The 98,389-nt window shown below is 70.0% G+C and carries 97 protein-coding genes; 36 read left to right on the top strand and 61 right to left on the bottom strand.

The genetic code is table 11. The features are described from left to right. Nucleotides 1–1,079 (top strand): TrkA family potassium uptake protein (locus A5691_RS19190; protein WP_082961491.1); only part of this gene is annotated, 1,079 nt, incomplete at its 5' end. A gap of 172 nt (nt 1,080–1,251) precedes the next feature. Beyond that, nucleotides 1,252–2,547: a PPE domain-containing protein gene (locus A5691_RS19195; RefSeq protein WP_067887035.1), complete on the top strand. Its 1,296-nt coding sequence runs from the start codon at nt 1,252–1,254 to the stop codon at nt 2,545–2,547. Between the two features lie 4 nt (nt 2,548–2,551). Here A5691_RS19195 and A5691_RS19200 read toward each other — a convergent pair whose 3' ends face one another. Next, nucleotides 2,552–3,982, bottom strand: a complete 1,431-nt coding sequence (locus A5691_RS19200; protein ID WP_068018662.1) for an FAD-binding oxidoreductase — start codon at nt 3,980–3,982, stop codon at nt 2,552–2,554. A gap of 294 nt (nt 3,983–4,276) precedes the next feature. On the opposite strand from A5691_RS19200, the gene A5691_RS19205 reads away from it, so the two are divergent. Further along, nucleotides 4,277–4,783, top strand: a complete 507-nt coding sequence (locus tag A5691_RS19205; protein WP_067760320.1) for a DUF732 domain-containing protein — start codon at nt 4,277–4,279, stop codon at nt 4,781–4,783. On the opposite strand, the gene A5691_RS19210 is transcribed toward A5691_RS19205, so the two are convergent. Both A5691_RS19210 and A5691_RS19215 read right to left on the bottom strand, forming a co-directional pair. Next, on the bottom strand, nt 4,780–5,061 hold the full coding sequence (locus A5691_RS19210; protein ID WP_067760322.1) for a DUF3017 domain-containing protein: 282 nt from the start codon (nt 5,059–5,061) through the stop codon (nt 4,780–4,782). The genes A5691_RS19205 and A5691_RS19210 overlap by 4 nt on opposite strands. Further along, nucleotides 5,058–5,903, bottom strand: coding sequence for a bifunctional methylenetetrahydrofolate dehydrogenase/methenyltetrahydrofolate cyclohydrolase (locus A5691_RS19215; protein WP_068018660.1), 846 nt, complete (start codon nt 5,901–5,903; stop codon nt 5,058–5,060). The genes A5691_RS19210 and A5691_RS19215 overlap by 4 nt, the downstream gene beginning before the upstream one ends. Before the next feature lie 173 nt (nt 5,904–6,076). Between A5691_RS19215 and A5691_RS19220 the strand changes: the two genes are divergently transcribed. From A5691_RS19220 to A5691_RS19230, 3 genes are all read left to right on the top strand, one after another. Next, a complete protein-coding gene (locus tag A5691_RS19220) occupies nt 6,077–7,285 on the top strand; it encodes an NADH:flavin oxidoreductase (protein ID WP_067760327.1) in 1,209 nt (402 codons plus the stop codon). 128 nt (nt 7,286–7,413) lie between these two features. Continuing rightward, a complete protein-coding gene (locus A5691_RS19225; RefSeq protein ID WP_068266754.1) occupies nt 7,414–10,059 on the top strand; it encodes an FHA domain-containing protein in 2,646 nt (881 codons plus the stop codon). A 1-nt stretch (nt 10,060) separates the two neighbouring features. Further along, nucleotides 10,061–12,622 carry an ATP-binding cassette domain-containing protein gene (locus A5691_RS19230; RefSeq protein ID WP_067887043.1) on the top strand — a complete coding sequence of 854 codons (2,562 nt, stop codon included), beginning with the start codon at nt 10,061–10,063 and terminating at the stop codon, nt 12,620–12,622. Between the two features lie 2 nt (nt 12,623–12,624). Here the strand turns inward: A5691_RS19230 and A5691_RS19235 are convergent, their stop codons facing one another. The 6 genes from A5691_RS19235 to A5691_RS19260 all read right to left on the bottom strand — a co-directional run bounded on the left by A5691_RS19235 (nt 12,625) and on the right by A5691_RS19260 (nt 18,133). Further along, nucleotides 12,625–13,176, bottom strand: coding sequence for a pentapeptide repeat-containing protein (locus A5691_RS19235; protein ID WP_067760333.1), 552 nt, complete (start codon nt 13,174–13,176; stop codon nt 12,625–12,627). Next, a complete protein-coding gene (locus A5691_RS19240) occupies nt 13,173–13,769 on the bottom strand; it encodes an ATP/GTP-binding protein (protein WP_067760335.1) in 597 nt (198 codons plus the stop codon). Before A5691_RS19240 ends, A5691_RS19235 begins: the two co-directional genes overlap by 4 nt. Beyond that, on the bottom strand, nt 13,750–14,136 hold the full coding sequence (locus A5691_RS19245) for a DUF742 domain-containing protein (RefSeq protein ID WP_067760337.1): 387 nt from the start codon (nt 14,134–14,136) through the stop codon (nt 13,750–13,752). The genes A5691_RS19240 and A5691_RS19245 overlap by 20 nt, the downstream gene beginning before the upstream one ends. A 6-nt stretch (nt 14,137–14,142) precedes the next feature. Continuing rightward, nucleotides 14,143–14,541: a serine protease inhibitor gene (locus tag A5691_RS19250; RefSeq protein ID WP_068018655.1), complete on the bottom strand. Its 399-nt coding sequence runs from the start codon at nt 14,539–14,541 to the stop codon at nt 14,143–14,145. Next, the gene (locus tag A5691_RS19255) at nt 14,538–17,288 is read right to left on the bottom strand and encodes a sensor histidine kinase (RefSeq protein ID WP_067759998.1); all 2,751 of its coding nucleotides are present in this window, start codon (nt 17,286–17,288) and stop codon (nt 14,538–14,540) included. The genes A5691_RS19250 and A5691_RS19255 overlap by 4 nt, the downstream gene beginning before the upstream one ends. A 239-nt stretch (nt 17,289–17,527) precedes the next feature. Continuing rightward, the gene (locus tag A5691_RS19260) at nt 17,528–18,133 is read right to left on the bottom strand and encodes a bifunctional 2-polyprenyl-6-hydroxyphenol methylase/3-demethylubiquinol 3-O-methyltransferase UbiG (protein ID WP_067759979.1); all 606 of its coding nucleotides are present in this window, start codon (nt 18,131–18,133) and stop codon (nt 17,528–17,530) included. A gap of 17 nt (nt 18,134–18,150) precedes the next feature. Here A5691_RS19260 and A5691_RS19265 point away from each other — a divergent pair, with 17 nt between their 5' ends. Both A5691_RS19265 and A5691_RS19270 read left to right on the top strand, forming a co-directional pair. Further along, nucleotides 18,151–18,615 (top strand): tRNA (cytidine(34)-2'-O)-methyltransferase, encoded by a 465-nt coding sequence (locus A5691_RS19265; protein WP_068018653.1) that lies wholly within the window; start codon nt 18,151–18,153, stop codon nt 18,613–18,615. A 36-nt stretch (nt 18,616–18,651) separates the two neighbouring features. Continuing rightward, nucleotides 18,652–18,978, top strand: coding sequence for a YciI family protein (locus A5691_RS19270; protein ID WP_068018651.1), 327 nt, complete (start codon nt 18,652–18,654; stop codon nt 18,976–18,978). Here the strand turns inward: A5691_RS19270 and A5691_RS19275 are convergent, their stop codons facing one another. The 3 genes from A5691_RS19275 to A5691_RS19285 all read right to left on the bottom strand — a co-directional run bounded on the left by A5691_RS19275 (nt 18,979) and on the right by A5691_RS19285 (nt 23,490). Next, nucleotides 18,979–19,623, bottom strand: a complete 645-nt coding sequence (locus A5691_RS19275; protein WP_067759988.1) for a nitroreductase family protein — start codon at nt 19,621–19,623, stop codon at nt 18,979–18,981. A gap of 163 nt (nt 19,624–19,786) precedes the next feature. Further along, entirely contained in the window at nt 19,787–20,134 is a 348-nt protein-coding gene (locus A5691_RS19280) for a hypothetical protein (RefSeq protein WP_067759992.1), read from the bottom strand. Nucleotides 20,135–20,211: 77 nt separating this feature from the next. Then, on the bottom strand, nt 20,212–23,490 hold the full coding sequence (locus A5691_RS19285) for an error-prone DNA polymerase (RefSeq protein WP_068266757.1): 3,279 nt from the start codon (nt 23,488–23,490) through the stop codon (nt 20,212–20,214). Between the two features lie 164 nt (nt 23,491–23,654). Here A5691_RS19285 and A5691_RS19290 point away from each other — a divergent pair, with 164 nt between their 5' ends. Together A5691_RS19290 and otsB are read left to right on the top strand one after the other, a co-directional pair. Then, nucleotides 23,655–24,998, top strand: coding sequence for a wax ester/triacylglycerol synthase domain-containing protein (locus A5691_RS19290; protein ID WP_068018639.1), 1,344 nt, complete (start codon nt 23,655–23,657; stop codon nt 24,996–24,998). 41 nt (nt 24,999–25,039) lie between these two features. Beyond that, nucleotides 25,040–26,167, top strand: a complete 1,128-nt coding sequence (gene otsB, locus A5691_RS19295; protein ID WP_068018637.1) for a trehalose-phosphatase — start codon at nt 25,040–25,042, stop codon at nt 26,165–26,167. Here the strand turns inward: otsB and A5691_RS19300 are convergent. After that, entirely contained in the window at nt 26,164–27,036 is an 873-nt protein-coding gene (locus A5691_RS19300) for a MaoC family dehydratase (RefSeq protein ID WP_067751463.1), read from the bottom strand. The genes otsB and A5691_RS19300 overlap by 4 nt on opposite strands. Nucleotides 27,037–27,120: 84 nt before the next feature. Between A5691_RS19300 and A5691_RS19305 the strand changes: the two genes are divergently transcribed. The 5 genes from A5691_RS19305 (at nt 27,121) to A5691_RS19325 (ending at nt 32,292) form a co-directional block, all read left to right on the top strand. Further along, nucleotides 27,121–27,834 carry a histidine phosphatase family protein gene (locus A5691_RS19305; protein ID WP_067751465.1) on the top strand — a complete coding sequence of 238 codons (714 nt, stop codon included), beginning with the start codon at nt 27,121–27,123 and terminating at the stop codon, nt 27,832–27,834. Between the two features lie 167 nt (nt 27,835–28,001). Continuing rightward, nucleotides 28,002–30,005 carry an SDR family oxidoreductase gene (locus tag A5691_RS19310; protein ID WP_068018634.1) on the top strand — a complete coding sequence of 668 codons (2,004 nt, stop codon included), beginning with the start codon at nt 28,002–28,004 and terminating at the stop codon, nt 30,003–30,005. A gap of 42 nt (nt 30,006–30,047) precedes the next feature. Further along, nucleotides 30,048–30,791 (top strand): 2OG-Fe dioxygenase family protein, encoded by a 744-nt coding sequence (locus tag A5691_RS19315; RefSeq protein ID WP_067754575.1) that lies wholly within the window; start codon nt 30,048–30,050, stop codon nt 30,789–30,791. 20 nt (nt 30,792–30,811) lie between these two features. After that, a complete protein-coding gene (locus tag A5691_RS19320; RefSeq protein WP_082950422.1) occupies nt 30,812–31,837 on the top strand; it encodes a nucleoside hydrolase in 1,026 nt (341 codons plus the stop codon). Continuing rightward, on the top strand, nt 31,834–32,292 hold the full coding sequence (locus tag A5691_RS19325) for a hypothetical protein (protein WP_068266760.1): 459 nt from the start codon (nt 31,834–31,836) through the stop codon (nt 32,290–32,292). The genes A5691_RS19320 and A5691_RS19325 overlap by 4 nt, the downstream gene beginning before the upstream one ends. 4 nt (nt 32,293–32,296) lie before the next feature. Here A5691_RS19325 and cmaA1 read toward each other — a convergent pair whose 3' ends face one another. The 3 genes from cmaA1 to A5691_RS19340 all read right to left on the bottom strand — a co-directional run bounded on the left by cmaA1 (nt 32,297) and on the right by A5691_RS19340 (nt 35,534). Further along, nucleotides 32,297–33,184, bottom strand: a complete 888-nt coding sequence (gene cmaA1 / locus A5691_RS19330) for a cyclopropane mycolic acid synthase CmaA1 (RefSeq protein ID WP_067754569.1) — start codon at nt 33,182–33,184, stop codon at nt 32,297–32,299. A gap of 110 nt (nt 33,185–33,294) precedes the next feature. Next, nucleotides 33,295–34,827, bottom strand: a complete 1,533-nt coding sequence (locus A5691_RS19335) for a DNA polymerase Y family protein (RefSeq protein WP_067887713.1) — start codon at nt 34,825–34,827, stop codon at nt 33,295–33,297. Between the two features lie 38 nt (nt 34,828–34,865). Continuing rightward, nucleotides 34,866–35,534, bottom strand: a complete 669-nt coding sequence (locus A5691_RS19340; protein WP_067754566.1) for a hypothetical protein — start codon at nt 35,532–35,534, stop codon at nt 34,866–34,868. 88 nt (nt 35,535–35,622) lie between these two features. Between A5691_RS19340 and A5691_RS19345 the strand changes: the two genes are divergently transcribed. Continuing rightward, entirely contained in the window at nt 35,623–36,210 is a 588-nt protein-coding gene (locus A5691_RS19345) for a hypothetical protein (protein ID WP_369827149.1), read from the top strand. Nucleotides 36,211–36,295: 85 nt separating this feature from the next. Here the strand turns inward: A5691_RS19345 and guaA are convergent, their stop codons facing one another. Next, nucleotides 36,296–37,864 (bottom strand): glutamine-hydrolyzing GMP synthase, encoded by a 1,569-nt coding sequence (gene guaA, locus A5691_RS19350; RefSeq protein WP_197504983.1) that lies wholly within the window; start codon nt 37,862–37,864, stop codon nt 36,296–36,298. A gap of 49 nt (nt 37,865–37,913) precedes the next feature. Then, nucleotides 37,914–39,110, bottom strand: coding sequence for an acyl-CoA dehydrogenase family protein (locus tag A5691_RS19355; protein WP_068018609.1), 1,197 nt, complete (start codon nt 39,108–39,110; stop codon nt 37,914–37,916). 60 nt (nt 39,111–39,170) lie between these two features. Here A5691_RS19355 and A5691_RS19360 point away from each other — a divergent pair, with 60 nt between their 5' ends. Beyond that, nucleotides 39,171–39,818 (top strand): TetR/AcrR family transcriptional regulator, encoded by a 648-nt coding sequence (locus tag A5691_RS19360; protein ID WP_156675715.1) that lies wholly within the window; start codon nt 39,171–39,173, stop codon nt 39,816–39,818. Between the two features lie 3 nt (nt 39,819–39,821). On the opposite strand, the gene A5691_RS19365 is transcribed toward A5691_RS19360, so the two are convergent. Continuing rightward, on the bottom strand, nt 39,822–40,463 hold the full coding sequence (locus A5691_RS19365) for a helix-turn-helix domain-containing protein (protein WP_067754634.1): 642 nt from the start codon (nt 40,461–40,463) through the stop codon (nt 39,822–39,824). Nucleotides 40,464–40,543: 80 nt separating this feature from the next. On the opposite strand from A5691_RS19365, the gene A5691_RS19370 reads away from it, so the two are divergent. From A5691_RS19370 to A5691_RS19390, 5 genes are all read left to right on the top strand, one after another. Next, nucleotides 40,544–42,061 carry an MFS transporter gene (locus tag A5691_RS19370; protein WP_067754557.1) on the top strand — a complete coding sequence of 506 codons (1,518 nt, stop codon included), beginning with the start codon at nt 40,544–40,546 and terminating at the stop codon, nt 42,059–42,061. Continuing rightward, a complete protein-coding gene (locus A5691_RS19375) occupies nt 42,058–42,870 on the top strand; it encodes a methyltransferase domain-containing protein (protein ID WP_068018606.1) in 813 nt (270 codons plus the stop codon). The genes A5691_RS19370 and A5691_RS19375 overlap by 4 nt, the downstream gene beginning before the upstream one ends. Further along, nucleotides 42,867–43,670: a class I SAM-dependent methyltransferase gene (locus A5691_RS19380; RefSeq protein ID WP_067779756.1), complete on the top strand. Its 804-nt coding sequence runs from the start codon at nt 42,867–42,869 to the stop codon at nt 43,668–43,670. Before A5691_RS19375 ends, A5691_RS19380 begins: the two co-directional genes overlap by 4 nt. Nucleotides 43,671–43,763: 93 nt before the next feature. After that, on the top strand, nt 43,764–44,504 hold the full coding sequence (locus A5691_RS19385; protein ID WP_068018603.1) for a beta-phosphoglucomutase family hydrolase: 741 nt from the start codon (nt 43,764–43,766) through the stop codon (nt 44,502–44,504). Beyond that, a complete protein-coding gene (locus A5691_RS19390; RefSeq protein WP_068018602.1) occupies nt 44,501–46,867 on the top strand; it encodes a glycoside hydrolase family 65 protein in 2,367 nt (788 codons plus the stop codon). The genes A5691_RS19385 and A5691_RS19390 overlap by 4 nt, the downstream gene beginning before the upstream one ends. A gap of 3 nt (nt 46,868–46,870) precedes the next feature. Here A5691_RS19390 and A5691_RS19395 read toward each other — a convergent pair whose 3' ends face one another. Then, nucleotides 46,871–47,437, bottom strand: a complete 567-nt coding sequence (locus A5691_RS19395; protein ID WP_068018599.1) for a TetR/AcrR family transcriptional regulator — start codon at nt 47,435–47,437, stop codon at nt 46,871–46,873. A 61-nt stretch (nt 47,438–47,498) separates the two neighbouring features. Here A5691_RS19395 and A5691_RS19400 point away from each other — a divergent pair, with 61 nt between their 5' ends. Next, nucleotides 47,499–48,392 (top strand): TauD/TfdA family dioxygenase, encoded by an 894-nt coding sequence (locus A5691_RS19400; protein WP_067779787.1) that lies wholly within the window; start codon nt 47,499–47,501, stop codon nt 48,390–48,392. Here the strand turns inward: A5691_RS19400 and A5691_RS19405 are convergent. From A5691_RS19405 to guaB, 3 genes are all read right to left on the bottom strand, one after another. Beyond that, nucleotides 48,389–50,125 (bottom strand): GMC oxidoreductase, encoded by a 1,737-nt coding sequence (locus tag A5691_RS19405; protein ID WP_068018596.1) that lies wholly within the window; start codon nt 50,123–50,125, stop codon nt 48,389–48,391. The genes A5691_RS19400 and A5691_RS19405 overlap by 4 nt on opposite strands. Before the next feature lie 130 nt (nt 50,126–50,255). After that, nucleotides 50,256–51,383: a GuaB3 family IMP dehydrogenase-related protein gene (locus tag A5691_RS19410; RefSeq protein WP_067754536.1), complete on the bottom strand. Its 1,128-nt coding sequence runs from the start codon at nt 51,381–51,383 to the stop codon at nt 50,256–50,258. 7 nt (nt 51,384–51,390) lie between these two features. After that, complete coding sequence (guaB, locus tag A5691_RS19415) at nt 51,391–52,980, bottom strand: IMP dehydrogenase (protein WP_067754533.1); 1,590 nt, start codon at nt 52,978–52,980, stop codon at nt 51,391–51,393. Between the two features lie 162 nt (nt 52,981–53,142). Between guaB and A5691_RS19420 the strand changes: the two genes are divergently transcribed. Then, nucleotides 53,143–53,553 (top strand): DUF5319 domain-containing protein, encoded by a 411-nt coding sequence (locus A5691_RS19420; protein WP_067280469.1) that lies wholly within the window; start codon nt 53,143–53,145, stop codon nt 53,551–53,553. Here A5691_RS19420 and A5691_RS19425 read toward each other — a convergent pair. The 3 genes from A5691_RS19425 to A5691_RS19435 form a co-directional block, all read right to left on the bottom strand. Next, complete coding sequence (locus tag A5691_RS19425) at nt 53,550–54,308, bottom strand: anti-sigma-D factor RsdA (RefSeq protein ID WP_197498936.1); 759 nt, start codon at nt 54,306–54,308, stop codon at nt 53,550–53,552. The two genes, A5691_RS19420 and A5691_RS19425, sit on opposite strands and share 4 nt — an antisense overlap. Then, entirely contained in the window at nt 54,295–54,870 is a 576-nt protein-coding gene (locus A5691_RS19430) for a sigma-70 family RNA polymerase sigma factor (RefSeq protein ID WP_066945594.1), read from the bottom strand. Before A5691_RS19430 ends, A5691_RS19425 begins: the two co-directional genes overlap by 14 nt. Nucleotides 54,871–54,960: 90 nt before the next feature. Next, nucleotides 54,961–55,782: a hypothetical protein gene (locus A5691_RS19435; RefSeq protein WP_067754526.1), complete on the bottom strand. Its 822-nt coding sequence runs from the start codon at nt 55,780–55,782 to the stop codon at nt 54,961–54,963. Between the two features lie 354 nt (nt 55,783–56,136). Between A5691_RS19435 and A5691_RS19440 the strand changes: the two genes are divergently transcribed. The 4 genes from A5691_RS19440 (at nt 56,137) to A5691_RS19450 (ending at nt 57,930) form a co-directional block, all read left to right on the top strand. Next, nucleotides 56,137–56,445, top strand: coding sequence for a WhiB family transcriptional regulator (locus tag A5691_RS19440; RefSeq protein WP_046184677.1), 309 nt, complete (start codon nt 56,137–56,139; stop codon nt 56,443–56,445). A 15-nt stretch (nt 56,446–56,460) separates the two neighbouring features. After that, nucleotides 56,461–56,592, top strand: coding sequence for a hypothetical protein (locus tag A5691_RS28955; RefSeq protein WP_255392761.1), 132 nt, complete (start codon nt 56,461–56,463; stop codon nt 56,590–56,592). A 37-nt stretch (nt 56,593–56,629) separates the two neighbouring features. Continuing rightward, a complete protein-coding gene (locus A5691_RS19445) occupies nt 56,630–57,376 on the top strand; it encodes a superoxide dismutase family protein (RefSeq protein ID WP_068018589.1) in 747 nt (248 codons plus the stop codon). Nucleotides 57,377–57,522: 146 nt separating this feature from the next. After that, entirely contained in the window at nt 57,523–57,930 is a 408-nt protein-coding gene (locus A5691_RS19450; protein ID WP_067754520.1) for a hydrogenase, read from the top strand. A gap of 36 nt (nt 57,931–57,966) precedes the next feature. On the opposite strand, the gene A5691_RS19455 is transcribed toward A5691_RS19450, so the two are convergent. The 3 genes from A5691_RS19455 to A5691_RS28105 form a co-directional block, all read right to left on the bottom strand. Next, nucleotides 57,967–58,359, bottom strand: a complete 393-nt coding sequence (locus tag A5691_RS19455) for an ester cyclase (RefSeq protein ID WP_068018587.1) — start codon at nt 58,357–58,359, stop codon at nt 57,967–57,969. Nucleotides 58,360–58,414: 55 nt separating this feature from the next. Continuing rightward, entirely contained in the window at nt 58,415–59,035 is a 621-nt protein-coding gene (locus A5691_RS19460; protein ID WP_231981029.1) for a hypothetical protein, read from the bottom strand. A gap of 118 nt (nt 59,036–59,153) precedes the next feature. Beyond that, nucleotides 59,154–59,357 carry a hypothetical protein gene (locus A5691_RS28105; RefSeq protein WP_156675714.1) on the bottom strand — a complete coding sequence of 68 codons (204 nt, stop codon included), beginning with the start codon at nt 59,355–59,357 and terminating at the stop codon, nt 59,154–59,156. A gap of 108 nt (nt 59,358–59,465) precedes the next feature. Between A5691_RS28105 and A5691_RS28110 the strand changes: the two genes are divergently transcribed. Beyond that, nucleotides 59,466–60,044 carry a hypothetical protein gene (locus tag A5691_RS28110; protein WP_156675713.1) on the top strand — a complete coding sequence of 193 codons (579 nt, stop codon included), beginning with the start codon at nt 59,466–59,468 and terminating at the stop codon, nt 60,042–60,044. Nucleotides 60,045–60,101: 57 nt separating this feature from the next. Here A5691_RS28110 and A5691_RS19465 read toward each other — a convergent pair whose 3' ends face one another. From A5691_RS19465 to glmS, 22 genes are all read right to left on the bottom strand, one after another. Then, entirely contained in the window at nt 60,102–61,628 is a 1,527-nt protein-coding gene (locus A5691_RS19465; RefSeq protein ID WP_068018584.1) for an adenylate/guanylate cyclase domain-containing protein, read from the bottom strand. A 70-nt stretch (nt 61,629–61,698) separates the two neighbouring features. Continuing rightward, entirely contained in the window at nt 61,699–61,956 is a 258-nt protein-coding gene (locus tag A5691_RS19470) for a hypothetical protein (RefSeq protein ID WP_156734805.1), read from the bottom strand. A gap of 173 nt (nt 61,957–62,129) precedes the next feature. Next, a complete protein-coding gene (locus A5691_RS19475; RefSeq protein ID WP_068018676.1) occupies nt 62,130–62,552 on the bottom strand; it encodes a Rid family hydrolase in 423 nt (140 codons plus the stop codon). A 20-nt stretch (nt 62,553–62,572) separates the two neighbouring features. Next, complete coding sequence (locus tag A5691_RS19480) at nt 62,573–63,052, bottom strand: MarR family winged helix-turn-helix transcriptional regulator (protein WP_067778597.1); 480 nt, start codon at nt 63,050–63,052, stop codon at nt 62,573–62,575. A 14-nt stretch (nt 63,053–63,066) separates the two neighbouring features. After that, the gene (locus A5691_RS19485) at nt 63,067–63,795 is read right to left on the bottom strand and encodes a nitroreductase (RefSeq protein WP_082950419.1); all 729 of its coding nucleotides are present in this window, start codon (nt 63,793–63,795) and stop codon (nt 63,067–63,069) included. A 161-nt stretch (nt 63,796–63,956) separates the two neighbouring features. Further along, nucleotides 63,957–65,573 carry a chaperonin GroEL gene (gene groL / locus A5691_RS19490; protein ID WP_067754508.1) on the bottom strand — a complete coding sequence of 539 codons (1,617 nt, stop codon included), beginning with the start codon at nt 65,571–65,573 and terminating at the stop codon, nt 63,957–63,959. Further along, nucleotides 65,557–65,751, bottom strand: a complete 195-nt coding sequence (locus A5691_RS29005; RefSeq protein ID WP_369827150.1) for a 2-isopropylmalate synthase — start codon at nt 65,749–65,751, stop codon at nt 65,557–65,559. The genes groL and A5691_RS29005 overlap by 17 nt, the downstream gene beginning before the upstream one ends. Nucleotides 65,752–65,823: 72 nt before the next feature. Then, nucleotides 65,824–66,126, bottom strand: coding sequence for a co-chaperone GroES (gene groES / locus A5691_RS19495; protein WP_007167930.1), 303 nt, complete (start codon nt 66,124–66,126; stop codon nt 65,824–65,826). A 201-nt stretch (nt 66,127–66,327) separates the two neighbouring features. Next, nucleotides 66,328–67,353, bottom strand: coding sequence for a tRNA (adenosine(37)-N6)-threonylcarbamoyltransferase complex transferase subunit TsaD (gene tsaD / locus A5691_RS19500; protein ID WP_068018579.1), 1,026 nt, complete (start codon nt 67,351–67,353; stop codon nt 66,328–66,330). Then, entirely contained in the window at nt 67,353–67,820 is a 468-nt protein-coding gene (gene rimI, locus A5691_RS19505; protein WP_068018575.1) for a ribosomal protein S18-alanine N-acetyltransferase, read from the bottom strand. The genes tsaD and rimI overlap by 1 nt, the downstream gene beginning before the upstream one ends. Beyond that, nucleotides 67,817–68,440 (bottom strand): tRNA (adenosine(37)-N6)-threonylcarbamoyltransferase complex dimerization subunit type 1 TsaB, encoded by a 624-nt coding sequence (gene tsaB, locus A5691_RS19510; RefSeq protein ID WP_068018673.1) that lies wholly within the window; start codon nt 68,438–68,440, stop codon nt 67,817–67,819. The genes rimI and tsaB overlap by 4 nt, the downstream gene beginning before the upstream one ends. After that, the gene (tsaE, locus tag A5691_RS19515) at nt 68,437–68,913 is read right to left on the bottom strand and encodes a tRNA (adenosine(37)-N6)-threonylcarbamoyltransferase complex ATPase subunit type 1 TsaE (protein WP_068018572.1); all 477 of its coding nucleotides are present in this window, start codon (nt 68,911–68,913) and stop codon (nt 68,437–68,439) included. Before tsaE ends, tsaB begins: the two co-directional genes overlap by 4 nt. Nucleotides 68,914–69,007: 94 nt before the next feature. Continuing rightward, nucleotides 69,008–70,060 (bottom strand): alpha/beta fold hydrolase, encoded by a 1,053-nt coding sequence (locus A5691_RS19520; protein ID WP_197694455.1) that lies wholly within the window; start codon nt 70,058–70,060, stop codon nt 69,008–69,010. Nucleotides 70,061–70,112: 52 nt separating this feature from the next. Continuing rightward, complete coding sequence (gene alr / locus A5691_RS19525; protein ID WP_369807420.1) at nt 70,113–71,288, bottom strand: alanine racemase; 1,176 nt, start codon at nt 71,286–71,288, stop codon at nt 70,113–70,115. Between the two features lie 260 nt (nt 71,289–71,548). Next, on the bottom strand, nt 71,549–72,931 hold the full coding sequence (locus A5691_RS19530) for a glutamate decarboxylase (protein ID WP_067754490.1): 1,383 nt from the start codon (nt 72,929–72,931) through the stop codon (nt 71,549–71,551). 15 nt (nt 72,932–72,946) lie between these two features. Next, nucleotides 72,947–74,368 (bottom strand): bifunctional ADP-dependent NAD(P)H-hydrate dehydratase/NAD(P)H-hydrate epimerase, encoded by a 1,422-nt coding sequence (locus A5691_RS19535; protein ID WP_068018670.1) that lies wholly within the window; start codon nt 74,366–74,368, stop codon nt 72,947–72,949. Nucleotides 74,369–74,401: 33 nt separating this feature from the next. After that, complete coding sequence (locus tag A5691_RS19540) at nt 74,402–75,079, bottom strand: rhomboid-like protein (RefSeq protein ID WP_067778591.1); 678 nt, start codon at nt 75,077–75,079, stop codon at nt 74,402–74,404. 74 nt (nt 75,080–75,153) lie between these two features. Beyond that, nucleotides 75,154–76,002: a DUF4436 domain-containing protein gene (locus tag A5691_RS19545; protein WP_068018567.1), complete on the bottom strand. Its 849-nt coding sequence runs from the start codon at nt 76,000–76,002 to the stop codon at nt 75,154–75,156. After that, nucleotides 75,999–76,838 (bottom strand): DUF4436 domain-containing protein, encoded by an 840-nt coding sequence (locus A5691_RS19550; RefSeq protein WP_067754481.1) that lies wholly within the window; start codon nt 76,836–76,838, stop codon nt 75,999–76,001. Before A5691_RS19550 ends, A5691_RS19545 begins: the two co-directional genes overlap by 4 nt. Before the next feature lie 45 nt (nt 76,839–76,883). Continuing rightward, entirely contained in the window at nt 76,884–77,780 is an 897-nt protein-coding gene (locus tag A5691_RS19555; protein WP_067778560.1) for a DUF4436 domain-containing protein, read from the bottom strand. A gap of 132 nt (nt 77,781–77,912) precedes the next feature. After that, nucleotides 77,913–78,749 carry a DUF4436 domain-containing protein gene (locus tag A5691_RS19560; protein WP_067754614.1) on the bottom strand — a complete coding sequence of 279 codons (837 nt, stop codon included), beginning with the start codon at nt 78,747–78,749 and terminating at the stop codon, nt 77,913–77,915. A gap of 7 nt (nt 78,750–78,756) precedes the next feature. Continuing rightward, nucleotides 78,757–80,622, bottom strand: coding sequence for a glutamine--fructose-6-phosphate transaminase (isomerizing) (gene glmS / locus A5691_RS19565; protein WP_067754475.1), 1,866 nt, complete (start codon nt 80,620–80,622; stop codon nt 78,757–78,759). A 48-nt stretch (nt 80,623–80,670) separates the two neighbouring features. On the opposite strand from glmS, the gene A5691_RS19570 reads away from it, so the two are divergent. From A5691_RS19570 to A5691_RS19590, 5 genes are all read left to right on the top strand, one after another. After that, nucleotides 80,671–81,108, top strand: a complete 438-nt coding sequence (locus A5691_RS19570; RefSeq protein ID WP_067754472.1) for a DUF2510 domain-containing protein — start codon at nt 80,671–80,673, stop codon at nt 81,106–81,108. Nucleotides 81,109–81,529: 421 nt separating this feature from the next. Beyond that, nucleotides 81,530–81,763, top strand: coding sequence for an Rv1535 family protein (locus A5691_RS19575; RefSeq protein ID WP_068018563.1), 234 nt, complete (start codon nt 81,530–81,532; stop codon nt 81,761–81,763). Between the two features lie 23 nt (nt 81,764–81,786). Beyond that, nucleotides 81,787–82,626: a dienelactone hydrolase family protein gene (locus tag A5691_RS19580; RefSeq protein ID WP_067754466.1), complete on the top strand. Its 840-nt coding sequence runs from the start codon at nt 81,787–81,789 to the stop codon at nt 82,624–82,626. Between the two features lie 25 nt (nt 82,627–82,651). After that, on the top strand, nt 82,652–83,002 hold the full coding sequence (locus A5691_RS19585) for a nuclear transport factor 2 family protein (RefSeq protein WP_068018560.1): 351 nt from the start codon (nt 82,652–82,654) through the stop codon (nt 83,000–83,002). Nucleotides 83,003–83,050: 48 nt separating this feature from the next. Next, complete coding sequence (locus A5691_RS19590; protein ID WP_068018667.1) at nt 83,051–84,094, top strand: LLM class F420-dependent oxidoreductase; 1,044 nt, start codon at nt 83,051–83,053, stop codon at nt 84,092–84,094. 4 nt (nt 84,095–84,098) lie between these two features. On the opposite strand, the gene A5691_RS19595 is transcribed toward A5691_RS19590, so the two are convergent. The 9 genes from A5691_RS19595 to eccCa all read right to left on the bottom strand — a co-directional run bounded on the left by A5691_RS19595 (nt 84,099) and on the right by eccCa (nt 94,028). Then, on the bottom strand, nt 84,099–85,415 hold the full coding sequence (locus A5691_RS19595; RefSeq protein WP_068018558.1) for a hypothetical protein: 1,317 nt from the start codon (nt 85,413–85,415) through the stop codon (nt 84,099–84,101). A 2-nt stretch (nt 85,416–85,417) separates the two neighbouring features. Continuing rightward, entirely contained in the window at nt 85,418–85,747 is a 330-nt protein-coding gene (locus tag A5691_RS19600) for a type VII secretion target (RefSeq protein ID WP_068018554.1), read from the bottom strand. A gap of 43 nt (nt 85,748–85,790) precedes the next feature. Then, nucleotides 85,791–87,128 (bottom strand): phosphoglucosamine mutase, encoded by a 1,338-nt coding sequence (gene glmM, locus A5691_RS19605; RefSeq protein ID WP_067754457.1) that lies wholly within the window; start codon nt 87,126–87,128, stop codon nt 85,791–85,793. A 149-nt stretch (nt 87,129–87,277) separates the two neighbouring features. Continuing rightward, on the bottom strand, nt 87,278–87,766 hold the full coding sequence (gene rpsI, locus A5691_RS19610) for a 30S ribosomal protein S9 (protein ID WP_082950421.1): 489 nt from the start codon (nt 87,764–87,766) through the stop codon (nt 87,278–87,280). Beyond that, complete coding sequence (gene rplM, locus A5691_RS19615; RefSeq protein WP_007172542.1) at nt 87,763–88,206, bottom strand: 50S ribosomal protein L13; 444 nt, start codon at nt 88,204–88,206, stop codon at nt 87,763–87,765. Before rplM ends, rpsI begins: the two co-directional genes overlap by 4 nt. A gap of 220 nt (nt 88,207–88,426) precedes the next feature. Beyond that, nucleotides 88,427–88,723 carry a WXG100 family type VII secretion target gene (locus tag A5691_RS19620; protein WP_067754454.1) on the bottom strand — a complete coding sequence of 99 codons (297 nt, stop codon included), beginning with the start codon at nt 88,721–88,723 and terminating at the stop codon, nt 88,427–88,429. A gap of 14 nt (nt 88,724–88,737) precedes the next feature. Further along, entirely contained in the window at nt 88,738–89,055 is a 318-nt protein-coding gene (locus A5691_RS19625) for a WXG100 family type VII secretion target (protein WP_067754451.1), read from the bottom strand. A gap of 51 nt (nt 89,056–89,106) precedes the next feature. Beyond that, nucleotides 89,107–90,330, bottom strand: a complete 1,224-nt coding sequence (locus tag A5691_RS19630; protein WP_068018552.1) for a type VII secretion-associated protein — start codon at nt 90,328–90,330, stop codon at nt 89,107–89,109. Beyond that, entirely contained in the window at nt 90,327–94,028 is a 3,702-nt protein-coding gene (eccCa, locus tag A5691_RS19635) for a type VII secretion protein EccCa (RefSeq protein ID WP_068018549.1), read from the bottom strand. The genes A5691_RS19630 and eccCa overlap by 4 nt, the downstream gene beginning before the upstream one ends. Nucleotides 94,029–94,120: 92 nt before the next feature. Between eccCa and eccD the strand changes: the two genes are divergently transcribed. Continuing rightward, nucleotides 94,121–95,545: a type VII secretion integral membrane protein EccD gene (gene eccD / locus A5691_RS19640; RefSeq protein WP_068018664.1), complete on the top strand. Its 1,425-nt coding sequence runs from the start codon at nt 94,121–94,123 to the stop codon at nt 95,543–95,545. 11 nt (nt 95,546–95,556) lie between these two features. Further along, a complete protein-coding gene (mycP, locus tag A5691_RS19645; protein WP_231981031.1) occupies nt 95,557–96,834 on the top strand; it encodes a type VII secretion-associated serine protease mycosin in 1,278 nt (425 codons plus the stop codon). Here the strand turns inward: mycP and eccB are convergent. Continuing rightward, complete coding sequence (gene eccB / locus A5691_RS19650; protein WP_068018543.1) at nt 96,802–98,169, bottom strand: type VII secretion protein EccB; 1,368 nt, start codon at nt 98,167–98,169, stop codon at nt 96,802–96,804. The two genes, mycP and eccB, sit on opposite strands and share 33 nt — an antisense overlap. Nucleotides 98,170–98,389: the final 220 nt, after the last annotated feature.

Below are 98,389 nucleotides of genomic sequence, written 5' to 3' on the forward strand. Positions count from 1 at the left end.
TGCACTTTTCCTACACCCACCCAGGCATGTCCTGGACCGACGCTTTCTACTTCACCAACGAGACGATCACCACGACCGGATACGGCGACTTCAGCTTCGCCAAACAGCCGACCTGGCTGCGCCTGTACGCCGCAGTGCTGATGTTGGCCGGCGTCACCACCACCGCATTGCTGGTCGCCTTCATCGCCGATGTGCTGCTGTCGCGCCGATTCCTCACGTTGTCCGCCCGCCCGCGGGCGCGACACCTGCGCAACCACATCATCGTGGTGGGGTTGAGCGCGCTGGGGGTCCGGGTCGTGACCGACCTGACCGACGCGGGCTACGACGTGGCGGTGATCGAGCGCGACCCGAACAACCCCTTCCTGTCGACGACGGCCGACCTCGACGTGCCGGTTATCTTCGGGGACGCGACATTGCGCCAGACGATGGAAGCCGCCCGGGTGGACACCGCTCGGGCGGTGGCGGTGCTGACCCGAGACGACATGGTCAACATCGAGACGGGAATCGTGGTCCGCGAGATGTTGGGTTCCGAACCGGCACCCGTCGGCAACCGGTGGAGCAAGGTTCCGCTCGTGTTGAGGGTGTACGACCACGACCTGGGCTCGGCGGTCGCGCAGCGGTTCGGATTCGAAAACGTCCGTTCCACAGTCGAACTGGCCGCGCCCTGGTTCATCGGCGCGGCAATGGGCCTGCAGGTGCTCGGGACGTTCTCGGTGGGGAACCGGTCCTTTCTGATCGGCGGGATGTATGTGCAGGCCGGTAGCGAACTCGACGGTCTGCAGATGTTCGAGGTGTCTACGCAAACGCGGGTGATCGCGGTCACCCGCGACGACGCCCCGGTTCGGCTGCACCCGCGCCGCGATTCCCGGCTAAGCGCCGGTGACACCGTCTACCTGGTCGGTCCGTACCGGGAGCTCATCGCTACCCTCCGCAAGGGGCAGCCCGCGCCCCAGCCGATCACGGATGACCAACAGGCTGATCGTGATTGCGGTTGCGACGAACCAGCAGCGGTTTCGAATGAAGACAACGTTCGCCGCCTGGAACCGATCAGAGGAGCGCGCGGTATAGCCAGCCATTGACCACAGCACAACGTTGGTCGACCCGCGGGCCGCAAGCCCGGGTCGCGACCGCGCGGCGCAGGGCCGCCGCGCATCAACAGCAAATCATGCAGGGGGAAAGGCTTTGTCGTCCACAATTCGCACGATCGGCATCGGTGCAGGCATCCTCCGGTCGGCTGAATAGGCACCCGTAATGGATTTTGCGACGCTACCGCCCGAAGTCAACTCGGGCCTGATGTATGCCGGTCCGGGGTCGGGGCCGATGCTTGCCGCCGCCGCGGCATGGGAAGCGGTTGCGGCGGAATTGCATTCGACGGCCAGCTCGTATGAATCGGTGGTTTCGGGTCTTACCGCCGGACCGTGGCTGGGGCCGTCATCGGTGATGATGGCCGCCGCCGCCAACTCCTACGTGGCGTGGTTGAGCGGCACCGCCGCGCAGGCGGAGCAGACCGCTGCGCAAGCCACTTCGGCCGCCGCCGCCTACGAGGCCGCGTTCGCGGCGACGGTGCCGCCGCCGGAGGTCGCGGCCAACCGCAGCCTGCTCGCGGCGCTGGTCGCCACGAATCTGTTGGGGCAGAACACCCCCGCGATCGCCGCCACCGAAGCCCAATACGGCGAGATGTGGGCGCAAGATGCGGTGGCAATGTACGGCTACGCGGGGTCAGCGGCGGCGGCCACCCAGCTGACGCCATTCACCCCGCCCCAGCAGAACACCGACCCCGTCGGATCGGCTACGCAGGCAAGCGCGCTGAGCCAGGCCGCCGAGCTGCCCGCCGGGTCGGCGGCCTCGACGACCGGGGCGGCGGGCGGCGCGGCGTCCGCGCTGGGGGTGAACACACCGTTGGACCTGATCAACGTCGGCGCCGACGCGATCGCCTACGGTGTCGACGCCCCGCTGGCCCCACTGGGAGCGGTGTCGATGCCCATCGACCTCGTCGGCGCGGAAACCGGTCTGCACACGGACGACATCGTCAGCGACTGGGATGCGAACGGCGCGCCCCTGTCGATAGTCAGGTCAGTGACGCCGCCAGACGCGGTGGCCACGCCGAATGTGTTGTCGCGCACGGTGTCCGCCGGTCTCGGCGAGTCCGACTCAATCGGCCGCCTTTCCGTTCCACCCACCTGGGCGGCGGCGACCCCGGCGGTACGCCCGATCGCGTTGGCGCTCCCGGCCGCGCCCGCCGCTGCGGCCGTCGCGGCGCCGAGCCTCGAGAGCACGTTCGGCGAGATCGCCCTGGCCGGCACGGCCGGACGCGCCATCCGCGAGGCGTTCGCGGGTAACCGTGTCCGCGTGCCGTTCGCCGCGGAACCGGTCGGCCGCCAGTCCACTGGCGCGGAAAAGGCGGAAGAAGGGCCCGCGGAGGACGAGCCGCGCACCGTGGTGACGGGGATCGCCGCCGAGATCCGCGAGTTCGCCAGGCTGCGCGACGAGGGGTTGATCTCCGACGAGGAATACATCGAGCAGAGAAATCGTCTGCTGGGGCGCTGAACCGTTAGAAGTTCAGCCCGGAGAACATGATCCGGTTCGGGTCGTACCTCTGCCGCACGGTCGTCAGCCGGGACAGGTTCGAGCCGAAGTAACGCGCCGGGGCGGCGTTGGCCTCCAGGTAATTGACGTATCCCCCGACCGAGATCTGTTGCACCGCTTGGTGTGCGGAGGTCAGCCAGGTGTTCGCGGCGGCGACCTGGCTGCCCGTGGGTTCGACGTACCACTGCAGAACCGCCGACTGATTGCGCCACGGGAACGCGGTGTCGCCCGGGGCCACGTCGGCGACGGCACCACCGAGGGGGTCGACGAGGACCGACGCCTGTCCGGCGCCGGCGGGCCACTGCCCGATCGCGGTGGCAATCGCGTGCGCCGCAGCGGAATCCACCGGGCCGATGACGTCCGACCCGGCCACGAACGAGCGCGCCGGAGGGTTGGAACTGCCGCCGGCCAGGAACATCACCAGATCCGTGCGGTTCATCGTCTTGTTCGACACGGCGGTCGGCGCCACCCCCACCGCGGACTTGATCGCGTCGGCCACGCCCGAGCCCGCTCCCGCGGGACAGGTCGCCAGCACGTGGCAGTTCGGGGCGGAGCCGATCATGAGATCCACGATGCCCCAGGTGTTTCGGTCCGCGCCGTTGAGCCAGGACTGCCACCCGACCAGCACCTGCGTGGCCGACGCGGGCGGGAAGTCGAGCCGCACGACATCGCTGTCCGAGGTGGCGAAGGTGGAGAACGTCATCGACGTCGTCACGCCGAAATTGCCGCCGCCGCCGCCCCGGAGCGCCCAGAACAGATCCGGGTTGTCGTTGGCGGAAGCCGTTACCACGTCCCCGCTGGGCAACACCACCGTGGCGGACTGCAGCGCGTCACAGGTCAGGCCCGCGTGCCGGGTGTCGGGCCCGATGCCGCCACCGAGAGCGAGCCCCGCGACGCCGACGGTGGGGCAGGTGCCGCTGGGGATCGCGCGCCCGGCACCGGTCAACGCCTGGTGGATGGCGTACAGGGTGGTCGCGGGGGTCACGGTGAGGTTGTTGCCGTCGAAGTTGGCGCCACCGGGAAGTCCACGCAGGTCCAGCACCATCGTGCCGTTCGCGGCGGACGCACCGACGTAGGAATGTCCGCCGCCGCGGGGCGCGATCTTGAGGTTGTTGGCCGTCGCGAACGCGATCGCCTTCTGCACATCCGCCTGTGACGAAACCGTCACCACCGCAGCGGGAGAGGAACTGTCGTAAAACGAGTTGAAAACCTTTTTGCTGGTTGAGAATTGGGCACTGTTGGCGGGCAGCACGACGCTGCCGCCGATGGAGGACGCCAGGCCGCCCCAACCGGCCGGGGGGTCGGCGGCCGCGCGCGAGGTGCCGAAAACGGCGCCGGTGGCCAACATTCCGACGGCGCTGCGTAGAAACGCCTGGCGCGAGATGCCGCGCTGCAAGGACGGGTCCAGGGGACGGCTGCGATTAGTCGTCATGTGCGGAGATTCTTAAACATTTCTCACGCAAAAGCGCGGCACCGGCGCCCGTGTCAGATCACAGTGTGGAATCGATCCGTCGAGCGGCTTGACGAGGCACGCGGCGCAATAATCGACGCCGCGGCCGCCACCGGGCCACAAAACGCTTATTTGTGCGAACCTTTACCCCACCGTGTCGCAAACGTGACAGTGATAGCTCAGAGTTCACAACGTGATTCGAGTGCATCCGGCGCACTCCACGACCGAGGGGGAGGCCGCATGAAGGCACAGGGACGAACGAACCGCTGGATCGGGGTCTTTCGGAACCAGCCCCTGACCGTTCGTCTGCTGGCCGCGGCCGCCGCCCTGCTCACCGCGGCGTCGGCGCTGGCCGCGCCGGTGCGGGCGGACAATCCCGACGACAACTTCATCGACGCGCTCAACCACGCCGGCATCGACTTCGGCGAACCCGGGAACGCGATGTCCGTGGGCCAGTCCATCTGCCCGATGCTCTCCCAGCCGGGCGGCAACTTCGCCGCGGCCGCGTCCAGCGTCTCCGGCCGGGGCATGTCACCCGCCATGGCGCGGATGTTCACCACGATCGCGATACAGACCTACTGTCCCGAGCAGATGGCGAACCTGGCCAGTGGCAATCTGTCCGTCCCGCAGATGCCGGGCATGCCCGGCATGGGGGGACAACTGCCCGGCATGGCGGGGCAGCTACCCGGAATGGCCGGGCAAGTGCCCGGACTGCCGCGGCAGATCCCGGCCGTGCCGGGTATCTAACCGGTGCCCAGCGGGTCGATGGTCCACGCGATATAGACCATCGCCGCGGCGACGGTCGCGGTGGTGACGAAGTCGATTCCCTTGCTGCGCACCACCAGAAGGCCGGACCGCTCGTCGGAGAGCACCAGCCGCAGCGCGGCCGCCAGGCCGACGCCGATGCCGATCAGCAGCGAACCGCGCCGCCAGAAGTTGGCCCCGACCAGTGCGAGTGCGGTGGCGAAAGTCAAGCCCACCAGCAGGATTGGCCACTGGGCCCGGACCACGGACCGCGCGCTCATGCCCGTTCGGCGAGCTCGACGACGTTGCTCAGCAGGAACGCCCGGGTCAACGGGCCGACACCGCCGGGGTTCGGCGACACGTGCCCGGCCACCTCCCACACGTCGGGGTGCACGTCGCCGGCCAACCCGTTCTCGGTTCGGCTGACGCCCACGTCGACGACCGCGGCGCCCGGGCGCACCATGTCGGCGGTCAGCATGTGCGGCACCCCGACGGCGGCCACCACGATGTCCGCCTGCCTCGTGTACGCGGCGAGATCGCGAGTCCCGGTGTGGCACAACGTCACCGTGGCGTTCTCGGAACGGCGCGTCAGCAGCAGCCCCAGCGGGCGGCCGACCGTCACACCGCGGCCGATGATCACCACATGCGCCCCGGCGATCTCGACGTCGTAGCGGCGCAGCAGGTGCACGATCCCGCGGGCGGTACACGGCAGCGGCGCCGGAACGCTGAGCACCAACCGGCCCAGGTTCGTCGGGTGCAGACCGTCGGCGTCCTTATTCGGGTCGACCCGCTCCAGGGCCGCGTTCTCGTCGAGATGTTTCGGCAACGGCAACTGCACGATGTAACCGGTGCAGTCTGGGTTCGCGTTCAGCTCGTCGATGGTTTCTTCCAGCGTCGCGGTGCTGATGTCGGCGGGCAGGTCCCGGCGGATCGACGTGATCCCGACCTTGGCGCAGTCCGCGTGCTTGCCCCGGACGTAGGCCTGCGACCCGGGATCGTCACCGACCAGGATGGTGCCCAGCCCGGGGGTGCGGCCCGACGCGGTCAGGGCGGCGACCCGTTGTTTGAGGTCGACAAAGATCTCGTCGCGGGTGGCCTTGCCGTCCAGTGTGATTGCGCCCACGCCTGACAGTCTGGCACGGCGGGCGACTCCTACGTCGACGGCAACCCGTCCTGCAGGCGCATCGCGAGACATAACCCAGTGCGAGCGGAATCGGCGAGTCGTCGCCACTGGTTATGTGTCGCGGAGCGGGAAGGTGGCTTCGCCGGGCTTGCGGCCGCCATTAAGCTCCGGATATGTCAACCCCTCCGGACGTGTTCAGCCCGGCCAAGCTCGGCCCGATCACGCTGCGCAACCGCACCATCAAATCGGCCACCTTCGAGGCCCGCACGCCCGACACCCTGGTGACCGACGACCTGATCGAATACCACCGGCTGCCCGCCGCGGGCGGCGTGGGCATGACGACCGTCGCCTATTGCGCCGTCTCCCCCGGCGGCCGCACCGAGGGCAACGGGATCTGGTTGCGGCCGGAGGCGGTGCCCGGATTCCGCCGGCTCACCGACGCGATTCACGCCGAGGGCGCGGCGGTGAGCGCGCAGATCGGCCACGCCGGTCCCGTCGCCAACGCCAAGACCAACAAGGCCAGGGCGCTGGCCCCGGTGCGGTTCTTCAACCCCATCGGGATGCGGTTCGCCAAGAAGGCGAGCCGTGAGGACATCGACGACGTCATCGAGGGGCACGCCAACGCGGCGCGGCTGGCCATCGAGGCCGGCTTCGACGCGGTCGAAATCCACTTGGGCCACAACTACTTGGCCAGCTCGTTTTTGTCGCCGCTGATCAACCGCCGCACCGACGAGTTCGGCGGATCGCTGGAGAACCGTGCGAAGGTGGCCCGCGCCATCGTCATGGCCGTGCGCCGCGCGGTGGAAAAGGAGGGCACGCCGATCGCGGTCACCGCCAAGCTCAACATGACCGACGGCGTCCGCGGCGGAATCTCCATCGAGGAATCGCTGACCACCGCCAAGTGGCTGCAGGACGACGGCGGGCTGGACGCGATCGAACTCACCGCGGGCAGCTCCCTGGTCAACCCGATGTACCTCTTCCACGGTGACGCGCCGCTCAAGGAGTTCGCCGCGGCGTTCAAGCCGCCGCTGAGTTGGGGCATGCGCATGACGGGCAAGAAGTTCCTGCGCGAGTACCCCTACCGCGAGGCCTATTTGTTGCGGCACGCCAAGCTGTTCCGCGCCGAGCTGACGATGCCACTGATCCTGCTCGGCGGCATCACCAACCGGGAAACCATGGACCTGGCGATGGCGGAGGGGTTCCAATTCGTCGCGATGGGCCGGGCGCTGTTGGCCGAGCCCGACCTGATCAACCGGATCTCCGCCGATGGTGCCGCGCACAGCGTGCATTCCGCGTGCACGCACTGCAACAAGTGCATGGCCACCATCTACACCCGCACCCAGTGCGTGGTCACGGGCGCCCCCGATCTGCTAGCGCGCTGACGATGCGCGCCGCATAGCGGCGTGAGGAGGAAGCGGGCAATCCGACCCAGCGCGCTGACGAGAGCGGCCCCGCATACGCACATTTGGGGCTCAGGGTCGCCTTGGTTTCACGCGATACAGTTGGTTCGATGAGTGCACCAGCCCCGCCCGTCCTGACCGTTCGTTATGACGGGTCAGAACGCACCTTTGCCGCCGGTCACGACGTCGTGGTCGGGCGGGATCTGCGCGCCGACATGCGCATCACCCACCCGCTCATCTCCCGCGCGCACCTGTTGCTGCGCTTCGACCAGGGCCGGTGGCTGGCGATCGACAACGGTTCGCTCAACGGCACTTTCGTGAACGGCCGGCGGGTGCCGGTCGTCGACATCCACGACGGTCAGTGCCTCAACATCGGGAACCCGGACGGGCCGCAGCTGATGTTCGAGGTCGGGCGGCACCAGGGGATGGCGGGGCGCCCCCCGCAAACCGAATCGATGGGCATCCCGGTGGCCGCGCATCCGTCCGGGACGGCGTGGTCGGCCGCGCCGGCCGGCCCACCCGTCGCCGCCCCGCCCGGTCCCCCGCCCGGTCCGGCGGGCCCCGCACCCAACTGGGCGTCGCCGTCACGGCGGCCGCACCCCGGCCCGCCGGGGCCGCGTCCCGCCCCGCCCGGGCAACCGATGTATGCGGGCGGCGGGCGCGCGCCGGCCGCGCCGCCGCCGCCCAACTTCCCGCCGCCGCAGCCCAAGATCGCCGGGGTGGCGTCGCCGCAGACCGAGCTGAGCCGCTCGGCCGCCAAGCCGCCCGAGGTGGCCAACCTGGCGACGAAGATGTTCCAGGCGCTCATGCCGTCGCGGTCCGGGGCGCTGCAGAAGCCCTCCGGCGCGCTGACGATCGGCCGGGCCACCGACAACGACGTCGTCATCCAGGACGTCCTCGCGTCCCGCCATCACGCGTTCCTGACCCAGACGCCGCTGGGCACCGAGATCCGCGACGCGCACAGCGTCAACGGGACCTTCGTGAACGGCGTGCGGGTCGGGTCCGCGGTGCTGACCGAGGGCGACGTGGTCACCATCGGCAACGTCGACCTGGTGTTCACCCGGGGCGAGTTGCTGCGGCGCACGGAGGCCGCGACCCGTTCCGGCGGCCTGGAGGTCAACTCCGTTTGCTTCACCGTCGACCAGAACAAGCAACTGCTCGACCACATCACGCTGACCGCGAGGCCCGGCACGCTGACGGCCATCATCGGCGGCTCGGGTGCCGGCAAGACCACGCTGTCGCGGGTGATCGTGGGCTACACCAGCCCCACGTCGGGCTCGGTGACCTTCGAAGGCCACGACATCCACGCCGAGTACGCGACCATGCGCAGCAGGATCGGGATGGTTCCGCAGGACGACGTCGTGCACCGGCAGTTGACCGTCAACCAGGCCCTGAACTACGCCGCCGAGCTGCGGTTGCCGCCCGACACCAGCAAGGCCGAGCGGGCTCAGGTCGTCGCCCAGGTCCTCGAAGAACTGGACATGACCAAGCACGCCGAGACCCGGGTCGACAAGCTGTCCGGTGGCCAGCGCAAGCGGGCCTCGGTGGCCCTCGAGCTGCTCACCCAGCCGTCCCTGCTGCTCCTCGACGAGCCGACGTCCGGTCTGGACCCGGCGCTGGACCGTCAGGTCATGCTGATGCTGCGCCAGCTCGCCGACGCCGGCCGCACGGTGTTGGTGGTGACCCACTCGGTCTCGTACCTGGACGTCTGCGATCAGATCCTGCTGATCGCGCCGGGCGGCAAGACCGCCTTCTGCGGCCCGCCCGACCAGGTCGAGGCGGCCATGGGCACCCGCAACTGGGCCGACATCTTCGCCAAGGTGGGCGCCGACCCGGACGAGGCCAACCGCCGGTTCAAGGAGCGCGATCAGCATTCGTCCCGGCCGCCCTCCCCGCAAAGCCCGGCCGACCTGGGCGAGCCGCCGAAGACCGACCTGTGGCGGCAGCTGTCCACGATCGCTCGCCGCCAGGTCCGCCTGGTCGTATCCGACCGCGGCTACACCATCTTCCTGGCGATCCTGCCGTTCCTCATCGGGGCGTTGTCGCTGACCGTGAAGGGCCCGCATCCCGGCCTTGGCCCGGCCGACCCGCTCGGCCCCGCGCCGACGCAGCCGCAGTACATCATGGTCCTGTTGAACATCGGCGCCGTCTTCATGGGCACCGCGCTGACCATTCGCGACCTGATCGGCGAGCGCCCGATCTTCCGGCGCGAGCAGGCCGTCGGCCTGTCCACCACCGCGTACCTGCTCGCCAAGATCGCGGTGTTCTGTGTCTTCGCGACGCTGCAGGCGGCGATCGCGACCATCATCGTGCGGCTGGGCAAGGGCGCGCCGACGGCGCACCCGCCATTCTTCGGGAACTCCACCTTCTCGCTGTTCGTCACGGTCGCCGGGACGTGCGTGGCTTCGGCGATGCTGGGCCTGCTGTTGTCGGCCTTGGCCCAGTCCAACGAACAGATCATGCCGCTGCTGGTGGTGTCGATCATGTCGCAGCTGGTGTTCTCCAGCGGCATGATCCCCGTCTACCAGCGCTTCGGCCTCGAGGAGCTCGCGTGGCTGACACCGGCCCGGTGGGGCTACGCCGCAGGTGCCTCGTCGATCGACTTTCCGTCGCTGGTCAAGGTCAAACAGATCCCGACCAACGACCCGATCTGGCAGCACTCGAAACACATCTTCGTGTTCGACATGGCGATGCTGGCGTTCCTGTCCGTCGCCTACACCGGCTTCGTGCGGTGGCACATCCGGCTGAAACGCTGAGATGACCCAAGCCGCCGGGCCCGTCCTGACCGTTCGATCCGACCGATCGAAGGGCAGCTTCGCGGCCGGCCGCGACGTCGTCGTCGGCAGCGACCTGCGGGCGGACCTGCGGGTCGCACACCCGCTGATCGCCCGCTCGCACCTGCTGCTGCGCTTCGATCGCGGCAAATGGATTGCGCTTGACAACAATTCGTTGAACGGGGTTTACGTCAACGGCCAGCGGGTGCCGCTGGTGGACATCGAAGACGGCCAGACCATCAACATCGGCAAGCCCGACGGTCCACGGATCACCTTCGAGATCGGCCACCACACAGGCAGCGTGGGCATGCTTCCGCCCACCACGGAGTCGATCCCGGTGATCACGCCGCCCAGCGACGCGCAGCCGCCGGGCTCGCCGTCGACCGGACCGCGACCGCAGGCCCCGCCGCGACAGCCCCCGGCCCAGCAGCCGCCCGCGCGCCCCTGGGCGGGCCCGCAGCGCACCACCGCCGTTCCCATCGTCCGGCCGGACGCCGCGACCCGGTCGGTGCCGCAATCTGGCGGGCGGCCCGACTTGAGTCCGCCCACCCAGATCGGCGTGAGCGGCCAGGTGGCGGAGTTCCCCACCACGCGGGTGAAGAATCTGGGCCCGGATTCCCACCGCCCGACCGAGCGGCCGGGGCGCGCCGCCTGGATCGGGCGGGCGCTCGACAACGACATCGTCATCCACGACGTGCTGGCGTCGCGCCATCACGCGTTCCTCACCACGACCCCGGCGGGCCCGGAGATCCGGGACGCCAACAGCAGCAATGGCACCTTCGTCAACGGCGTGAAGGCCGCGTCCGCCGTGCTGTCCGAGGGCGACGTGGTGACCATCGGCAACGTCGACCTGGTGTTCTCCGGCGGCATCCTGGTGCGCCGCCAGGAGGCGGCGACGCGCACCGGCGGCCTGGAGGTGAACGGCGTCGACTTCAGCGTCAACGGCAAGAACCTGCTCGAGAAGATCTCGTTGACGGGCCGGCCGGGCACACTGACCGCCCTCATCGGCGGGTCCGGCGCGGGCAAGACCACGCTGTCGCGGCTGATCGCCGGCTACGCGACGCCGACCTCCGGCGTGGTCACCTTCGAGGGCCACAACATCCACACCGAGTACGCGTCGCTGCGCACCCGGATCGGGATGGTGCCCCAGGACGACGTGGTGCACCGCCAGCTCACGGTGAACCAGGCGCTGGGTTACGCGGCCGAGCTGCGGTTGCCGCCCGACACCAGCAAGGCCGACCGCGAGCAGGTCGTCGCGCAGGTGCTCGACGAGCTGGGGCTGACCCAGCACGCGGAGACCCGCGTGGACAAGCTGTCGGGCGGGCAGCGCAAGCGCGCCTCGGTGGCCCTCGAGCTGCTGACCGGGCCGTCGCTGCTGATCCTCGACGAGCCGACGTCGGGCCTGGACCCGGCGCTGGATCTGCAGGTCATGACGATGCTGCGCCAGCTGGCCGACGCGGGCCGGGTGGTGCTGGTGGTCACTCACTCCCTGACCTACCTCGAGGTCTGCGACCAGGTGCTGCTGATGGCGCCCGGCGGCAAGACGGCGTTCCTCGGGCCGCCCGACCAGATCGGGGCGGCCATGGGGACCACGAACTGGGCGCAGATCTTCGCGAAGGTGGGCGCCGACCCGGACGAGGCCAACCGGCGCTTCCTGGCGCAGAACAAACCCGCGCCGCCCGCCCAGACGGAGGCGCCCGCCGACCTCGGCGCCCCGCCGCGCACCAGCCTGCGCCGCCAGTTCTCCACCATCGCCCGCCGCCAGGTCCGCCTCGTCGTCGCCGACCGCGCCTACTTCGTGTTCCTGGCGCTGCTGCCGTTCATCATGGGCGCGCTGTCGCTGACCGTTCCCGGCCACACGGGTTTCGGCTACGCCGACCCCACCAGCGAGTCCGCCGGCGAGGCCGGGACGATCCTGACCCTGCTCACCATGGCCGCGGCGTTCATGGGGACCGCGCTGACGATCCGCGACCTGATCGGGGAGCGCCCGATCTTCCGGCGCGAGCAGGCGGTCGGGCTGTCGACCACCGCGTACCTGTTGGCCAAGATCGCGGTGTTCTGCGTGTTCGCCGTTGTCCAGGCGGCGATCGCGACCGCGATCGTGGTGGTGGGCAAGGGCCCGCCGAAGCGGCCGGCCGTGCTGCTCGGGAACGCGACCCTGGAACTGTTCGTCGCGGTCGCGGCGACCTGTGTGGCCGCGGCGATGCTGGGCCTGCTGCTGTCGGCGCTGGCGCGCTCCAACGAGCAGATCATGCCGCTGCTGGTGGTGTCACTGATGGCGCAGATGGTGCTGTCCGGCGGGATGGTGCCGGTCACCAACCGGATCTTCCTCGACCAGCTGTCCTGGGGGGTGCCCTCGCGGTGGGGGTACGCCGCGCAGGCGTCGACGGTCGACCTGTGGACCGTCGCGCCGGGCCCGCAGAGCCCGCGGGACAGCCACTTCCGGCACACCTCGGGCACCTGGCTGTTCGACATGGGGATGCTCGCGCTGCTGTCGGTCACCTACGCCGCCGTGGTGCGCTGGCGCATCCGGCTCAAGCAGTGACGTCAGCCGTCCAGGCGCAGGCCTTGCGCCGCCGCGAAGGCCACCGCCTGCCCGACGTCGACGCGGGCACCCGTCAGCGAGGCGGTCCGCCACAACGCGGGATCCACGGTCGCGCCGCGCAGGTCGGCGTCGTCCAGCCGCGCGCCCGTCGCCCGCGCACCGGACAGGTCGGCACCGCGTAGCACCGCCTTGCGCAGGTCGGCCTCCACCAGGCTGGCCTCTCGCAGCCGGCAGCCACTCAGGTCGACGCCCCGCAGGTCGTTACCGCCCAGCACCGCGAGCGTGAAGTCGACCTCGTCGAAGGAGATCGGCCGCATCCGGCACTGCACGAACACCGAACCCAGCATGCTGCACTGCGCAAAGGTGCTGTGCCACAACGAGGTTCGCCGGAAGGTGCAATTGCGAAACGCCGACCCGCGGTGTCGGGACTCGGCCAGGTTGGCGCCGCTGAAGTCGCACTCGTCGAACACGGCCCGCTCGGTGTCCAGCCGGCTGAGGTCCTCGTCGGTGAAGTCGTGGCCGGTGAGTTCCTTGTCGGCCCACCGCTCGGTCAATTCGCCGTCAGGCTGGCCAGTGCGTATTCGCTCACCGCGATCAGCGCGTCGGTCGCCGACCGGCGATCCCGTGCATCGACCGTGATCACCGGGATGTGCGCCGGCAGGGTGAGCGCCTCGCGCACCTCGGCGACGGGATAGCGCGGCGCGCCGTCGAATTCGTTGACCGCGATCAGGAACGGCAGGTTGCGGTGCTCGAAGAAGTCGACTGCGGCGAAGCTGTCCTCCAGGCGCCGGCAGTCCACCAGCACGATCGCCCCGATGGCCCCGCGCACCAGGTCGTCCCACATGAACCAGAACCGGCGCTGACCCGGCGTGCCGAACAGGTAGAGCACCAGGTCCTCGTCCAGGGTGATCCGGCCGAAGTCCATCGCGACGGTGGTGGTCCGCTTGTCCGGGGTGGCCTCCAGCGCGTCGACGGCGGTCGAGGCGTCGGTGAGCATCGCCTCGGTGCGCAACGGCATGATCTCCGACACCGCGCCGACGAACGTCGTCTTGCCTGCACCGAATCCGCCGGCGATGACGATCTTCGTCGAGGCGTGGGCGGGATCGGAGTACACCTCGGAGTGCGCCTCAGAGTGCCTTAAGGCCACGCAGCGTCCTTCCTATCAGTTCGTGGCGCTCATCTCTGGTCGAACGCTCGGACAACGTCCTATGCACCCGAAGGTAGCCGGACAAAACCAGATCGCCGACCAGGACGCGCGTGACACCGAGCGGCAGATCAAGCCGTGCGGAGATCTCGGCGACCGACGGGCTGCCGACGCACAGTTGAATGATCTTGCCTTTCGCGTCGTCGGGCGGCCACCGGTGAGCCAGCCCGGCCTGCAGCGTCTGGATCGGGGCTTCCACGGGAAGGTCGACGTCGGTGCCGGTCCGCCCGGACGTCAGGGTGTACGGGCGGACCAGGTTCCCTCGGCGTGCGGTCGGCTCAGCAAGGTGCCGGGGCTCGCGTTCGTCCATCGCGGCTCACGAGACGCCGGACCGGCGGGTGGACTGCACCACGCCCCCGACCCGTTCGACCAGGATGGCCATCTCGTAACCGATCTGACCGATGTCACACGACGTCGCGGCGAGCGTGGCCAGGTGCGAGCCGTCGCCGACGCGCATCAGCAGCAGGTAGCCGTTCTGCATCTCCACCACCGACTGCAGCACCTGGCCACCCTCGAACAGCTGCGCGGCGCCGGCCGCCAAACTGGCCAGGCCGGAGGCGACCGCGGCCAGCTGGTCGGCGCGCTCGCGCGGGAGATGTTCGCTGGCGGCGATGGGCAGCCCGTCCACGGAGACCAGCAGCGCATGCGCCACGCCCGGGACCTCGCGGGCGAACCGCGTCACCAGCCAGTCCAGGGAGTTGTCGGGTGCGGTCATTCCTGCTCTGGCCCCTGGGTGTCGCGGGCGTGCACCCGGCCAGTGCGCACGCCGCCGAAGTGGCTGCTGAACGAGGCTCGCACCGCCTCGGGATCGCGGGCGGCGGCCGCGTGCTGCGGTTCGCGGCCGGAGTGCAGGCCGCCGTTGGGCTCTTGGCTCTCGTCCTCGTCGGGCCGGGCCGTCCCATTGGCGGCGCCGGGCACCAGCCGGGCACCGGGCGTACGGACCGGCAGGCCGTGCTCGGCGGTGCGCGACTCGACGGGCGTGTCCTCGGCCGCCGCGGCCAGCGTCCAGCCGCGGTCCCACACCGACTGCCAGTCCAGGTCGGGGCTGTTGACCAGGTCGTGCGGATCACCGAGCATCTCCGACAGCATCCGCCGGTAGATCACGTCGTCGTCAGCGGGAGCGGCTGCGCTCTTCGGCGCGGCCGGGATCGACGGGGCGGGCGCGCTCGGCGCCGGGCTCGGCGGCTTGTCGGCGGCCGCGGCCGGCTCGTCCGCCTCCCGCGACCGCGCGGCGAAGAACGCCGACGTGTCCGAAGCGCGGACGGGCTTCGGCTCCGGTTTGGCGTCCGGGGCGCTCGCCGGGGTCCCGCCCTCCCACCACGGTGTGGGCAGTTCGCGCCGCTGCGGCAGCGGCTCGGCGGGTTCGGCGGGCACCACGGTGATGCCGCTGGAACCGGGATTGCGGCGCGGCAGCAACGTGACCGGCGGCGCCGCGGCGGGGGCGTTGCGGGCCGGCTCGGGCCGGCGTTCCTCCTCGGGCGCGGCGACCGCGGCGGCGGGCTGCGCGCCGGGCGCCGAAACCGCCCGGATCCGGGCGACTCGGGCCTGCGGCGCCGAGCCCTCGAGAATCGTTGGGGGCAGGTAGATCTCGGCGGTGGTGCCCGAGCCTTCCTCGTTGGCCGCCGGGCCGCGCAGCCCCACCCGGATGCCGTGCCGGTCCGCGAGCCGGCCGACGACGAACAGGCCCATGTGGCGGGCGTTGTCGGGGCTGACCTCGCCGCCGGCCTGCAGCCGCATGTTGGCGATGCGCCGATCGGTGTCGTTCATGCCCAGGCCGGAGTCGGCGATCCGCACCACGACTCCGCCGTCGCCGCCGCGGGCCGCCGAGACGCGCACGGGCGTCGCGGGTGGCGAATAACGCAGGGCGTTGTCGATCAGCTCGGCGAACAGGTGGATGGCGCCGCCGGCGGCGGCGCCGATCAGCGTGCTGTTGTCGGGCAGCCCGGCGATCTCGACGCGGCGGTAGTCCTCGACCTCGGAGACCGCGGCGCCCAGCACCGTCGACAGCGGCACCGGGTCGCGCTGGTCGCGCGCGAGCTGCGCGCCCGCCAGCACCAGCAGGTTGGCGCTGTTGCGGCGCAGCCGGGCGGCGAGGTGGTCCAGCCGGAACAGGCTGTCCAGGCGCTCGGGATCCTCCTCGTTGCGCTCCAGCCGATCGATGAGTGACAGCTGCTGGTCGACCAGCGAGCGGCTGCGCCGCGACATGGTCTCGAACATGTCGTTGACCAGCAGCCGCAACCGGGCCTCGTCGCCGGCGAGCAGCAGGGCCTGGGTGTGCAATTCGTCGACCGCGTGGGCGACCTGGCCGATCTCCTCCGTGGTGTACACCGGCAGCGGCTGCGGCGTCGGCTCGGCGCCGCCCGCCTTGACCCGGGCGATCTCCTCCTCGAGGTCGGTGTGGGCCACCTTGAGGGCTCCGTCGCGCAGGACGCGCAGGGGCCGCACCAGCGCGCGGGCCACCAACAGCACCACGATCAGCGCGATCACGATGGCGGACAGCACCAGGACGGCGTCGAGGATGGCGGCATTGCGCCTGTCTGCGGCCTGGGCGTGCACGGTTTTCGTCACCGCCGCGGTGGCGTCCTTGACGATCTGGTCGGCGATGTCGTCGGTGGTCTGTATCGAGCGCAGCAGGTCGGCGTTGTCGACGAGGACGCTGGCCGGGTCGGACATGATCGCCATCCGGGTCACCAGCTGCTGCTGCAGCGTCTTGGCTTCGGGCGAGCCGGCGCCGAGGACCTCGCTCATCCCGAACAGGGTCGACGGCTCGGTTCCGGCCAGGGTGATCATCGAGGTCCGCAATTGCGGCTCGGGCAGGTCGGCGCCCCGGGTGACGAGGATCTTCTGCATCGTCATCTGCCCGCGGGCCCCGACGGCACGGCTCAGGCCCTGGGTCTGGGCGCGGACCTTCTCGTCGTCGACGCGGACCGACGCGTTGATGACGTCCTCGGCCGTCAGCAGGATCGGGGCGTAGAGGGTCACCCGCTCCCGCAAACCCAGGCCGTTGTCGGTCGCCTTGTTCACCAGCATCTGACCGCCGTCGAGCAGGTTGGTCACCCCCGACCGGACTTCGGGGCTGACGTCGGTGTCGCGCAGCCGGGTGTCCAGTTCGTATTTGCGCGCCTCGAAGTTCTTCTTGGCCCCCTCCACGTCGCGCCCGGTGCTGCCCGCCAGCAGGGCGACGTCGAGGGCCGACATGTATTTGGTGATCACGGGGACCACGTCGGCGCGGGCCGCGGCCAGCCGCAGCCCGGCCGAGTTCGCCATTGCGCCCTGGATGCGCAGCCCGCCGAAGACCGTTGCCAGCACCAGCGGCACCAGCACGATCGCCAGGACCTTCCACCGGACCGGCCAGTTGCTGAGCGACCAGGCCGGTGGGCGTTTGGCCGGCGCCGACTCGGCGGCGCCGGGCGGCGGGGACTCGGGGACCGCCTCGGCAGGGGTGGCCGGGCGGGCGAACATGGTCACGTCGGCACGGCCGCGCGACCGGCCGCTGCGCTGATGCTCAGCGCTCGAGAAAACGAGAGGCTCATGAGACTTCCTGCTTTATCCACCCGTGCCACGCCAGATGGGCGCGAGCGCGTCAACGTGGCAATCCGACGAGTATGACAGCCCGCGGCCCAGGTCACCAGAATCCGTACTGAGCAGACAGGCCTCTCCAAGGTGCACCGGCGCGCGGGCCGACGATCCTGGCAAACCCGCTAGGCGTGGCGCAGGACGGCGACGAGGAAATCCGACTCATCGGTGAACGGGCGCAGGTCCCAGGTGGACAGCAGCAGGTCGGGCTCGAGCCCGGCGGCCGCCGCGTCGTCGAGGAACTCGGCGAATCCGTAGTCGCGGCCCGCGCCGAAGCCGATCGCCGCCCGACCGTCGTCCCCGAGGTGGGCCCGCAGCCGGCCCAGCACCCGGCGCCGCGTGCTCGGCGCCAGGAACGTCATCACGTTGCCGGCCGACACGATCACGTCGAACGGCTCGGCGATGCCGCGGGCGGGCAGGTCGAGCTCGGCGAGGTCGCCGACGAGCCAGCGCGGCCCGGGGTGATCCTGCTCGGCCGCTTCGATCAGCGCCGGGTCGACGTCGACGCCGACGACCTGGTGACCGGCGGCGGCCAGGTACCCGCCCAGCCGGCCGGGGCCGCAGCCGGCGTCGAGGATGCGGGCGCCGCGCGGGGCCATCGCGTCCACGAAGCGCGCCTCGCCGGCCAGATCGTCACCGGCGCGGGCCATGGCGCGGAACCGCTCGATGTACCAGTGCGAATGTCCCGGATCGGCAGCGACTTTCCGCATCCAGAGGCTCTGCTCGACCATGCGACCATTATCGCGTTGTGTTCAAGCTGATGTTCTTCTCCCCGCGCATCGCCCCCAACACCGGCAACGCCATCCGGACGGCGGCGGCGACCGGATGCGAATTGCACCTGGTCGAGCCGATGGGCTTCGACCTGTCCGAACCCAAGCTGCGGCGGGCCGGTCTGGACTATCACGACCTGGCGTCGGTGACGGTGCATCCGTCGCTGCCGGCCGCGTGGGAGGCGCTGTCGCCGGAGCGGGTGATCGCCTTCACCTCGCACGCGCCCACCTCGTTCGCCGACGTCCGCTACCGGCCGGGCGACGTCCTGTTGTTCGGTCCCGAGCCGACCGGACTGGACGCGGCGACGCTGGCCGACGAGCACATCACCGCGCAGGTGCGCATCCCGATGCTGGCGGGGCGGCGCTCGCTGAACCTGTCCAACGCCGCGGCCGTCGCCGTCTACGAGGCCTGGCGGCAGCAGGGTTACCCGGGCGCGCTCTAGCGATGAGTTCTGCGACCGACGGGAGTCAGCATTGATATGCCTACCTTCATCACCATCGGTTACGGCGACGAGGCCGGATACCACCAGTTGAGCGCGCACCGCAGACACGCCGCGCACGCCCGCGACGACGAACTCAGCGCGTCCGGCGCGCTCGTCGCCCGGGCCGGAGATCCCGTCCAGGTGCGCAATCCGGAGGGGGCCGGAGTGCGGATCGAGCCGGGCCCCTTCCTCCGATCGGCTCTGCCGATCGCGGGATTCGCGGTCATCGAGGCCGACGATCTCGACACGGCGATCGAGCGCGTCAGCCAGACGCCGTGTGCGGTCGCGCACGGGGTCGTCGAGGTTTGGCCTCTGCAGACCTGACTACCAGGTGTTCCAGTGGGTGAGCTGCTCGGCGGGCAGCCGCTTGGCCGGGCGGAAGTCGGTGCCCTTGGTGTAGGCGATCGGGAACAGCCCGCCCTGGCTGTACTCGTCGTACGGGATGCCCACCACGTCTGCGACCTGCTTTTCACCGTCTCCGAGCAGGTGCAGCGTCGTCCAGCACGACCCCAGCCCGCGGGAGCGCAGCGCCAGGCAGAAGCTCCACACCGCCGGGAACAGCGACGCCCAGAACGACACGCCGCCCAGCGGCTGCTTCTCCTCCCGGCCGAAGATGCAGGGAATCAACAACACCGGCGCCTCGTGCATGTGCTCGGCGAGGTAGGTCGCGGAGTCGCGCACCTTGCCCATCCGCTCCCCGCGGGTGTCCCCGTCGGCGTATTCGGGAGCGGGTGAGCTCAGGTAGGCCCGGGCGTTTTTCAGGTAGACGTCGGCGATCGCCTTCTTCTTGTCCGCGTCCTCGACGAACACCCACTGCCAACCCTGCGAATTGGATCCGGTGGGGGCCTGCAGCGCCAGGTCGAGGCATTCCATCAAGACGTCGCGTTCGACCGGCTTGTCGAAGTCCAGGCGTTTGCGGACCGAGCGGGTGGTGGTGAGGACTTCGTCGACGGACAGGTTGAGGGTCATGTGTTGGAGACTACCTGCGGGCCCATGAGCGGCGAACTGGCGCAAGAGGTTTCCGACGGGCCGGCGCCTCAGGCACCGAGCGTGAATCCACGGTGGGAATTGGGTCGAAATCCCGCAGCGGAGTGCACGTGCGGCGCCGTCGTCTCCGTCGCGCTGGGTCAGGTCAGGACGGGGGCGGCGGGGCCGGCTGGTCGGGCGGAATCGCCCCACCGCAACCTCCGGGTGGCGGCGGGCCAGGCAGGGGTTCGTCGCCACCGACGCAGTCGTAGTAGAACTGTGGGCCGACGATCCAGGTCTTCATCCACTGGTGCCAAAACGACCCGTCGGGGTACTTCTCGCCGTCGCACACGGCCAGGTTGCCGTACCCCCATCGGCCGCCCGGGCAGAAGCCCTTCGTCATGTCGGGCTGGTGCGGATCGGGCGGGTCGGCGCTGGCAATCGCGGTTGGAAGAGCAAGCGCCGCAACACAACCCAGCATCGCAGCGCCAAGCCGACTACGTTTGAATCTCATCTCGACTCCCTGCTTCTGGCTGACGCGCGGCGATGAGGCGATAGTTTACGACGCAAACGGATGGGTGATGTCGCTTTCTAGCGGAAATCGCGCGACTTCGAGCCGACCGCCAGGGTGATGCGCCCCAGCCGCTCGGCGACGACGGTGACTGCGCCGCTGGCGTTTTGGACCTGGCCGCGCACCAGCATCGCCGGCGCGGAGTTGGCCAGCTTGCGGTGCCGCGCCCACAACGCCGGCGTGCACAGCACGTTGACCATCCCGGTCTCGTCCTCGAGGTTGAGAAACGTCACCCCCTGTGCCGTGCCCGGGCGCTGCCGGTGGGTCACCGCGCCGGCGATCAGCACGCGGTCGCCGTCGGGCACGCCGAGCAGCTTCTCGGCGGGCACCACGCCCATCGCGTCCAGGTCCGCCCGCAGGAACTGCGTCGGATAGCTGTCCGGGGAGACTCCGGTGGCCCACACGTCGGCGGCGGCCAGCTCCAGTTCGCTCATCCCGGGCAGCGCGGGGACATGCGACGACGAGCCGACGCCGGGCAGGCGGTCCGGGCGTTGGGTGGCGGCCGCCCCGGCCGCCCACAGCGCCTCGCGCCGCGACATGGCAAAGCAGCCGAGCGCCCCGGCCGTCGCCAGCGCCTCTGTCTGCGGCACCGACAGCGGTAGCCGGGTGGTCAGGTCCAGCAGAGAAGCGAACGGGCCGTTGGCTTTTCGTTCGCCGACTAGCCGCTCGGCGAGGTCGTCACCGATGTGGCGCACCGCGCCCAGCCCGAGGCGGACCTCGGTGCCCGCGTTCTCGAGGGTGGCGTGGGCCAGGCTGGCGTTGACGTCCGGGCCGTGCACGGTCACGCCGTGCCGGCGCGCGTCGGCCACCAGCGACTGCGGCGAATAGAAGCCCATCGGCTGCGCGCGCAGCAGCGCCGCGCAGAACGCAGCCGGGTGGTGCAGCTTGAACCACGACGAATAGAACACCAGCGACGCGAAGGACAGCGCGTGGCTTTCCGGGAAGCCGAAATTGGCGAACGCCTCCAGCTTTTCGTAGGTCCGGTCGATCACCTCGTCGGGCGCGCCATGCAGCGCACGCATGCCCTCGTAGAACCGGCCGCGCAGCCGGCGCATGCGCTCGGTCGAGCGCTTGGAGCCCATCGCTCGGCGCAACTGGTCGGCCTCGGCGGCGGAGAAGCCGGCGCAGTCGACCGCCAGCTGCATCAGCTGCTCCTGAAACAGCGGCACCCCCAGCGTCTTTCGCAGGGCGGGCTCCATCGACGGGTGGTCGTATACCACCGGGTCCAGCCCGTTGCGCCGCCGGATGTAGGGGTGCACCGAGCCGCCCTGGATGGGGCCGGGGCGGATCAGCGCGACCTCCACCACCAGGTCGTAGAAGATCCGCGGCTTGAGCCTGGGCAACGTGGCCATCTGCGCGCGTGACTCCACCTGGAACACGCCGACGGAATCGGCGCGGGCCAGCATCTCGTACACCGCCGGCTCGGAGAGGTCGAGCCGGGCCAGGTCCACCTCGATGCCCTTGTGCTCGGCCACCAGGTCGATGGCGTAGTGCAGCGCCGAGAGCATGCCCAGCCCGAGCAGGTCGAACTTCACCAAACCGATTGCCGCGCAGTCGTCCTTGTCCCACTGCAACACGCTGCGGTTCTCCATGCGTGCCCACTCCACCGGGCAGACGTCGGCGATCGGGCGGTCGCAGATCACCATGCCACCGGAGTGAATGCCCATGTGCCGCGGCAGGTTCCGGATCTGGTTGGCCAGGTCGACCACCTGCTCGGGGATGCCCTCGACGTCGGGCGAATCGGCGAGCCCGTTCCAGTGGCTGATCTGCTTGCTCCACGCGTCCTGCTGACCCTGGGAGAAGCCCAGCGCGCGGGCCATGTCGCGCACCGCGATCCGGCCCCGGTAGGTGATGACGTTGGCGACCTGAGCGGCGTAGTCGCGGCCGTATTTGTCGTAGACGTACTGAATGACCTTCTCGCGCTGGTCGGACTCGATGTCCATGTCGATGTCGGGTGGCCCGTCGCGGGCGGGCGACAAAAACCGCTCGAACAGCAGCTCGTTGGCCACCGGGTCCACTGCGGTGACACCGAGGGCATAACAGACCGCGGAGTTGGCTGCCGATCCCCTGCCCTGACACAGGATGTTGTTCTCCCGGCAGAACCGGGCGATGTCGTGCACCACCAGGAAGTAGCCCGGAAAAGTGAGCCGCTCAATGACTTTCAGCTCATGCTCGATTTGCGCGTACGCGCGCGGCGCGGTGTCGGCCGGCCCGTAGCGGTCGCGTGCCCCCGCCATGGTCAGCTGCCGCAGCCAGCTGTCCTCGGTGTGCCCGGCGGGCACGTCGAAGGGCGGCAGCTGCGGGGCGATCAGCGCCAGCCCGAACGCGCATTGCTCGCCGAGCTCGGCGGCGGCGGTCACCGCGTCGGGCCGCTGCCCGAACAGCCGGGCCATCTCCTCGCCGGACCGCAGGTGCGAACCGCCCAGCGGGGCCAGCCATCCGGCGGCGGTGTCCAGGGACTGCCGCGCCCGGATGGCGCCCATGGCCATGGCCAACCGGCGCCGCGGCGGACCCGCGAAATGCGCGCCGGTGGTGGCGACGACGCCGAGGCCGAAGCGGGGCGCCAGCCCGGCCAGCACCGCGTTGCGCTCGTCGTCGAGCGGGTGGCCGTGGTGGGTCAGCTCGATGCTGACCCGGTCCGCACCGAACCGGTCCACCAGGTCGGCCAGCGCCCGCTCCGCGGCCTCCGGCCCTTGTGACAACGCTTGGCGGACATGGCCTTTGCGGCATCCGGTCAGGATGTGCCAGTGCCCCCCTGCGGCCTCGGTCAGCGCGTCGAAGTCGTAGCGCGGCTTGCCCTTCTCGCCGCCGGCCAGGTGCGCCGCGGCCAGCTGCCGCGACAGCCGCCGGTAACCTTCCGGGCCGCGGGCCAGCACCAGCAGGTGCGGGCCCGGCGGATCCGGCGTCTCGGTGCGCGCGCCCGGCCCCAGCGACAGTTCGGCGCCGAACACGGTGCGCAGCTCGAGCTCGGCGGCCGCCTCGGCAAACCGCACCGCCCCGTACAGCCCGTCGTGGTCGGTGAGCGCCAGCGCGCGCAGCCCCAGCCGGGAAGCCTCCTCGACCAGCTCCTCCGGCGTGCTGGCACCGTCGAGGAAGCTAAACGCCGAATGCGCGTGCAGCTCGGCATAGGGGACGGACGAGCGAGCCGCCCGGGCGCCGTCCGGCGGCCGGTACGTTCCGCGCTTGGGCGAGAGGGGGGCGTCCTCCCCGGGCACCACCGGCACGCCGGCATGGCGCGGTTTGCTGTCGAGCACCCGCTCCATTTCCGCCCAGCTCGGCGGGCCATTAAACCAGCCCACACCTGAAAGCATATCGAAAGTTTGTTCGAATTACCTCCGGTGCAGGACAACCGTTGTTAAACCGATCTTCAACTCCTAAACACGCTCTTAACGCCGCGGGCCTACCGCGGGCAACAAGGACCGACAGACACTGGTATCAGGGCGAAAATGAGGCGGGGGCGAGCATGGCGCAGGTGAGGGCACTGGATACGGCTTTCCTGAAGACCCACCACCCCGACCAGCACGCCGGCCTGGCGATCGGCGCGGTGGCCATCGTCGACGGCGCACCCGACCATCAGCGCCTCCAAGCCCTTCTGGCGGAACGCATTCGATCGATTCCCCGCTGCACGCAGGTGCTGCGGCCGCACCCGACGCACCCGGGCTGGGTCGACTGCCGGGACTTCGACCTCGCCCAGCACGTGCGCCGGGTGGCGATCAACCGACCGGGTGACGACACCGAGCTGTCCCGGGCCATCGCCCACGCCCTCGAACGGCCGCTGAGCCCGGACCGCCCACAGTGGGAGTGCTGGGTGATCGAGGGCCTCAAGGGCAACCGATGGGCGATCCTGATGAAAGCCCATCCCCGGCTGCTGGACGGCAAATCGCCCGCACACCTGCTCACCAGGCTTTGCGACGACGCCGACGAGAGCGCCTTCGCCAATGCCCCTGCGGCCGAACCGGTTTCGCAACCGCCGGTGCGGCGAACCGGCTGGGCCGATGCGCTGTGGCGGGCGTCCTGGACCGCGACCGGCGCCGTCGTCGGCGCGCTCTGGCCCGCGCTGCAGTCGCCCGATCGCGCCGCAACGCCCCGGCGCTACGCCACGGTGCGGGTCCCGATCGCCGACGTCGACCGCGTCTGCCGCAGGTTCGGGGTGACCGTCAACGACGTCGCGCTGGCCGCCGCCACCGAGGGCTTCCGGACGGTCCTGCTCGGTCGCGGTGAGGAGCCACGGGCCGACTCGCTGCCCGCCCTGGCGCCGACGCCGGTCCGGTCGCCGTACCTGCCGGTCGAGGACGACGACCCGGTCCAGCGCTTGCGCACCGTGCAGACCCGATGGAACGAAAAGGCAGCGGATACAACCCAATCCGGCGGCATCATCGAGTCGGCACTCAACTCCTTGCCGACGCTCGTGCGGGACGGCGTCGTTGCGCTGCTGTCCCGGATCCCGCAGCGCGCCATCGTGACGCTGGGCACCAACGTGCCCGGGCCCCGCCACCGGCTGCGCCTGATGGGACAGACGATGGAGCGCCTGCTGCCCATCCCCCCGACCGCCGTCCAGTTGAGCACCGGGGTCGCGGTGCTGAGTTACGGCGACGAACTGGTATTCGGCATCACCGCCGAACCCGGCGCCGCGTTCGACGTCAAGCAATTGGCCGCCGGAATCGAACTGGGCATGGCGCGGCTCGTGGCGCTCAGCCAGGATTCGGTGTTGCTGTTCGGCGATCGCCGCCGCGGGCGGGCGCCGCGCGCCTTCCCCGGTCGCCCGCCGGGTGCCCGCCCGCCCGCGCCGGGGCAAGCCCGGCACTGACCCACTCCCCGACCGGCCTGCCACCGTGAGAAGGTGGGGTCGTGCCACAGTCGGGATTGGTCGTCATCGACCCGCGCCGCCACGACGCGGTGCTGTTCCACGCGCCGGACCCCAGCCTGGAGGGCAAGTTGCGCGTGGCCGGGGTGGGCACCGCCGTCTACACCGGGGACCCGTCGGAGGCGGCCCGCCGGCTGCAGGTCCGGCCCGGCCGATGCGCGGTCGTCACCGCCGACGGCTCGGTCGTCGCGGCCGCGCGCGCCGGCGGATTCGCGTTGGTCATCGGCGTCGATGAGGGGCGCGGCGACGCGCTGCGGGACGCCGGCGCCGACGCGGTGGTCGCCGACCTGCACCAGATCACCGTGCGCACCGGGGACCGTCGGATGTCGCAGCTGCCCGACGCGCTGACGGCCCTCGACGACCTGGCCGCGCGGCGGCCCGCGGTGTTCTTCGACTTCGACGGCACGCTGTCCGACATCGTCAACGACCCGGACGCGGCCGTCCCGGTCGACGGCGCCACCGAGGCGCTGCGGCAGCTGGCGACCGGGTGCCCGGTGGCGATTCTGTCCGGCCGTGATCTGGCCGACGTGACGAAACGCGTTGGGGTGCCCGGGATTTGGTATGCCGGCAGCCACGGGTTCGAATTGACCGCGCCCGACGGCGCGCACCACCAGAACGACGACGCCGCCGCGGCCATCCCGGTGCTGGAGGCCGCCGCCGGCGAGCTGCGCGAGCGACTCGGCTCCATCCCGGGAGTGGTGGTGGAGCACAAGCGCTTTGGGGTCGCCGTGCACTACCGCAACGCCGGACGCGACCGGGTCGGCGAGGTGGCGGCCGCGGTGCGCGCAGCCGGCCGCCGCGACGGCCTCCGGGTGACCACCGGCCGGGAGGTCATCGAGCTGCGCCCGGACCTGGATTGGGACAAGGGCAAAACGCTGCGCTGGGTGCTCGATCACCTAACCGAGGCCGAACCCGGCGCCCGGACCCCGGTCTACCTCGGCGACGACATCACCGACGAGGACGCGTTCGACGCGGTCGGCGACGGCGGCGTGCCAATCCTGGTGCGGCACTACGACGACGGCGACCGCGCCACCGCGGCGCGATTCGCGCTGGACAGCCCCGCGCAGGCCGGCGAGTTCACCGCCCGCCTGGCGCGCAAGCTATCGCCCTAAGCCTGTACGTATTCCGCGGCGCCGTCGTCGAGGACCACCCGCGGGCCGCTGCCCTCGGCCCCCGAGGCCTCGGTGCGAAACACCGCCTTGCCCGGCTCGGTGCGCCAGATGAGCGTGGTCAGCGTCTCGCCGGGAAACACCGGCGAGGTGAACCGCGCGGCGATCGAGGTGACGTTGGCGGCGGTCCCGCCGCCGAGCTCGGCGACCAGCGCGCGGCCCGCGACCCCGTAACTGCACAGGCCGTGCAGGATCGGCTTGGGGAAGCCGGCGAGCTCGCGGGCGAACCACGGGTCGCTGTGCAGCGGGTTGCGGTCACCGGAGAGCCGGTAGATCAACGCCTGATCCTCCCGGGTGGGCAGGGCGACCCGGGCGTCGGGTTCGCGGTCCGGGATCTCCGGGGCCACCGGGCGCTGGCCCGGCACGCCGCCGAATCCGCCCTCGCCGCGGATCACGAGGGTGGTGAGCGTCTCGGCGATCAGCTTCTCCGAATCCGGGTCGGTGCCCCGGCCGCGCAACACGAGGATCGCGTTCTTGCCCTCGCCCTTGTCCTGGATGTCGGCGACCTCGGTGACCACCGACAGCTTCCCCGCGGCCGGCAACGGCGCGTGCAGCCGGATTTCCTGCGAGCCGTGTAGCAGCATGGCCCAGTTGAACGTTCCCACCTTGCCGGCTGCCCCGAAGGCCGGGCAGCAGATCACCGCGTAGGTGGGCAGCACCTGCTGCTCGATGCCGTGGCTGTTCTCGGTGGTGAACGACAGGTCGTCGAGGCCGGCGCCGACGCCGAGCGCATACAGCAGCGTGTCCCGGTCGGTCCACTCGAACAGCATCGGTTCGGTCACCGCGCCGACGGCACTCGGGTCAATCGCCATCTGAGTCTCCTTCGCAAGTAATTTCTCCACTTAACCATCGCAAACCCTTCCCACCGATGCCGTCGGCAGGGCAGGCTATTTGCCATGCCGAAGCGCAGCGTGATCCGGAATGTCTCGAAGGCCGTCGCGGCGCTGACCGCGGTCCTCGTCGTCGGGGCCTGCGGTGGGTCACCGCAGGCACGCAGCATCACGATCACGTTCATCCGGCACGCCCAGTCGGCATCCAACGCGAGCGGGATCATCGACACCTCGGTGCCGGGGCCCAGCCTGACCCCGGAGGGCCAGGGTCAGGCCCAGCAGGTCGCGCATCAGGCGGGCCATAAGGACTACGACGGCATCTACGCCTCCACGATGGTCAGGACACAGCAGACCGCAGCGCCGCTGGCCTCGGAGCTGGGCAAGCAAGTCGAGGTGCTGCAGGGCATTCAGGAGATCAACGCGGGCTGGTTCGAGGGCAAGCCGATCGCCCAGGAGAATGCGACGTACCTGCTGGCGCCCGCGGACTGGCTCCGGGGCGACACGCAGGACAGCATCCCCGGGTCGATCAGCGGCAAGCAGTTCAACGAACAATTCACCGCCGCAATCGCAAAGGTCTACAACAGCGGCCAGCACAACCCGGTGGTGTTCTCGCACAAATTCGCCATCGAGTACTGGACGCTGATGAACGCGAAAAACGCCAAGGACTCACTGCTGACCAGCCATCCCCTGCCCAACGTCGGCCGCGTGGTGATCACCGGCAACCCGATGAACGGCTGGACCCTGGTCGACTGGGACGGCATTCGCGACTTCCACAACTGACAATCCCCGCCACGCCCGCGACGGTTGACGGTGGCGACCCGCCACGCCCGGCGACGCCGCGCTCGCGATCGCCACAGGGCTGACAGTGGCGACCCGCCACGCCCGGCGACGCCGCGCTTGCGATCGCCACAGTTGACGCGGGCGGTCGCGACCGCCACGATGGCTGCATGCGGTATGTCGTTACCGGCGGTACCGGGTTTATTGGTCGCCGCGTCGTCGCCCGGCTGCTGGACACCCAACCCGATGCGCAGGTGTGGGTGCTGGTCCGGCGGGAGTCGCTGGGGCGTTTCGAACGGCTCGCGGCCGAGTGGAGTGACCGGGCCAAACCGCTGGTCGGAGCGCTGCCGGAGCTGGAGCTGGCCGACGAGACCCTCGCCGAGCTGGGCAGCATCGACCACGTCGTGCACTGCGCGGCCATCTACGACATCACCGCCGGCGAGCCCGAGCAGCGGGCCACCAATGTCGAGGGGACCCGCGCCGTCATCGAGCTGGCTCAGCGACTCGGCGCGACGCTGCACCACGTGTCCTCGATCGCGGTCGCGGGGGACTTCCCCGGCGAATACACCGAGGACGACTTCGATGTCGGCCAGCCGTTGCCGACCCCGTATCACCGGACCAAGTTCGAGGCCGAGTTGCTGGTGCGGTCGGCGCCCGGGCTGCGTTATCGGATCTACCGCCCGGCGGTGGTGGTCGGCGATTCGCGCACCGGCGAGATGGACAAGATCGACGGGCCGTACTACTTCTTCGGCGTGCTGGCCAAGCTGGCGGTGCTGCCCAGGTTGACGCCGATCATGCTCCCCGACACCGGCCGCACCAACATCGTGCCGGTCGACTACGTCGTCGACGCGCTCGTGGCGCTGATGCATGCCGACGGTCTGGACGGCCGCGCCTTCCACCTCACCGCCCCCAAAACCGTTGGGCTGCGGGGCATCTACCGCGGCGTCGCCAAGGCGGCCGGGCTCCCGCCGGCGCGCGGGTCGCTGCCCGGCTCGGTGGCCGCCCCGGTGCTGAAGGTGCGCGGGCGGGCCAGGGTGCTGCGCAACATGGCGGCCACCCAGCTCGGTATCCCGGCCGAGGTCTTCGACCTGGTCGACCTCAAGCCCACCTTCATCAGCGACCAGACCCGGAAAGCCTTGCGCGGCAAGGGCATCGAGGTGCCCGAGTTCTCCAGTTACGCGCCCGGGCTGTGGCGGTACTGGGCCGAGTACCTGGACCCGGACCGGGCGCGCCGCGACGACCCGCACGGGCCGCTGCACGGCCGGCACGTCATCATCACCGGCGCGTCCAGCGGCATCGGCCGGGCGGCGGCCATCGCGGTGGCCGAGCGCGGGGCGACGGTGTTCGCCCTGGCCCGCAACGCCGACGCGCTGGATCAACTGGTCGCCGAGATCCGCGCGGCCGGCGGTGACGCCCACGCCTTCACTTGCGACGTCACCGATTCCACCTCGGTCGAGCACACCATCAAGGACATCCTGGGCCGCTTCGACCACGTCGACTACCTGGTGAACAACGCCGGCCGGTCGATCCGCCGCTCGGTGGTCAACTCGACCGACCGGCTGCACGACTACGAGCGGGTCATGGCGGTCAACTACTTCGGCGCGGTGCGGATGGTGCTGGCGCTACTGCCCCACTGGCGCGAGCGCCGCTTCGGTCATGTGGTCAACGTCTCCAGCGCCGGCGTGCAGGCCCGCAATCCGAAGTACAGCTCGTACCTGCCCACCAAGGCGGCGCTGGACGCGTTCGCCGACGTGGTCGGCTCGGAGACGCTGTCCGACCACATCACGTTCACCAATATTCATATGCCACTGGTCCGTACGCCGATGATCGCGCCGTCGCACCGGCTCAACCCGGTGCCCGCGATCAGCCCGGAGCGCGCCGCCGCCATGGTGGTGCGCGGGCTGGTCGAGAAGCCGGCGCGCATCGACACCCCCCTCGGAACGCTGGCCGAGGTGGGCAACTACTTCGCGCCGCGGACGTCCAGGCGGATCCTGCACCAGCTGTACCTCGGTTACCCCGACTCGGCCGCGGCCCGCGGACTGCCCACCGAGCCGCCCGCCGCGCCCCCGCCGCGGCGCAAGCCGAGGCGGCCCGTCCGCGCCGTCACCGGCGGCATCCGGACGCCGCGGGGAGTCAAACGGTTGGTGCGCCGGGTGCCCGGGGTGCACTGGTAGTCCGGGCGTTTCAGCCGCGCCTGATTGCGGTATTCCGGCGCGATGACCCGGACGCTTTCCGCGAAACGGGCGGACGCCGACCCGGTGGCCGCCGCGGCCCGCCTGGTCGCCACGCGAGGCGTCGCGGTGATGTCCTCACTCGACGTGACGCGGAGCCTGGGCGCCGGCCGCGAGGAGTGGACCCGATTCGCCCGGCACTGGCAGCAGCTGGGACCCGACCCGTACGCCGCGGAGCTGGGGGTGCAGCGGCTGCGCCGGTACGGCCAGTACTCCTTTCGCGACGGTGCGCTGCGCCCGGTGCCCAGGAGCACGTTCGCGCAGCCCGAGGACTCCAACCCCCTCTACATCGGCAAGGACCGCGACTTCGAGCCGCTGACCGACGCTTTCGCCCGGGATCCGTTGCTGCGCAGGATCATCGACCTGCTGGCCCGAGTGGCGGCGGCGCTGGACGACGTCGCGGACTGGAACGTCAAGGTGCATCCGTTCCGGGTCCGGTCCTTGTCCGACGACGGCGGCCATCCGACGCCGGAGGGCATGCACCGCGACGGCGTCACCCTGGTCAGCTCACTGCTGGTCGGGCGGCGCAACGCCATCGGCGGCGAGAGCACGGTGAATGACCGCGACGGCAGGCAGTTGCTGGCGACGACGCTGGCCGAACCCGGCACGCTGATGTTGGGCGACGACCGCCGCACCCTGCACGGCGTCTCCCCGATCCGCCCGATCGACGGCTCGGGCCCCGCCCAGCGCGACGTCCTGGTGGTCACCTTCGCCTCGGCGTGGCCCTGAGCGACGGTATCGTTGCCGCGGTGAGGCCCGTATTCGTCGACGTCGACACCGGCGTCGACGACGCGCTGGCGCTGATGTACCTGTTCGCCAGCCCGGACGCCGACGTGGTCGGCATCGCCTCCACCGGGGGAAACGTTGCGGTGCAGCAGGTTTGCGAGAACAACCTGGGCCTGCTCGAGCTGTGCGGGCGCACCGGCGTGCCGGTCTCCAAGGGCGCCGAGGAGACCCTCACCGGGCCGATGAGCCTGCCGTCGAAGGTTCACGGCCCTCGCGGACTGGGCTATGCCGAACTGCCAGCCACCGATCGCCGGCTCACCGTCCACGACTCGGCGACCGCGTGGGTGCGCGCCGCGCGCGCCCATCCCGGTGAGCTGATCGGCGTGGCCACCGGCCCGCTGACCAATCTGGCGCTGGCGCTGCGCGCCGAGCCGGCGCTGCCGACGCTGGTGCGCCGGCTGGTCGTCATGGGCGGCTCCTACGATCACCGCGGCAACACCACCGCGGTGGCCGAATGGAACATCAGCGTGGACCCCGAGGCCGCGGCCGAGGTCCTGGACGCCTGGGCGACCGTTGAGCCGCAACGGCTTCCGATCCTGTGCGGCCTGGATCTGACCCGCAAGGTGGCGATGACGCCGGAGCACCTCACCAGGCTGGCCGCCGCTGCCGGGTCGACGACGATGCCGATGAGCGCGGGCGACGAGCCCGGCACGCGGTCGACCGCGTCCAACGCGTTGATACGGGTGATCGAGGACGCGATGCGGTTCTACCTGGAGGCCTACCACGACATCGGCCACGGCTTCCAGGCGCACCTGCACGATCCGCTGGCCGCCGCCGCGGCGCTGGACCCGGGGCTCGTCACCATCCGGCCCGCGACGGTGGACATCGAGCTGACCGGCACGCTGACCCGCGCCATGACCGTGACCGACTGGTCGGGGCGCCGAGAACCCAACGCGCTGATCGGGATCGACGTGGACGCGGCGGCCTTCTTCGACCGGTTTATCGAACGGGTTGGGAGCTTCGCCCGCCGGTTATCCAACACCCCATGAAGATCCGCCTCATCGAAGTTCTGCGCGCGGGGTGGGGTGCCGCGCTGCTGACCGCCCCCTCCGGGGTGCTCGGCCACATCCACGGGGTGCAGGTCGACCGCAAGTCGCTCGTCGTCACCCGGATCCTGGGCGGGCGCCACCTGGTCCAGGCACTGCTCTCGGGCATCAATCCCGGCCCGGAGGTGCTGGCGGCCGGCGTGTGGGTCGACACCGTGCACTCCGCGACGGCGCTCGGCCTCGCCGCGGCGGACCGGCACCGCGCCCGCGGCGGGGTGACCGACGCCGCCGGCTCGGCGTCGTGGGCGGCCCTGGGCTGGCGCCACCTGCGCACCGGTCAGGCCAGGACCGACCGCGTCCGGGGCCGCGACCGGCTGGCCCGCGCGGTGGTGGGCGCGCTCCCCGGCGGTGGCGGGCTGATGGCGCAGGCGCGGGCGGTCCGCTGCGGGCGGGCCTAGGAAGTCATTTCTGCAACGTGAATTGATTGACGTCGATGTATCCGATGCGGAACATCTCGGCGCAGCCGGTCAGGTATTTCATGTACCGTTCGTACACTTCCTCGGATTGCAGCTCGATGGCCTGGTCCTTGTGGGCTTGCAGCGCGGCAGACCAGATGTCGAGCGTCTTCGCGTAGTGCGGCTGCAACGACTGGACGCGACTAACTGTGAAGCCATTCGCGGTGGCGCGTTCTTGCACCATCGGTATCGAGGGCAGTCGCCCGCCCGGAAAGATCTCGGTCACAATGAATTTGACGAATCGGGCGAATGTAAACGAGATGGGCATGCCGCGTTCGACCATCTCCGTCGGATGAAGCCCGGTGATGGTGTGCAACAACATGATCCCGTCATCGGGCAGCAGGTCATGCGCCAGGGTGAAGAACGCGTCGTAGCGCTCGTGCCCGAAGTGTTCGAAGGCGCCGATGCTGACAATCCGGTCGACGGGCTCGTCGAACTGTTCCCAGCCGCGCAGCAGAATCCTCGCCGAACGCGGGCTGGCGGATTGGGCGATCAGCCGCTCGACGTGATCGGCCTGGTTGCGACTCAGGGTGAGGCCGACGACGTTGACGTCGTACTTTTCGAGGGCGCGCATCATCGTGGCCCCCCAGCCGCAGCCGACGTCGAGCAACGTCATACCCGGTTGCAACCCAAGTTTGCCCAGGGCGAGGTCGATTTTGGCGATCTGCGCCTCTTCCAGCGTCATGTCGTCGCGCTCGAAGTAGGCGCAGCTGTACGTCTGGGTGGGGTCGAGGAAAAGCCGGAAGAATTCGTCCGACAAATCGTAGTGGGCCTGCACATCGTCGAAGTGCGGCGTTAAATCCGTCCCCTCGGGGGGCTCCGACGTCGTAGGCATCGTGACAGCCTAGTCGCCGATTTGAGCACGCCGGAAACAGTGAAGTCTCCCGGTCCCTCTGGCATCGGTACGGGGGTGGGGATGACGCCCATCCGGTGCGGATAGCGCCGTCACTCGTAGCTGCCTTCGAGGTACCAGCGCCGCTGGCGGTAGCACAGCAGAAACGCCCGCTCGCCCTCCAGCAAGACCTGCGCGCGGGCGGTGCGGCCCCTTCCCACGTCGGGATCCCACCACCGCTCGTCGACCGGCCATGGCCCGGCCCACCAGTCCAGCCGCTCGTCCTTGCCGTGCACGGTCAGCCGCGCCGGGTCGGCGGAGAACAGCCCACGGCCGGTCACCCGCACCGAATTCCCTTGGCCGTCAAGCAGTTCCACCGGGTCGTCCAGCAAAACCGCCGGTGACGGCTCGGGCAGCCGCCCGGGCCACGGCAGACTCGGGTCGGCCCGCGGCGCCGGTTCGTCGCCCAGCGGGGTCAACGTGATGCGTTCGGCCGGCCCGCGCCCGCCGGACAGCACCGGCACCCGCACCGCCTCCGGGCCGAGCAGGCCCTGCACCCGCACCAGGGCGCGACGGGCCCGCAGCCGGTCCTCCTCGCCGAGGCCGCCCCACAGCGGCAGCTGCAGCGCCTCGGCCGACACCACCTCGACCGCCTGCAACCGCAGCAGGGTCACCGGCGCCGTCGGGCGGGGATTGCGCGTGGTCCGGCTGCTCAACCAGCCGTCCAGTTGCCAGCGCACCCGGTCGGCGGTGGCGTCCTCGGTCAACGGCTCGGCGCATCGCCACACCCGGTGCAGTTCTTCGCCGTTGGCGGTGACGGCGTGAATGCCCAGCCGGGTGCAGCCCACCCCGGCGCCCATCAGAGTCCGATGCAGCGCGGCGGCCAGCGAGCGGCCGGCGAAGGCCGCGGCGTCGACCCTGTCTATCGGCGGGTCGCAGTCCAGCACGGCCTCCAGCTCTTCCGGCGGCTCGCGTCCGGACGGTCCCCGCTCGGGTTCACCGCGGGCCAACCGGTGCGCGGCCACCCCGTCGGCGCCGAACCGGGAGGCCACGTCGGTGGCCGACAGCGCGGCGAATTGCCCGATGGTGCGAATCCCCATGCGCCACAACAGGTCCGTCAGCTCTTCCCGGCCAGGACCACACAGGCTGGGTTCGGTGGCGAGTTGGCGGATAGACAGCACAGACAGGAACTTCGCGTCACCGCCCGCCGGGACGATCCGGCCCGCCCGCGCGGCGAAGACCGCGGTGGACAGCCGGTCTGCGACCCCGACCTGGCACTCGGCGCCGGCCGCAGCCACCGCATCGATCAGCCGCTCGGCGGCGTCGGCCTCGGAGCCGAAATAGCGGGCCGCCCCGCGCACCGGCAACACCAAGAGCCCGGGCCGCAGCACCTCGGCACGCGGCACCAGGTCGTCCACCGCCGCGATGACCGACTCGAAGAAGCGGGCGTCGCGGTCCGCGTCGGCGGTGGTGACGTGCAGCTGCGGGCAGCGGGCCGCCGCCTCCCGGCGCCGCAGCCCCCGCCGCACCCCCGCCGCGCGGGCGGCCGCCGAACAGGCGATCACCCGATTGGCCAACGTGACCGCCACCGGGGCGGTCGCGGAGAGGCCGGCGGCCGCGGCCGCGGCGACCGCGGGCCAGTCCATGCACCAGATGGCCAGCACCCGGGATGCCACTGGTGAATTCACCCGGCTCGCGCCCGGGCGGTCACCCGCCGGCCCGCACACACCCCGCTGACCTGCAGCCGCACCCGGCTGATCCGGCCGAACCCAGGGCGGCCCCCCGAGGTGAGCTCGTAACCGCAGACCCGAGCCTCCAGCCGGGTGGGCGCCCCCTGCCAGTCACCGTCGGTGACCAGCACGGTGCACCCCTTGTTGCGGGCCCGCGCTACCACCGCCCGCGCCCGGGTCTGCGGCACCCGGCGCCCGCCCAGGCCGAGGACCACCAGATCCATGCCGTCGACGAGCACCGCGGCCACCTCCACCGGGTCGGTGCCGGGATCCGGGATCACCGCGACCCGGCTCAGATCCGCCCCCATCTCCGCGGCCGCCAACAGCCCGATGTCCGGCTGGCCGACGATTGCCACGTTGCCGCCCGCCGCCGTCACCGCGGCCACCATGCTCAGCAGCAGCGACCGGGCGCCCGAGAGGACCGCCACCGATCCGCGCGGCAGGGGCGCCGGCAGCGACTCCGCCAACCACCGCGGCAGCGCCAGTTGGGCTTCCGATTCCGGCAGCAGATCGTCGGCACGGGTGGCCGCGGGCCCCGGCGCCTTCCCGGTGATCACGGCCATCCGCCGCCGAAGCGATTCGAGCTGCTCAGCGCGATTTTCGGAGGCCAAAGCCGCGGTCATGACTGCCTCCTGTTCGAATGTATGTTCGATACAGTTGGAGTAAACACCCGCCCTCCGACAACCGTCAAGAAACGTGAGAGGCTGCTTTATGCGGTCGTTGCTGGTGTGGCTGATGGTGCTCTTTTGCTGTACTTTTCCGGTGCCAAGTGCCGCCGCCCCCTGCCGGCAGGCGGAGCTGTTCGCCACCGACACCACCGATCCCCTGTTCGAGGTGCAGGCCACCGTGACGATCGCGTCAAGCGGCGCGGCGGTGACGGGATCGACCCCGCTCGACGGGGTGTACTGGTCGAGCGCGCTGCACCGGAACACCCGGGAGAGCTCGCGGGAATTTCATCTGTGCGGCGCCGACGGCTCGGTGCACGCCGCCGCCGAGGCGCTGCGCCGCCAGTTCGACCAAGAAGCGGTGCTGACCTTCGACTACGAGCCCACGCCGGACCAGGACGCGATCATCATCGCCGTGCCGGAAGTCGACATCGCCCGCTTCGGCGACGCGCTGGCGGCCGACCCGGCCGCCCGCGACCGCATCCGGGGTGGATCGGTCACCACCACCGACCACACCTTGATCCTGGTCGCGGGAAACCACGATCGAGACGTCGCCCGACGACTCGTCGGCGAAGCCGGCGGCAACTGGGCAGCCGCCACGATCGCTTACGGCCGAAGCGAATTCGTGGAGTAGCCACGCTCTCGAGTGTGCGGCTGGCCGCACGTTCGGCCACGAGTGTGCGGCTGGCCGCACGTTCGTCGCAAAAAGCGACGCGCCTTCACTCCCACTCGATGGTGCCGGGTGGTTTGCTGGTGATGTCGAGCACCACGCGGTTGACCTCGCGGACCTCGTTGGTGATGCGGGTCGAGATGCGCTCCAGCACCTCGTAGGGCACCCGGGTCCAGTCGGCGGTCATGGCGTCCTCGCTGGACACCGGCCGCAGCACGATCGGATGCCCGTACGTCCGGCCGTCACCCTGCACACCGACCGAGCGGACCTCGGCCAGCAACACCACCGGGCACTGCCAGATCAGGTTGTCCAGGCCGGCGGCGGTGAGTTCCTCGCGCGCGATCGAGTCGGCGCGCCGCAGGGTCTCCAACCGCGCCGCGGTGACCTCGCCGACGATTCGGATGCCCAACCCGGGCCCCGGAAAGGGTTGGCGTGCAACGATTTCCTCCGGCAGGCCCAGCTCGCGCCCGACGGCGCGCACCTCGTCCTTGAACAGCAGCCGCAGCGGCTCGACGAGCCGGAACTTCAGGTCGTCGGGCAGACCGCCGACATTGTGATGGCTCTTGATGTTGGCGGTTCCGCTGCCCCCGCCAGACTCCACCACGTCGGGATACAGCGTGCCCTGCACCAGGAACTCGACCTCGGATCCGGTGTCGCTCAGGATGTCTCGGACCGCGCCCTCGAAGGCCCGGATGAACTGGCGGCCGATGATCTTGCGCTTGCCCTCGGGGTTGGTCACCCCCGACAGCGCCTGCAGGAAGGTGTCCGCGGCGTCGACGGTGACCAGGTTGGCGCCGGTGGCGGCGACGAAGTCGCGCTGCACCTGCGCGCGCTCGCCGGCACGAAGGAGCCCGTGGTCGACGAAGACGCAGGTCAGCCGGTCGCCGATGGCGCGCTGCACCAGCGCGGCCGCCACCGCCGAGTCCACCCCGCCGGACAGCCCGCAGATCGCGTGCCCGTCACCGATCTGTTCGCGCACCTGCTCGACCAGCGCGCCGGCGATGTTGGCGGGCGTCCACTCCGCGCCCAGCCCGGCGAAGTCGTGCAGGAACCGGCTGAGCACCTGCTGCCCGTGCGGGGTGTGCATGACCTCGGGGTGGTACTGCACCCCGGCCAGGCGGCGGCTCCGGTTCTCGAAGGCGGCCACTGTCGCGCCCGCGCTGCTGGCGACCACGTCGAACCCCTCCGGCGCGGCGGTGACCGCGTCGCCGTGACTCATCCAGACCGGCTGAGTGCTTGGCAGCCCCGAATGCAATTCGCCGCCAACAACTTTCAGCTCGGTGCGGCCGTATTCGCTGGTGCCGGTGCGGGCGACCGTCCCGCCCAGGGCCTGCGCCATGGCCTGGAATCCGTAGCAGATGCCGAACACCGGCACACCGAGGTCGAACACCGCCGGATCGAGCTGCGGGGCGCCCTCCTCGTAGACGCTGGACGGCCCCCCGGACAGCACCAGCGCCGACGGCTGCCGGGCCTTGATCTCGTCGATCGACGCCGTGTGCGGGATGACCTCGGAGAAGACCCGCGCCTCGCGGACGCGCCGGGCGATCAGCTGCGCATATTGGGCGCCGAAGTCGACCACCAACACGGGCCGCGGCGAGGGGGTTTCCACGGCAGCCAGCTTAGTGGCCGGCTGGGACCGCCCCGGTGGGGCCGTGCCCACGCCCGCCTCACATCAGGTGCGTGGGCTGCGCAATGCCGAATCGGGTGCCGGCGTAGCGCTTCAGCGCCGCCGGGCTGAAGTACACGTGCTGGCCGGCGGTGTGCAGGTCGCGGAAGCATCGTTGCAGGGGGTGGCCTGCGTGCACCGCGCCCGCCCCGGCCAAGCCGAACGCCGTGTCGACCGCGTGGCGCGCCGCTCGCATCGCCTGCTGGGCGGCGAGCTGGAAGCCGGCGCGCTGCTGAAGCGGCGGCGGATCGCCGGCCCGGGCGGTTTCCCACAGGGCGCCCGCCTCGTCGAGGACGAAGGCGCGGGCGGATTTCAAACCGGCGTCGGCCCGGGCGAACTCGACTTGGGCGGCGGGGTCGGCGGCGAGCGGCTCGAACGTGCCGGCGCGCGCCTTCGTCGGTGCGAGGTCGGCGAATTCGTCGAGTGCGCGCCGCGCGATCCCGAGCGGGACGCCGACCAGGCCCACTCCCACCAGGGTGAAGAACGGCAGCCGCCACAACGGGCCGTCCCGGCGGGCCGGTTCGAAGAACGGGCTGATGGTGTGTTCCTCGGCGACGTGCACGCCGCGCGCAACCACGTCGTTGCTGCCGGTGGCGCGCAACCCCAGGACGTCCCAGTTGTCGACGATCTCGATGTCCGCGCGCGGGAAGAACGCCAGGCGCCAGTCGGGGCCGCGCCCGGGCAGCATCCGCGGCGCGTCACCGTCGAAGACGAACATCCCGCCCAGCATCCATTCGGCGTGGCGGCAACCGCTGGCGAACGGCCACCGGCCGTCGACCGCGAACCGGCCGCGGCCGTCCGGGACGGCGCGCCCGGTGGGGGCGAACACCGTGGCCGCCAGGAAGTCGGCGTCCGGACCGAACAGCGCTGCTGCGGCGGCGGGTTCGAGCCAGGCGGTGAACGCGGGCGCGCCCGCCCCGATCGCCGCGACCCAGCCCACCGAACCGTCGGCGCGCGCAAGTTCCTCGATCATCTCGATGAACTCGACTGGGGCCACTTCGAATCCGCCGAGCGAGCGCGGTTGAACGGCACGGAAAATGCCCGCGCCGCGCATCCGCTCGACCAGATCGATCGGCAAGGTGCCCAGCGCCTCGGCCTCGGCGGCGCGCCGCGTGATTTCGGGGGCCAGGGCACGCGCCACGTCGGCGGGATTGGCGCCGTCCGAAAGGCCGGCGGCGTGGCGGGTTGCGGTTGTCATCTCAAGCTCCCCAATTCTGATACAGTGAACTGTAATAGATACAGGAGCATGTACTCAATTATGGGATCTGTCAAGCGCGAGCCGGCCCGCCGGTACGACTCGACCCGTCGCAGGCAGCAGGCGCAGCACAACCGGCACGCGGTGCTCGCGGCCGCCCGGCGGCGCTTCCTGGCCCAGGGGTACGCGGCGACGACGATCGCCGAGATCGCCCGCGACGCCGCCGTGTCGGTCGAAACGGTGTACAAGACGTTCGCGACCAAGGCCGGCGTGTTGAAAGCGCTGTTCGATGTGTCGGTCGCCGGCGATGACGAGCCGATCCCGATGGTCGAGCGCGACGTCATCCAGGAGGTGGCCGACGCCACCGAGGCCGTCGACAAGCTGGAGCTCTACGCCAAGCACCTGGTCGCCAGCATGCCGCGCAGCGCACCGGTCCAGCTGCTCGCCCGCGACGGCGCCGCGGTGTCGCCGGACGCCGCCGCCGTCTGGAAGCAGATCAGGGACGAGACCCTGACCGGCATGACGATGTTCGCCTCCGACCTCGCCCGCACCGGGCAGCTGCGGGTCAACGCCAGACAGGCGCGAGACATCCTGTGGACCTATCACGCACCCGAGCTCTACGAGCTGCTCGTGCTCGAACGCGGCTGGTCGGTCAGCCGCTATGGCAAGTTCATCGCGCAGGCGTGGATCGACGCCCTGCTCGTCCGGTGAGTCCTACAGCCCGAACGCCTGCCGCACCGCGCCGACGGTTTGTGGATCGCCTTCGAAGTTGACGCGCCGCAGCGCCGCCCGTCGCTTCGCGTCGCTCACGCCCAGGCGCGCGCCGACCAGATCCGCGGCGCTGGCGGTGATCGTCACCGAAGGCTCGCCACGAGCGCCGGCGAGCCGCCCCTGCGTCACGGCGAATTCGAAACGGCGGCCGTCGATGTCGATGCGGATCGTCGCCTCCAGGCCGGCCGCCCCGGCCGAATCGAAGCCGAGCAGGAATCCGGCCAGGAAACCGTTCAAGGGCGTTCCCGGCCCGTCCCCGATCGGGTCCATCCGGTCCAGCCCGAACAACGCGACGCTCCGCAGCACGGGCAGCACCCGCTGCCAGCCCAGGTCGCTGAGCGTGTAGACGGTGCGCCCGATCGGGGCGGGCAGGTCGGTCCGGTCGACGATCCCCGCCTCCTGCAATTCCTTCAGCCGCTCGGCCAGCAGATTGGTCGCAATGCCCGGCAGCGCGTCGCGCAGGTCACCGTAGCGGCGCGCGCCGCCGACCAGCTCGCGCAGGATCAGCAGCGTCCACCGCTCGCCGAGGACGTCGAGGCCACGCGCGATCGGGCAATTCTGGTTGTAGTTCCTGCGGGACGCCACCACGCCAGTCTACCTACCGGAAGACGTCTTTTTCAACTTACTACTTGATTTATTTGTCTAGGAGCTTTAACGTCTTGTCCATGCCTATCGACCCGCTATTCCGGAACCGGCCGATCGCCGCGCTGGCCGTCATCTGCCTCGGTGTCTTCGTCATCAGCGTCGACGCCACCATCGTCAACGTCGCGCTGCCGACGCTGTCGCGCGAACTCGGGGCCGACACCGCCCAGCTGCAGTGGATCGTCGACGCCTACACCCTGGTGATGTCCGGCCTGCTGCTCTCGGCGGGCAGCCTGTCCGACCGGTACGGCCGGCGGGGGTGGCTCAACTCCGGGCTCGCACTCTTCGCCGCCACGTCCGCCCTTGCGGCACAGGCGAATTCGGCCGACCAGCTGATCGCCGCACGCGCCGCCATGGGCGTGGGCGCGGCGGTGATCTTTCCGACCACGCTCGGACTGATCACCAACATCTTCACCGACGCGGGCGCGCGCGCCAAGGCGATCGGGCTGTGGGCGGCGATGGTGGGCGTCGGGGTGGCCGTCGGACCGATCAGCGGTGGCTGGCTGCTCGAACACTTCTGGTGGGGCTCGATCTTCATGGTCAACATCCCCGTGGCCGCCGTGGCCATCATCGGCGGCTTCCTCTTCGTTCCGACCTCGCGCGACCCGGCCGCCCCGCGCGTCGACGTCCCCGGGCTGATCCTGTCCGCCGCCGGGATCACCGCCCTGGTCTACACGGTCATCCAGGCGCCCACCTGGGGATGGACCAACGGCCGGACCGCGGCCGGATTCGCCCTTGCGGCAACGGTCCTCGCCGTGTTCGCCTTGTGGGAGCGGCGCACCACGCATCCGATGCTTGACGTCTCGGTGTTCGTCAACCGCCGGTTCTCCGGCGGCAGCCTTGCGGTGACCGCCGGCTTCCTGACCTTGTTCGGGTTCATCTTCGTCATCACCCAGTACTTCCAATTCATCAAGGACTACACCGCGTTTCAGAGCGGCGTGCGGCTGCTTCCGGTCGCCGCCTCCATCGCGCTTGCCAGCATCCTGGGGCCCCGGCTAGTGGAACGAATCGGCACCACGGCCGTCGTCGCCGCCGGCCTCACCGTGTTCGCCGCCGGCCTGGCGTGGGCGTCCACGGCGAACGCCGCCACACCCTACGACCAGATCGCCATGCAGATGCTGCTGCTCGGTGGCGGCCTCGGCCTGACCGTTTCCCCGGCGACCGAGGCGATCATGGGGTCGCTGTCGGTGGACAAGGCCGGCGTCGGCTCGGCCGTCAACGACACCACGCGCGAACTCGGCGGCACGCTCGGGGTGGCCATCGCCGGCAGCATCTTCGCGTCGGTGTATTCCGGGCATCTCGGGGCGGATGCCTTGACCGGGCTGCCCGCCGAGCCGATGCGGCACTCGATGGCGCTGGCGCACAGGGTGATTCAGCAACTGCCCCCGCCACAAGCCGGCTATGTCCGCGGCGTCGTCGATCACGCGTTCCTCGACGGTCTGCGGGTGAGCTCGCTGGTATGCGCCGGCATCGCACTGGGCGCCGCAATCGTCGTCGGCTGGTTGTTGCCGGCGCGTCAAACCGAAAGGGAAGTGTCATGAACGGCAGCACGTATGTTCTCGGCCACGCCGACGCGGAGGTGCGGCGGCTGCTCCTGCAGGGCAGGCTCTACAACGACTACACCGAGCACGCGCTGCGCCTCGCCGGCCTGCGCCCGGGGATGCGGGTGCTCGACATCGGCAGCGGGCCCGGCGACGTCTCGTTCATCGCGGCCCGGCTGGTCGGCCCGACCGGGAGCGTCCTGGGGGTGGACGCCGCACCCGAGATGGTCGAGCTGGCCCGCGCCCGTGCGGCCGAACAGGGCCTGGGCACAGTACGTTTCATCCACTCCGCAATTGACGCGATCGAGCTGCACGAGCCCGTCGACGCGATCGTCGGCCGGTTGATCCTCATGCACCTGCCCGATCCGGCGACCGCCCTCGGCCGGCTCAGCTCGTTCGTGCGCCCCGGCGGCGTGATCGCGTTCTCCGAGAACGACATTGCCGCTGCGCGCAGCGTCCCGGAGATACCGCTATTCGGTCAGGTGATATCGGGGATCGTGCGGGCCTTCGAGGCCATGGGCCTGTCCGCGCGGTTCGGCACCACGCTGCACACGATCTTCGCCGACGCCGGCCTGGGCTCGCCGAGGCTCACCATCGGCGCGCCGATCGGGACGGCCGCCGACGCCGACATCCTGGCGTACGGCGCGGAAGTCTGGCGGCTGGTCTCCCCCATCGCACAACAGGGCGGCTTCGCCATCGACGAGGTCGCCGCGATCGGCAACTTCGTGCCGCTCTTCCGCGAGCAGGCGATCGCGGCCGACGCCCTCATCATGATGCCGCCCATCATCACGGCCTGGGTGCAGAAGTGAACGACACGATTGCGAGCCAGTACTCGACCGGCCTGTCGCGCGGCCAGATCGAGCGGGCGCTGATCTCGGCCGGTAAGGACCTGGACCGGCTGGCCCCGGCTGACCTGGGCCTGCTGGAGGACTTCCACACGATGGGCCGCGTGGCGACCGGACAGCTGGTGGACCTGGTGGGGATCACCGGTGACAGCGAGGTGCTCGATGCCGGCAGCGGCGTCGGCGGCACCGCCCGCTACGTCGCCGACCGCTACGGCTGCCACGTCACCGCGGTGGATCTCACCGCCGAATATTGCGAAACGCACCGCTGGCTCAATCGGCTCGTCGGGCTCGACGGCCGGATCTCCGTCCACCAATCCGACGTCACCGAACTCCCGTTCGCCGACGGCACTTTCGACGTCGTCATCAGCCAGCACGTCCAGATGAACGTGGCCGACAAGGCGCGCCTCTATTCCGAGGCGCACCGAGTGCTCAAGGACGGCGGACGGCTTGGCTTGTGGGACATCACAACCGCCGGAGCGGGTGCGCTCGACTTTCCCCTGCCGTGGGCCGACGCGCCCGCGCGCAGCCATCTGGTGACGCCCGGCGCGCTCCGCGCCGCCGTGCAGTCGGCGGGGTTCGTCGTCGAGCAGTGGAACGATCTCACCGACCAGGCCAGCGCGTTGATGCAGGCGATCCTCGCCCAGCCGTTTAGCCCGCTGGGGCTGCACGCCTTCGTCACCGACTTCGACCGCAAGGCCGGCAACCTCACCCGGGCGCTGGCCGACGGACGGCTTCGCGCCATCCAGGCGGTGTGTGTGAGGTGAAACCGGCGGGCCAGGTGGCGCGCTGATTGCTCGGCGTGGTGGAGTGGGTATCGCTTAACTAGTCGTCTTCAGACCAGGAAGCGAGGTCCGCCCGTGCTGGGTCTGCCCGAGAAGGTGCACGCCTGTCTGTTCGACCTCGACGGGGTGCTCACCGACACCGCGAGCGTGCACACCAAGGCCTGGAAGGCCATGTTCGACGACTACCTGGCGGAGCGGGCCAAGCGCACCGGCGACGAATTCGTCCCCTTCGACGCGGCCGCCGACTACCGCCAATACGTGGACGGCAAGAAGCGCGAGGACGGCGTCCGGTCGTTCCTGCAGAGCCGCGGGATCGAGCTACCCGACGGCAGTCCCGACGACCCGGCGGACGACGAGACGGTGTACGGCCTGGGCAACCGCAAGAACGACATGTTCCAGAAGGTATTGCGCGAGGACGGCGTCGAGGTGTTCGAAGGCTCACGCCGCTACCTGGAGGCGGTCTCGGCCGCGGGCCTGGGAATCGCCGTGGTGTCCTCGAGCGCCAACACCCGCGACGTGCTGGAGATCACCGGCCTGGTCCGGTTCATCCAGCAGCGGGTCGACGGCGTCACGCTGCGCGACGAGAACATCGCCGGCAAGCCGGCGCCGGACTCCTACCTGCGGGGGGCCGAGCTGCTCGGCGTCGACGCCGACGCGGCGGCGGTGTTCGAGGACGCCATCTCGGGCGTGCAGGCCGGCCACGCCGGCAACTTCGGCTACGTGGTCGGCGTCGACCGGGTGGGCCAGGCCGACGATCTGCGCCGCAACGGCGCCGACGTGGTGGTCACCGACCTCGCCGAGCTGCTGCCCTCATGATCACCGACGAATCGTTTCCCGTTGATCCATGGCACGTCAGCGAAACCCAGCTCGACCTGAACATCCTGGCCCAGTCGGAGTCGTTGTTCACCTTGTCCAACGGGCACATCGGGCTGCGCGGCAACCTCGACGAGGGTGAGCCCTACGGCCTGCCCGGCACCTACCTGAACTCCTTCTACGAGATCCGGCCGCTGCCCTACGCCGAGGCCGGCTACGGCTACCCGGAGGCCGGCCAGACGATCGTCGACGTCACCAACGGCAAGATCATCCGCCTGCTGGTCGAGGACGAGCCCTTCGACGTCCGCTACGGCGAATTGCTCTCCCACGAACGGGATCTCGACATGCGCGCCGGGACGATGACCCGCCGCACGCACTGGCGCTCCCCCGCGGGCAAGGAGATCCGGCTGGTGTCCACCCGGCTGGTGTCGCTGGTGCAGCGCGGTGTAGCCGCCATCGAATACGTCGTGGAAGCGGTCGGCGACTTCGTCCGCGTGACGGTGCAATCCGAACTCGTCACCAACGAGGACCAACCGCAGACCTCGGGCGACCCGCGGGTGTCGGCCATCCTGGAGAACCCACTGGTGGCCGTCGACCACGAAAACACCGACACCGGGGCGCTTCTCATGCACCGCACCCGCAGCAGCGCGCTGATGATGGCGGCCGCGATGGACCACGAGATCGACGTCCCCGGGCGCGTCGAGTTCAGCACCGACGCCCGCGAAGATCTGGCGCGGACCACCGTGATCTGCGGGCTGCGGGCCGGGCAGAAGCTGCGCATCGTCAAGTACCTGGCGTACGGCTGGTCGAGCATGCGCTCCCGCCCGGCGCTGCGCGACCAGGCCGCCGCCGCCATCCACAGCGCCCGCTACAGCGGATGGCAGGGACTGCTGGAAGCGCAGCGCGCCTACCTGGACGACTTCTGGGACTGCGCCGACGTCGAGGTCGAGGGCGACCCCGAATCCCAGCAGGCGGTGCGGTTCGGGCTGTTTCACCTGTTGCAGGCCAGCGCGCGCGCCGAGCGCCGTGCGATCGCGGCCAAGGGGCTCACCGGAACCGGTTACGACGGCCACGCCTTCTGGGACACCGAGGGTTACGTGCTGCCGGTGCTGACCTACACCGCCCCGCATGCGGTCGCCGACGCGCTGCGGTGGCGGGCGTCGACGCTGGATCTCGCCAAGGAGCGGGCGGCCGAACTCGGCCTCGAGGGCGCCAGCTTCCCCTGGCGCACCATCCGCGGGCAGGAATGCTCGGCGTACTGGCCGGCCGGCACCGCGGCCTGGCACATCAACGCCGACATCGCCATGGCCTTCGAGCGCTACCGCATCGTCACCGGCGACGATGAGCTCGAAAAGCATTGCGGTCTCAAGGTTCTCGTCGAAACGGCGCGGCTGTGGGTGTCGCTCGGTCACCACGATCGGCACGGCGTCTGGCACCTCGACGGCGTCACCGGCCCCGACGAGTACACCGCGATCGTGCGGGACAACGTCTTCACCAACCTGATGGCCGCGCACAATCTGCGCACCGCGGCCGAGGCCTGCAACCGCCATCCCGAGGCGGCGGAGGACCTGGGGGTCACCACCGAGGAGACGGCGTCCTGGCGCGACGCGGCCGACGCCGCCAACATCCCCTACGACGCCGGCCTGGGGGTGCATCAGCAGTGCGAGGGGTTCACCACTTTGACGGAGTGGGATTTCCAGGAGAACCACTCCTATCCGTTGCTGCTGCATGACCCGTACGTGCGGCTCTACCCCGCGCAGGTGATCAAGCAGGCCGACCTGGTGCTGGCGATGCAGTGGCACAGCCACGCGTTCACCCCCGAACAGAAGGCCCGCAACGTCGACTACTACGAGCGGCGCATGGTGCGCGACTCGTCGCTGTCGGCCTGCACCCAGGCGGTGATGTGCGCCGAGGTCGGCCACCTGGAATTGGCGCACGACTACGCCTACGAGGCCGGGCTGATCGACCTGCGCGATCTGCACCACAACACCCGCGACGGCCTGCACATGGCCTCGCTGGCCGGCGCCTGGACGGCGCTGGTCGGCGGCTTCGGCGGGCTGCGCGACGACGAGGGCATCCTGTCGCTGGATCCCGCACTGCCCGACGGCATTTCGCGGTTGCGGTTCCGGCTGCGGTGGCGCGATTTTCGCGTCACGGTCGACGTCAACCATTCCGACGTCACCTACACGGTGCGCGACGGGCCGGGCGGCCAGCTCACCATCCGGCATGCGGGTGAAGAGGTCACCCTGAGCACCGATACGCCCAAAACCATCGCGGTGCGGCCGCGCAAGCCTCTGCTGGCGCCCCCGCAGCAGCCCCCGGGCCGCGAGCCGCTGCACCGCCGGGCGCTGACCCGCAACAAGTAAGGGTTAGCCCGGGTTGAGGATCCGGGCCACCTCGGCCCGCACGGCCTCGCGTATTTCGTCGTCCGTCAGCTCGTCGAGCCCGGTGGCCGAGCGCAGGATCGGCGCGAACAGCCGCCACCCGAACTGCAGCGCCAGCGCGTTCGCCACGGCGAGCCGCGCCTGGGTCTCGTTGTCGTGCAGCGGCAGGACCCAGTCGAGGAAGGTGGCGACGGTGGGAAAACGCGTCTGCAGCTGTCCCGCCGGATATCCGTCGAGCACGGTCCGGGCCATCACGCGCATCTGCCTGTCCAGGGCCCGGTCCAGCACGTCGGCGGCCGGCTCGGCGCTCAGCAGGGCACTCAGGTCGGCACCCAGGTGATCGAGCACGGCGCCCACGAGCTTGTCCTTGGTACCGAAATGACGGAACACCAGCCCGTGGTTGACGTTGGATCGCGCGGCGATGTCGCGGATCGACGTCGCCGCCGGGCCCCGCTCGGCGAACAGGTCGGTGGCGGCCTCCAGGATCGCCGCCGCGACCTCCTCGCGCCCGGTGGGCACTTTTCCGCGGCCCCTTGCGGGCACTGTAGTCATGTGTCTACACTACCGGATGTAGTCAGTTGACTACACACCTTTCACGCGAGGACTGATGAAAATGATTGGCCAGATAACCGTCACCAAGCTGGGAAGCCGCATCGGCGCGCGGGTCGACGGGGTGCGCCTCGGGGGCGACCTCGACCCGGCCGCGGTCGACAAGATCCACCAGGCGCTGTTGACCCACAAGGTGATCTTCTTCCGCCACCAGCACCACCTCGATGACGCGCAGCAACTGGCGTTCGCCGACCTGCTGGGCACGCCCGTCGGCCACCCGGCCGCCGAGCTGCTCGCCGCCAAGAACGCGCCGGTCATCACCCCGATCAACTCCGAGTACGGCAAGGCGAACCGCTGGCACACCGACGTCACGTTCGTCGCGAACTACCCCGCGGCCTCGATCCTGCGCGCCGTCACCCTGCCCCGGTACGGCGGATCGACGCTGTGGACCAACACCGCGGCCGCGTATGACGACCTGCCCGAGCCGCTCACGTGGCTCGTCGACGACCTGTGGGCGCTGCACACCAACCGCTACGACTACATCGCCCCCGAGGCGTTGACCGACGCGCAGCGCGCGTTCCGGCAGGCCTTCGAAAAGCCGGACTTCCGGACCGAGCACCCGGTGGTGCGGGTGCACCCGGAGACCGGCGAGCGCACGCTGCTGCTGGGAGACTTCGTGCGCGGGTTCGTTGGCCTGGACAGCTACGAATCAAGCGTGCTCTTCGAAATGCTGCAACGACGAATCACCAAGCCGGAGAACACCATTCGCTGGAACTGGGCGCCGGGCGACGTTGCCATCTGGGACAACCGGGCCACCCAGCACCGGGCGGTCGACGACTACGACGACCAGCCGCGGCTGATGCACCGGGTCACGCTGATGGGCGACGTGCCCTTCAACATCCACCGGGAACGCAGCCGGGTGGTCAGTGGCGCCCCGCTCGAGGCGATCGCCAGCTAGCCGGCCGAGGTCACCGGGGTGATCGGCAACCAGCGCAGCGCGCCCGGCGCGGTGGCCGGCACCACCGGGTGCTCCGGGGCGATCGGGTCCAGCCGGCGGTAGTCGTCACCCTGCGGCGGGCGCTGATCGCTCTCGCCCTTGTTCGGCCACAAGGAGGCGGCCCGCTCGGCCTGCGCGGTGATGGACAGCGACGGGTTGACACCCAGGTTCGCCGAGATCGCGGCGCCGTCGACCACGAACAACGTCGGGTAGCCGTAAACCCGGTGGTAGGGGTCGATGACCCCGTGTTCGGGGCTGTCGCCGATCGCCGCGCCCCCGAGGAAGTGCGCGGTCAGCGGGATGTTGAACAGCTCGCCCCAGGTGCCGCCGGCCACGCCGTCGACCTTTTCGGCGATGCGCCGGGTGACCCTGTTGCCGACGGGGTTCCAGGCCGGGTTCGGGTCCCCGTGCCCCTGCTTGCTGGTGTACCAGCGGATGCCCAGCTTGCCGCGCTTGGTGTAGGTGGTGATCGAGTTGTCCAGGTGCTGCATCACCAGGGCGATCAGGGTGCGTTCGCTCCACTGGTGGACGTTGAGCATCCGCATCATGCGGCGCGGATCCTCACGCGCCTGGTCCAGCAGCTGCTTCCAGCGCGGCACGTCGGTGCCCTCCGGGCCGGTGCCGTCGGTCATCAGCGTCTGCAGCAGGCCCATCGCGTTGGATCCCTTGCCGTAACGGCACGGTTCGACGTGGGTGTCCGACGTCGGGTGGATCGATGACGTGATGGCCACGCCGTGCGTCAGGTCCAGGTTCGGGTCGACCTCGAGCTTGCCGGCGCCGACGATCGACTCGGAGTTGGTGCGGGTCAGCACGCCGAGGCGCTCGGACAGCCGCGGCAACTTGCCCCGGTCGCGCATCTTGAACAGCAGATGCTGGGTTCCCCAGGTACCCGCGGCCAGGATCAGGTGCGTCGCGGTGAAGGTGCGCCGGTCCCGGCGCAGCCAGCTTCCGGTGCGCACGGTGCGGACCTCCCACAGCCCGTCGGACCGCTGCTGGAAACCCTTCACGGTTGTCATCGGAATGACCTGCGCCCCAGCCGATTCGGCGAGGCCGAGGTAGTTCTTCAACAGCGTGTTCTTGGCGCCGTAACGACAGCCCGTCATGCAGCACCCGCACTCCAGGCAGCCGGTGCGCTCCGGTCCCGCGCCGCCGAAATACGGGTCCGGCACGGTCTTGCCGGGCGTCTTGGTGCCCTCGGGCCCGAAGAACACGCCCACCGGGGTGGGCACGAAGGTGTCACCGCAGCCCATCTCGTCGGCGACCTCCTTCAGGACGCGGTCGGCGTCGGTGAAGGTCGGGTTCGTCACCACCCCGAGCATCCGCTTGGCCTGCTCGTAGTGCGGCATCAGCTCGTCGCGCCAGTCGGTGATGTGTGACCACTGCCGGTCTTTGAAGAACGGCTCCGGCGGCACGTACAGCGTGTTGGCATAGTTCAGGGAGCCGCCGCCCACCCCGGCGCCGGCCAGGATCAGCACGTTCTTCAGGGGATGGATCCGCTGAATGCCGTAGCAACCCAGCCGGGGGGCCCAGAGGAACTTGCGCAGGTCCCACGACGTCTCGGCGAAATCCTCGTCGGCGAAGCGGCGCCCGGCCTCCAATACGCCTACCCGGTAGCCCTTTTCGGTCAGCCGCAGCGCGCTGACGCTGCCCCCGAACCCCGAACCGATGATCAGAACGTCGTAATCCGGCCTCATCGCACCAGTATGGCCTTACCGGCCGGTAATAAACCAGCTGCCCCGAACCCCGTCGCGCCAGTGTGCGGCTAGGTGCACACTCGGCGCCGAACGTGCGGCTAGCTTCATACTCGCGGCGACGCCGCGGCGATCAGCTTCCGGTGGTCAGCCCGACCTTCTGGAACTCCTTGAGGTCGCAGTAGCCGGCCTTGGCCATCGATCGGCGCAGACCACCGACCAGGTTCAGCGAACCGAACGGGTCGTCGGACGGCCCGTTGAGCACCCGTTCCAGCGGCGGCCGCTCGCCCAGGGCGATCTGCAGCAACGCCCCGCGCGGCAACGACGGGTGCGCCGCCGCGGCCGGCCAGAACCAGCCCTCGCCCAGCGCCTCGGCGGCCTCGGCGAGCGGCGTGCCGAGCACCACCGCGTCCGCCCCGCAGGCGATCGCCTTGGCCAGCTCGCCGGAGGTGTGGATGTCGCCGTCGGCCAGCACGTGCACGTAGCGGCCGCCGGTCTCGTCGAGGTATTCGCGCCGCGCCGCGGCGGCGTCGGCGATCGCGGTGGCCATCGGCACGCTGATGCCCAACACCTCGTCGCTGGTGGTGACGCCGCGGGTGGAGCCGTAGCCGACGATCACCCCGGCGGCCCCGGTGCGCATCAGGTGCAGCGCGGTGCGGTGGTCGAGCACCCCGCCGGCCACCACCGGGATGTCGAGCTCGGAGATGAAGGTCTTGAGGTTCAGCGGCTCGCCGTCGCTGGCCACTCTTTCCGCGGAGACGATCGTGCCCTGGATGACCAGCAGGTCGATGCCGGCCTGCAGCAGCACCGGGGTCAGCGCCTGGGCGTTCTGCGGGCTGACCCGCACCGCCGTGGTCACCCCGGCCTCCCGGATGCGCGCGACCGCGGCTCCCAGCAGGTCGGGATTCAGCGGCGCGGCGTGCAGTTCCTGCAGCAGCCGGATCGACGCCGACGGTTCGGGTTCCTTGGTGGCGGCCTCGACGAGCTGGGCGATCTTGCCCTGCACGTCGGCGTGCCGGCCGATCAGGCCCTCACCGTTGAGCACGCCCAGCCCGCCGAGGCGGCCGAGCTCGATGGCGAACTCCGGCGACACCAGCGCGTCGGTCGGGTGGGCCACCACCGGGATCTCGAAGCGGTAGGCGTCCAGCTGCCAGGCCGTGGACACGTCCTGGGAGGACCGGGTGCGCCGCGAGGGCACGATGCTGACTTCGCTCAGTTCATAGGTGCGACGGGCGTTGCGGCCCATCCCGATTTCGACCATGCCGGGCTCAGCGCGCGAAGTAGTTGGGCGCTTCGACGGTCATGGCGACGTCGTGCGGATGGCTTTCGCGCAGCCCGGCGGAGGTGATCCGGACGAACTGCGCCTGTTGCAGCGCCTCGATGGTGGGCGAGCCGGTGTAGCCCATCGCGGCGCGCAGGCCGCCGGTGAGCTGGTGGATCACCGAGGACAGCGGTCCGCGGAACGGCACCCGGCCCTCGATTCCCTCAGGCACCAGCTTGTCCTCGCTCAACGCGTCGTCGGCGAAGTAGCGGTCCTTGGAGTACGACTTCCCCCCGCCGCGGCCCTGCATGGCGCCCAGCGACCCCATGCCGCGGTAGCTCTTGAACTGCTTGCCGTTGACGAAGATCAGCTCGCCGGGCGCTTCGGCCGTGCCGGCCAGCAGCGAGCCCAGCATCGCCGTCGAGGCGCCGGCCGCCAGGGCCTTGGCGATGTCGCCGGAGTACTGCAGCCCGCCGTCGGCGATCACCGGCACGCCCGCGGGCCCGCAGGCCGCGACCGCCTCCAGGATCGCCGTGATTTGTGGCGCGCCGACCCCGGCCACCACCCGGGTGGTGCAGATCGAGCCCGGCCCGACGCCGACCTTGACCGCGTCGGCGCCCGCGTCGACCAGCGCCAGGGCCGCGGACCGGGTGGCGACGTTCCCGCCGATCACCTCGACCTTCTCGCCCACCTCCGCCTTGAGCTTGCCGACCATGTCGAGCACCAGCCGGTTGTGCGCGTGGGCGGTGTCCACGATCAGGACGTCGGCCCCGGCGTCGACCAGCATCATCGCGCGGACCCAGGCGTCGCCGCCGACGCCGACGGCGGCGCCGACCAGCAGCCGGCCGTCGCTGTCCTTGGTGGCCAGCGGGTGCTGCTCGGTCTTGACGAAGTCCTTGACGGTGATCAGGCCGGTGAGCCGGCCGTGGCCGTCGACGACGGGCAGCTTCTCGATCTTGTTGCGGCGCAACAGGCCCAGCGCGGCGTCCGCGCTCACCCCCTCCTGGGCGGTGATCAGCGGTGCCTTGGTCATCACCTCGGCGACCTTGCGGGTCTGGTCGACCTCGAACCGCATGTCGCGGTTGGTGATGATGCCGACCAGCGCCCCGGTGTCATCGACCACCGGCAGACCCGAGATCCGGAACCGGGCGCACAGCGCGTCGACCTGCGCCAAGGTGTTGTCCGGGCGGCAGGTGACCGGGTCGGTGACCATGCCGGCCTCCGATCGTTTGACCATCTCGACCTGGCCGGCCTGCTCGGCGACGGGCAGGTTGCGGTGCAGCACGCCCATGCCGCCCGCCCGGGCCATCGCGATGGCCATCCGCGACTCGGTGACCGTGTCCATGGCCGAGCTGACCAGCGGAACCTTGAGCCTGATCTTCTTGGTGAGCTGGCTGGACGTGTCCGCCGTGGCGGGAACCACATCGGATGCGGCCGGCAGCAGCAAGACGTCGTCGAAGGTGAGCCCCAGCATCGCGACCTTGTGCGGGTTGTCACCCCCGGTGGGCACCGCGTCGTCGACCAGCCCGCCAACGCGCACGTAGGGGCTGCCGACGAGGTCGGAGCTGTCTTCCAGGTGGGACATGCCACGGGTCATCGGCGGGGCCCTCCATACGATGCGGCGTGAGAACACCATCCTATCGGCACGCGCGCCCCTCGAGCCGCTGGCCGGGGCGCGCCGCGGGCGGCAAACGGTGCGGAAACGACGGGCGGCTTCCCTGCTGGCGTTATCCCGGCCGGGCTGCGTAGGCTAGTGTGCGTGCGCGATCACCTCCCACCGGGTTTGCCACCCGATCCTTTCGCCGACGACCCCTGCGATCCGTCGGCTGCGCTGGAAGCCGTAGAGCCGGGGCAACCGCTGGACGCCCAAGAGCGGATGGCGGTCGAGGCGGACCTGGCCGACCTGGCGGTTTATGAGGCCCTGTTGGCGCACAAGGGCATTCGCGGGCTGGTGGTGTGCTGCGACGAATGCCAGCAGGATCACTATCACGACTGGGACATGCTGCGGGCGAACCTGTTGCAGCTGCTGATCGACGGCACCGTACGCCCGCACGAGCCGGCCTACGACCCGGAACCGGATGCCTACGTCACGTGGGATTACTGCCGGGGATACGCCGACGCGTCACTGAACGAGGCCACCTCTTCCGACGCCGACGGATACCGCCGCTAGGGATTGTCCGGCGTGACCGCCGACGGCGCGGCCGTCTGGCCGTGATGCCGGTGCTTGCTCCATGACTGACTCGGCGACGGCGTGACCGACGGACCGGGGGAAGCGTCCGAGGGCGCCGGCGCCGCCGTCGGGACCGGGGTGGTCGGGGTCGACCACGCCGACGGGGTGTTCGCCGGCAGCGTCGCATTCGGGTTCCGCGATTGCACCTTGGCGTTCAACAGGTTCAGCTGATTCGTCAGCTCCTGTTTGCTGGCCGGGTCTTCGATCGACTGGACCAAGCTGCTCACCTCGGTCAGCTGATTGCGGGCCTGGTCCCACTCACCCCGGTCGATCGACTCCTGCACCTTGGCCAGATCGGCCCGGGCGGACAGCAAGGCCTGATGCTTCTCGTTGACGCGCGGCTGGTCGAAGAACATCGCGTGCAGCCCGTAGAGCGTCGTGCCGGGGCGGGCCTCGACCACCATGGCGCCGAAGCCGCTCATCACCAACAGCGCCGCGGCGACCGACCCGATCGTCGCGAGGCCCCGACGGCTGCGGCGGCGCTCGGCCAATCCGGCGCGCAGGGCGCCGACGGCCTCCTCGGCCGACACCAGCGCGCTGGCCGGTGGCCAGCGCAGGTTGTCGCGCCAGTCCTCCAGCAGGGTGGCCATCGCGTCGGTGTCGGGATCGCCGACGTGCACCGGCCGCCGCTCGGCGAGCGCGTCGAGAAGCAGATCGGTGCGGGCGAATTCGTCCAGGGATTCAGGCACAGTCACCTGCCGCGATCATCTCGGATTTGAGGCGGGACAGCGCGCGGTGCTGGGCCACCCGGACGGCTCCGGTGGTGCTGCCCACGGCGGACGCGGTCTCCTCGGCGGACAGGCCGACGACGACGCGCAGGATCAGGATCTCGCGCTGCTTGGCGGGCAGGATCTCGAGCAGTTCGCTCATCCGGCTGACCGAATCGGCTTCGATGGCCCGCTGTTCCGGGCCGGCATCCGAAGACCAGCGCTCGGGGATCACTTCGGTGGGGTAGGACAGATCGCGGCCGGCGGCGCGATGGGCGTCGGCGACCTTGTGGGCCGCGATGCCGTAGAGGAAAGCGAGAAAGGGGCGTCCCCGATCCCGGTAACGCGGCAGCGCCGTGATAGTCGCCAAGCACACCTCCTGTGCCACGTCATCCGCTGACAGGCCGCCCCGCTCGACTGTCCCGACCCGCGCGCGGCAATAGCGCACGACAATCGGACGGATGGTCTCCAGCACCTCCCGTAGTGCGTTACTGTCCCCCGCCACGGCCTTGGCAACCACAGCGTCGAGACGATCCCCTTGAATTGTCATCGACGGCGGTATCTCCAACGTTACGAACCGGACACATCGCGGGCTAACCGGGCTAACTAACGAACTGACAATAACGGGCGCAAGGCCATTTCAAGCGGAACGCCACGTCGCACCGGCGCGCCGCACGTGGCCTGCGGAGACATCACGAATTTCCCGCAGCTGTTGTGTCGAAAAGGTGACGCTTCCGAGATCAATCAGCAAGCACGCCAACGCCCACCGCAGCGGGACCAGCCCGAGCGCCCCGGTCGCGTCGAGCGCGCCCTCGGCCACCGCTCGGGCCCGCTCGACGGCCCCGGCGCTGCAGAGGGCGGCCGCCAGCACGACTTGGCTCTTCACCGCGTGCCGCGCGGACGCCACGGCCATGGCGCCGGCCAGGTCCACCGCTTCGTTCGCATGGCGGACGGCCGTTTCGCCATCGCCCTGAGCCATCGCCAGCTCGGCGCACACCCACCGTCGCCGTATCGGCAGCCGGTCGGGTATCGGTCCGGCGCCGCCCAGCACGGAATCCGCGCGCCGCAACAACGTCGCGGCGGCCGGGAAGCGGCCGACGCCCAGCGCGTCGGCCGCCAATCCGATGAGGGCGTCGCCGCACGCCTCGGGGTCCCCACCCGCCAGCGCCAGGGCGCGACCGTCCCAGCCCCGCGCCAGATCGTGCCAACCGAGTTGGCGCAGAAAGGATCCCTGCGTGCTGTGGGCCAGCGAGACCAGCCGCCCGGCGGGGGCGCTCCGCCGCAGCTCCGCCAGATCGCGGTAGGCGTTGCCGTAGCGGCCCTGTCCGCCGGCGGCGACGGCGCGCAGCCACAGATCGTCGGGGGTGACCGCCGTCGGCAGCGGCCACGTGCCGGGCCGGTCGCCGAAGGCGGCGGCCGCCAACGCCCGGCCAATCACGAAAGTGTGACGAGTTTCAATCACGGCGATGGTAGTAAACAGTTTGTGCTGTTCGCGTTACCGAACTGTTAATCACAACGGGCCCTGTACTAATCGCGGCCGACCCTCCCCTGCCCCGTGAACTGGGAAATCTCGATTCGGTCAAGTGCCTGGTAGCACGGAGCGTGTTTCGCCAATGGTTGACGTATGAACGCGACGTTAATTCTTTTATAACCATTACATACTTTGCCGGGCTAAGTGGCTATTGACGCAAATTCGCCGTCACCCCTAACGTCTACGCATGACGGGTAGTCATCGGTGACGCCGCTTCATTTCAGTTGCACAATCGCTTCGCGAACCTGACCTTACTGGGCGTGCCGTGCAGAGAGGGAGACACCAATGCCACAGCCGGAGCAGCTACCTGGACCCAACGCCGACATCTGGAACTGGCAACTGCAGGGCTTGTGCCGCGGCGTTGACTCGTCGATGTTCTTCCATCCCGACGGTGAGCGCGGCCGCGCCCGCATGCAGCGCGAGCAGCGCGCGAAAGAGATGTGCCGCCAGTGCCCGGTCATCCAGGAGTGCCGTTCGCACGCCCTGGAAGTTGGTGAGCCGTACGGGGTTTGGGGTGGCCTCTCGGAATCCGAGCGCGACCTGCTGCTGAAGGGCGACATCGGCCGCACGCGCGGCATTCGCCGCTCGGCCTAGGCGCGCACACCTCGGTTGAACGAATCGCCGTCGCGGCTGCTCGACGCGCTGGGCGACCGAATGGTCGAGCGCATCGGCCGATTGCGGCAGTCCACCATCAACAAGCTTCGCGTCCGCGGCCGGGCCGCCTTGCTGAGTTCGCTGTAGTCGTTTCAACCGCGACCAATTGGGGTAGGCCCGGCCCATGAACAAGGGCGTATCCCTCGCGGCCGTGGCGCTCGCCGCGACCATCGCACCATTGGCAGCATGCGCAAACCAGCAGGGTGGCCAGTCCGGCACGTCGACGTCCTCCAGCGCGCCTCCGGGCACGGAGCGGATGACCACGCAGCTCAAGAGCACCGACGGAAACCAGGTCGGCACCGCCACCATCGATTTCGCGAACGGGTACGCGACGGTGACCGTGGAGGCCGGACCCAACCAGGTGCTGAGCCCGGGTTTCCACGCGCTGATGATCCACGCGGTCGGCAAATGCGAGGGGGACTTCGAGTCCGCGGGACCGGTTTACCAGGCGCAGGGGCACACGGGTTTCCCCGCCAGCGGTGACCTGACCGCCTTGCAGGTGCGCAACGACGGCTCGGCGAAACTCACCACCACCACCAGCTTGCTCACGGCCTCGGACCTGAGAAACAGCTCGGGCACCGCGCTGATCGTGCACCAGAACGCCGACAACCTGAGCGGGGCTTCGACCGGTGAGTCGGGCAAGCGGGTGGCCTGCGGGGTGCTCGCCGCGGCGTCCGCGACGACGACGTCGTCCACCTCGACGACGACCTCCGTCACGACGATCACGACTACTACCGAAGTGCCGCCGCCGTCGACCAGCACCAGCACCAGCACCAGCACCGTCACCGTCACCAGCAGCCCGAGCTACACGTCGACACTGCCGACCACGACCGTGACGACGCCGCCCAGCCTTCCGCCCGGAACCCGCTGACCCGGCACCGGCGCGGTCACGAGCCGCCACGACACATAAATCTCTGCGACGACACGCCGAGAACGCCCGCAGCCGTTTATGTCTCGCGAGGCAAGCAGATCGCGATAACGGCACACGCGCAGCTCCCGGGCCCCTAGTGTGCTGACATGCAGACGGTGCTGTTCACGCTCGGGCTGGTCCTGTTCTTGATCGGCCTGCTGACCGGGTTCGCGGTCGCGGCGCTGAAGAATCCGCGTATGGCGCTGTCGAGCCACCTCGAGGCCGTCCTCAACGGCATGTTCCTCGTGCTGATCGGTCTGCTCTGGCCGCACCTGCACCTGCCCCACGCCTGGGGGGTTACGGCCGTCGCGCTGATCGTGTATGCCGCCTACGCGAACTGGCTCGCGACCCTGCTCGCGGCGGCGTGGGGCGCGGGCCGCAGGCTCGCGCCGATCGCGGCGGCCGACCACGAGGCCTCGGCGGCCAAGGAGTGGGTGGTCAGCTTCCTGTTGTTGTCTCTGGCCGTGGCCGTCATCGCGGGCGTGATCATCGTCATCGTCGGGCTTCAAACGTGAACGACGAAGGGCGCGAGCGCTTGTCGGTGCGACGTTTCAACTGATCTGTGTGATCAGCGCGGCCATGTCGACGAGGTCCCACACCTCCGCGAACTTGCCCTCCTCGACGCGGTAGAGGGTGAATTCGGAAATGCTCACCCGCCGACCGGTCGCCTCGATTCCCTGGAACGTTCCCCGGTGGGTGCCGGTGACCTCGAAGTGCACCACGATGTTCTCCTCGTCGACGACGATGTGCCTCATCTCCCAGTGCCAGTCGGGGAACGCGGAGATCACGGGCGCGAATTGGTCGGTAACCGAGGCCGGATCCATGGGGACGCCGTTGACCTTGATGGTGGGCGTGTAGAACGAGGCCATCGAATCGAAATCGTGCTCGTTGCAGTGTTCGAGATAGGACTTGTACAGGGATCGGTAGTCGTCAGGCTGCGTCACCGCACCATGATCCACTGCCGGCCGGTTCGGTGTACAGCCAGAACGCGCTCACCGATTACCGGTGGGCGAACTCGGCGAGCTTCGCATCGACCGCCGCGGCATCCGGTTCCGCGTACATCTTCGGATCGCGCTTTTTGACCCACAGCAGGAACGGGCAGCTGGCCGCGGGACCGTCCACCGGTCCCAGTTGTTCGATGTGCTTGCCGGTCCTGGCTTCGCGAAGCTCGATGTCGTACTGCACGGCGTAGTAATCGACGGTCACGTGTTCGCCTGCGTCGGTCTGGAAATTGCAGGTGAGTGCCTTCACCTCGGTTCCGGGTTTACGGGTAAGGCAGGCAACAACATTCGCCGACTGGAAGTCATCGGGGCTGACGTGGTAATCGGCACGGGGATCGAGCGCAAGTTGGCTCCAATGATCGGATGTCACTTGGCTCATCGGGTTCGGCCGCTCGTCCGGACCGAACGCCACGATCTTGTACGGCTTCCCGTACGTGGCGGCGTTGCTGATTGACCCGCGATCGCACACCACATCGAAGGCCGAGAGGGTCGTGGCTTTCTTGATTCCGCCGCGCCCGTCGAGACCGTCGCGGGCCACGTCGCGGATCACGAAAAAACCGACCACCGCCGCCGGTATGAGAACGACGAGCGCGGCGACCGTAAGCACAACGATCAGCACGACATTGGTCTTGCGCGGCGGGGGCGCCGGCGGCGGGTACGGCGGAGGCCATTGCCTGGGGTACTGCGGTGGTTGCGGTGGCCACTGCTGCGGATAACTCACGCTCACGCCCCCCACGTCATGGTGCGGTCAGCTTAGCAATCGGCACGATCGGGCACAGCTTGCCCACGACCGCCGCGACCGAAGGCACGCCGCGCGGGGCGGCCGTAGCGAAGAGTGGCTTCGAATTCGCCGGAAACGAGATATCAAAACGTGAAGCAGTACTACGGTTCAGGTCGGGGCCTGAAGCCAGCCGCAGCTTTGATTCTGGTGGTGAAGACATGTCATCGACAATGCCTACTCAGCGCGATGAACGGAATACGGTCGCATTTCACACGGCTGATGAGTATCGCGAAGGACGCGCCGGCGTCGAAGTGAGAAGACGCTCACAATGAAAGAGTCCATCGGCAAGACAATCAAACTCCTTGTGGCACCGGGGGTTACGTTGTGGGCAATCCTCAACGCCCCCACGGCCTGGGCCGGGCCGGGCGGCAACATCCCTGGCCCCGGGGTCTGCGACTATCCCGGTGTCGGCGGAAGTACTTTCGAGGCTGGGGCAACGACGTACTACTGCGATTTCCCCGTCGAGGAGAACAGCACCCACTGGCACTGCGAGTATGGCGGGTGGAACATGGGTGGCCCGGGTGGCAACTCGATCATCGGTGGAAGTTTCATGGGTTTCGGATTGACCATTCCGGCAGGCGATTTCGGGGGTGCTTCCGGTGGCTGTTCATGGCGCTGGCCGGATAACACGGTCGGCCCTGCCCCGAACCCACCGGGCGCGTGGAGAAACTACCTGGTGCCCAAGCCGCCACCGCCCGAACATCGGGCACAGCCGACTCCCCCGGGTGAGCCGGAGTCCGGACCAGCGCCAGTCGAGACTCCGAGTCTCGGCCAGGAGCCCGAGACGCCGGCCTACACCAACCCGGCATTTCCGAATCCCGGCAGGACGCAGAACCCGCCGAGTTGACGCGTGTCGCGGCCCTACCGGCGCCGCGGATCACCGGGACGGCAGGCGTCAGGCAATTCAGCCGGGGCGATGAGAACCAATGCCAGCGGCGAACCCGAAGACCCGGGTAGTGGCTGACTTGCCCTTCAGGGCATGTGATCCACGATCGGCTAGCCCCGGCGGTCGGGAAACCAACGCGTCGGCGGTTTGCTGAGTCAGCAGGATCACGTCACCGGTGTTTTTGGTGAGCTGCTCGACGCGGGCCGCCACATTGACGGCGTCACCGATGAGGGTGAACTCGAGTTTGCCTCCGCCGCCGATGGTTCCGGCGATCACCACACCGGTGTTGATGCCGATGCCGATGCGGAGCTCCCCGCCGAATCGCTCGGCGGCGAGGCTGCTGATCGACGCCGCGGCGCTCAGCGCGGCGTCGGCATGCATGGCAAGCTCGTTGGGAGCGCCGAAGACGGCCAGCGCGCCGTCGCCGAGAAACTTGTTCACGTGGCCGCCGGCCTCGACGACGACGGGCACGACGATCTCGAACAATGCGTTGAGATGGGCGACGGTCTCCTCGGCGGTGTGCGCCTCGGCGAACGGCGTGAAATCGCGAATGTCGACGAACATCACGCTCACTTCGCGACGCTCACCGGTGAACACGTCGTCGCCCTGCTCGAGCAGCCGTGCCGCCAAGGCCGGGTCGACGTAGCTCCCGAACGCGGCGTGAAGCCGTTGCCGCTCGGCCAGACCGGCCTGCATGCGGTTGAACGACCCCGCCAACGCGCCGAGGTCGTCGTCTTGGACCACCGGCAGGCGTCGCGAGTAGTCCCCGGCCGCAACGCGTTTGGTGCCTTCGGCAAGCTCCCGGATCGGCTGCAGGGAGGGCGCGAAGACGCTGATGACGGTGATCGGCACGGCGAGCCCCAGGGTCAGCACGCAGGCGATGCCCACCCACAACATGGGAGATTGCCGGGCCCGGTCGAACTCACCGGCGACCATCGCGCCCCCCATGGAGAAACCGAACGCGACCGCGAGGATGGCCAGGTTCGACCACGCGGCGAAGCTGGGGCGAGACCGGGGCAGGGTGTCACCGATCGCCGAGTCGCCGGCGATGGCGGCCCGAACCGGCCGCATCGGCCCTTCCGGCACGCTGTGCACGCCGACCAGGTGTGAAACGGCGCCGACGAGGCCACCCAGGACCGCATACTCGGCCAGCCGCGGTCCGGCCGCGCCGACAATCACCCCGACGGCGACCGACAGCCCGGCGCCGCACGCGGTGACGACCGCCAACCCCCGGGCGACGGCACGGCGCGACCAGGTGTAGGTGGCCCGCAGTGCGCTCTCCGGATCCACCGCCTTACCGGCCGCCCATCGCTCGGCGAGCCGCCATGCGCCCTGGCCGGGCAGCACGATTCCGTACGCCAACACCAACATGGTGACCGCAGTGGCGGCCACCGCGTCGGGGTAGCGATCCGATCTCTCGAATGCCACCTGGGCACAAGACAAGAACAGATATATCGGCGACGGCACCAGGATGGAGACCCCGAAGACCACCCACGAATACCGCGTGCCGAACCGGTCCCACGCCCACTGCACGAAGCGGTCCATGGCGCGAGATTAGACGCCGATGGCGGCCCCGCGACGAAAACGCCCCGGCCGGTGACCGGGGACGTCGGCTCTAGGGGCACATGAAGCTGATCGGCGGGCAATGCCTGATGGTGATCGCCTCGATCGGCGGGTTGTCGCCGTCCCAGATCGAGGTCGGCCGGCCCTGCATGGTGACGTTGCCCATCCCGTATTGGGTCGGGTACCAGGTGTGGCACACGTTCCAGTCCCAGTCGATGTACTGGTTCACGACGTAGGGCATCTGTTTCGGATTGCCCGGGCACCAGCGGTGCGGTTCCATCGTGTCCGCGTGCGCGGTGCCCACACCCACCCTGTGAGCGCGGTACCCCCCGCGAGCAGTGCGGCCGCGATGAGACTCTTCGTCATGTGGGCAAGTGGCATGATGACCGTCCTCTCCTGGTGCCGTTCCCTGGCAACCAGTGCACTAGCCCCGCCTTGCTACCGATCCCAACAAGCCGAGTGCGGGGAATCAAGCCCCTGCGCTCAGTCGTCGTCCTCGACGATCGCGGCGACTTGTATCTCGACGCGCATCTGTGGACCCGCCAGCGCGGCGACGCCGAGGCACGTCCACAGCGGTGCGCGGTCACCCGTGCGGAGGCGGAGCTGTTCGACCATGGTGTCGAGGTGCTCACGACCGATCCGGCCGTTCGGATCCGGCAGGTGATACGAGTGCACGGTTACCACTTGCCGCCACGAGGCTCCCGCTGTCGCCAGCGTCCGCTCGACGTTGTCGAAGGCCTGAATGATTTCGTCACGCACTGACTCCGGATAACGCCGGTCGTCGTCCCACCCGCCCTGCCCGGCGGTCTCTACCCGGTCGCCATACCGGACGACCTGTGAGTAGTGAAAGTCCCGTAGCTGGCGCTCCCCGTAGCCGGGAGTGACCGAAAAGATGGGCATGTCCATGAGTGCCATCTTCACGGCGTCTACTGTTCGGCGGAAGCGGTGAACCGAGTGAGAAGATCCGTCAGTCGTTCCGCCTCGCCCGGGCCCAACACCGATACCAGGCGCGCAGCCAGTGGCTCGGCCGCGCCGTGCGCGGCGTCGAAAACCTTCAACCCCTTCGGGGTGATCTCGACCGCTCGCACCCGGCGGTCGTTCGGGACGGATTTGCGGACGGCGAGCCCCTTGCGTTCGAGATCGTCCACGACGCGCATGATGCCCGCCTTGTCCGAACCCGTCGCCTCGACCAGGTCCCGTTGCTCCGTGGGCCCGCGGTTGACGAGGACGAGCAGCACGGCGAAATGTCGCAAATCGATGTCCAGAGGCCGAAGCGCCTCCGACATCACCGCGGCTGCGCGCCAGTGCGCCCGGCGCAGAAGCAAGCCGAGAGCGAATGGCGACGGATCGCCGGGGCGGTCGGTCGCACGCGCGGGGGTGGCATGCCCAGAAGCGTCACCGGTCATCGTGCGCGCATCCTTCATCCAATGCGAACACCGGACTCGGCCCGGATGGAATGTTCAACCTTGCGGGGACCGGCCGACTCGTCGTCGACGAATGTGACCGTTTCATCCAGCGGTGCCCGGCCCGTGCGCGCATACTTCACCGCCGGGTCCTCGAACCCGATCGACATGCCGCAGAACAGGATCAGTCCATCCGGCGGGGACAGGACCTCCGCGACTGTTTCGCGGACCTGCGACCACGCCATCTGTGGGCAGCTGTGCAACCCCTCCGCGCGTAGTAGCAGCATGATCGTCTGCAAATACATGCCGACATCGGCCCACTGGGCCACGCCAAGGTCGCGGTCGATGTAGCAGAACAGCGCGGCAGGGGCACCGAAACAGTTCCAGTTCGCGATGGCCGCCCGCTGGCGTGCCTCCCAATCCTCGCGCGCGATGCCGAGCGCGCTGTACCGCTCCTTGCCGAAGGCGGACCGGCGGTCGCTGTACGGCGACTTCATTGCGGGCGGGTACATCTGGTACTCCCGCTCGTCCCAGGGATCGCCGTGGGCGACGCGCTCGACGGCGCGCGTCTTGAGCTCGTCCAGCAGCGTTCCGGTCACCACATACGAGTTCCACGGCTGGATGTTCGCCCCCGAAGGCGACCATGCCGCAACGGACAGCACACGCTCCAGCACATCTCTCGGAACGGGCTGGTCGGTGAATCCGCGCACCGCCCGTCGGCTTGTGACTGCCTCGTATACGTCCATGGTCGCCTACCTATCCTGGTTCCAATTTCCGTTTCAGATCATACTGTATCGATTGATACTATCTGCTCCGGGGCGATCGGACTGGTCTTCGGGGGCCGCGGCGAGGCCAAAGCGAAGGCCCCCGTTCCGAAGGGGATACGGGGGCCTCGCTGATCTACCGACTAGTGGTGGTGATGGCCGTGGCCGTGGTCGTCGTGCTCGTCGGCGGGCTTGTCGACGATCGCCGTCTCGGTGGTCAGCACCATGCGCGCCACCGACGCCGCGTTGACCACCGCGGACCGGGTCACCTTGACGGGGTCGATCACGCCGTCGCCGATCAGGTCGCCGTAGGTGAGCTTGTCCGCGTTGAGCCCGTGCCCGGCCGGCAACTCGCTGACCTTGCTCACCGCAACCGCGCCGTCCAGGCCGGCGTTGGTGGCGATCCAGTACAGCGGCGCGGCCAGCGCCTCGGCGAACACGTCAACGCCGGCGGCCTGATCGCCGGACAGCGATCCGCGCAGCTCCTTCAGCGCGTTGCGTGCCCCGATGAGGGCCGAGCCGCCGCCCGCGACGATGCCCTCCTCGACGGCGGCCTTGGCCGCCGCGACCGCGTCCTCGACGCTTTCCTTGCGTTCCTTGAGCGCCGTTTCGGTCGCGGCCCCCACCTTGATCACGGCCACGCCGCCCGCCAGCTTGGCAAGCCGCTCCTGCAGCTTCTCGCGGTCCCAGTCGGAGTCACTCGCCTCGATCTCGGCGCGCAGCTGCTTGATGCGCGCGTCGACCGCGTCCTTGGAGCCGCCGCCGTCGACGATGATGGTGTCGTCCTTGCTGACCACCACACGCCGGGCCGAGCCCAGCACATCGGTGCCGACCTCGCGCAGCAGCAGGCCGGCGTCGGGGTTGATCACCTGCCCGCCGGTCACCACCGCCAGGTCCTCGAGGAAGGCCTTGCGCCGGTCGCCGAAGAACGGCGCCTTGACCGCAACCGCCTTGAGCGTCTTGCGGATCGAGTTGACCACGAGCGTCGCCAGGGCCTCACCCTCGATGTCCTCGGCGATGATCAGCAGCGGCTTGCCCGACTCGGCGACCTTCTCCAGCATGGGCAGCAGGTCGGGCAGCGAGCTGATCTTCTCCTGGTGCAGCAGGATCAGCGGCTCGTCCAGCACGGCTTCCTGCGCATCGAAGTCGGTGACGAAATACGCCGACAGGAAACCCTTGTCGAAGCCGACGCCCTCGGTGAACTCCAGCTCGGTGCTCAGGGTCGAGGACTCTTCGACGCTGACCACGCCGTCGGCACCGACCTTGGTCATCGCCTCGCCGACCAGCTCGCCGAGCCTCTCGTCACGCGACGACACCGTCGCCACCTGAGCGATGCCGTCCTTGCCGGACACCGGGGTGGCCGCGGCCAGCAGCGCCTCGGACGCCGCGTCGGCCGCCTTCGAAATTCCGATGCCGAGCTCGATCGGGTTGGCGCCGGCCGCAACCAGGCGCAGGCCGCCCTTGACCAGGGCCTGCGCCAGCACGGTCGCGGTGGTGGTGCCGTCGCCCGCCACGTCGTTGGTCTTGGTGGCCACCGACTTGACCAGCTGGGCGCCCAGGTTCTCGAACGGGTCTTCCAGCTCGATCTCGCGCGCGACGGTCACGCCGTCGTTGGTGACCGCGGGCCCGCCAAAGGCCTTGGCCAGCACCACATGCCGGCCGCGCGGCCCCAGGGTCACCCGCACCGCGTCGGCGAGCGCGTTGACGCCGGCCTCGATCGCGCGGCGCGCGGTCTCGTCGTACTCAATAACCTTGCTCATCAGGCTCCTCGTTTGAATGGTGGCGACCCGCTTCGCCCGGCTCCGCCGCGCTTGCGATCACCACGACGTTCAAATGGCGGCGACCCGCTTCGCCCGGCTCCGCCGCGCTTGCGATCACCACGACGTTCAAATGGTGGCGACCCGCTTCGCCCGGCTCCGCCGCGCTTGCGATCACCACGACGTTCAAATGGCGCCGCCCCGGAAATCACCCGCGGCCATGCGCGGGGATCGCCGGGGCGGGCCACGGTGCTTACTTCGATACGACGGCCAGCACGTCGCGCGCCGACAGGATCAGGTACTCCTCGCCGTTGTACTTGATCTCGGTGCCGCCGTACTTGCTGTAGATGACGGTGTCGCCTTCCGAGACGTCGAGCGGAATCCGCTTCTCGCCGTCCTCGTCCCAGCGGCCGGGACCGACTGCGACGACGGTGCCTTCCTGCGGCTTCTCCTTGGCGGTGTCAGGAATGACCAGACCGGACGCGGTCGTGGTCTCGGCCTCGTTGGCCTGCACGAGAATCTTGTCCTCGAGTGGCTTGATGTTCACCTTCGCCACGATTGGAGCCCTCCACTAGTTAGATCGGGTCCGGGGCGGGGTGCCCCAGAATTATCAAGGGATTCGGCAGTCGTCCGTGCCCGAGCGCCGTCGTCGCGGGTGCCGGCACAGGGTTTGGCCGATTGCCACCTAGCACTCTATACACGAGAGTGCTAGCACTCAAGGGCGCCCCGCTGCGTACCGGGTATTCGCTATAAGCGATCACGTCACCTGGGCTTTTACCACCGGCAGGCCCGGGTCGCTGGGCGCGTCCAGCGGTGACTGCCGCGCCCCGGCGGCCACCAGGTGCGCGGCGAAGGACGCGATCATTGCCCCGTTGTCCGTGCAGAGCCGGGGGCGGGGGACCCGCAGCGTCAGCCCGGCCGCCGCGCACCGCTGCTCGGCCAGCTCCCGCAGCCGCGAGTTGGCGGCCACGCCGCCGGCGATCAGCAGGGTCGAGACACCGAGCCCCGTCGCGGCGCGCACGGCCTTCATGGTCAGCACGTCGGCGACGGCCTCCTGGAACCCCGCGGCCACGTCGGCGTTCACCGCGTCCGGGTGGCTCTCCAGGTGGCGGGCGACGGCCGTCTTGAGCCCCGAGAAGCTGAAGGAGTACGGGTCGTCGCCCGGTCCCGTCATGCCGCGCGGGAACGTGACCGCGTCGCGGTCGCCGGTGCGGGCCAGGTCGTCGAGCACCTTGCCGCCCGGGTAGCCCAGCCCCAGCAGACGGGCCACCTTGTCGTAGGCCTCGCCGGCTGCGTCGTCGACGGTGCTGCCGAGCTCGACGATCGGTTCGCCGAGCGAACGCACGTGCAGCAGGTGGGTGTGTCCACCGGACACCAGCAGCGCCACGCATTCGGGCAGCGGCCCGTGTTCGTAGACGTCGGCGGCCAGATGCCCGCCCAGGTGGTTGACGGCGTAAAACGGCACCCCCCACGCGGCCGAATAGGCCTTGGCGGCAGCCACGCCCACAAGCAGCGCGCCGGCCAGGCCGGGCCCGATCGTGGCGGCGACGATGTCGGGCTTGCGCACGCCGGCCGCCTCTAGCGCGCGGCGCATGGCGGGGCCGAGGGCCTCCAGGTGCGCCCGGGAGGCGATCTCCGGGACCACGCCGCCGAAGCGGACGTGCTCGTCGACGCTGGAGGCCACCTCGTCGGCCAGCAGCGTCACGGTGCCGTCGGCGTCCAGCCGGGCGATGCCGACTCCCGTTTCGTCGCAAGAGGTTTCGATGGCCAGAATCGTCCTCATCAGCGGGCCCCCCGGCGCATCGTGTAGGCGTCGGCGCCGCTGGCGCGGTAGTAGCGCCTGCGCAGGCCGATCTGTTCGAAGCCCACGCTGCGGTACAGCCCGATGGCCGCCTCGTTGTCGGTGCGCACCTCCAGGAAGACGACGCCCCCGTCGGCGAAGACCAGCAGCTCGTCGAGCAACCGGCGCCCGATGCCCTGTCCCTGATACGCGGGGTCGACGCCGATGGTGTGGACCTCGTACTCGAACGGCGGGGTGCGGCCCAGCCGCGAGATTCCCGCGTACCCGACCAGGGTGCCGCCGGCGCGCGCGCCGACGTAATGGTTGTGGAGGCTGGCCAGTTCCCGGTTGAACGCCGCGGCGGGCCACGGGTCGTCGCCGTCGAACAGTTGGCGTTCCAGCTCGGCGCAGCGAGTCGCGTCGGCGGCGGTAAGCGCGCCGAGCGTCACGGGCTCACGGGTGGCGGTCACTGCCGCGCCGCCATCGGCTTGGCGTCCGGGCGGCGAAGATACAGCGCCACCAACGGCAGCGGGGGCTGCGACCAGTCGGGCACCGCGGCGACGAGCCCGGCCGGCGTGGGGTAGACGGGCCCGCGCTGCGGCAATCCGAACAGGGCGGCGTGCTCCTTCGAGCCGGCCACCGCCTGGGCCGGGCCCGGGTCGACGTCGGCCGGGGCGTTGACCCCGGGTCCTTCCATCCGGAACCCGTCGCGGTAACGGGCCCAGTAGATCTCGCGCCGCCGGGCGTCGGTGACCACCAGCGTCTCGCCGGTGGTCCGCACCCCGATCGCGTCCAGGCTGCACACGCCGCGCACCGGGATGTCCAGCGCGTGTCCGTAGGCGGATGCGGTCGCCATTCCGGCCCGCAGGCCGGTGAACGGGCCGGGGCCGCAGCCGACCACGACGGCCTCCAGATCGCTCATCGTCAGCCCCGCGTCGGCGAGGGCGGCCACCACGTTCGGGGTCAGCCGTTCGGCGTGCGCCCGGGCGTCGACGGTGACCCGCTCGGCCAGCACGCTCAGGTCGTCGCGCCGCACGATCCCGGCCGTCACGGCCGGGGTCGCGGTGTCGAGCGCCAGAACGATACTCACGACCGAACCCACTGCCACGAGGCGATCCGCACGTCCGAACCGCTGAGGCGTTCCAGACGAACGTCGAGGTGCCGCTCGGCGAGTCGCTCGACGATGCCCTCGCCCCACTCCACGACCACCACCGCGCCGTCGAGGTCGGTGTCGAGGTCGAGCGAGTCGAGCTCGCCGAGCAGGTCGGCGCCGTCGTGGTCCAAAAGCCGGTACATGTCGACATGAATCATCGTCGGTGTCCCCGGCCGCCGCGGCGGGTGCACCCGCGCCAGCACGTACGACGGCGAGGTGACCGGGCCGTCGACGTCCATCGCCGCGGCAATCCCCTTGGCCAGGACGGTCTTTCCCGCGCCGAGCGGGCCGGTGAGCACCACGACGTCCCCCGCCTTCAGCTGCTCGCCCAGCCGAGACCCCAGGGCGACGGTGTCCTCGACCCGTTCGAGGGTGGCCGTGCCCGCGTCATCCGCCTGCGGTGATCGCAAGCGCGGCGAAGCCGGGCGCGGCGGGTCACCGCCATCCGCCTGCGGTGATCGCAAGCGCGGCGAAGCCGGGCGCGGCGGGTCACCGCCATCCGGGCTAGCCACGGCGCCGCAGCCTTTCCCGCATCCACCGGGCGGTCAGGGCGACGCGGCCCGGGGTGGCCCGCTTGACCAGCCGGACCAACCCGTCGTTGATCGCCTCGGGCTTGTCCAGCAGCGCGAGGTGGCTGGCCCCGCGAACGATGACCAGCTCGGATTGCGGCAGCGAGGCCGCCATCTTGCGGGAGTATTCGTCCGGTGTCAGCAGGTCGTGGTCACCGCAGGCGATCAGCGTGGGGATGCGCAGCAGGGTCCACAGGCCGGCGGTCTCGTCGTGGGCTTCCAGGGCATCCAGGAACTCGACCATGGTCGGGATCGGTGTGCCGTTCATCATCCGCTGCGAGAAGGCGTCCAGGCTGCGGCTGACGTGCAGGTCGCTGTAGGAGGCGGCCCGCAGGACCGGCCCGATCAGCGAACGCGACATGTTGCGGCCGCGGTGCATCAGCTTGGGCGCGGAGCGTGCGGTGAACCGAAATGCTTCCAACGCAGGGTTTTTCAGGATCTCGCCGAGCGGGGACCTGGCGACGCCCTCGGCCGCTGAGGAGATCAACGCGGCGCCGACGATCCGGCGCCCGTACTGGTCGGGGAATTGGCGGGCGTGCGACAACACCGTCATGCCGCCCATGGAGTGCCCGACCAGCACGACCATTCCGCGCGGCGCCACCACCTGGAGCACGCTTTCCAGGTCCCTACCGAGTTGGGTCAGCGTGTAGCTCTGGGGCGGCGCCTCGTCGGATTGCCCGTGCCCGCGCTGGTCGTAGAAGACCATCCGGACGCCTGGGCCCAGATGCTGGGGCAGCCGCGTCCGCTGGAAATGAAAGGCGCCCATCCGCAGGCAGAACCCGTGGACGAAGACCATGGTCAGCGGGGCGTCCGCGGGGCCGGCCTCGCGAATCGCCAACGACACCCCGTCCGGGGTGGTCACCACGGAGCGGCGGTCGTCGTCGATCCTGTCGAAATCCTCGTCGGCGTAAGGGTCTTCGACGCCACGGGTGCGCTGGACCATCGAGCGGCGGGCCGAGGCTCCCACGATGGTGGCGAGGGCCGTCACCCCCGCCCCTCCCGCGAACCAAGCCCTCCCCCGTTGGCGCCTGCGAGTTCTCTCACGGCTCAATGGTTTGCGCCTCGCGGTAGGTCCGGGTGATCCGCCCGCGCGGGCTGGTCACCACTTCGTAGTGGATGGTGCCGAGCAGGTCGGCCCAGTCCTGCGCGGTGGGTTCCCCGCCGGTGCCGGGCCCGAACAAGATCGCCTCGTCACCCTCGGTCACGTCGGTGCGGCCGGGGCCGAGGTCGACGACGAACTGGTCCATGCAGATCCGGCCGACGCCCGGGCGGCGCTTGCCGTTGATCAACACCTCCAATCGTCCCCCCAGCGAACGGAACACGCCGTCCGCGTAACCGACGGGCAGCAGGGCCAGAGTGGTGTCGCGCTCCGCGGTCCAGGTGTGCCCGTACGACACGCTCTCCCCGGCGCGGATCGACTTCACCAGCGCGACAGGGCATTTCACCGTCATCGCCGGGATCAGCCCCATGTCGCCGAGCTCGGGCACCGGGCTCAGGCCGTACACCGCGACACCGGGCCGCACCAGGTCGAAGGCAAGGTCGGGACGCGACATGGTGGCCGATGAGTTCGCCAGGTGCGCGACCTCGAACCCCACCCCCTGTGCGCCCGCCTGCGCCAGCATGTCGCTGAACCGTTGGGCCTGAAGGTCATTGACGGGGTTGGCCGGTTGATCGGCGAACACCATGTGTGACATCAGCCCGCGCAGGCGGATGGCCTCCTCGGCGACGGCGCGGCGCAGCGCGGCCAGCATCGACGGGTACCGCGACGGGTGGACGCCGTTGCGGTTCAGCCCCGTATCCACCTTCACCGAGACGGTCGCGGCCCGGCCGGTGCGGCGCGCCGCGTCCAGCAGCTCGTCGAGCTGGCGCTCCGAGGACACGGCGATCTCGACGTCGGCCAGCAGCGCGGGCCCGAAGTCGATGCCGGGCGGGTGCAGCCACGCCAGCACCGGTGCGCCGATGCCGTCGGCGCGCAGCGCCAGCGCCTCGGCGACCGTGGCGACGCCCAGCTCGGCGGCACCGCCGGCCAGCGCCGCGCGGGCGGCCCGGGTGGCGCCGTGGCCGTAACCGTCGGCCTTGACGACGGCCATCACCTGCGCGCGGCCGGCGTGCTCGCACAGCAACCGCACGTTGTGTTCGATGGCGCCCAGGTCGACCAGGGCCTCGGCGACGAGGCCCGGCGTCAGGGAGATCGGCGCAACGGCCCGCCCATTCATGGCCGCCATTGTCCCAGAATCGGCCGCAGGCGCGGCCCGCCGCAGGCCCAGCCTTGCCCCATTCGTCACAGTGGCCACATAACTCCCCCGTTCTGACCGCGCCCGATGTGCCCGCCTCCGAGCGACAAGCGACGACGTCAGCGCCGGAAGGCGCCCCGTCTCGGCGCCGGAAGGCGCCGCGTCTCCCCCGCGGGCGGCGCGCTGTCGCTGTGAGGCGGGCAACACGCGCATTCCGTCCGCGGCGGCAGCCGGCCCATCGCTCAGTGCGCGAAGTGCTGCGCCTCGTAATGGCCGCCAGGCTTGAGCTTGTCCAGCGAGGTCAGCGCCGAGACGGCGTCGTCGTGCAGCGCGCGGGCCAGGTCGGCCGAAAGCCCCTCGCGCACCACGATGCGCAGCACCGACACGTCGGTGGCGTTGTCGGGCATGGTGTAGGCGGGCACCTGCCAGCCGTAGGTGCGCAGCTCGTGCGAGACGTCGAACTCGGTGTAGCCGCGATCCCCGGCGAGCCGGAAGGCGACCACCGGGATCGCCGACCCGTCGGAGATCAGCTCGCAACGCTCGCTCACCCGCAACTGCTCGCCCAGCCACCGCGCCGTCCCGGACAGCGCCTGCATCACCTTGGTGTAGCCGTCGCGGCCCAGCCGCAGGAAGTTGTAGTACTGGCCGACCACCTGGTTGCCGGGCCGGGAGAAGTTCAGCGTGAAGGTGGGCATGTCGCCGCCGAGGTAATTGACCCGGAACACCAGTTCCTCGGGCAGGTACTCCTTGCTGCGCCACACCACGAACCCCACACCGGGATAGGTCAGCCCGTACTTGTGCCCGCTGACGTTGATCGACACCACCCGGGGCAGCCGGAAATCCCACTTCAGCTCGGGGTGCAGGAAGGGCACCACGAACCCGCCGCTGGCGGCGTCGACGTGCACCGGGACGTCCACGCCCCCGCCGGCCGCCAGCTTGTCCAGCGCGCCGCAGATGTCGGCGACGGGTTCCAGCTCACCGGTGTAGGTGGTGCCCAGGATCGCCACCACGCCGATGGTGTCCTCGTCGACGGCGTCGATGACCTGTTCGGGGGTGATGACGTAGCGCCCCTCCTCCATGGGCAGGTAGCGGGGTTCGACGTCGAAGTAGCGGCAGAACTTCTCCCAGACCACCTGCACGTTGGAGCCCATCACCAGGTTGGGGGTGCGGCCCTTCCAGTCCTTGCCGACCTTCTGCCGCCAGCGCCATTTCATGGCCAGGCCGCCGAGCATGACGGCCTCGCTGGAGCCGATCGTGGACACCCCGCACGCGCTGTAGGGGTCGGCGTCGTCGAGGCCGTCCGCGTGGAACAGGTCGGCCACCATGCACACGCAGCGCTGCTCGATCGCGGCGGTCGCCGGGTATTCGTCCTTGTCGATCATGTTCTTGTCGAACGTCTCGGCCATCAGCCGGCCGGCCTCGGGGTCCATCCAGGTGGTCACGAAGGTCGCCAGGTTCAGCCGGGAACTGCCGTCGAGCATCAGCTCGTCGTGGATGAAGCGGTAGGCGGCCTCGGGGTCCATCGATTCGTCGGGCATCCGCAGCGCCGGGACGGGCGCGGTGAACAGGCGGCCGGTGTAGGCCGGGGCGATCGAGTGCGCGGGCAGCGACGGGTGTTGGGGCACGGGTGAGAATCCTTCCTAGAGGGCGGCCAGCGCCGCCCTGATGTGCGGAACCATGCGGGACGATGACGTCGGCGCGTCACCGGGGCCCGGGTCGGCGGCCGACAACGCCGCCGCCCGCGCGTGGACGAACGCGGCCGCCGCGGCCGCCTCGACCGCCGGCAGGCCCGCCGCGAGCAGCGCGCCGATCATGCCGGACAGCACGTCACCGGAGCCGGCGGTGGCCGCCCAGGATTGCCCGGCCGGGTTGAGGTATACCGGACCGCCCGGATCGGCGACGACGGTGACGTTCCCCTTCAGCAGCACGGTGGCGCCGAAGGTGTCGGCCAATTTCCGGCATGCGCCCACGCGGTCGTCCCCGGGGGGACTGCCCGCCAGGCGGGCGAATTCACCGGCGTGGGGCGTCAGCACCGTCGGTGCGGTGCGGTTGGCGGCCAACTCCGGGTGCGCCGCCAGGATGGTCAGCCCGTCGGCGTCCACGATCACCGGCAGGTCGGTCTCCAGCGCGAACCACAATGCGGCGGCCCCGGCGTCGTCGGTGCCCAATCCCGGCCCGACGACCCAGGATTGGACCCGCCCGGCCGACGCGGGTGTGGGTGACGCGATCACCTCCGGCCAGTGCGCCAGCACCTCACGGTGCGCGCTGCCGGCGTAGCGGACCATGCCGGAGGTCGCCGCGACGGCCGCCCCGGTGCACAGCACCGCCGCCCCGGGATACGTCGAGGAGCCGGCCATCACACCGGTCACACCCTGGGTGTACTTGTCGTCGTGGGGTCCGGGCACCGGCCAGCGCGCGGCCACGTCGGCCGCCTCGAAGCCCAGCACGTCCGTCTCCGGCAGATCCAGCCCGATGTCGATCAGCGTGACGCGCCCGCAGTCGCCGAGCGCGTGCACGGGCTTGAGGCCGCCGAAGGTCACGGTCACCGCGGCGCGCACCGCGGGCCCCGTCACCGCCCCGGTCGCCACGTCGACCCCGCTGGGGATGTCGACCGCGACCACCGGGATGCCGGCATCGTCGACCGCCGCGAACACCTCGGCCGCGGCCGGGCGTAACGGCCCGGAGCCGGAGATGCCCACCACCCCGTCGATGACGAGATCGGTTGCCGGCGAGACGCTTTCGACGATCCGGCCGCCGGCCTTCCGGAACGCCGCCAGCCCCTTGCGGTGCGTGCGTTCCGGGTTGAGCAGCACCGCGTCGGCGGCCGCGCCGCGACGGCGCAAAAAGGTGGCGGCCCACAGCGCGTCACCACCGTTGTCGCCGGAGCCGACGACCGCGCACACCCGGCGGCCGGCCACCCCGCCGGTGCGAGCGCGCAACTCGGCGACGATCTCCGCGGCGAGGCCGAACGCGGCCCGCCTCATCAGGGCCCCGTCGGGCAGGCTGGCCAGCAGCGGAGCCTCGGCCTGGCGGATCGCGTCTACGGAGTAGTAGTGCCGCACCTTAGCCACATTACGGGTCAGCGGCCGCGCCGCTCAGGCCGATGCCTCGGGCGACCGGCGGCGCCGCGCCATGGCCCGCAGGCGCGCCGGGCTCAGCTGCCTCGGGTCCTGGTGGCGCGTCATCGGGTAGAAGCAGAGGCCGACCAGGATCGAGGTGAAATGACCGATTGCGGTGAAGTTCAGCTCAATCCGGTCCATCGTGATCAACGGGAAACCGAAGATGATGAAGAGCACGCCCAGATAGCCCCAGCGCCATGGTCGCGCGATGTGATAGGCGAGCACGGCCATCACCCCGACCAAAAAGTAGCTGACGCCGATGTCGCGGGCGTGCACCAGCCGTTCCGAGGCGTCGTGTTGCTCGATGGCGAAATACAGCAGCCCCTCGCTGAAATAGGTCGACAGGATGTGGGCACTCAATCCGACTGTGAGCCAGCGCAACTGGCCCAGCCAGTGTTCGGCCGGCGCCAGGAACAACGAGAAGAGGATCAGGTACGGGGTCAGGTTGTCGCCGTCGATCCACAGCAGGCTGGAGAACAGGACGTCGAGCGGGTCGCGCGCCAGTCCGTGGATGTTGGTGGAATGGTGCATCAGCATCGAGTGCAGCTGCCGCTGGGGCAGCCAGTGCTGGATGAGCGTGGTGATGAACAGGACGAGCAACCAGCCGTACGTCAGCGGCGCGCTGCTGACGTAGTGCCAGACCGCCAGTCCCATGCTGCGCAGTCGGGACCGCACCGGTGCGTTCGTCACGTCCTTACCTTCGCACGCGGACCGTTGGGTTGCCGCACCTAAGCGGGGGGCGCGCCGGGCTGCGGAGGGTCGGGCCGCAGATGCCTCCACCAGCAGGCGACGTAGAGCAGCATCGATATCACCAACACGACGAGCACCCAGAGAACAATGGTGATGTCGATCCAGCCGCCGAAGGGCGGCGAGCCGGGTAGCGCGTTGCGCAACGGCACAACCGCGAAAAGCATTGCCGCGTACCACGTCGTCATCGGCGGCTGAAACTTCCGCCGGTCACGCAGCGTCTGGACCGCGACGAACAGGCCGACCCCGGCGATGGCGATGAGTACGCCGCAGATGACGATGCCGAACGCCGCCGCGCTCAGGGAGCGCCGCAGAGTGACTCGGTAGGGACCGAGCCCTCCGCCGTTGTCGGCGGTGACCTGCCAGCCCGGAAGGTGGTTGACGAACGTCGCGGGCAGGCGCTCGGGCACGCCTCCCTCACCGCCGTGCAGGAGTTCGACCTCGATCGGCCCGGACTCGTAGCGATCGAAGGGCCAGCGTTCTATCTCCCCGGCAATCGTCACCGGGACGGGAAACACACCGGGCAGCATGCCCTTGGTCCAGCTCCGGCGGGTGGGTGTCGCCGCGGATCGGACCCACAGGCTGAGGTCTTCGTTGAGGTGCTGCGTCTGGGGATCCAGTAGGGCCGATCCGGGCGAAATGGCGAGGTTGATGACGACGACGCTGTAGTTGGACTGAACGTCTTCGACCGTGAACGTCGCGATGCTGCTGCCGCCCGCGGCCGGGACTTCCGCCCGGTGATTCGCGGTGCGGCTGTGCGCGTACAGCGCGACCGACGCGACGTATGCCGCAAGGACGGACACGATGAGTCCTACGACGGCGAACCTCATAACGGATTCGCCGGCGCCGCAGGGACGTCGGGCCTCAGATGCCGCCACCAGCAGGCGATGTAGAGCAGCATCGACACCACCAGGACGACGAGCACCCACAACACGAGGGTGATGTCGATCCAGCCGCCGAAGGGCGGGGAGCCGGGCAGCGCATTGCGCAACGGCACCACCGCGAACAGCATCGCCGCGTACCACGTCGTCATCGGCGGCTGAAACTTCCGGCGGTTGCGCAACGTCTGAACGGCGACGAACAGGCCCAGCCCGGCGATGGCGACCAGCACGGCGCAGATGACGATGCCGAACGCCGCCGCGCTCAGGGAGCGGTGCACGCTCACCCGGTACGGACCCGGTCCGTCGGCGGACACCTGCCAACCGGAAAGGTGATTGACGAAGGTCACCGGCAGCCGCTCGGCGACGGTGTCGCTGCCGCCGCGCATGAGCTCGATCTCTATCGGCCCCGAACCGTAACGGTCGAAGGGCCAATTCTCGATCTCCCCCGCGATGGTCAGCGGGACGGGGAAGACGCCGGGGAGCATGCCCTTGGTCCAGGTGCGGCGGGTCGGCGTCGCCACGGATCGCACGCGGAGGCCGAGGTCTTGGTTGAGATGCCCGGTTTGCGGATCCAGCAGGCCCGACCCCGGCGAGATGGACAGGTTCGCCATCAGCACGCTGTAGTTCGACTGGATGTCCTCGACGACCAACGTCGCCGTGCTGCGGTCACCCCCGGCCACCGCCTGTTGGTGGTGATGGTGACCCCCACTGTTGGCGTACAGCGCCACCGAGGCGACGTAGGCCCCGACGACGCCCACGATCAACGCTATGACGCCGTACCTCACGACCCCCCCTACTCGATAACGAAATGTGTTGAAGCGAAAGGGGTATCAGCCCGATGACGCCGGGACCGGATCCGCCGTCGGCGCGACGACCTGAGGCTCCGGCCTCAGGTGGCGCCACCAGCAGACGATGTACAGCAGCATCGCCGTCACCAACGCGACGATCACCCACAGCACGATGGTCACGTCGATCCACGCCCCGAACGGGGGTAGGCCGGGAAGCGCGTTGCGCAGGGGCACCACCGCGAAGAGCATCGCGGCGTACCACGTCGTCATCGGGGGCTGGAACTTGCGCCGGTTGCGCAGCGTCTGGACCGCGACGACAACGGCGAGGCCGGCGATCGCGATGAGCACGCCGCAAATGACCATCCCGAACACCGCGGTGCTCAGCGCGCGCCGCACGTGCATGCGGTACGCCTCCTGGCCCGGGATCTTGCTCATGGAGACCTTGAAGCCCGACAAATGGTCGATGAGTCGCACCGGGATGAGTGTGGGCGGCTTCGTCGTATCGCCCCCGGGGAAGAGCTGCACCTCGATCGGACCCGACGTGTAGCTGTCGAACGGCCAGCGCTCCACGTGACCCGCGATGGTCAGCGGGAGCGGGAAGACGCCGGGAAGCATGCCCGGCGAATAGTCCTTGCGACTGGGCTGGGCCGAAGATCGAACGCGCAGCACGAGATCTTCCTTGAGGCGGTGGGTGACCGGGTCCAGCAGCGCGGGCCCCGGCGCGACGGCCACGTTGGCGACGACGGCGCTGTAGTTGGACTGCATCTCCTCCACGGTCAAGGTGGCCATGCTCTGGGCGGCCGTCTCCGGATTGTCGCTCAGGGTGCCGGGGGCGGACCCTTCGACGGTGTCCTTGTAGAGGCCCACCAACGCTATGTATGTCCCGAGAATGAGCACGATGACGCCCACCGTGGCGAGTCTTGTGACCGCCGATCGCATGCTGCTCCTACCCCGTGGAGTGGCTTGTTACCCGAGAGCAATCTAACGGAACCGCCGCGGATCACGCGGCGTTACGGCCGAAGCGGCGGAACTACTCCGCGGTGACGGACGTGGCCGGCGCAGGGGCGTCGGCTAGGCGGCTTCGGGTCGCAGATGCCGCCACCAGCACGAGATGTAGAGCCCCATCGATATCCCCAACACGACGATCACCCACACCACGATCGTGATGTCGATCCAGCTTCCGAATGGCGGCGCGTCGGGCAGAGCATTGCGCAGCGGCATCACCGCGAACAACATCGCCGCATACCAGGTCGTCATCGGCGGCTGGAATTTACGCCGGTCGCGCGACGTCTGGACGGCGACGAACGCGCCCAGGCCGGCGAGCCCGATCAGGACGCACAGGATGGCGACCCCGAAAACCACCGTGCTCGAAGTCCTGGACAGGTCCACCCGGAACGGGCCGGTCGGGTCGGCGTCGTTGACGCGGGTCACGTCGACTTTCCAACCGAGCAGCCGGTCGACCAGGGTCACCGTCGCGGGCACCGGTGTGTTCTCCGGACCGGACGACAGTTGGGCGACGACGGGCCCCGAGTGGTATTCGTCGAGCGGCCAGTCCGCGACCTCGCCGGTGAGGACGAGCGACACCCGAAACACGGTGGGCAGCGTGCCTTTCGGCCACGTTTGCCTGCTGCTCGTCGCGGTCGAGGCGGCGAAGATGTGGAGGTCGTCCTTGAGGGTGTGGGTGCGGGGGTCCAGCAGCCCGGGGCCAGGCTGCACGGTGATGTTGGCGATCAGAACGCTGTTGTGCGACTGGATCTCTTCGACGTCGTTCGTCAACATCGTCCCGTCTCCCGCCTGCGTACCCTGCACCACGACATGGGGATGACCCATGCCGCTGTCGACGTACAGCGCGATCGAACCGATGTAGGCGCCGATCAGGAGCACGACACCCAAGGCGGCCAGCCTCAGGCGGCGGCTACTCCACGGTGACGGACTTGGCGAGGTTGCGGGGTTTGTCAACGTCGTAACCTCGGGCCTGGGCAACTGACGCGGCGAACACCTGAAGCGGGATGGTCGACAGCAGCGGCTGCAAAAGGGTTGAGACCGATGGGATTTCGATCAGGTGGTCCGCGTAGGGCCGCACGGTGTCGTCACCCTCCTCGGCGATCACGATGGTGATCGCCCCGCGCGCCTGGATCTCCCGGATGTTGGACAGCAGCTTGGCGTGCAGCGTGGCCTGGCCCTTTGGCGAGGGCATGACGACGATGACGGGAAGGTCGTCCTCGATCAGCGCGATCGGGCCGTGTTTGAGCTCGCCGGCGGCGAACCCCTCGGCGTGCATGTAGGCCAGTTCCTTGAGCTTGAGCGCGCCTTCCAACGCCACCGGGTAGCCCACGTGGCGGCCCAGGAACAGCACGGTCGAGGACTGGGCGAACCGATGCGCAAGCGCGGCCACCGGCTCGATCATCGCAAGCACCCGCGCGACCAGGTCCGGCATGGCCTCCAGCTCCCGGTACTCCCGCTCGACCTCGTCGGGGTACTTGGTGCCGCGGGCCTGCGCCAGCGCCAGGCCCACCAGGTAATTGGCGGCGATCTGCGCCAGGAATGTCTTGGTGGAGGCGACGCCGATCTCGGGCCCGGCGCGGGTGTAAAGCACGGCGTCGCATTCGCGGGGGATCTGCGAGCCGTTGGTGTTGCAGATGGCCAGCACCTTGGCCTTCTGCTCCTTCGCGTGCCGGACGGCCTCCAGGGTGTCGGCGGTCTCCCCGGACTGCGAGATCGCGACCACCAGGGTGCTGCGGTCCAGCACCGGGTCGCGGTAGCGGAATTCGCTGGCCAGCTCCACTTCCACGGGCAGCCGGGTCCAGTGCTCGATGGCGTACTTCGCGAGCAGCCCGGAGTGATACGCGGTGCCACACGCCACGACGAACACCTTGTCGATCTCGCGCAGTTCCTGGTCGGAGAGCCGCTGCTCGTCGAGCACCACCCGCCCGTCGATGAAGTGCCCGAGCAGGGTGTCGGCCACCGCGGCGGGCTGCTCGGCGATCTCCTTGAGCATGAAGTACTCGTAGCCGCCCTTTTCCGCGGCGGCCAGGTCCCAGTCGATGTGGAATTCGCGGTACTCGACGTCGGCGTTGCCGTCGAAGTCGGTGATGCGGTAGCCGTCCGCGGTGATCACCACGGCCTGGTCCTGCCCGAGCTCGATGGCGTTGCGGGTGTGCGGGATGAACGCCGCGACGTCGGAGCCGACGAACATCTCGCCGTCGCCGATCCCGATGACCAGGGGGGTGGAGCGACGGGCGGCCACGATGGTGCCGGGCTCGTCGGCGTTGGTGAACACCAGCGTGAAGTGGCCCTCCAGCCGGCGCAGCACGGCCAGCACCGAGGCCGCGAAGTCGCCGGCGGTCGGCCCGTGCCGGTAGGCCTGCGCCACCAGGTGCACCGCCACCTCGGTGTCGGTGTCGCTGGTGAACTCCACGCCGTAGGCCTCGAGCTCGTGGCGCAGGCCAGGGTAGTTCTCGATGATGCCGTTGTGGACGACGGCGATCTTGCCGGCGGCGTCGCGGTGGGGGTGCGCGTTGCGGTCGGTCGGGCGCCCGTGGGTGGCCCAGCGGGTGTGACCCAGGCCGGTGGTGCCGCCCATCGACTCCGGCGGCATCTGCGCGACCGCGTCCTCCAGGTTGGCGAGCCGGCCGGCGCGGCGGCACACGGTGAGCGTTCCCGCGCCGTTGACCAGTGCGATGCCCGACGAGTCGTAGCCGCGATACTCCATCCGGCGCAGCGCATCCATGACGACCTGGCAGGCAGGCTGCTGCCCGACGTAGCCGACGATTCCGCACATTCGAACCAGGGTAGTGCAGGCGCACCCCCAACCCCGCACGCCGAGGCTATGGTTAGGCCGCCCACCTGCGCAGGAAGGTTTGTTGTGACCGACCCGTACCGTCAGTTCTCCGTCCGGCTCATCGAGCACATCGGCGCAGTCATCTTCTGGCAGCAGCGCAGCTACGCCGTCACGGGCACCCTCGAGCAGTGCGAGCGGGCATACCGGTCCGCGCAGACGCAAAACCTGCTGGCCGGCTGGTGGAGCCTGCTCTCGCTGCTGGTGTTGAACTGGGTCGCGCTGGTCTCCAACTGGAACGCGATGCGGCAGGTTCGCAAGTTGGCCGCGCTGCCACCCGGCGCCGCCCACGTCCCCGCCCCGCCCCCGGCCGCCGGTCCGCCGCCGGGCTGGTACGGCGACCCGTCGGGGCCCGGGCACCGGTATTGGGACGGAGTCAGGTGGACACCGTGGACCAATCCACCCGGGTTTCCGGCCCAGGGCCGCTGACCATCCCCTTTACATCGTCTTCATAAACGATAGAAACGCTTTTCACCTGATGTATTTGTGGCGTTTTCGTTTGCGTCATCGCTGAACCAATCTGCCTACTTAGAATTCTGGAATCGGCTACAACCGGCAACCGTCGGAGCCACCAGAAAGGACAGCTCGTTGACGCCCGCCTGATCACTACCGCCTGGCGAGCCATGCGGCTCAACAGTGTAAATGCGCAGAGCGCGACCATATCTTCGTAGCAATAGAACCTTTATGCAGACATCAATGATGATAGTCCAGCTACCCGGAAACTGCGTTAGACGGCCGACTAATTATTTGGCTTAAAAATAACTGCCCAGATAATGCGTAAGCCGCCGGATAGCTAACCGTTAGTAAATGTTAATCCGAAATTCCGCACCGCTTCTTTTAGGAGAGAATCATGACCGCTGTTCTGTTCGACGATGTGATGACCGAGCTGCCCGTGCCCAGCCTGACGCTCGCGCCGGCGCGCGCCCCCAAGCCCGCCCCCAAGCCCGCGCCCCGGCGGCGTCATCGCGAGCCGATCGCCAGTGGCGACCCGATGGTCGACACGGCCGCGAAGTTACTGAGCTTCCCGCTGCGCCACATGTATGCGGCGCTGTGGCGGGTGGGCGTCATCGAGGTCATGGCCTGACCGGGATGCGCTAACGTCGACGCGTGGCCCGCACCCGCAAGCTGTTCGCAGCGCTCAACCGCCGTGGTCCGCATCGGGTTTTGCGGGGTGACCTGGCGTTCGCCGGGCTCCCCGGGGTGGTCTACACCCCGGAGGCGGGGCTGGGTCTGCCCGGCGTCGCGTTCGGGCACGACTGGCTGACCAAGGCCGGCCGCTATGCGGGTCTGCTCGAACACCTGGCGTCCTGGGGCATCGTGGCCGGCGCTCCCGACACCGAGCGCGGCCTGGCCCCTTCCGTCCTGAACTTCGCCTTCGACCTCGGCACCGCGCTGGACATCGTCTCTGGGGTGCGGCTCGGGCCGGGCAAGATCAGCGTGAATCCGGCCAAGCTCGGCGTGGTCGGACACGGTTTCGGCGGCTCGGCGGCGGTGTTCGCCGCGGCCGGCATGCCGAACAAGCCGGCCGCCGCGGCGGCGTTGTTTCCCGCGGTCACCAGCCCCCCGGCCGAGGCACCGGCGGCGACGCTCAAGCTGCCGGGGTTGATCCTGACCGCGCCGGGCGATCCGAAGTCGCTGACGTCGAACGCGCTGTCGCTGTCCCGGGCGTGGGACGCGGCCACGCTGCGGGTCGTCAGCAAGGCCCAGCCCGGCGGCCTGGTGGAGGGCCGACGGCTAACAAAGGTGTTCGGCCTGGCCAGCCCGCACCGGCGCACGCAGCGGACGGTGCGCGCGCTGCTCACCGGCTACCTGCTCTACACGCTGGGCGGCGACAAGACCTACCGCGATTTCGCCGATCCCGACGTGGCGCTGCCCAAGACGGAACCGCTGGATGCCGAGGCCGCCCCCGTCGCGCTCGAGGAGAAGATCGTCGCGCTGTTGAAGTGACGCGGCAACGGGGTAATTGCCCACTGTGTCGACCGTGCGCGCGCTCTACGAACGCTGGATCACCGAGCTCTGGGCGGGCCGGCCCGTCGCGTCCGAGATCGTGATGGTCGACTTCGTGGGTCACTGGCCCGGCCGGGACGTCCACGGTCCCGAGGAGCTTGCGCGGGTCGTCGACGAGACCCGAAACATGATGGCCGACTTGACCTTTGCCATCCAACTGGGACCCTTCGCCGAGGGCGACCTCGTGGCGGGTCGCTGGGTCGGCACGGGCCGCGGGCCCGACGGACCGGTGTCCTTCACCGGCAACGACATCCTGCGGCTGTCGGCAGACGGTCGACGGTTCGCGGAGTACTGGACGGGCAACTCGGCCGGCTGAACTCCGAGCGGCCGCGGCGCCGGGGTGCCGTCGTGGTATCTGTCGTTGATGCGAATCGGGATCGCCCTGGATTATTCGGGCGGCTTTCACCAGGCCGTGGACCGCGTGGTGGAGCTCGAGAAGGCCGGCATCGACATCGCCGTGGTGGCCGAGGCGTACGCCTTCGACGCCGTCAGCCAGCTCGGGTACCTGGCGGCCAAGACGAACACCGTCGAGTTGGCCTCGGGGGTGTTCCCCATCTACATCCGCACCCCCTCGCTGCTGGCGATGACGGCCGCGGGGCTGGATTTCGTGTCCGACGGGCGCTTCCGGCTGGGGATCGGCACGTCGGGGCCGCAGGTGATCGAGGGCTTTCACGGCGTCGAGTTCGACGCGCCGCTGGGCCGCACCCGCGAGATCGTGGAGATCTGCCGCAAGGTGTGGCGGCGGGAACGCCTGCAGCACAACGGCAAGCACTACCAGATCCCGCTGCCGCCCGACCGCGGGACGGGGCTGGGCAAATCGCTGCAGCTCATCAATCATCCCGTGCGCGAACGCATTCCGATCACGATCGCCGCGCTGGGCCCGAAGAACGTCGAGCTGACCGCCGAGATCGCCGAAGGCTGGCAGCCGGTCTTCTACCTGCCGGACAAGGCCGCGTCGGTGTGGGGGGACGCGCTGGCGGCCGGGGCCGCCAAGCGCGATCCCGCGCTGGGGCCGCTGGACGTCATGGTGCACGCGTCGGTGGCGATAGGCGAGGACGTGGACGAGCGGCTGGCGTGGGTCAAGCCGCAGCTGGGCCTCTACCTCGGCGGGATGGGCGCCAAGGGCCGCAATTTCTATCACGCCCTGGCGACGCGCTACGGGTTCGGCGAGGTCGCCGACCGCATCCAGGAGCTGTACCTGTCCGGCCGCAAAAAGGAGGCCATCGACGCGGTGCCGGACGAGCTGGTGCGCGGCATGTCGCTGGTCGGCCCGCGCGGTTACGTCACCGAGCGCCTGGCCGCCTTCGCCGAGGCCGGTGTGACGACGCTGCTGCTCAGCCCGCTGGCCACCGACCGCGCCGAATCCGTGCGCTTCGTCGAGGACGTGCTGCAAATCCGCCCGGCCTGAGCCATCACTGCCCCGCCTGCGGCAGCTGGTCCGCGGCGACCTCGCAGGGCGTCTTCCCATCGGTCGCCGGCGGCACGGGCCCGCCCGCCGCGGGCGGGGCAACCGGTGGCGGTGGGTTGGCCGGCGCTTCGACGGGTGGCGCCGGCGTATCCGCCGGCTGCGGCGCCGCCCGCGGCTGAGCCGCCACGTCGGGCTCGGATCCTCCGGTGTCCGCGGCGTTTTCGCTGTCCTCGGTCCTGATGGGCTCGTCGTCCTCGTCGTCGGGCTTGAAGGGGTCCTCGTCGAGGGCGTCGCCCTCGTCGAAGGGATCGCCAGCGCCCGCCTCGTCGCCGGCCGAGCCGATCAGCCCACCGACCGCGTCGACGATCCTGCCGGCCAACCCCAGCAGACCCGCACCACCACCACCGGCGCCACCACCGAGCCCACCGCCCAGATCGCCCGCCGGCATGACGCCCGCGTCGCCGAGCGCGGATCCCCAATCAGGTTGCGGCGCGGCGGGAACCGGAGCCGGCGCGAGCGTGGCCGCCGTCGGCGCCGGATCCGGCGGCGGGCTCGGGATCGCGGCCGCGGGCACCACCGCGACGGGCGCGACGGCGGGCGGCGCCGCCCGCACCGGCTGGTAGCCGGGTCCCAGATCCCCGGGGGTCTCGAAGCGCACCATCGGCGCGGCGGCCATCCGTTCGGTGACCATGTCGTAGGCGGTGTCGATACCGTCGCGCGTCGACCGCATCGTCGTCAGCCAGTCGTCGCGAATCTCGTTGTCCACGTAGGGCATCACCTGCCCGCGCACCATCTCCTCGGCGGCGTGCCGGTCCCCCGCCCCGGCCGTGACCGTGGCGGCGGCGGCCAGCCACGCCGGCCGCTGCGACCGGGTGCCGTCGTCGACCGAGATGGCCGTCGCGACCTTCGAATCGACCAGGTACCACAGGTTGTCGCGCAGCGACTCGCACCGCTGGGCGGCCGCGCGCAGTTCGGTGGCGACCGCCCCGGCGGCGTCGCAGTGGCGTTCGACAAACCGCACCGCGGCGTCGCCGGCGGGCCCGACCCACGCCGCGGCCAACTCGGCCATCTGGGCGCGCTGCACCCGCAACGCCTCGGCGACCGTGTCGCCCGCCGCCCGCAGCTCCGCGCAGTCGCGGTCGAGGGCGCGCAGATCGAGGCCGTCTTCGGTGGCATACCAGTCGCGGATCTGCGCGGGATGCGCCGTCAGGTCGGGATGTTGGTAGCCAAGGGCATGGCAGGCCCGCACGTACAGCTCGGTGTGCTCGACGGCGGGCAGGCCCTCGGCGAGGCGCCCGGCGACATCCAACCGCTCGGCCACGCTCAGGCGATCCGTTCCGCGGCGTACGCCTCGGCGTCGGCGTAGCGGTCGGCGCTGACGCGCAGGGCGCTGGCGATCTCGGCGGACGCGCGCGACCACTGTGCCACTTCGGCGGTCAGCCGCTCCAACTCGACGCGCAGCGCGTCGCCGCGCGCGGTGTGCGCCCGGCCGGCGGCGGCCCCGCCGAAAGCCAGCCTGCCCAGCTGATCGCTGAGGGCGCGGTCGAGAAGGTCGGCGGCGGCGCGGAACTGGTCTGCCACGCGGTGCGTCGCCGCGACGTCGACCTCGGTGCGGGCCACGGTGACGGGTCGTGTTCCCCTGTCGAATCTCATGCCTAATCCGACGCCCGGGCACGCGCCCCGGTTCCGGGGAGATTCAGTGCGCGGAGCTGACCGCCTCGGCGACCCGATTCGCCACGCGCTGGGCGACGTCCGCCTCGGGCGCTTCCACCATGACGCGGATGACGGGCTCGGTTCCGGAGGGGCGCAACAGGATTCGGCCGGTGTCACCGAGCTCGGCCTCGGCGTCGCCGACCGCGGTGCGCACGGCGGGCGCGGCGGCGGCGGTGTCCTTGTCGGCCACCCGGACGTTGATCAGCACCTGCGGCAGCGTCTGCATCGGCGCGGCGAGCTCGGTCAGCGACGAGCCGGTCTGCACCATGCGCGTCATCAGCCGCAGCCCGGTGACGATGCCGTCCCCGGTGGAGCCCAGGGCCGGCATCACGATGTGGCCGGACTGCTCGCCGCCGAGGCTGTAGTCGCCGGCCCGCAGCTCCTCGAGGACGTAGCGGTCGCCGACCCCGGTGGTGCGCACGGTGATACCGGCGGCGCGCATGGCCAGGTGCAGGCCGAGGTTGCTCATCACGGTGGCCACCAGCGTGTCGGAGGCCAGCTCGCCGGCCTCGCGCATGGCCAGCGCGAGCACGACCATGATCGCGTCGCCGTCGACGAGCTCGCCGTTGGCGTCGATGGCCAGGCAGCGGTCGGCGTCCCCGTCGTGGGCCAGCCCCAGGTCCGCGCGGTGGTCGATGACCGCGGCGCGCAGCGAATCCAGGTGGGTGGAGCCGCAGTTGTCGTTGATGTTCAGGCCGTTGGGGTCGGCGTTGATCGCGATGACCCGGGCCCCGGCCGCGCGGTAGGCGCGCGGCGCCACCGACGAGGCCGCGCCGTGCGCGCAGTCGACCACCACGGTCAGGCCGTCGAGCCGCAGCGTGCTGGCCTTGCTCAGGTGGCGCAGGTAGCGGTCGTCGGCGTCCTCGGCGTCGATGACGCGGCCGATCCCGGCGCCGACGGGGCGCATCCCGATTTCCGCGGTGACCAGCGCCTCGATCCGATCTTCGGTTTCGTCGTCGAGCTTGCGGCCGCCGGGGCCGAAGATCTTGATGCCGTTGTCGGGCATCGGGTTGTGTGACGCCGAGATCATCACGCCGAAGTCGGCGTCGTACGCGCCGGTCAGGTAGGCCACCGCGGGCGTGGGCAGGACCCCGACCCGCAGCGCGTCGACGCCCTGGCTGGTCAGCCCGGCGATCACCGCGGCTTCCAGCATCTCGCCGCTGGCCCGGGGGTCGCGCCCGATCACGGCGACGCGCCGCCCGGGTCCGCCCGCGCTGGCCAGGTGCCGCGCGGCCGCGGCGCCCAGTTCCAGCGCCAGCTCCGCGGTCAACTCGCGATTGGCGACCCCGCGGACACCGTCGGTGCCGAATAGTCGACCCATGCGGAAAAACCTCTCACAGTTGGCGGTCGTTCACCTAACGTGCCCGTTCTTTTCTGACCGAAACGGGGCGCGTTTGGGCGCAGACACGCCGATACAAGCGCGGAACGTCCCAGTTTGACGCCCCGTTGCGGCCAGAAAGTGATGGTCGATCAGCGCTTGCTGTACTGAGGCGCCTTGCGGGCCTTCTTCAGGCCGTACTTCTTGCGCTCGGTGGCGCGCGGGTCACGGGTGAGGAAGCCGGCCTTCTTCAGCGCGGGCCGGTCCTCGGGCTGCGCCACGATCAGCGCCCGGGCGATGCCCAGCCGCAGCGCCCCGGCCTGGCCCGACGGGCCGCCGCCGTGCAGCAGGGCGAAGATGTCGAAGCTCTCCACCCGGTCCACCGTGACCAGCGGGGCCTTGATCAGCTGCTGGTGCACCTTGTTGGGGAAGTAATCCTCCAGGCTGCGGCCGTTCAGGTCGAACTTGCCGGTGCCGGGCACCAGGCGCACCCTCACCACGGCCTCCTTGCGGCGGCCGACGGTCTGGATGGGCCGGTCGAAGACGAAGGCTTCGGCGGCCGCGGGGGCGGGCGCCTCGGCCGGGACGTCGGGGGTTTCCGGGGTGGCCGTGGTTTCCAGGGCCTCGGTCGTTTCGGTCACTGGGCCACCTGCTTGATCTCGTACGGAACCGGCTTCTGAGCGGCGTGCGGGTGCTCCGGGCCGGCGTAGACGTGGAGTTTGCGCTGGATCTGACGGCTGAGTTTGTTCTTGGGCAGCATGCCGACGATCGCCTTCTCGACGACGCGGTCGGGGTGCTTTTCCATCAGCTCGCCGGTGGTGCGCGAGTGCAGGCCGCCGGGATACCCCGAGTGGCGGTAAGCCAGCTTGCTCTGCAGTTTGTCGCCGGAGAGGGCGACCTTGTCGGCGTTGATGACGATGACGAAGTCACCGCCGTCGACATTGGGGGCGAACGTCGGCTTGTGCTTGCCGCGCAGCAGGGTGGCTGCCGCGACGGCAAGGCGGCCAAGCACCACGTCCGTGGCGTCGATGACGTACCACGACCGCGTGGTGTCACCCGCCTTTGGCGCGTAGGTGGGCACAGCGCTTACCTTTTCTTTCTCGAGGTGGATCCCGGGTCGAGCCGGGTGCCGGTCAGGCGTTTGCGGTGAGGTGTTTCTCGGCGACCGACATTGACCCGAGACCCCGGCGTACCGCACGCCAACCGAGCAGCTTACCGATGAGCGTCCCCGCAGGTCAAAACGACTGCGTGGTCCCAGCGGCTCTCCTCCGCCGGGACCACACAGACGACTGTGGGTGCGGCTAGCGTCCCCAGGCGCTCGCCGCCCGCCGGTCGGCGTTCGCCACCTCGTCCGCGCCGTCGCGCACCGCGTTGCCGAGATCGACCAGAATCTCGTTGAGTGCGCTCGCCGCCTGGTGCCACTTCTGCTGCTCAACCTGGTAGGCGGCCGCAGCCTCGCGCGTCCAGAGCTGCTGCAGCGGGGCGATCTGGGCCCGGAGTTCATCCAGCGCGGCGTTCAGGCGGGCCGATGTGGTGTGGATTTCCTGCCGCACCGAATACTCGATCTCACCGAAGTTGTAGGACAACGCTGATTCCACTGAAGATCCCCCGATCACAGGTTTCCGCCGGCGGCGGCGATGTGGGCCGCGTGGTCATGGCCGGCCTCCTGCAGGGTGGCCGCGTTCTGCCGAATGGTCTCGCCGATCGCGTGCAGGACGTGATAGAGCCGCAACGACTCGGCATTCCAGCGATCCACCACATCCCTGAACCGCGCGGCCGCCGCCCCGCCCCACACCGACGCGGGCACCGCACCCATGCGGCCGATGAACGCCTGCAGCATGGCCCGGATCTCCTCATTGCGGGCGTCCGTGCTGCCCGCGACCGACCGCATCAAGTCGAAGTCGGTGCTCAGTGTGTTGGGTGCACTCATACCAAGTTCGACCCGGACAACGCTCATTTGGTTCCACCGAATTTTCGGGGTTCATCCGACCGCGTGGGCCGAGCGCACGGCCTGCTCGCAGGCGCCGCGTACGGCCTCTTCGCCGCCGGGCCGGCTCTGGCATCCGAGGCTGATCCGCACCGGGCCGTCCAGCAGCACCGTCCACCGCACGTGATGGGCGGCGCGCACTTCGCGATAGGTCACCGCTGGCCTGCCTGCGCTGATGCCGGAGGGGTTGAAGTCGACGAACACCCCCGCGGGCTCGGCGTCGATCGCCTGCTGCAACCGCTCGGCGGTGCCACTCAGCGTCTCGCCCACCACCGGTGACTGCGTGACGTGCAACGCCACTTCGGGGTCGGACGGGGAGGTGACCTGGATCCGCGCCGACCCGGGCCCGGCGACCACCCGTTGGGTGGGCCAATCCGCCGGCACCGCCACCGCCACCCGGCCTTCCACCAGAAACGTGGTCGGCACGGCCTGGACCGTCGGCGCGGTCACCGGACGGTGCCGGTCGGCGCTGATCCCGGCCGGGGCCGCGGCGGCCAGCACGATGCCGGCCGCGCCGATGCCGGCGAGCGTCCGCGCACGGGGTCGGCCACGATCGTCGCCCGGCTTGGCTGGCCGATCGAGATCGGACACCGCCAGCCGGGCGAGCCGGGCCAGCCGGGCGGCACCGATTCGCACCACCGTCCGCCCGTTGCCGCCCGCCACGGCGGCGATCGCCGCAGCCAGCGTCGACGACCCGGCGATGGTGCTCGGCTCGTCGATCAGCAGGACGCCCGCGGGGCGGCCCGCTACCGCGGCGATCACCTCGTCGGCGACGGCGCACGGTTGCGCCCCGCGCCGGATGGCGACGGCGGCGTCACCCACCACCACCATCCGCTCGGCGATCTCCACCACGGTCGCCGCGTCCGCATCGGGGCCGCCGGCCCGCTTCAGCAACCACGACCGGGGCCGCGCCAGCACGTCGTCGGACACGCTGGCGGCCGCGCGGCTCACGACCCCGACGCGCAAGGACGACCACCAGGACGGGTGTAGCACGACCATGCCCTTGCCGCCCGTACAGGCGACGGAGCGCAGCGCGTCCGCCCACAGCGACGCAACGGCTATCGGTCGCCCGCCCACCAACGCGACCCGATCGTCGATCGCACTCAGCGCGGCCGCGATGATCTCGGAGGTCTGCTCGTCGGCGACGGCGCTTGTCCGGCAACATAATCGGCGGATCGCGCCGGGACCCACTTCGATGATGGCGCGGTGTGTGTTCACGGAGCGCTCCAGGCCACCTGGACGAGTTGTTCGTCGCCCGGGCGGGTGAGCAGGACGCCGCGGCCGGGCGGCAACGGCGCGGGCCGACCCGAGCCGAAGGGCGCACCGTCGGCGGCGAATCCGTTCATCATCAGGGTCATGCAGCCGAGCTCACGCACGCCCGCCAGCAGGGGCTCGAAAAATGCGCGCTCGGCGCCGCCGCTTCGGCGCGCGATGGCCATGTGCAAGCCCAGATCCGTTGCAAAGGGCAGGTATTCGGTGAGCGGAGCCAGCGGGTTGGCGGACGGGCCGGCGACCAGGTCGTAATCGTCGACCACGACGTAGATCTCAGGCCCGCACCACCAGGACCCGGCTCGCAGCTGCGCCTGGCTCGCGTCGGCCGGGGGCATTCGCCGCTCCAGCAGGTCGAGCAGATCCGGCAGCGTGCCGGCCAGCGAGCCCGGCGACACGGCATACCCGCCGAGGTGCTCCGACTCGACCACGCCGAGCAGGGAGCGCCGAAAGTCGACGATGACGAGGCGCGCTTGCGCCGGCGTCTTCGTTCGGACGATCTCGCGGCATAGCGTTCGCAGGGTCGACGTCTTGCCGCATCCCTTGTCGCCGAGCACGAGAAGATGGGCCCACCGGTCGAACTCGCACGGCACGGGCTGCAGTCGGCGCTCCTCGAGGCCGAGCAGGATACGTTGGCCGAGGCCGGGACCCGCCGCCTCCACGACCGTGTGACGCTCGATCAGCGCGGGCAGCAACGGTATCGGCGGCGCGACCGATTCAGCGCTGCCGATCTCGGCCGTCGGCAGGGCGATCATCATGTGCGAGCCGTCGCCGGAAAGACCGCGACCCGGTTTGCCACGCGGAACGTGTTGGGCCGCTTTCCGGTCCAGCTCGGAATCGGCGGGATCACCCAGCCTCAGCTCGATGCGTGTGCCGATCTGGTCGCGTAGCGCCGGCCTGATCTCGGCCCACCGCGATGCGGACAACACCACGTGTACGCCGAAGGAAAGCCCCTGGGAGGCAACTGCGGTCACCGAAGGCTCCAGCGCACCGAATTCCTGGCACAGGCTCGCCCAGCCGTCGACGACGAGGAAGACATCCCCGAACGGATCGGCGTCCGGCGCCGCGCCCTGCGCGCGCAGCCGGCGGTACTCGGTGATCGATCCGACACCACGGTCGCCGAAAAAGGTCTCGCGTGAACGAATGACCGACTCGCATTCGGCGACGATCCGGGCGACGAGGCGCGGTTCGGCCCTCCCAGCGACCGCGCCGACATGGGGAATTGTCCGTGTCGACGTCAGCGCCCCGCCGCCGAAGTCGAGGCAGTAGATCTGCACCTGCCGCGGGGAGTGGGTGGCCGCAAGCGCGGTGATCACCGTGCGGATCGCCGTCGACTTGCCCGACTGTGGCGCCCCGACGACCGCGACATTGCCTGCGGCGCCGCGCAAGTCGGCCAGCAACGGCGTCCGCCGCTGCTCGAAGGGCCGGTCGACGACGCCGAGCGGAATCGTCAGGACGCCTCGTTCGGGCGCACCGGCATCGAGCAGGGTTTGCAGAGCGGGCGCCGGGCCCAGCGGTGGCAGCCAGACCTGGTGCGCGGCCGGGCCATGCCCGCACAGCCGGTCCAGGACGGCGTGCAGCGTCGTCCGCGGCGACGACGCACCGGCCTCGACCCTTCGGGTGATGGCGCCGACGCTTCGGGTTCCGAACGTGCGCACGGACGGATTCGCCACGGATGCCGTGGTCGGCACGCCGGACGCCGCCGGGCCCGAAACGTAAGCGGCGCAGAAGCGGATGAGCTCTCCCCCGCTCGTACGCAGGTAACCCAAGCCGGGTTTGTTGGGCAATTCGTACGCGTCCGAGGTCCCCAGCACGGCACGTGATTCGGCGGCCGACAGGGTCTTCAAGCAGATCCGATAGGACAGGTGGGCGTCGAGCCCGCGCAGTCGGCCCTCGTCGAGCCGCTGGCTCGCCAGTAGCAGGTGCATGCCCAACGATCGGCCGAGCCGCCCGATCGCCACGAACATGTCGGTGAAATCCGGATGCTGAGTGAGCAACTCGGAGAACTCGTCGACGATGATGAACAGGCTGGGCAGGGCGGCCGACCTGGCGCCCGCCCGGCGGGCTTGCTCGTACGCCGCCACGCTGATATGGCCGGACGCCCGCAGCAGCCGTTGCCGGCGATTCATCTCACCGGCCAGGGCGTCGCGCATCCTGGCGACCAACGGCGCCTCGTCGGCGAGGTTCGTGATGACCGCGGCCACGTGTGGGGCCCGCGCATAGTCGAGAAATGTTGCGCCGCCTTTGAAGTCGATGAGCAGCAGATTGAGCACTTCGGGAGAGTTGCGCACCATCATGCCCAGTGCGATCGTGCGCAACAGCTCCGACTTGCCGGAGCCGGTGGCCCCGACGCACAGCCCGTGTGGGCCCACGCCGGCGTCCGCGGCCTCCTTGATGTCCAGCTCCACCCGTACGCCGTCGGCTTGGCTTCCGATCGGGGTGCGGAGCCGATCGCGGTGATCTCGGGCATCCCACACTGTGATCGGGTCGAAACCGTCCACATCGTCAATCCCCGTCAGGACCGGCCACCCCGCCCCGTCGCCGCCGCGACGGCCCGTGCCCACCCGGTGTATCGCCAGCCGGCGGGCGCATACCAGCGCCTCCTGGGGGTCCAACCGGTCGGGGCGCGCCGGGCTCTGGGTTTCGCCGGCACCGGTGATCGTCACCGGCGCGTCATCGCGGCCCCGGCCGAGTTGAAGGACGGTCGCGCCCGCGAGCCCTTCGACGTCGCGGTCCAAGTCAGCGACCACCACCGTGTGCGCCGGACGCACGCAGGTCAGCGCGGCCCGCGCCTCGTCCATGTCGCGGTACACCATCCGCGCCGGCCCCGCCCCGTCGGCCGCCGTCGGATGCTGGTTGTGCGGAAGCCATTTCAGCCATTCCCATTGCCAACGGTCTCGGTCGCCGATCACGCCGACGATCAGCAACTGATCCGGAGGGTGCAAGACGGCGAGTTGGCAGATGATCGCGCGCAACGTTCCGCGGGCGCCGGTCGGGTCGCCGTCGATGGTGACGCACGGACTTTCGCGCAGGGGGACGGCGATCGGCCCGACGATCGTCGCATGCGTGCGCAGGAAGCGATCCAATGCGGTGGCGGTGACGGGGTCGGTGATGTCCGCGGGCTGGGGCGCGACCAACCTTGTGGCGAGCGGCCGGGGCCCGGTACCGACGCGGACAAGGCAGAAGTCGGGGTCGGTCGCCCGCCGTTCCCACATCCGCCGACCCCCGATCAGTGTCCACAACGTGTCCGGGTCGGGGTGGTCCCACGTCAGTGAGTAACCCTGTGCGGCAGCCGTTTCGAGGACGGTATTGCGCAGCCGGCTGAGGTATGCGAGGTAGCCGAGACGATCGGCGTCGACCCCGCCGCCACGGCGGCGGCCGCGTCCGGAAAGTGCTGTCACCAGCGTCGAGGCCAGCAGCATGACGGGGAAGGTCACGAACATGGGTGTGCGGGCGCCGCCCGAGCCCGACGCGAACGCCGCAACCATGACGCCCATTCCGGCGACCGCCAACACGGCGGGCAGCCACCGGGACAGCAGGCCAGGCGCCGCCGGTGACGGCGGTTCAGGCGGTGCATCGACGACGAGGTCCGCGGTCGGCACCGCCGGCGGCCGCCGGCGCCCTTCCGGCACGAAGTCCTGGGCCATCTCGTCCCTCCCGTTCGACGACCGTAGGCAGCACCCCATTCGACGACAAGTCACCTGTGGACAGCGGCACACCCGGCTGCCGGATGGTCGCTATGTTCTCAGCATTACGACTGAAGGGGTCACGTTTGCCTGCAACCGATTTGGGGCTGTGCCGGGTGTCAATCCATGCCGGCTCCGCCGTCGCGGACCTGGCCCTCCCGGCCGAGGTCCCCGTCGGCGTCCTGACGCCGTCGATCGTCGACATCCTGCAGGCCCGGGACGGCGACGACGGTCTGACCGCGAAGCGCTACCACCTTTCACCCCCCGGCTCGTCCGCTCTGGACCCGTCGAAAACGCTGGCGCAGAACGGCATCGGAGACGGCGCGGTTCTGTTACTGAGCCAGGGTTCTCCACCGCCGCCGCGCTTCCTGCACCACGATCCGGCGGAGGCCGTGTCCGAGGCGCTGGCGGGTTCCGGCGCTTCGACGAATACCGGGCACCGGTTCGCGGTACGGCTCGCCGGCGCGGTGGCGGCGAACGCCCTGACCGTCGTCGGCATGTTCGCCCTGACCCGAAACACGCTCAGCGGCGGCGCCGACCGTGATCGCCATGCGACGGTGGCCGTGTTGGTGATCTTGGCCGCGATCGCCCTCGTGTCGGCCGCCTTGACGCACCGGTTCCGCCGCGATGCGGTCGCCGGGCTGGCGCTCAACGCGATGGCAACGACATTCGCGGCGGTTGGCGGCTTTTTGGCGGTGCCCGGCGGGCCGGGGGTATGCAACGTGTTGCTGGCCGCGACGGCGGCGGCGGCCACCTGCGTGCTGGCGATCCGGGCCTCGCGTTGCGCCGTCGTCGTGCTGACCGCCGTGTCGTGCGCCGCGACGATCGTCGCGATCGCCGCTTTGGTGGGGGCGATCACCGGCGCACCGCCGTACGCGGTCGGCGCGGCATCGGCGCTGACATCGCTTGGCCTGCTTGGAGTAGCGGCGCGGCTGTCGATCGTGCTGGCGGGGCTATCGCCCCGGGTGCGGCCGATGGCTGGATCCGACGAGACCGAAGCAAACGGGACGCACCTGGTGGCGCGCGCACTCCGCGCCGACGCCTGGGCGTCGAGCCTGCTTGCCGCGTTCGCGTCGTCGGCGGCCGTCGGCGCCGTCGTCACCGTCCTGGCCGGCGCACCGCGCTTGTCTTGCATCGCGTTTGGCAGCATCACCGGCGCGTTGCTACTGCTGCGTGCGCGTACTAGTGATAACGCCAGAATGCTGACGCTGGTGATCGCCGGAATCGCCGTCGTAGGAACGACGTTCGGTGTAGCCGTCTCGAGCGCGCCGGGGCGCGGGCCTGGGGTGGCCGCGGCGACGGCAACGCTGGCAGCCGGGGCCGTCTATTTCGGCTTCGTCGCGCCCGCTATCTCCAGTCCACGCGTATTGTGCCGAGCCGCCGACGCCCTGGAGTGGCTCGCGCTGGTTGCCACCGCCCCGCTGACCTGCTGGATCTGCGGACTGTACGGGGCCGTCCGGGGATTGCATTTCCGGTGAGGGCGTCTCCCATCGCGTGCCTCCCGTTGGTCTGGGCGCTGGTGTCGCCGCTTGCAGCACCGACCGCGCAGGCGGTTTCGCCGCCGCAGATCGACGACAAATGGTTACCGAAGCCGGCGCGACCCGCGGCCGCGTTTCCGACGGTGCAACGCGAGGTGTGCGCGGCCGTGACGACGGGACCGGCACCCAACCGGCCGCCCGACATCCTCGACCTGTCGCGGGTCTGGCCGCTGACCCGCGGCGCCGGGCAACGGGTCGCGGTCATCGACACCGGCGTTTCGCCGCAGCGAGCGCTGCCGAACGTGGTGCCGGGCGGTGACTACGTCTCCAACGGCGACGGCACCCAGGATTGCGACGCGCACGGCACCCTGGTCGCCGGAATCGTTGCAGCGGAACGGGATTCGAGCGTGTCCGGATTCAGCGGCGTTGCGCCCGAAGCCACCCTGATCAGCATTCGCCAGTCCAGCGCGAAGTTCTCCCCCGCCAGCGATCGGTCCCGCACCGGCGTCGGCGACGTCGAGACCATGGCGAAGGCCGTCCGCACCGCCGCGGATCTGGGTGCCTCGGTGATCAACATCTCCTCGGTCGCCTGCGTTCCGGCTGCCGCGACGCTCGATGACCGCGCGCTCGGCGCCGCGCTGGCCTACGCAGTAGACATCAAGAACGCGGTCGTCGTCGCCGCGGCCGGCAACACGGGCAGCGCCGCGCAGTGCCCTCCGCAGCGCTTGGACGCCACTTGGGAAACCGTCACGGTCGCGGTCAGTCCGGCGTGGTACGACGACTATGTGCTCACCGTCGGTTCGGTGAACGACGAGGGGGCGCCGTCGGCATTCACCCTCGCCGGGCCCTGGGTCGACGTCGCCGCCCCCGGCGAGGCGGTCACGCCGCTGGGCTCGGCGCCGGTGTCCGGCACCAGTTATGCCGCGCCGGTCGTCAGTGGGCTGGCCGCCCTGATCCGGGCCCGGTTTCCGGTGCTGACCGCCCGGCAGGTGATGCAGCGCATCGAGTCGACGGCGCATCACCCGCCGGCCGGGTGGGATCCGCTCGTCGGTCACGGCACGATCGACGCCCTGGCGGCGGTGAGCACCGATGTCGTTGCGCCGGAGTCCACGCCGACGCCGGACCCGGCGCCTATCGCCGCGCCCCCGGCGGGCGCGCCGCCGAACGCGCGCGCCCGGCACACCGCACTGCGCGGCGTCGTCGCCTGCCTCGCGGGATTGGGCATCGCGCTGGCCGTCGGTGTGGCGAGGGGCCGACTAAGGGGCCGGGACGAAGTCGCGGGCGGTTGACGCCTGTTGTCTGCTGAGCTCGGGGCCGGCGGGAAGGGTCTGCAGGATCGGCCACGGCGCCGGGATCGCCGCCGGCAGCCCAAGGTCCCGCGCGGCGTCGTCGTCGTGGATCGGGAACCGCGCTCCGGTGTCGGTGACCAGGTACCGCGTGCCGACTCGCACGTAGGCGCTCCGGCCGGGCGGCACGTACACGGCGTCCAGCGCGGGGCCGGGCCCGTCGGCCCGTGACAAGGTCACCGGCGCCTGACCGGGCGGCAACGGCACTCGGTTGCCGGTGAGAAGCGCGGCACCGGCCTGGCCGGATGGCGCCGCCTGCCATGAGACGCACAACGTGCCGTTGTCGTCCGGCAGTGTCGGCGCCCGGTCGGGGAAGCTACCCACCGGCAGCGCGTCGACGATCGGAGCGGCGCGGATCGCGTCGGGTGCGACCGTCACGGCGTTGCTGGTGCGCTGCGGGTTGCTGAAGCGCAGGAGATCGGCAGCCAGTTGTCCGATGCGCTGAATCCCGGCGGCGAGCACCGCGTAATACTCGTCACCGCCGGCCCGCGTGATGCGCACCACGCTGCCGATCGTGAACCCCGGCAATCCCGCCGCCTTCTCGCCCGCGCCCCGGATCCGCGGCGCGCTGATCGGTGGCGCCTCGGGGATGGCGCCCAGCAACGCCGGCGAAACGGGTCGCGGCGCGCGGCGCTCAAGCCGGAAAGCGCGCGTCACCGCGGAGTCGGCGAGGTCCAGCACGGCCCGCTGCCCGTTATAGAGCAGGTAGGCGGGCGAACCCGGGCCGGACGCGACCAGGACGGCCTCGCCGGCGCTCAAGCGGCGGGCCGCCGCGTCGTCCGTGCGGCCCACGAGGACGGTCGTGGTGCCGGCGTGGTCCGTATCGCAGATCGCCCAGGACGACTCGTCCGCCTTCAACGGCTCCCCGATCAGCTGCGGCGCGCCCGGGATACCCAGCGGCGGTCCGCGTTTGGCGCGGGCCAGGTCCGCTTCCGGCACAGGCTGGGGTTTGGCCGCCGTCGCCGCGATCAACCGCGCCGACGCTAGGTTCAGCACCGGATGCCAGGTGTCGCCCACCCGCACGTAGAGAGCCCCGGACTCTTGTCCCATCACCAGTTGCGCGCCATCCAGCGCCACCCGGGGCCGCAGCAAAGCAAGGGCCGCGGCCGCCGCGACGGCGATCGCGGCCAGGATGCACCCGATCGTCAGCGCCGGCGTTCGCGCCCGCGTGCGATCGCTGAGGGTGTGGACATCCCCGCCCAGCAACGCGCATTCAAGGCGACGCAGCAGGAATAGGTAGCCGCTGACCTGCAGCCCGGTGGTCGGCTGACGCGGCACTGGTCCCCCTACCCTGCGCAGCGACCTATCCGGTGAGAAAACACGCCGTAACTTTACCTACCCTAAGCACGGTTCGAAAGTTCGCTGGCCTGTGGATCAATTAAGCGGCCCGACCTATGCCCGCTTTAGCGTGTGTGCAACAACTGCGCAGGGTAGGGGGACCAGTGCCGCGTCAGCCGACCACCGGGCTGCAGGTCAGCGGCTACCTATTCCTGCTGCG

This window comes from Mycobacterium sp. E183, assembly GCF_001667735.1.
In the GTDB taxonomy this organism is placed as follows: domain Bacteria; phylum Actinomycetota; class Actinomycetes; order Mycobacteriales; family Mycobacteriaceae; genus Mycobacterium.

What these genes read in the sequence shown, in the direction of transcription:
- A5691_RS19195 (WP_067887035.1), top strand. Translation starts at nt 1,252, where the DNA reads ATGGATTTTGCGACGCTACCGCCCGAAGTCAACTCGGGCCTGATGTAT.
- A5691_RS19205 (WP_067760320.1), top strand. Translation starts at nt 4,277, where the DNA reads ATGAAGGCACAGGGACGAACGAACCGCTGGATCGGGGTCTTTCGGAAC.
- A5691_RS19210 (WP_067760322.1), bottom strand. Translation starts at nt 5,061, where the DNA reads ATGAGCGCGCGGTCCGTGGTCCGGGCCCAGTGGCCAATCCTGCTGGTG.
- A5691_RS19220 (WP_067760327.1), top strand. Translation starts at nt 6,077, where the DNA reads ATGTCAACCCCTCCGGACGTGTTCAGCCCGGCCAAGCTCGGCCCGATC.
- A5691_RS19225 (WP_068266754.1), top strand. Translation starts at nt 7,414, where the DNA reads ATGAGTGCACCAGCCCCGCCCGTCCTGACCGTTCGTTATGACGGGTCA.
- A5691_RS19230 (WP_067887043.1), top strand. Translation starts at nt 10,061, where the DNA reads ATGACCCAAGCCGCCGGGCCCGTCCTGACCGTTCGATCCGACCGATCG.
- A5691_RS19245 (WP_067760337.1), bottom strand. Translation starts at nt 14,136, where the DNA reads ATGGACGAACGCGAGCCCCGGCACCTTGCTGAGCCGACCGCACGCCGA.
- A5691_RS19250 (WP_068018655.1), bottom strand. Translation starts at nt 14,541, where the DNA reads ATGACCGCACCCGACAACTCCCTGGACTGGCTGGTGACGCGGTTCGCC.
- A5691_RS19255 (WP_067759998.1), bottom strand. Translation starts at nt 17,288, where the DNA reads ATGTTCGCCCGCCCGGCCACCCCTGCCGAGGCGGTCCCCGAGTCCCCG.
- A5691_RS19260 (WP_067759979.1), bottom strand. Translation starts at nt 18,133, where the DNA reads ATGGTCGAGCAGAGCCTCTGGATGCGGAAAGTCGCTGCCGATCCGGGA.
- A5691_RS19270 (WP_068018651.1), top strand. Translation starts at nt 18,652, where the DNA reads ATGCCTACCTTCATCACCATCGGTTACGGCGACGAGGCCGGATACCAC.
- A5691_RS19275 (WP_067759988.1), bottom strand. Translation starts at nt 19,623, where the DNA reads ATGACCCTCAACCTGTCCGTCGACGAAGTCCTCACCACCACCCGCTCG.
- A5691_RS19280 (WP_067759992.1), bottom strand. Translation starts at nt 20,134, where the DNA reads ATGAGATTCAAACGTAGTCGGCTTGGCGCTGCGATGCTGGGTTGTGTT.
- A5691_RS19290 (WP_068018639.1), top strand. Translation starts at nt 23,655, where the DNA reads ATGGCGCAGGTGAGGGCACTGGATACGGCTTTCCTGAAGACCCACCAC.
- A5691_RS19300 (WP_067751463.1), bottom strand. Translation starts at nt 27,036, where the DNA reads ATGGCGATTGACCCGAGTGCCGTCGGCGCGGTGACCGAACCGATGCTG.
- A5691_RS19305 (WP_067751465.1), top strand. Translation starts at nt 27,121, where the DNA reads ATGCCGAAGCGCAGCGTGATCCGGAATGTCTCGAAGGCCGTCGCGGCG.
- A5691_RS19310 (WP_068018634.1), top strand. Translation starts at nt 28,002, where the DNA reads ATGCGGTATGTCGTTACCGGCGGTACCGGGTTTATTGGTCGCCGCGTC.
- A5691_RS19315 (WP_067754575.1), top strand. Translation starts at nt 30,048, where the DNA reads ATGACCCGGACGCTTTCCGCGAAACGGGCGGACGCCGACCCGGTGGCC.
- A5691_RS19325 (WP_068266760.1), top strand. Translation starts at nt 31,834, where the DNA reads ATGAAGATCCGCCTCATCGAAGTTCTGCGCGCGGGGTGGGGTGCCGCG.
- cmaA1 (WP_067754569.1), bottom strand. Translation starts at nt 33,184, where the DNA reads ATGCCTACGACGTCGGAGCCCCCCGAGGGGACGGATTTAACGCCGCAC.
- A5691_RS19335 (WP_067887713.1), bottom strand. Translation starts at nt 34,827, where the DNA reads ATGGACTGGCCCGCGGTCGCCGCGGCCGCGGCCGCCGGCCTCTCCGCG.
- A5691_RS19340 (WP_067754566.1), bottom strand. Translation starts at nt 35,534, where the DNA reads ATGACCGCGGCTTTGGCCTCCGAAAATCGCGCTGAGCAGCTCGAATCG.
- A5691_RS19345 (WP_369827149.1), top strand. Translation starts at nt 35,623, where the DNA reads ATGCGGTCGTTGCTGGTGTGGCTGATGGTGCTCTTTTGCTGTACTTTT.
- A5691_RS19355 (WP_068018609.1), bottom strand. Translation starts at nt 39,110, where the DNA reads ATGACAACCGCAACCCGCCACGCCGCCGGCCTTTCGGACGGCGCCAAT.
- A5691_RS19360 (WP_156675715.1), top strand. Translation starts at nt 39,171, where the DNA reads ATGGGATCTGTCAAGCGCGAGCCGGCCCGCCGGTACGACTCGACCCGT.
- A5691_RS19370 (WP_067754557.1), top strand. Translation starts at nt 40,544, where the DNA reads ATGCCTATCGACCCGCTATTCCGGAACCGGCCGATCGCCGCGCTGGCC.
- A5691_RS19375 (WP_068018606.1), top strand. Translation starts at nt 42,058, where the DNA reads ATGAACGGCAGCACGTATGTTCTCGGCCACGCCGACGCGGAGGTGCGG.
- A5691_RS19390 (WP_068018602.1), top strand. Translation starts at nt 44,501, where the DNA reads ATGATCACCGACGAATCGTTTCCCGTTGATCCATGGCACGTCAGCGAA.
- A5691_RS19395 (WP_068018599.1), bottom strand. Translation starts at nt 47,437, where the DNA reads ATGACTACAGTGCCCGCAAGGGGCCGCGGAAAAGTGCCCACCGGGCGC.
- A5691_RS19400 (WP_067779787.1), top strand. Translation starts at nt 47,499, where the DNA reads ATGATTGGCCAGATAACCGTCACCAAGCTGGGAAGCCGCATCGGCGCG.
- A5691_RS19405 (WP_068018596.1), bottom strand. Translation starts at nt 50,125, where the DNA reads ATGAGGCCGGATTACGACGTTCTGATCATCGGTTCGGGGTTCGGGGGC.
- A5691_RS19410 (WP_067754536.1), bottom strand. Translation starts at nt 51,383, where the DNA reads ATGGTCGAAATCGGGATGGGCCGCAACGCCCGTCGCACCTATGAACTG.
- guaB (WP_067754533.1), bottom strand. Translation starts at nt 52,980, where the DNA reads ATGACCCGTGGCATGTCCCACCTGGAAGACAGCTCCGACCTCGTCGGC.
- A5691_RS19430 (WP_066945594.1), bottom strand. Translation starts at nt 54,870, where the DNA reads ATGACAATTCAAGGGGATCGTCTCGACGCTGTGGTTGCCAAGGCCGTG.
- A5691_RS19440 (WP_046184677.1), top strand. Translation starts at nt 56,137, where the DNA reads ATGCCACAGCCGGAGCAGCTACCTGGACCCAACGCCGACATCTGGAAC.
- A5691_RS19445 (WP_068018589.1), top strand. Translation starts at nt 56,630, where the DNA reads ATGAACAAGGGCGTATCCCTCGCGGCCGTGGCGCTCGCCGCGACCATC.
- A5691_RS19450 (WP_067754520.1), top strand. Translation starts at nt 57,523, where the DNA reads ATGCAGACGGTGCTGTTCACGCTCGGGCTGGTCCTGTTCTTGATCGGC.
- A5691_RS28105 (WP_156675714.1), bottom strand. Translation starts at nt 59,357, where the DNA reads ATGTCTTCACCACCAGAATCAAAGCTGCGGCTGGCTTCAGGCCCCGAC.
- A5691_RS28110 (WP_156675713.1), top strand. Translation starts at nt 59,466, where the DNA reads ATGAAAGAGTCCATCGGCAAGACAATCAAACTCCTTGTGGCACCGGGG.
- A5691_RS19465 (WP_068018584.1), bottom strand. Translation starts at nt 61,628, where the DNA reads ATGGACCGCTTCGTGCAGTGGGCGTGGGACCGGTTCGGCACGCGGTAT.
- A5691_RS19475 (WP_068018676.1), bottom strand. Translation starts at nt 62,552, where the DNA reads ATGGACATGCCCATCTTTTCGGTCACTCCCGGCTACGGGGAGCGCCAG.
- A5691_RS19480 (WP_067778597.1), bottom strand. Translation starts at nt 63,052, where the DNA reads ATGACCGGTGACGCTTCTGGGCATGCCACCCCCGCGCGTGCGACCGAC.
- A5691_RS19485 (WP_082950419.1), bottom strand. Translation starts at nt 63,795, where the DNA reads ATGGACGTATACGAGGCAGTCACAAGCCGACGGGCGGTGCGCGGATTC.
- groL (WP_067754508.1), bottom strand. Translation starts at nt 65,573, where the DNA reads ATGAGCAAGGTTATTGAGTACGACGAGACCGCGCGCCGCGCGATCGAG.
- tsaD (WP_068018579.1), bottom strand. Translation starts at nt 67,353, where the DNA reads ATGAGGACGATTCTGGCCATCGAAACCTCTTGCGACGAAACGGGAGTC.
- alr (WP_369807420.1), bottom strand. Translation starts at nt 71,288, where the DNA reads ATGAATGGGCGGGCCGTTGCGCCGATCTCCCTGACGCCGGGCCTCGTC.
- A5691_RS19540 (WP_067778591.1), bottom strand. Translation starts at nt 75,079, where the DNA reads ATGGGACTGGCGGTCTGGCACTACGTCAGCAGCGCGCCGCTGACGTAC.
- A5691_RS19545 (WP_068018567.1), bottom strand. Translation starts at nt 76,002, where the DNA reads ATGAGGTTCGCCGTCGTAGGACTCATCGTGTCCGTCCTTGCGGCATAC.
- A5691_RS19555 (WP_067778560.1), bottom strand. Translation starts at nt 77,780, where the DNA reads ATGCGATCGGCGGTCACAAGACTCGCCACGGTGGGCGTCATCGTGCTC.
- glmS (WP_067754475.1), bottom strand. Translation starts at nt 80,622, where the DNA reads ATGTGCGGAATCGTCGGCTACGTCGGGCAGCAGCCTGCCTGCCAGGTC.
- A5691_RS19570 (WP_067754472.1), top strand. Translation starts at nt 80,671, where the DNA reads ATGGTTAGGCCGCCCACCTGCGCAGGAAGGTTTGTTGTGACCGACCCG.
- A5691_RS19575 (WP_068018563.1), top strand. Translation starts at nt 81,530, where the DNA reads ATGACCGCTGTTCTGTTCGACGATGTGATGACCGAGCTGCCCGTGCCC.
- A5691_RS19590 (WP_068018667.1), top strand. Translation starts at nt 83,051, where the DNA reads ATGCGAATCGGGATCGCCCTGGATTATTCGGGCGGCTTTCACCAGGCC.
- A5691_RS19600 (WP_068018554.1), bottom strand. Translation starts at nt 85,747, where the DNA reads ATGAGATTCGACAGGGGAACACGACCCGTCACCGTGGCCCGCACCGAG.
- glmM (WP_067754457.1), bottom strand. Translation starts at nt 87,128, where the DNA reads ATGGGTCGACTATTCGGCACCGACGGTGTCCGCGGGGTCGCCAATCGC.
- A5691_RS19625 (WP_067754451.1), bottom strand. Translation starts at nt 89,055, where the DNA reads ATGAGTGCACCCAACACACTGAGCACCGACTTCGACTTGATGCGGTCG.
- eccCa (WP_068018549.1), bottom strand. Translation starts at nt 94,028, where the DNA reads ATGGCCCAGGACTTCGTGCCGGAAGGGCGCCGGCGGCCGCCGGCGGTG.
- eccD (WP_068018664.1), top strand. Translation starts at nt 94,121, where the DNA reads ATGTTCTCAGCATTACGACTGAAGGGGTCACGTTTGCCTGCAACCGAT.